Below are 112,676 nucleotides of genomic sequence, written 5' to 3' on the forward strand. Positions count from 1 at the left end.
CTCTTTAGTAACAGATTCATCTTTTGTTTCCGATTGATTATTGCTTACTACTTTTTGATTGGGTTTTAAAATCACAAAATTGCCAGGATTACTTTTAGAATCTATACGAACACTTCCATGTATTAATGATGTCTCCGTTGTTTTTGAATTAGGATAAGCCTTTATATTGAAAGTGGTTCCCAGAACTTTTACATCGTTAAAAGAAGTATGAACAATGAATGGATGGGCTGTATCGTGTTTTACATCAAAAAATGCTTCGCCGGTAAGCCACAACTCTCTTTTTCCAGTATCATATGCATCATCTAACTGAATTGAGCTTTCTTTTGCCAGCGTTATTACAGTACCGTCGCTTAGTATGATGGTTCTGCGTACAGCCATTCCTGACGAGTAATGTTTAAAAATATTGGGAGTGTTTTTATCTTTTAAATATGGATTTGAATAAAAGTATAAAAATAAGACAGCTACAATAGCCGCAGCTATCCCTATGGTATACTTTAGATATGCTCGTTTATGATTAAGGTTAGGTTCAGTGCCAAGTTCAATTTTTTCAACAAATGCATTACGATATTTTATTCCCTCTTTTAAATCTTTAATCTGACTTAAGCGACTGCCTTGTTTAACATTTAAGATGTTGACTATTTTTTTTGCTTCTTCAAAATCAGTTTTTCTATGTGGAATCTTTTCAATCCACTCATCCCATAAAATCTGATCGGCAAGGCTGGTTCCAAGACAATATTGCTGAAAGGATTCACAGCAAATTAGCTCTTCAATACAAAAATCATCCTTAATCCCTACCATAGTATTTACATTTACCATACAGACGGCAGAAACGACTCCTTTTCCTAAGAAATTCTGTAATATTTTCTAAAACAATTACTTTAAGAGCTTCTTCAACATCTTAATTGCATCGTAAATTGTATTATAAGCCGTTTTCACGGTTTGAGAGCTACGCTCGGCTATTTGTTCATACGTTAAACCTTCGAAAAATTTCAACTGAATCAACTCCATTTGTCGTGGAGTTAATTGTTTAATTGCCAGTTGTAGTTTGTGCTTCAACTCATCATCTTGCTGCACAGCAATCATAATCTCCTCGTACGATAGTTCAGCACGCTCTTCTTCAGCCCCCATCCTGCTAACTGCCGCATTCATTTTATCTGTATATGCCAATTGATCAAGCATACATCTTTTTAGTGAAGTCATCAGATATGACTTCACATTATCTACAGCGTTCAGACGAGATCTTTTATCCCACAAGTTCAAAAACACCTGATTAACACAATCTTTCACCAGTTCATCGTCAGCATTTATTTTTAATCCAAATCGGATCAAATGAAAATACATGTTATTGTATAATTCAAATAGCGCTTGCTTATCACCAAGGCGCATTTTATCCCAATAGCTTCTAACGTCTTCCTCGAACAGCATAGTCAAGGCTTAATATAGGGGTTTTATGAGAAATACCTGGAAATTAAAAATCCAAAGGGCCTAATCTTCTCATATTTTTCAATATAAGAAATTGTCTGTGTCTGATATATTGAGTAGCTTTTTTAGGAGTCCACCTTCTTGGATTAGGGAAACAAGCAGCGATTAGTGCTGCCTGAGCCCTGCTTAATTTAGTGCAGGACTTACTAAAGTAAGATTGGGCTGCAGCCTCAGCTCCGTAGATTCCATCTCCCATTTCAATTACATTTAAATACACCTCCAATATTCTTTCCTTGCTCCAAAGCATTTCAATCAATAGTGTAAAATAAGCTTCAAACCCCTTTCGAATCCATGAGCGACCAGGCCATAAGAATACGTTTTTGGCAGTTTGCTGAGAAATTGTACTTCCACCTTTTATTTTTTTTCCACTCTTATTTGAGGCAAAAGCTTTTTCAATAGCTTTTAAGTCGAATCCAATGTGTTTAAGAAATAGCTGATCTTCTGCAGATACAGCTGCTCGTTTCATATTATCGGATATATCTTCAAAGTCAACCCATTTTTTCTCCATTTTAAATGGTTTATCATCAGAACTACGCTCCAGATTTCTTTGGATCATTAAGAGTGTAATAGGAGGATTAACAAATCTGTAAACCAGCACCCAAAGCACAGTAACCATTAAGAACCAAAGGAATACTTTGGTAACAATGGTTGTAATTTTCTTAAATAAGGGAGATTTTGGGGTTTTTCTACTAGTTGCTCGTTTACGTTTTGCCATCGGCCAAAGGTAAGTCATAAGCCGATAATTTTAAAGCCTCGGGGAAGGTTGTATGCAAAAAAAAAGCGTCCTTATTTGGGACGCTTTTTAATATCAGAAGATAGATGATTACTCAGCTACAACTGCGAAAGGAACCTTAACTTTCACTTCTTTGTGTAAGTTTAAGTTAGCGATATAATCACCAACAAATTTAGGTTCAGTTTCGAAAGTGATACGGCGACGGTCAACATCAAAACCTTGTTGTTTTAATGCATCAGCAATCATGATAGTGTTTACAGCACCAAAAATCTTACCTGTTTCACCAGCTTTAGCACCGATAGATAACTTAACGTCAGTTAAACGCTCAGCAATACCTTCAGCATCTTTCTTAATTTTATCTTGTTTAAAAGCAGCTTGCTTTAAGTTTTCTGCTAATACTTTCTTAGCTGAAGGAGTAGCTAACTGTCCAAATCCTTGAGGGATCAGGTAGTTACGGCCATATCCTGGCTTTACAGAAACGATATCATCTTTTTCCCCTAGGGATTTGATATCTTGTTTTAAAATAATTTCCATCTCTCAGCTCCTATTTTAATTGGTCAGCAACGAAAGGCAACAAACCGATGTGGCGAGCGCGTTTTACTGCTTGAGCCACTTTACGTTGAAATTTCAATGAGGTACCGGTTAAACGGCGAGGTAAAATTTTACCTTGATCATTGATAAACTTCAATAAAAAGTTTGCGTCTTTATAATCAATATATTTAATACCGTTTTTTCTGAAACGGCAATATTTTTTCCTGTTATCGTCCACTTTTGGAGCAGTAACATATTGTATTTGATCCTTTGCCATTATACTGCAGCCTCCTGTTTAGGTTTTTTGTTAAAAGCACCACTGCGTTTCTTTTCATTATATGCAACCGCATGACGGTCTAATCTAATGGTTAAGAAACGTAGAACACGCTCATCGCGTTTTAGTTCTAATTCCAATTTACTAATTACTTCACCTGAAGATTTGTACTCTGTAAGGTGGAAGAATCCGCTTGCTTTTTTCTCAATCGGATACGCTAATTTTCTCAAACCCCAATTGTCCTCTTGAACAATTTCGGCTCCGCTATCAGCTAAGATCTTGCTGTATTTGGCAATAGCCTCTTTCGCAATTTCTTCTGACAACAACGGGGTTAGAACGATAACAGTTTCGTACTGATTCATTGTTATTATTTGTTTTTTAATTAATCCGCTCTTAATGCGGGATGCAAAAGTAACAATAAATTTCTAATAATCAAATGATTTAGTGTTTATTGAACAACTAATTCAGTCCCGCTTATTCACCAGGTTACAATATTAACGTGTGTGCAGCCTTTAATAGATATGTAGGATCATATCCTTCATATCAAGGCCGAAAGCTTCCTGACGTTACAAATAAAAAAAGGTTGCCCCAAAAGAACAACCTTTGTAAAAAAATTATTGTACCTACTTAGTACATTTGAACTGTTTTTGTAAAAACCTGGTTTGCCGATCTAATGATAAAAGTAAGCTCTTTCAGACCACGCGCAACGTCAAATCTCTTAACAAACTTTGTCTCTCCCTCAAACACACGTTCATATACAGCATCATTATATCGGTCTAAAATTTGAATTTCTAGGGGCCCCTTTGGAGCATTTTCAAAATTTAAAGTAATAATCCCGTTTTCTTTCGTTAACACTGGCCGAACCACATCAGCAACTAAAGGGTCTGAAACAGAAGCCTTACCGTCCTTAAGCTGTATCTTATACTCCGCCGTATTAGATTCTGTTTTCAGCTGAAATCTATAGCTCCCATCTGGAAGCGAATTCAAATCATATGTCTTTGTAGAACCTTTTAATGCATTTATCTTTTTTCCATATACAACCTCATTGTTAGCATCATATAAAGACACTTCAACAACCTGCGTTTCATTAATAAAAAAAGTGACTGATTTTTCGTTTACATCCTTAAGTTTAATCGAAAAATTACCCTCACTTGCATACAAACCAACAGAATTAATTAATAAAACTGCGATCAAACTGATTTTTATAAAATTTTTCATATCAAAACTATTTAAATTGAACAATTAATTTATAAACCAAAATTACCGCTGTTTTCAATCAAAAATTTATTGCATATTTCCATATATCTATGCTATATTAACCCTCAATTTGAAATTAACTTCAGAAATCATATTTTATTCACTAAAAAAACGAATAAAAAGAAAATGAGGAATACAAAACCAGGCTTTGAAATCATTGAATCTTCTTTCGGAAGCTCCTTTTACTATTCAAAATATGCAGAGAAACTAAACAATAAGGCACATGTATGGCATTACCACCCCGAAATAGAAATGGTCTTTGTAAACGGGGGATCCGGTAAACGGCAAATCGGGAGTCACCTTTCTTATTATACAGATGGGGATTTAATACTAATCGGCAGTAACCTGCCCCATTGTGGCTTCACGGACAGTAATACAGCCAACAAGAATGAAACGGTTATTCAAATGAAACCAACCTTCCTGGGGATTGATTTTTTAAAACTACAGGAAACAAAATACATCTCAGACCTCTTTAATAAAGCAAAGGGAGGTATTGCTTTCGGAGCCGAAACAAAAAAAACAGTTGGCAAGAGAATAGAAAGTATGGATAACCAACAACCTTTTGATAGACTTCTAACATTATTGAGCGTTTTAAAGGACCTGGAAAATGCTAAAGACTACAAAATTTTAAATGCCTCAGGTTTCTCCATGGAAATGCAAGTTCAGGACAATGACAGAATCAATATGATTTTTAACTACATTAAAGATCATTTTCAGGAAGAAATTAATCTCGCGGCTATAGGAGAGATGGCCAGCATGACTACCCCATCCTTTTGCAGGTACTTTAAGAAAATAACAAAAAAAACTTTTACCAGATTCGTAAATGAATATCGGGTGGTACATGCCGCAAAGCTTTTGGCAGAGAAGCAGATCAGTATTGCAAATATCAGTTACGAAAGTGGGTTCAATAACTTCAGCCATTTCAATAAGCTATTTAAAGAGTTCACAGGAAAAAGTGCGTCAGAATACAGAAAAGAACTGAAATCCGTTTTCAAGTAAGCAGCGCTCTACTTTTACAGTCAATTTTTCAACATTTCCAAATTACCACATTCCAACCTCAACAAAAATTCATATTTTCGTTGGCGAATGGAAAATTTTATAGTATCAGCCCGTAAGTACCGCCCGGCAACGTTTGAAACCGTTGTTGGACAGCACCATATTACAGGCACGCTAAAAAATGCCATTAAGAACAATCAGTTAGCCCAGGCATTTTTATTCTGTGGCCCCAGAGGTGTAGGTAAAACTACCTGTGCCCGTATTCTAGCTAAAACTATAAACTGTACTAATCTAACTGAAGATCAGGAAGCCTGCGGAACATGTGATTCATGTGTTTCATTTCAGACTGGTCATTCATTTAATTTTCATGAGCTCGATGCTGCATCAAATAACTCTGTTGACGACATCCGCAGTTTAATTGAGCAGGTGCGCATTCCCCCACAGGCCGGGAAATATAAAATTTACATTATAGATGAGGTACACATGCTATCTGCAAATGCATTTAATGCATTTCTGAAAACGCTTGAAGAACCACCATCTTATGCTATTTTTATATTAGCCACAACAGAGAAGCATAAAATACTGCCAACTATCCTATCAAGATGTCAGATTTTTGACTTTAATAGGATTCAGGTCGATGATATATCCAGCCATCTGAATAAGATTGCACAACGTGAGAATATTTCAGTTGAGGCCGATGGATTACATATTATTGCCCAAAAAGCTGATGGTGGATTAAGAGATGCACTCTCTATGTTCGACCAGATTGTGAGTTATACCAATAAAAACTTAACCTACAAATCTGTAATCGACAACCTGAATATCCTTGATTACGATTATTATTTTAAGCTTACTCAAAACCTGACCGGTGCAGATGTTAGTAATGCATTAATCTTATTTGACGAAATCTTAAATAATGGTTTTGATGGCAATAATTTCATAAATGGGCTGGCAGGTCACCTACGTAATTTATTAGTTGCTAAGGATCCTCAAACCACAAAGCTTTTAGAAGTAAGTGAAAATATTAAGCAGAAGTACATTTCACAAAGTCAGCAAACACCTGTTTCATTTATACTTACTGCGCTAAATCTTGCCAATCAATGTGATCTCAATTATAAAAACAGTAAAAACCAGCGATTACAGGTAGAACTGGCTTTAATAAAAATGTGCCACATCCCTTCGGTACTTCAACTCGCCCAGCAGCCTAATAACAACTCCGCCACTGACACAGATCAGATTAAAAAAAAAACTAATGTAAGTTCGTCTGCACCTACAAACACTGTCTCAGCAGAGACCCCAAATAAGATAGCTGAACAGAATTCATCTAGCCTGCCATCAATTCCTGCAGCAAAGATAGCGAGCCCGCCACCGGCCACGAAGATTGCACTGAAACCTCTCGCCGACGTTAAAAAAGTGGCGACATTAATACCATCACTAAATGACATTGGCCGTGTAGCGGAAGGCGAGGATGGCGACGAGCCGAAATACATTAGCGGAGATGCAAGAGAGGCTTTTACCTATGAACAGCTATCAGCATTATGGACCCAATATGCAAATAAGGCAAAAGATGATGGCAAAATAAACATATACACCCTGCTTAGCAGTTCAGCTCCAATACTTGATTCTCCTGAGGAAATTACTGTACACGTAGAACATAAACTACAGGAAGGTTTATTACAGGAAGAAATGATAGATTTCCTTAATTTCTTAAGGCCAAATCTGAAAAACTTTAACCTAACCATTAAGGCTAAACAGGTAGCAAGAACTGTAGTCAACAGACTTTATACCAATACTGAAAAATACCAATACCTGATTGAGAAGAACCCTAAACTGGAAGAAATGCGTAAACGCTTTAATCTCGACGTTAATTCTTAATGAGGCTTTCCCGGCGGCGTGTCATTAACAGGATACCCCTCTTCGTCCAAATCATCCCGTTCATCCTCGGGAGTGCGTGCCAGCAGCTGATCTTCTGGCTCAAGCTCAAGGCTCTCTAATGTGTCGATGTGCATAGCAGCACTTTCTAGGTTTTCTCCAATTTGTTGATCTTCATCATACGCTGAACCATTATATGGATTTGCTTCATCATATGTAGAAATACTATCCTCACCATTTGGCGCAGAGGTATCATATGGCAATGGGTGATCATACTCACTATCTTCACCCCTTACATCAAATTCAAAGCTGTTTCGGGTCTTATCGTATGATAAATTATTAAAATCTTTAGTTTCTCCCAGTTCGGTTGGATGAAGTTTGTCGAGTGCTTTTCTTGGTCCGGGAACATTGTTTTGGTCTGCGCTCATAACAGTAAATTTTATATATAAACTTAGATAAAATTGTTTTTATAAACAATTATAGTCTCTATGAATATGATGTGTAAATAAAACCTAAAAAGATCCTGAATTGTTTTCCGTTTTGGATTTAAATAAGAAGCCCGCTTACAAATGCAAACGGGCTTCTTATATAAACTTTTTTTATCTTATAAATTTGTCAAAGCAGTATTGAATGTTTCACTTGGGCGCATTGCTGTAAAAGCTAAATCGTCATTAGGATGATAATAGCCTCCAATATTTTGTGGTTTACCCTGCGCTCCTATCAACTCTCCTGAAATCTTTGCTTCATTTTCAGTTAAAGCCTTAGCTAATGGGGCAAATCTAGCCTGCAATTCTGCATCCTTAGTTTGCGCAGCTAAACCCTCTGCCCAATATAAAGCCAAATAGAAGTGCGAACCTCTATTGTCTATCTGGCCTACTTTACGGGCCGGAGATTTATCATTAGCAAGGAATTTCTCAGTTGCCAAATCCAAAGTTTCAGCAAGTACCAAAGCTTTTGGATTATTTTGAGTTTGCCCTAAATGTTCAAGGGAAACAGCTAATGCTAAAAACTCTCCTAATGAATCCCAACGCAAATAACCTTCATGAATGAACTGCTCAATATGTTTTGGCGCCGAGCCACCTGCTCCGGTTTCGAATAAGCCTCCTCCGTTCATTAATGGCACTATAGAAAGCATTTTTGCCGATGTACCTAATTCCAAAATCGGGAATAAATCAGTTAAATAATCACGCAGGACATTACCGGTTACCGAAATGGTGTCTTCTCCTTTACGAATTCTGTCTAGCGTAAACTTCGTTGCTTCAATTGGTGATAAAATACGGATGTCTAAACCAGTCGTATCATGATCCAATAAGTACTTATTTACTTTTGTAATGATCTCTCTGTCATGCGCCCTGTTCTCATCTAACCAGAAAACTGCCGGCGTAGCCGATAAACGAGATCTGTTTACAGCAAGTTTTACCCAGTCCTGAATTGGTGCATCTTTGGTTTGACACATCCTAAAGATATCTCCTTTTTCAACTTTTTGATCAAAGAAAACTTTACCGCTGGCATCTGTTACCCGGATTGTCCCGTTAGCAGTTGCCTGGAAAGTTTTATCATGAGAACCATATTCCTCTGCCTTTTGTGCCATTAAACCTACATTTGGCACAGAACCCATTGTAGTAACATCAAAAGCACCATGAGCTTTGCAATCATCAATTGTAGCCGTATAAACACCAGCATAGCAACGATCTGGAATGATAGCAATCGTATCTTGTTGCTTGTTATCTTTATTCCACATCTGTCCTGAAGTACGGATCATAGCAGGCATAGAAGCATCAACAATTACATCAGATGGCACATGAAGGTTGGTAATTCCTTTATCTGAATTTACCATGGCAATTGCCGGACCATTTTCAATTGCCTCGGCGATTGCAGCCTCAACTTCTGCCTGTTTAGGGTTCCCTGCAATTTTAGCATAAACATCTCCTAAACCATTGCGGGTATCTACATTTAATTCTTTAAATAAATCTGCATATTTAGCAAACACATCTGCAAAGTAAACTTCAACTATAGCTCCAAAAATGATTGGGTCAGAAACCTTCATCATCGTGGCTTTTAAATGCGCCGAAAGTAGAACTCCCGCTGCCTTTGCCTCTTCTATAGCTTTAGACACGAAAGATTTTAATGCAGAAAGACTCATTGCAGAACTATCGATAACCTCACCGGCTTTTAATGGCGATAAGCCCTTTAGTTCCGTAACAGATCCATTAGTGTCTACAAATTCTATCCTAAATTGAGAAGCTTCTGTTAAAGTAACTGATTTCTCAGATCCATAAAAATCACCTTCACTCATGCTTACAACTTTGGTTTTCGAATCTGCAGACCACGCTCCCATTGAATGGGGATTAGCCTTTGCGTAATTCTTAACCGCTTTTGGTGCTCTACGGTCAGAGTTACCCTCACGTAAAACTGGGTTAACTGCTGAACCTAAAACTTTTGCATATTTTGCTTTGATTGCTTTTTCTTCCTCTGTTTGCGCATTATCAGGATAATTAGGGATAGCAAATCCTTGCGATTGTAATTCGGTAATCGCACCAACCAATTGTGGAATAGAAGCCGAAATATTAGGCAATTTGATAATATTTGCCTCCGGTGTGGTTGCTAGCTGGCCTAATTCTGTCAACGCATCTCCAACTTTTTGGTCTTCCTTTAAAAATTCAGGAAAGTTTGCCAAAATTCTTCCGGCCAAAGAAATATCTCTGGTTTCTACATCAATACCTGCCGAGGCCGTAAAAGCTTGTACAATTGGTAATAATGAATAGGTTGCCAACATTGGCGCTTCATCTGTTTTGGTATAGATAATTTTTGATGTATTTGACATATTTTTATAAATACGATTATATGAATAAAAAAAATAAAGCAGTATTGTTTATGATAAACGTGCTTTCTATTAAAATCGCCTAAAGATATAATAAACAGATGAATTTCATGGTGTTTAACTGAATATATTAAACAGTAAATAGCCAATAGATGATGGTAATTATTAGCTGGTAAATTTTAGCTTTGTTAAAGAATGAAAACATTTTTAACAGGACTATTTGCCCTCATAGGAGTTACAAGCTTTGCTCAGGCACAACAGGATTCTATCAGAAGATTAAATCAGGTTACCATAAGACCTTATTTTTCCAACCAATCTTTAATCAGATCTACAGGTACAATTGGCCTTATTGATAGTGGAACCCTTAATAAACAATCCGGCAACTCATTTGTCTCAGCTGTAAATACAGTTCCGGGGGTTAGAATGGAAGAACGTTCTCCTGGAAGCTACCGGTTATCTATAAGAGGCAGCTTACTAAGATCGCCTTTTGGAATAAGGAATATTAAAATTTACATGGACGACTTCCCTTTAACTGATGCAGGGGGTAATAGTTATCTGAATGCTCTCGATGTCGCAGGCGCATCACAACTTCAAATTTTAAAAGGCCCACAGAGCAGTATCTATGGGGCTAACTCTGGTGGCGTCATCTTGATACAACCCCAAGGCACTAACGTACCAACGGACAGCACTTCTGTTGTGTTAAAACTGGAGGGTGGATCATTTGGAGCTTTTCATCAAAATGCATTATTACAACATCAATCGGGAAAGTATAAATTAAGCATTACACAAGCTTATCAGCGAAGCGATGGCTATCGCGATCACAGCAATATGGACCGCAAGTATTTTCAGGCGCTGCAAAAGTGGGATTATACAAAAAACGCGAACTTAAAAGCATTGTTATTCTATTCCGATCTACACTATAATACTCCTGGTGGATTAACTGAGGCTCAATATCAACAAAATCCAAAATTATCTCGTCCGGCTGCAGGACAGATCAAAAGTGCAATAGATCAAAAAGCGGGTATCTATAGCAAAACCTTATATGGCGGCATCTCCAACAATTGGATAATAAACGGTAATTTCAAACATGTTATCTCCGTATTCTCATCTTATACAGATTTTAAGAACCCCTTTATAACCAACTATGAAAAACGGAAAGAATTTACTCTGGGGCTCCGCTCTTATCTGGAATACACTAGAAACACATCTCATGTAGAATGGAAGTTTAACCTGGGGCTGGAAAGTATGAAAACTGGTACCGATTTTGATAACTATGATAATAATTACGGTCAGCGGGGTGCTGTTCAGGCATCGGATAAACTAAACGCAAATTCCAGCTTCGCATTCGCCCATTTAAGTATCGATCTTCTTCAAAAACTGTTCATTGAATTATCTGCAAGTGCCAATCTCTATGGATACAACTACAAGAGCATTGCTCCAGTTGCCATTCCTAAAAAAACGAACAGGTTTGATATCCAGTTCATGCCAAGGGTAGCTTTGTCCTATAAAATAGATGATCAATTGTCGTTAAGAACCTCCGTGAGCAAAGGATATTCTCCCCCAAGTCTTGCCGAAGTAAGGGCATCAAACAATGTAATTAATGTTGATTTACAACCTGAATATGGCTGGAATTATGAGACTGGAGTAAGATATGAAGGTGTGAACAAAAGGCTATTTGTTGATGTAACCGGATTTTATTACAATCTTAAAAATGCAATTGTTAGACGCACTGTTTTAGTCAATGAAAAAGAAGCAGAGTATTTTATAAATGCAGGAGGCACAAAACAATGGGGTCTCGAAAGTTCTTTAGCTTTCTGGATTATTCCTCTCAATAATATACATTTTGTTAAAGGTCTGCAGTTAAAAAATTCATATACACTTAGTCATTTTAAATTTGATCAGTACCTGGACAAGACCAATAATTTCTCTGGAAATGACCTTACCGGAGTTCCTAAAACAACAATTGTTAGTAGCACCGATTTACAATTACCTAAGAGCTTTTCTGTATTTTTACAGCATAACTATACTTCTAGTATCCCACTTAATGATGCAAATACAGTTTACGCAAGGAAATATCACCTGGTACAAGCTAAAATTGGGAAAAAGAACTTATACATAGGAAATGTTCCCTTTGAAATCTACATAGGAGCAGATAACATATTAAACGAAAAATACAGCTTAGGCAATGACCTGAATGCTCTCGGTGGGCGGTATTTTAATGTCGCAGCAACAAGGAACTTTTATGGCGGGTTGTTAATATGTTTATAACTAGTTAACAACTATTTTTTCCTCATCTTTCATTTTAAATTAAATGTTTGTAATTTGTTGTTAGACAATATGAAACATGAATCCTAACAACGAAACTCTATTTTCAGAAAAACAGCGATTTGGGCAAAAATGGATTTGGGCAATCCTTATTGGAGCTAACTCAATATTCTTTTACGGCGTTTTTTATCAGGTTTTTCAAAGAAAATCATTTGATGACAACTCTATGAGTAACATGCAGTTGCTAATAGCCTCTGGCTTAATGCTATTGTTTACACTTGCAGTTTTAACATTAAAACTAGAAACCTATATTAAAAAAGATGGCATTTATGTACGTTTTTTCCCCTTCCATTTAACTTTGAAAAAATATTCCTGGGATAATATTCAAAGATTTTCTGTGAGGCAATATGATCCTATTACCGAATATGGTGGCTGGGGATTTAGATTTGGTTTCCTAACCAAAGGAATGGCGTTTAACGTTTCTGGAAACAAAGGCATACAACTGGTTTTAAAAAATGGATCCAGACTATTAATTGGGACTAATAAACCAGATGAAGCATTAGAAACGCTAAAGAAACTGGAACAACGGTCTGTATTTAATTAGCTTATTTTTTAAATATGCTCTGAGTAGGATATCTTCTATGTCTTAAATTATTAAATATCAACGCTACTAAAAATAGAATCATTATCCCCGATAATACTGGAGATAATACGTACATATAACCTAAGGCCTTAATTTTTTCGCTGCCAATTACGGCTATTAATGCTGTTGCTCCACCAGGAGGATGCAATGTTTTGGTGATTTGCATTGCAACTATAGATATCGATACAGCTAAGGCACAAGCCAGCCAACTCTCGCCAGGAAAAAATTTAGCAATGGTTACTCCAATTATTGCCGAAATCAAATGACCACCTATTAAATTTCTTGGTTGTGCCAGGGGACTATTAACAATGCCGTAAATTAATACTGAAGACGCGCCAAAAGAACCTATCAGATACAAATTATCATTGGCCACCAGATACTTGCTATTTAACAATCCTATTAAGCCTATCCCAATAAATGACCCAATAAAAGTTAAAATGTGCTCTTTAGCATCAATTAAAGTTTCACGATATAATACATACCTTGCCCTACGATAGTGCTTCCTGATTCTCTTTCTCGGCATTGCTCTTTAAAATATGGCGCAAAAGTAAGATTATATCTAGCCATTTACTAGTAATTATCTAATATCAATACATCTTATAAACTATAAGGTGAGCAAAAAAACGCACCTTATAGTTTTAAATTAGTAGCCTAAATTAGTAGCCAGCTGTAAAACGCTGACGAGGATGTTTGTTATTTTCTAGTTCATCAACAATTGCCATTGCCAAATCCTGAACCGACAAAGTACTTCTACCATCTTCATTAAACACAGGGCTATTTGTTCCTAAACGATATTTACCAGTTCGACCGGTTGTAATGCCGGGGTGCATTTCAATAGCAGGGCTAAAGAAACTCCATTGCAAATATTCCTCTTGTTTAAGTGAAGTTAAATAATCTCTGGCCGCAGTAGCACCGGCTTTATAATCCGCAGGAAAATCAGGTCCGTCAACTAATTGTTTACCATCAATTTCCAAGCTACCTGCACCTCCAACAACAATTAGGCGATCCACTCCAGATGCTTTAACAGCTTTTTGAATGGCCTCGGAACCTGCTATAAAGTCGTGGTACAGATTCGGGTTTGTCCATCCGCTATTGTATGCACTGATTACTGCATCACTTCCTTTTAATGTTTCTATTAAAGCCAATGTATCATTTACATCAACACCTTTAACAAACAAATTATTGTTGTCAATTTTAATCTTTTCAGGACTCCGTACAATAGCGGTAACCTCATGCCCGCGATTAAGTAATTCTTCTAAAATGGCGGTTCCTACGAAACCACTTGCGCCAATTAATGCTGTTTTCATATCCTTATTTATTTTTAAATGTTATTGTAACATTTTTCATTACAGTTATATATAAAAAAATCAATCAAAATGATTGCTGAAATCCGCAAGTGTTTGAGACGAAAGTTCTTTTACTAATGCCTGCTCTGTCGAATTATACAAGTTATTCAAATGTGTATTCATTTGTTTACCTACAGAACATTGCGGATTAGGTGTATTCTTAGAAATACCTAGCAAATTATTTTGTTTTACTGCCTTATAAATATCTGCCAGATTAATCTCTTTTGCAGATTTACTTAAATAGCTCCCCCCATTTTTTCCCTCTTTACTATCAACAAATCCATGATTCCTTAAATTACTTAATTCCTTTCTTACCAATACTGGATTTATATTTATACTTCCAGCCATAAATTCTGATGACAACAGTTCACCCTTAGCCCTTTCAAGTAAAGTAAGTATATGTAAAGAAATAGCAAATCTCGAGTTATTCATTCTGTAACTAAAATTATTACAGTACAAAGGTAAGGTAATAATTGTAAATTCCAAATACCAGGATCCGTGCTAGATCGATGCTTGTTCGACGATGCTTCGACTTTACTTCGCAAAACAGGTACTTTTGCCGAACAATCGGCACTCTAAAGCCGGACATCCAGTACCTAACACAAAGCGTGTTGTTGCCAGTTACAGCGGGCCACCATAATTTAATGATTAGCAAGTTTCGGGTTTTATTGTCTGGCTTATCAGCGTAATTTTGTTATATTAAATTAAAGATCATGGAAACATTAAGCCAAATTGATTACAACAGAATTGCCGAGGCGATAGCATATTTAAAATTAAATTTTAAACAACAACCTTCGCTAGATCAAGTTGCTGAGCATATTAACCTGAGTCCATTTCATTTTCAACGGATGTTTAAAGAATGGGCAGGCGTTACTCCAAAGAAATTCCTGCAGTACCTTTCTATTGAATACGCAAAAAGCATCCTTAAAGATAAAGAAACAACCTTATTTGATGCAGCCTATGAGACAGGATTATCAGGCACCAGTCGTCTGCACGATCTCTTCATAAATATAGAAGGAATGACTCCGGGTGAATTTAAAAATGGAGGGGAACAGCTTACCATAAACTATAGCTATGCAGAAAGCCCTTTCGGATCTCTAATAGTCGCATCAACAAAAAAAGGAATTTGCTATATGGCTTTTGCTGATGACCAGATAGAGGCATTAACAATGTTAAAAAGCACATTCCCTAATGCTAAGTATTGTCAGCTATTGGATATGATACAGCAGAATGCACTTTACATCTTTACTCAGGACTGGAGCAGACTAAATGAAATTAAACTTCATTTAAAGGGCACCCCTTTTCAAATAAAAGTATGGGAAACCTTGTTAAAGGTTCCTATGGGAGATTTATCTACCTATGCTACCATCGCATCTGCAATTAACAATCCAAAAGCCAATAGAGCAGTGGGCTCAGCTATTGGGAACAATCCCGTTGCTTTTTTGATTCCATGCCACAGAGTCATTAAATCCACAGGAGAATTTGGGCAGTATCATTGGGGTAGTTCCCGTAAAACAGCAATAATAGGATGGGAGGCTGCAAAAACAAATTCTCAAGAATAAAAGACCTTATTCTTTATTTGCAAGACTTCTCCAAAGATAAAACACCAGATAACTCTCCCATCCAGGATAATTTCTAAAAAATGCCTGAATTTCCTCATGCTGTTTTTTATCTGTAATGATATTATGGTTTAACAAAGAATTTAAAAGCCCTGCATCGCCATAAGGAACACATGAATGTTCCTTTAAAGATTTCATAAGGGCATAGTTGGCAGTCCACACACCTATGCCCTTTATACTATTCAATGCTTTTTGTCTTGCGTTAAGGTCCGGCAAAGCAAGTAAATTATCTTTGCTCATTTCTCCACTGGCAAATGCCTTAGCAATAATAATCAGGTATTCGGCTTTACTTCTTGAGAATTGCATTTCTCTCAAATCATCTATAAAAAGTTCCGCAAGGACCTTGCAATCTGGAAACACATAATAATTGACACCATTAAAAGGAATATAAGTTCCGTACTTTTCTACCAGTCGTCTTTTTAATCTATATGCAAAAGTGAGATTGATCTGCTGCCCTATTATTGCCCAACAAATAGCTTCAAATAAATTAGGAATACCTATTAATCTTAACCCGCTATATGCTGTTACCATATAAGCTAGCCTTTCATCATTTTTTACTAATCGATAAAAGGATTCCATATCTTTTTCAAGGTCAAACCAATCAGATACAAATTGTTTGAGCTTTTTTACACCGTTTTCTTCCAGATCTCCTACAAGTACTTCGATCAGTAATTTACCTTCATAAAAGGCTACGCTAACCAATAACTGGCGACCCTCAATTTCAATAACCTTTATAACCTGATCTGCATCTACTTTGTGCATGCAATCGTCAAAGTTTCTATCCAAAAACCACAAACACTCTTCGAAATCAAAATTCCTAGGGACTTCAATAGATATGACTTGTTTATTCATATCTCAAAAGTATTCATTTGTTTATACAATAAAATCTGATTCTTGCTTAATATGTAGTACCAACTTATTCCCGCAAACCTTTTATAGCCTAACTTTAACCGACTTCTCATTTGCCCCGTTAAGGTAAACTACCTGCTGTTTGGCTTTTCTTAATTCGCCCCCATCTATATTAACGAACTCGTTACCTGTCCCTTCCAAACTAAGCAATACTTTACAGGGGGTTAAAACACGGACACCTGTAAGCAATATATCTTTGGAATTTGTGATCCGAAGCAATGAAGGAGCATCTAAACTTCCTTGCAAACTTAAGCCATTTATAGAAACATCCTGAACATTATCAAAAACTACAGCAGGCCGAAGGTCATTCTTCTCAAACTCAAACCGCACATTATGCAAGCTTAAGCCTTTTACGTTTCGGGCATATAAACCATAAGCTGGCGGCCCACCTGGTGTTTTGTCCCATACACCAAAATATTCAGCTGCAATATTGGGCACGTCTCGCTTTTCTGCCTGTTCTGCAGTTCCCCCACCCGCATACTTTATATGAACATCGGTAAAACTGATGTCTTCAATATAATATTCGCCCATTGCATTCAAGGTAATGCATGAGTTTTTTTCACCCTCCCATGTATGTAAATCAAAATGAATGTCAGGATGAGGAACTGGCAATGCTACAACATTAGCCCTTATGTTATTAAATGAAATATTTCGGAGATAGGGTTTCCCGGCAAGTTGATTATTTTCTGCATTTTTATTACTATTTACCCCGCTGAAGCCAATACCGATTGGACCGGTTACATTTTCCATAACTATATTTGAGAAGCTAAAGTTCTGTATACCTGCAGCACCGGCACTGATCTTTATTGCACAACCATAAGTATCATAAATAAGGCAGTTAGTAATAGCAATATTTTGTGATTCACCACCCCCAAAACGAAATATTGACCATCGTGTACTGAAACTACAATTAGTTACTGTAACGAACTTATTGCTACCAAATAAGGCACAGGCATCGTCCTGGCATTGAACATCACTGTTAATCAAATGAACATATTGACAGCTATTGAAATGAAAGCCATCATTATTTTTATTTACCCGGTTGTAAATCCGTACACCATCAATATACGCATGTTTGCACTTCAATAATCGCACGCAATGATATGCGCTTGCAGCCATAAAAACATCATCCATCCGCAAGTTAGTACACTGGTAAAATATTAAGAGATGAGGCCGATCAAAATTGCCGTTTACTCCGTTTTGTCCAGGCCCGGTATTGTCGCCCTTTCCTGTATAAAATGCGAGACCATTTCCATCTATAGTCCCCTTGCCTTCTATACTAAGTCTTTCAGCATTTACGGCATATAAGAATACAATATTCCCATTTCCTTCGGGAATTCCTTTTCCTGCTGTATAATCCTCTCTTTTAGGACTTCCCAAAAGTTTTGCTTCTGTAGAAAGGTGCAAAGTTACATTAGATTTAAGCTCCAGAGTTCCCGACAGAAATACGCCGGCAGGGATCATCACCACACCCCCTTTATTATCACTACAAGTATTTATAGCATTCTGAATAGCATTTGTATCGAGCACCTTGCCGTCTCCTTTAGCTCCAAAATCTCTGATATTGTAAACATCCGTTCTGCTTTCTGCCTGGGGTATCTTTGCACTAATTAACGAAGCTCCGGCTACCGTAAGTGCGGGCACAGAAACTCTTCCTAGCCATTGACGGCGGGATAATTGATCCATACTGTAGTTTGATTTATAAATGATTTTACTATCATAAATATACGGACGACGATAAAACAATAACTCTCCCGAATAAACTAAATGCTCAGCCGTATTGGCTTTTGGCAAGGCTATTGTAGATAAATAATTCCAACCAATATCATTATGAAAAAATCACTTCTACTTTTAACAGGCATTGCACTACTTGCCTCCGCTTGTAATAGCAGCAATACTGATGATAAAAGTGTCGACAGTACTTCAGTAACATCCATGGACACTTCTCTAACACCATCTGTACCTGTTCAGGAAAAAATATCTGAGTGCTATATCTACACTAAAAACAGAGATACTGCCAAACTTAAAATAAACACAGAAAATGACGAATTGACCGGTGATTTGAGTTATAGTCTATTTGAAAAAGATAGTAACAAGGGGACCATTTCAGGAGAGGTTAAAGGCGACACAATTCTAGCAGAATACAATTTCGATTCGGAAGGGATGCGCTCAACCAGAGAAGTTGTATTTTTAAAAAGAGACAGAAAACTATATGAGGGCTTTGGCGAAGTAGAAGAGAAAAACGGCAAAACTGTATTTAAAGACAGATCAAAATTAAAATTTGGAGACGCAATGGTATTTTCTTTAACAGATTGTAAATAGGCTAAAAATTTTCAAAGCGTTCCCAAAAACCATCAACAGGTAGCTTAGCAAAAATATTTACAGGCTCTTTTTTTACTGGATGAATAAATTGCAATCTACGCGCATGTAAGCAGATACTACCCTTTCTGCTTCCTCTGGGATAACCATATTTGTTATCACCAACAATAGGACATCCTAAAGTAGATAGCTGTACTCTTATTTGATGAGAACGCCCGGTAAGCGGATCAACTTCAATCAGGTAATAACCACCAAGTTCCCCTATTAACCTATAACTTAATTCCGAACGCTGACTTCCGGGAACTTCAACATTATGCGGAGTAACAATATTTTTTTGAGGGTTTTTTACTAACCAATGAACAAGTGTACCTGAAGCTTTAGCAGGCTTATTCCTAACAATGGCCCAATACGTTTTTTTTACTTCGCGATTTTTGAATACTGCATTCATCCGCTCTAATGCCTTGCTTGTTTTAGCAAAAAGTATTACTCCACTAACGGGCCTGTCTAAACGGTGCACAACACCCAAAAAAGCACTATTAGGTTTATTATACTTTTTAGCAAGATATTTTTTAACCTGCTCATCAAGAGGCTCATCTCCAGTTTCATCAATCTGCACAATATCACCTGCGCGTTTCAGTACCGCTATAAGGTGATTGTCCTCGTAAAGCACATCTTTATCAGTTACCGGCATTAATACTGCTCCTTTTCGTTCGGGAAATCCTTTGCTTTCACATCTTTAATGTACGACTGTGCAGCTCCCAATATACCATCATACAGATTTACATATTGACGCAAGAAGCGAGGTTTAAAACCTTTTGTTAAACCAATCATATCATTAACAACCAAGACCTGACCATCGCAATCAGGGCCCGCGCCAATACCTATAGTAGGAATTTGTAAACTTTCAGAAACTACTTTAGCTAATTTTGCTGGTATTTTTTCAAGCACAATAGCAAAACAACCAGCCTCCTGAAGCGCAATTGCATCAGTTTTTAACTTCTCTGCTTCATCTTCATCTTTTGCTCTTACAGTATAAGTTCCGAACTTATAAATAGACTGAGGTGTTAATCCAAGGTGCCCCATAACAGGAATTCCGGCCGTAATGATGCGCGATATTGACTCTGCTACTTCTGTTCCACCTTCAAGCTTTACGCCGTGTGCCCCAGATTCTTTCATGATCCTGATAGCAGAATTAAGTGCTTCTTTAGAATTTCCCTGATAGCTACCAAAAGGCAGATCGACTACAACGAAAGCTCGTTTTGCTCCTCTAACTACACCTTGAGCATGATAAATCATCTGATCAAGTGTGATAGGTAAGGTGGTTTCATGTCCAGCCATTACATTAGATGCAGAGTCCCCAACTAATAATACATCCAAACCAGCATCATCAAGAATAGTGGCCATCGAATAATCGTAAGCGGTTAACATGGCTATTTTCTCTCCACTAGCCTTCATCTCCTGAAGTATATGTGTGGTTATGCGTTTAACCTCTTTGTTTACAGACATAGTTCTATAGTTTTGTAGCGACAAAATTAGTTTTTACATTCGAAATAAAGACAGTTTTATCGTTTTTGTGACATTTTGTTAATGCCTGTCTAAGTTTATATAGTGCTATATAAACTTAGAGCGATTTATAATTGCCAAATGCCATTCGAAACAATCTAAAAAAAAATCTTGATTTAAATCCTCAAAAACGTATCTTTGTATCCCGAAATGAAGGGGTCACTTAACAGCACATTTGTTAACTACAAAAACGGCATCAAAGCCGCGCTAGAGCCATCATTTTTTCCTTTTTTTATCCCAATAATTTCTCTTAATAAATACCATGACTAATTACACCAAGTTACCTGCAATCTTGTTACTGGCTGATGGCACAGTTTACCACGGTAAAGCCGCTGGAAAAATAGGCACAACAACAGGCGAGATCTGTTTTAATACAGGTATGACAGGATATCAGGAAATTTTTACGGATCCTTCTTATTTCGCCCAGATTATGGTAACCACCAATGCACATATTGGAAATTATGGTATCCACAAAGACGAAACTGAATCAGAAAGTATAAAAATTGCCGGTTTAGTTTGTAAAAATTATAACATTGGTTTTAGCCGTAAAGAAGCTTCTGAGTCTATACAGGATTATTTTCAGAATGAAAATATTGTAGGCATTTCTGATATCGATACACGCGCTTTGGTTCGTCACATCAGAAATAAAGGAGCAATGAATGCAATTATTTCTTCAGAAATCACTGACCTTGAAGAATTAAAAAGCAAATTAGCCGAGGTACCATCTATGGATGGTTTAGAATTATCTTCTAAAGTTTCTACCAAAACACCTTATTTCTATGGTTCACCTGATGCTACCTATAAAATAGCAGCATTAGATTTGGGTATCAAGAAAAACATTTTACGCAACTTCGACGACAGGGATATTTATGTTCAGGTTTTCCCTGCTAAAACTACTTTCGAGGAAATGGACAAATGGGGTGCTGATGGTTATTTTATTTCTAATGGACCTGGTGATCCTTCGGCAATGCCGTATGCTATTGAAACTGTTACAAAAATATTAGCTGCTGACAAACCTCTTTTTGGAATATGCTTAGGGCATCAATTACTTGCAGAAGCAAATGGAATTGGCACCATGAAAATGTTCAACGGCCACAGGGGCTTAAATCATCCAGTTAAAAATATCATTAAAAATCATTGCGAAGTAACTTCACAAAACCATGGTTTTGGAGTTATCCCTGAAGATGTTAGAAAATCAGAAAAGGTAGAGATTACCCACATTAATTTAAATGATCAGTCTATAGAAGGTATCCGTATGAAAGGCAAAAAAGCATTTTCAGTTCAATACCACCCTGAATCATCTCCAGGCCCACATGATTCACGTTACCTTTTCGACGACTTTATAAGTATGATTAAGAACGAATTGGCCTGGTAATATTCACCGGTTCAAAATTATCATTTTACCGACATTTTAGAAGGTTTAGCAGAATAGCGTTTTCTATTCCTCTAAACCTTCTTACATTTATAACATGGATAAAACAAATGCCATTATCAGTGTAAAAGAACTGGTAAAAAAGTATGACGATTTCACTGCTGTGCAAGGCATTAGCTTTGAAGTTTATGAAAATGAAATATTTGGTCTTTTAGGGCCAAATGGGGCAGGAAAAACCACCACACTTGAAATTATCGAGACCCTTCGCGAAAAAACTTCAGGAGAGATTATTGTTGATGGCTATTCTGTAGACAAAGATGCCAACAAAATTAAAAGGATTATAGGCGTACAATTACAGGCAGCCGGTTATTACCCAAACCTAAATCTGGTTGAGTTAATGGAATTGTTTTCTGGTCTGTATGGCGTAGACATCAAACCGATGGAAATGCTTGAAAAGGTAAATCTTCAGGACAAAGCAAAAGCTAAATATAAAGCGCTGTCAGGCGGACAGAAACAGCGTTTTTCTATAGCCACAACACTTATTAACTCTCCTAAAATTATTTTCCTTGATGAACCTACTACCGGATTAGATCCTCAGGCACGCCGAAATTTATGGGATTTAATTATTGATATAAGAAATAACGGAACAACAGTAGTGATCACCACACACTATATGGACGAAGCAGAACAACTTTGTGATCGTGTTGCTTTTGTTGAACGTGGAGAGATCATCGCTTTAGATACGCCTGATAATCTGATAGACAATCTGATCAATAGTGGTTTTGAACGTACTAAAGAAGTTAAAAAGGCCAACCTCGAGGACGTTTTCATAAACCTGACAGGCAAAGAATGGCGCGAGGATAATTAATAAAGAACATGAGCAAACCTTACAATAATACTAAAGCTACGCTGGCCCTTGCAAAAGCAAGTTTCCGTTCTATTATGCGCAGCCCTTCAGCAGTTGTTTTTACACTTGCTTTTCCACTAATCTTCATTCTTGTTTTCGGCTTTTTAGGACGCGGAGGTGTTAAGGTTGACTTAGCCATTGCGTCAGGATCGGATTTACAAAATCCTATTATTAAAGCACTGGAACAAATCAGTGTTGTTCATATCATAAAGGATAAAGATCCTGCGGAATTAAAAACAGGACTTGAGAAAGGAAATATAGACGCTGTTATTAACGTTCAAAAAAACACTGAGGATAATACACCGGCTTACCTTGCCAATGTTCAATACACATCTGCTTCTTTAGACAAAGGAACTATACTTAAATCGGTGTTAAACAACCTGATGTATACTTTAAATTCAAAAGATGTAAAACCTACCATTGCGCAATTAAATGAAAGTACTGTTCAGGGTAGAATTTACCGCACCATTGATTTTATCCTGCCCGGACAACTTGGCTTTTCTTTATTAAGCACAGGTGTATTTGGAACAGCATTTGTATTTTTCAGTTTAAGACAAACCTTAGTTATTAAACGCTTCTTTGCAACACCGGTTAGCAGGGCAAGTATTGTATTTGGCGAAGGTATTGCAAGAATAGGTTTTGCGCTTTGTGGTGCAGTATTTATTATACTTATTGGCCATTTCTTTTTCCATTTCACCTTAATTCACGGTATCATCACGGTGTTGAATATGCTTTTACTTGCAATTATGGGCCTCATCGTTTTTATGGGCTTTGGTTTTGTAGTTTCCGGAATAGCAAAAAGCGAAAGTACTATACCCCCGATTTCAAATATTATAACATTGCCTCAATTTCTGCTGTCAGGCACTTTCTTTTCTATAGATGCATTTCCATCATGGCTTCAACCAATAAGTCGTGCATTACCTTTAACTTACCTTAATGATGCCATGAGAAAGGTAGCTTTTGAGGGAGCTGGCTTATGGGATGTAAAACATCAGATTCTTATTATGATAATTTGGGGCATCGGCGTATATGCCGTTGCTGTTAAGGTGTTTAAGTGGGAGTAATCCTCTGACAATCTGTACTTTTTCCTAGGAAAATTGAATAATTGTTTTTAAATTTCATTATAAAAACAAACATTCTTCTATTAATTTATTAACCAGGTAGTAAGAAAACCAAACCTTCATTACCACTAAACTAAATTAAACTCGTATGAAAAAACTAGCAGCAGAATTTATCGGTACATTTTGGCTCGTACTTGGCGGTTGCGGTAGCGCCGTTTTAGCCTGTAATTATCCAGGTGCAGGCATTGGCTTTGCAGGGGTAGCACTCGCCTTCGGACTAACAGTAGTAACTATTGCTTATGCTCTTGGTCATATTTCCGGGGCACATCTAAACCCGGCAGTTTCAATTGGTTTATGGATCGGCGGACGCTTTGATGGAAAGGATTTGGTGCCCTACATTATTTCACAGGTTCTTGGCGGTATTGTGGCTGCGGGTGTGTTATACGTTATCGCTACTGGAAATGGCAATCCTATTGGTGGATTTGCTTCCAATGGCTATGGAGATTTATCACCCGGAAAATATAGTATGACAGCAGCGTTGGTTACCGAAGTGGTAATGACCTTCATTTTTTTAATCATTATATTAGGTGCAACAGATGACAGAGCTCCCAAAGGATTTGCCGGATTAGCGATTGGCCTTGGGCTAACATTAATACACCTGATCAGCATACCTGTAACCAATACTTCAGTTAATCCTGCAAGAAGTACAAGCCAGGCGCTTTTTGTTGGCGGTGAAGCACTAAGTCAGCTTTGGTTATTTTGGGTTGCACCTATAGTTGGTGCCATTTTAGCCGGAATAGTTTATAAAGCTATCTTTGCGGCTAAGAGCGAAACTACATAAACTTAACTGACTAAAAAACAATACAATAACAGCAAAACAATTAAATATTCACCAATGAAAAAGTCGTAATTAAATTAATTACGACTTTTTTGCGTTTAATTTTTAACTTTGGATATCGCCTTAGTAATTGTAAATTTTACACTAAGGGTTATTTACAAATAAAAACCAATAAAAATGAGTTTAATAATTGATGTTCATGCGCGGCAAATACTTGACTCCCGCGGCAATCCTACGATCGAAGTAGATGTAATTACAGAAAATGGTATCCTTGGTCGTGCGGCAGTACCATCAGGAGCTTCTACTGGTATGCACGAAGCTGTGGAGTTAAGAGATGGTGATAAAAAAGTTTACTTAGGTAAAGGTGTTTTAAAGGCCGTTGCCAATGTGAATGATAAAATTGCTGATGAATTAAAAGGTATTGACGTATTTGAACAAAATGCTATCGATAGCTTAATGATCAAGCTTGATGGAACAGAAAACAAAGGAAATCTTGGTGCTAATGCTATTTTAGGTGTTTCTTTAGCGGTTGCTAAAGCTGCAGCTCAAGAAAGTCGTCAGCCTTTATACCGTTATATTGGAGGTGTTAATGCTAACATTCTGCCTATCCCGATGATGAACATCGTAAACGGTGGTTCTCACTCTGATGCTCCTATCGCTTTTCAGGAATTTATGATCATGCCTGTTGGCGCATCTTCATTCTCTGAAGCGTTAAGATGGGGAACAGAAGTATTTCACAACTTAAAAGCTATTTTGCATGACAGAGGTCTTTCAACAGCTGTAGGTGACGAAGGTGGATTTGCTCCAACTTTTGATGGTACTGAAGATGCCGTTGAAACCATTATTAAAGCTATTGAAAAAGCAGGTTACAAAGCTGGTGAGCAAATCTTTTTAGCATTTGACTGTGCTGCTTCTGAGTTCTATAAAGATGGTAAATACGACTACACTAAATTTGAAGGTGATAAAGGAGCTATCCGCACAAGTGCTGAGCAAGCTGATTATCTCGCATCTTTAACCGAAAAATATCCAATTATCTCTATTGAAGATGGAATGGATGAAAACGATTGGGATGGCTGGAAAATGTTAACTGATAAAATTGGCGATAGAGTTCAGCTTGTAGGTGATGATTTGTTTGTTACAAATGTAACTCGCTTGCAATCGGGAATCGACAAAAAAACGGCTAATTCAATCTTAGTGAAAGTAAATCAGATTGGTTCATTAACTGAAACCATCAATGCTGTTTCTTTAGCTCAAACTAATGGCTATACCTCAGTAATGAGTCATAGAAGTGGTGAAACTGAAGATACTACCATTGCAGATCTTGCAGTTGCATTAAACTGTGGTCAGATTAAAACAGGTTCAGCTTCTCGTTCAGACAGGATTGCAAAATACAATCAATTGTTACGTATTGAAGAAGAATTAGGTGCTGCAGCACGTTTTATTGGTAAAGATTTCAAATTCCTAAAGAAATAAATATCTTATATATATACTTTAAGATAAAATTTCAATAACAAACAACCCCATTACCCAGAAGTATTGGGGTTGTTTGTTAATATCAATTACCAGGCTCATACAACATTAAATTTTCAATTATTGTAGAAATCTTTTCATAAGGATATTTATGAGCTAGAAAATAATGTCCGGCATTAATATCCGCATCCCATCGATTAGATCCATCTTTATATACGATAAACTTCCCTGGACCGTTTACATAAAAATATTTTTCTGGATTTCTGACTGCACATAAAACTGCTGTTTGATCCCAAGATGGCCTATTGCTTAGTAGATTTTTATCATAAGTTGCTAAGTTATATTGATATGCCCATGCGGCAGGATTTTTACTAATATTTTGCTTTGCCACTTTTCCACCTGTAAGTATCTTATCTCCAATTTCAAAACCACTCAGCAATATCGGTTTCGGCCATCTACTAAAAGCTTCATAAGCCGCTTCCTTATGTTCATTTACATTAAATTCAACCCCATTTGGTATAATTCCAGCCATCGCGACCCAATTTTTCACTTTCTTTTTAACAAGGTCCATTCCCGAAAGGTTGGAAAATTTATCGGGCTTTGAGTTGAGAAGCTCTGCTATATTAGAGGTAAAGCCAACTGTAACTATCGTTACGCTATTGTCTTCCTGCCTGGCCAATACTTTTCGATAAACTTCTAAAGCATTGGGATATTCAGTGGGCTTTTTCTTAAGAAAATGTAAAACCAGCGAATCATTCCAATTATTATGGGCTATGAAGCCCGGGGCTTTTGCAGATGCTATGCCTATCGGAATATTGGGTTTGCCAAAATATTGATTAAAAATTTCTATAGTCGGTGCAACAGAAGCATGGCTATCACTGGATACTGTAGCAAGTATCTCACATTCGCCTTTAGCAGCCAATGCGTGCAAAACTGTTATTGCGCCTACATCATCAAAATCTGGCCCCATATCTGTGTCGAAGATGATCCTAGGTTTTCTATCCGCTTTCCCGTGTTCAACGATAAAGCCACAAAAAATGCAAAACACCAATAACGAGCAGAGAATTACTTTCATACATATATTAATTAACCTCCATACAATATCTGATCTTTTATCTAATACCTTACTATTGAAACACATAAATTACGACCAGCTAAAACCAACATGTTAATAAGTGGATAATACCCATTTGAATAAAAGGCAAAGGTTTTAAATCTTCGGGTGTTATTTTATATATTTGTCCATATGAATCGTTTTCTAGAACTTTTACGTAACAAATACTTCCTGAGCGTAGCTGCATTCGTTGTATGGATGTTATTTTTCGATAAAAACGATGTAATAGCACAATACGAATACAGATCGCAAGTAAGCAAGCTTCAGGAGGAAAAGGATTTTTATGTAAAGGAAATTGCTAAGGTCAAGAAAGATCTTAACGAATTAAATACAGATCTAAATACAGCAGAGAAATTTGCCCGCGAAAAGTACTTTATGAAAAAAGATAATGAAGACGTTTTTGTGATCATCAATGAAGCCCCAAAAGACTAATAGCCGAATTTAGGCAACGTAACTTTATATCTTACCACTACTATTCTTATTGTAAAAATAAACGCAATTACGGTAACCTTTGCCAGGTCTTCTTTCAAGTTAAAATATAGAAGAGTAAAATATAATATTCCTCCCATAATGCAGGCGGTGGCATAAACTTCTTTTCTGAATATTACAGGGATGGTATTTAATAGCGTATCTCTTATTATACCTCCAAAGCATCCTGTAATGGTACCTAGGGCGATACAAATACCCGGACTTAAACCAAAAATAATTCCTTTCTGAATACCCAGCATTGTAAAAAGACCAAGCCCTAAAGAATCGAACAAAAAAAGAGTTACTTTAAATTTCTTGATATGTGTTTTAAAAAAGACCGTAGCAATTGAGGTCAGCAAGATCAACAAGCAATAATTTACATCCCTCATCCATGCAACAGGAGTATCCCCTAGCAACAAATCGCGCACGGTTCCTCCACCAATAGATGTTACAAAAGCGATGATAAGTACCCCGAAAGGATCTAATCTTCTTTGCATGGCTGCAAAAGAGCCAGATATCGCAAAAGAGATAGTCCCCAAGATCTCAATGGCATCCATGGTATTTATTTGCATACTTTGCGCTTAAATTTCTCCGTTTCTTTTTCTTAAAAACCACTCCAGGGTTAGCAACATAACTATCAATGCAAACACCCACTTAAAGTTAATCAATTCCTCATATTTACGGTCTTCGTAACTCAGGGTTTTTACCTGTTCATTGGCTTCAATATCTTTTAAAATCTGCGATAAGTTCTGCGGCATATACATCTTACCGCCCGTTTGCATAGCCATTGTATTAAGCAGCTGATGATTTGCGATAGTTAGCTGATATTCTGCAACAAGTGTATTTACATAAAAAACTCCTTGCGCAGTGTGTTTTTTACCCCCAAGGTTAGTTGTGGCTGTATAAGTATAATTTCCTGCAGGCAACATCCCTGCATCAAGCTGATAGGCTGTTTCTGTTCTGGAGAATAGAAAATTATAGACCTTCCCCTCTTCATTCTTTATTTGAATACTCACATCCGGTGTATTTACCGAAACATAACTATCATTATAAAGACCTGCATTAATCGGCACATTTTCATTTTCATCAAAAGTGTTCTTGGCAGTGTAAACTTTAAACTTACGCCTATCATCCTTTGCAGAAACATATTGGACAGCATTTGAAATTAAAGTATTAAAAGCATTTGACTTCTGATCATTTTGAGCCTCTCCCAACCTCCAACGCCATATGCCTTCTCCTATTAAATAACCTGCTTTTTTCCCCTCGGCGTTCATAAAAAACAATTGTGGCGATTCAGTCTTGATCTTGCCTATTCGCTGTTTTAAAGCCACTAATGCCGTTCCGTTTATTCTTACCTCCCCAAAAGGAGCTTGAAGAGGATCAAATCCTTCAATTTGTTTATCGAATGTCGCGCTCATTTCAAAGGCAGTAAATCCAGTATTAGCAACAGCAAAAGCCTCTTGCAAAGTATTATTGCTTCCATTAAAATTTACAGCACTTTGCATCTTATTAAACGCGTACAAATTACTTTGAGCGCCCAAGATGTACCACAACGGCACATTACTTTGCTGAACCTTATTAATAAATGTACCCCCGTCATTTTGAAGAGCCGGAAACTGGTACAGAATAATTAAACTATAGTCCTTTGGATTAATCACACTCAGATCGTCTCCCAAAGCAATTTTCAAATCATAATGTTTGTTTATGGAAATGGCCTGTTTTAATGCTGCAATGTCGGGGTGCGGGCCAGCAGAGGCAATCAATATTTTTTGCCTTGCATCAATTACCTCAATAAAAATACTTTGTGCGTTGTTACGTTCAGATATCTCATTTTTTAACGGGCTGAGTTGAATGGTATATTTTTGAAGTCCTAACCTCGAAGCCTTTAACTTAATAGGAATATTCTTTACAAATGCATTTGAATTAATCTGAATCTGCTCATCGTAAATCTTTTTTCCTCCCTCCATAACTAAAACCCTCGACATTTCACCCTTACTTTCAAAGGCTTGTACCTGAACCTCAAGCGTAAATTCATTATCAAGATAAACCAGGCTGTTGTGATTTACGTTCGAAATCATTAAATCCTTTTTCGGAATCGTATCCCCCAATGCAATGGTATAAACCGGAGCTTTAAGTTTGTTTAAATCATAAAGTGGGCTTCCCCCGCGATTAAAAATACCATCTGAGGCCAAAATAACTGACCCCACATTCCGATTTAATAATTCATCGTTTAACTGATTGATGAACTTCGAAGCGTTACTTACCTGCCCCTTATTTTTGAAATCATAGCCGGATTTCACGCTGTCACTGAAATTATAGACTTTAACTTCATACTTTTCCGACAGCTTATCGGCTAAGGCCTGCATGTCCTTCTCATACTGTTGCTTATTAAAGCCATTAGGTTCAATAGCTCCAACCGACAGTGAATTATCCTGCCCAATAACAATAACAGGTTTTTCGAGATTATACGAGACGCTTCTTACCAAAGGAAAGAATAGCAATGCAGTTATTACCGTTACTGCAACGGTGCGTATAACGAACAATCCATAACGCAGCCGTTTATCTAAATGTTCCGTTTTACGGTACAATAACCAGGCGAAAAGAATACCTGCAAGCAAGCATCCCAGTAAAGCCAATAAAATGTATAAGCTAAAAGAATCGTTCATACGTATTTGGGTAAAGATGCTAAATTTTAAAATGCTCGCACAATTTTATATAAGTTTGTTCATAGTAAAACTAACGCCTTACAATGAAAAGCTATTTTTACATTATTCTTCTAATGATTATGTCTACATCCTTACTGGCCCAATCTAATTTCAAAGCACAGCAATTAACATTTGAGCGCGTGAAACAAGCCTATGGTGAGAAGTGGAATAGCCTGCAAAAAGAGCTTAAAAAAGATCAAATAACCGGAAAGTTCAGTTTATATATAGCCGCTTATAAAGCTGAAAGAAAGTTAGAGATTTGGTTAAAAGAGAATAACCAAAAACAATACAAGTTGTTCAAAGTATACCCCTTTTGTCAGCACTCAGGTGTTCTGGGTCCTAAATTAAAGGAGGGAGATCTGCAAATCCCCGAGGGGTTCTATTACATCACCGCGTTTAATCCTCTAAGCAATTTCCACTTGTCTTTAGGAATAAATTACCCTAACAGTATTGATTTGCTAAGAAGTGCGAATGAAAAACCGGGCAGCGACATTTACATTCATGGAAAATGTGAAACTGTTGGATGTATTCCTATAACAGACGACAAGATAAAAGAGGTTTATGTGCTAGCCACTGAGGCACGAAATGGAGGACAAAATCAAATCCCGGTTCACATCTATCCGTTTAAAATAACTGATACTAATCTCAATAAATACCTGGCACAATTTCCACAACACAAAGCTTTCTGGATAAACCTTCAGCAAGGGTATAATTATTTTGAAAAATACAGGCGAGTGCCACAGGTGATAGAGCTTACTAATGCCTATCAATTTAAATAAAAAGGGGTGCCAGAAATCAATTCCGACACCCCTTGTAGATTTTTATTTTAAGCTTACAGCATTCCGCCGCAAACTGACAATACCTGTCCGGTAACATAAGAACTCATATCAGATGCAAGAAATACGCATGCATTCGCTACATCTTCAGTCTCACCTGCTCTTTTCAAAGGAATACCTTCTTCCCAACCCTGTACTACTTTAGGATCTAACACGTCTGTCATTTCAGTACGGATAAAGCCAGGAGCAATAACATTGGTGCGGATATTACGTGACCCTAATTCCTTAGCCAGCGATTTAGAGAATCCAATTATACCTGCTTTAGACGCAGCATAATTAGCTTGCCCGGCATTTCCTTGAACACCTACTACAGAACTCATGTTAATGATAGATCCCTTGCGTGCTTTCATCATCACCTTAGAAGCCGCCTTAGACACATTAAATACAGATTTCAAGTTTACATTAATTACTTCATCCCAGTTCTCCTCACTCATTCGCATCAATAAACCATCTTTCGTTATACCTGCATTATTTACTACAATGTCTAATGCACCAAAATCAGCTACAATATCATTGATCAGCTTCTCTGCTTCATCAAATTTAGAAGCATCAGAGCGATATCCTTTTACCTTTGTACCAAAACTTTGCAACTCTTGTTCTAAAGCCTCACCCTTTTCTACTGATGATAAATAAGTAAAAGCCACATTAGCTCCATGCTCTGCAAACTTTTCCGCTATTTTGCGGCCAATTCCTTTAGATGCACCTGTAACAAGTGCTGTTTTTCCTTCTAATAACTTCATCTGTATTTCTTGTTTGGTTATATTCAATTAATTATATCAATTATAAAAAGCGATTAGATTGCCGGTTCTTGTTGACTAAGGCAATGAAAACTTCCTAATCCCCAAATAATATCTGTAGAGTCAATTCCTACAACTTTTCTATCCGGAAAAACGCCTCGTATAATTTCTAAAGCTTTTTCATCATTCACATCTCTAAAAGTGGGCACAATTACCGCAGCATTTGCAATATAAAAATTTGCATATGATGCAGGTAACCTGGTATCCTCGTGTATTACCGGCGAAGGCATTGGCAATTTCACAATATTCAAAGGTTTCCCGTTTAATAATCGTAAAGTCTTTAATGTCTCCAGGTTCTCCTGTAACAGCAGATAATTTTCATCCAGAGGATTACTTTCCACAACTGTTAAAACGGTGTCCTCGTTAACAAAACGGGTAATGTCGTCAATATGGCCATCTGTATCATCCCCAACTATTCCATCTCCTAACCACAACACCTGTTCAGCGCCATAAAATTCTTTTAGGTACTCTTCAATCTGCTCCTTATTTAAATGAGGATTTCTGTTTTCATTTAATAAACAAGCCGTTGTTGTAAGTATTGTTCCTGCCCCATTAAATTCAACAGATCCGCCCTCCATCACAATATCAGGATGATAAACAGATAAATTAAAATGTTCAGCTATTTTGGTTGGGATTACGTCATCAAGATCATACGGAGGATATTTGCCCCCCCACGCATTATATCCCCAATCCACAATTGCTTTTTTCCCGGTTGGCTTATTTAATAAAAAAGCCGGTCCATGATCTCTGCACCAGGCATCATTGCTTGGATTAAAATAAAACTCTATCTGAGTTAAATCAGCCCCCACCTTTTCCAATTCAGAAATAGCAAAAGCTTTAGTCTCCTCATTGTTAATATTAATCCTAACTTTTTCACCTGTTGCCACGATTTTAATAAACTGGCAATAAGGTTCATATATAGTTTCAATCTTACCTGGCCATGATTCTTCCTTATGGGGCCAACTTAACCATGTTGCATCATGTTTTTCCCATTCAGCAGGAAAGCTAAAGCCTAATTTTTTCGGACTGCTGTTAAATATTACTTCGTTAAATGATGACATTTTTAAATCTTAATCTTCGTCAATAAATCTTTTAGTAATTGGCTGATAAGAATCTATTCTACGATCTCTTAAGAAGGGCCAATGTTTACGAAAGAAATCAGACTCAGATAAATCTATTTCTACTACTTTAGTTTCTTCATTATCATGTGAACCCAAATAAAGCAATTTACCCTGAGCATTTGTTGCAAAACTTCCACCCCAGAACTTCATGGCTCCATCTTGTTCAAGTCCAACACGGTTTACACTCACCACAGGTACTCCATTGGCAACAGCGTGAGAACGCTGAATAGTCTGCCATGCATTATATTGATCCTTATTTGTTTCCTCATCCTGATCTGTAGCCCAACCTATAGCTGTTGGATAAAACATAATCTCTGCACCCATCAAAGCAGTAATACGTGACGCTTCAGGATACCACTGATCCCAGCAGATTAAGATACCGATTTTAGCAAATTTGGTTTGAAAAACCTTATAACCTAAATCACCCGGAGTGAAGTAAAACTTCTCATAAAAAGCAGGATCATCAGGAATATGCATTTTACGGTACTTGCCAAGATAAGTTCCATCAGCATCTAAAACAGCTGTTGTATTGTGATACAGGCCCGCTGTACGCTTCTCGAATAAAGAAGCAATAATCACTACGCCCAATTCTTTAGCAATGACTTGTAAAGCATCTGTGGAAGGACCGGGAATAGCCTCAGCCAAGTTGAAGTTGTCATAATCTTCAACATCACAAAAGTAAAGGGAAGTAAAAAGTTCTTGCAAACACACAATTTGTGCACCTTTTGCTGCTGCTTCCCTGATTTTTAAAATTGCTTTATCTAAATTTTCTTGTTTATTACTGGTACAGCTCATCTGCACCAATCCAACTTGTACTTTTGCCATTCTTTGTTAACAAATAATTTGACGCAAAGTTAGCCAAAAAAAATAAAAGATAGGAGGCTCAAAACCAGCTATACTTATGAAGCAACGGCATCCCTGTACTCCTGCTGAAGCTCAAAAAGACATTTAGCGCATAAACAACCATCGTGTAATTCGCTAATGTACTGTACCTCATTTAAGTCCAGCTGTACAACACTACACTGGCATTTAGTGTACGAGTTAGCTTTACACTCTATTGGTGTACCACAACGTTCGCAGGGTATGATTTCGTGTTTAGCCATTAACCACAAAGATACAAGATCAGAAACTAATGGCTCCTGATTGCCTGTTAAAAATGACAAATAGAATATTAAACATAAACCTCGTTGCAAATTATATTAAGAATGAAAAAAGAATTTTGTTAGACAATAGTCTAACCAAGTCTAAGAAGAGTCTGACTTGAGTCTGAGGTGAGTCTTATCTGTTTGCATCTCCAACTAGATTCCTACATGGTTAAATTCAGGATGAGGAAGCACAAAAAAAGAGCAGGTATTTGGTACCTGCTCTTTAAATATATTAATTATTAAATTATTATTAACCTGAACAGCTGATGCATCCTTCTTCCATTGAACAAACCGGTCCTTCAACAATCTCTTCGGCACTTTGTTCAATATGCTCAGGAATTACAGGCTCCATGTTTTTACCTGCCTGGTTCTCTACTGTAAATTTAACAGCTTGAGAGGCTGCTTGAGTACGTAGATAATACATACCAGTTTTCAATCCTTTTTTCCAAGCATAGAAATGCATTGAAGTTAATTTAGAAGTATTTGGTGCATTAATGAATAAGTTTAGAGATTGAGACTGGCAAATGTAAGCACCTCTGTCGGCAGCCATATCAATAATGCTACGCATTTTTATTTCCCAAACTGTTTTGTACAATTCTTTAATATAGTCAGGAATCTCAGCAATCTCCTGAATAGAACCGTTAGCTAAAATAATTCTGTCTTTCATAGCTGGGGTCCATAAACCTAAAGCTACAAGGTCTTTTAATAAGTGTTTATTAACAACAATAAACTCACCGCTCAATACCCTTCTGGTATAGATATTAGAAGTATATGGTTCAAAACACTCATTGTTACCCAAAATCTGCGAAGTAGAAGCTGTAGGCATTGGCGCAACCAGCAATGAATTGTAAACACCATCTTTAACCACTTTTTCGCGCAAAGTTTCCCAATCCCATCTTCCACTATCTGGTTTCACATTCCAAAGATCGAATTGGAATTTACCTTCAGATAAAGGAGATCCTTTAAATGTTTGGTAAGGGCCGTTTTTAACTGCAAGGTCATGAGAAGCAGTCATTGCAGCAAAATAAATTGTTTCAAAGATTTCTTTGTTCAATTCACGCGCACCTTCACTTTCAAAAGGCAAACGCATTAAAATAAACGCATCGGCTAAACCTTGTACACCTAAACCAATTGGTCTGTGGCGCATGTTTGAATTTCTAGCTTCTTCTACCGGATAATAGTTATAATCGATAATCTTGTTCAGGTTTAAAGTAGCCTGATAAGTAACATCATATAATTTTTGGTGATCAAATTCACCATTAATTACATATCTAGGTAGAGCTAAAGATGCAAGATTACAAACTGCAACTTCATCTTTAGATGTATACTCAATAATTTCAGTACAAAGGTTAGAGCTCTTAATTGTACCCAGATTTTGCTGATTAGATTTGCTATTCGCAGCATCTTTATATAACAAATAAGGTGTACCGGTTTCAATTTGCGAATCAAGGATAGCAAACCATAATTCCTGAGCTTTTATAGTTTTACGAGCTCTTCCTTCTTTTTCATAACGCTCATATAAAGCATCAAACTCTTCGCCAAAGCAATCAGCTAAGCCTGGTGCTTCATGCGGACAGAATAAGCTCCAATCGCCATTCTCTTCCACACGCCTCATGAACAAATCACAAACCCACAGTGCATAGAACAAATCACGCGCACGCAATTCTTCTTTACCGTGGTTTTTGCGCAAGTCTAAGAAGCTCAATACATCAGCATGCCAAGGCTCTAAATAAATTGCAAAAGCACCTTTACGCTTACCTCCACCTTGATCTACATAACGCGCGGTATCGTTAAATACCTTTAGCATTGGTACAATACCATTACTTGTTCCGTTAGTACCACCAATGTAAGATCCGGTAGCACGAATGTTATGGATACTTAAACCAATACCACCGGCACTTTGAGAGATCTTAGCTGTTTGTTTCAATGTATCATAAATACCTTCAATGCTATCATCCTGCATAGTTAACAAGAAGCACGACGACATTTGAGGTTTAGGAGTAGCAGCATTAAATAAGGTTGGCGTAGCATGAGTAAACCAACGCTCGCTCATCAGGTTATACGTAGCTATAGCACTTTCAATATCACCTTTATGGATCCCCACAGACACACGCATAAATAAATGCTGAGGACGTTCAACTATCTGTCCGTCTACCTTTAACAAGTAAGATTTCTCGAGTGTTTTGAACCCGAAATAATCAAACCCAAAATCTCTGTCATATATAATTGTGCTGTCAAGCGTGTCAGCATTTTCTTTAATTACTTCCCAAACATCATCAGCAATAAGAGAGGCTGATTTACCTGTTTTAGAGTCAATATAGTTATACAACATCTCCATCGTTTTAGAGAAAGATTTAGTTGTATTCTTATGAAGGTTAGATACAGCAATACGTGAAGCAAGCAAAGCATAATCCGGATGTTTGGTTGTCAAAGAGGCTGCGGTTTCAGCTGCAAGGTTATCCAATTCAGATGTTGTAACCCCATCATATAAACCTTCAATCACTTTCTTGGCTACATCTATCGGATCTACAAGTTCAGCGTTAAAACCATAGCATAACTTTTCAATACGGGCAGTTATTTTGTCAAACCTTACCGCTTCCTTGCGGCCATCTCTTTTTATTACAAACATATTTTTCAGGTATTTATGGTGCATATTGGGTTTGTGATGAGCAACCCCAGCATCGGCACCGAATTAATTATTTATTTATATTACTTATCGCCTAACCCGATAAGTTTTAAAAATCATCGTCTAAAGAGAAAGCCGCAGCTTTATCTTCTGTAGAGGTTAATACACCACTTTTCTGGTAATCACCAACTCTTTTTTCAAAGAAATTCGTTTTACCTTGTAGTGATATCATCTCCATAAAATCAAATGGGTTGGTTGCATTATAGATTTTAGTATAACCAAGCTCTTGCACCCATCTGTCTGCAACAAACTCAATGTACTGCGACATTAGCTTTGCATTCATTCCAATCAGTGCCACAGGTAAGGCATCTGTAATAAATTCTTTTTCTATTTCTACAGCATCCTTAATGATACCGTGAACTTGTTCTTCAGTAAGCTTATTCTTAAGCATACCATACAACAAACAAGCAAATTCGCAATGTGAACCCTCATCTCTGGAGATCAGCTCATTACTGAATGTTAAACCTGGCATTAACCCTCGTTTCTTTAACCAGAATATAGAGCAGAAACTTCCGCTAAAGAAAATACCCTCAACAGCTGCAAAAGCTACCAAACGTTCAGCAAAATTACCACCTTCTATCCAGCGTAATGCCCATTCCGCTTTTCTCTTAACACAGGGAACAGTCTCTATTGCGTGGAACAACCTATCCTTTTCATCAGGATCTTTTATATAAGTATCAATTAACAATGCATATGTTTCTGAGTGGATGTTTTCCATCATGATCTGGAACCCGTAAAAGCAACGTGCTTCAGGCAACTGAACTTCACTCATAAAATTTACTGCAAGGTTTTCGTTTACAATACCATCACTTGCAGAGAAGAAAGCCAAAATATGAGAAATAAAATGTCTCTCCCCGTCATTTAGGTTATCCCAATGTTTCTGGTCATCAGAAAGATCAATTTCTTCTGCCGTCCAAAAACTAGCCTCACTCTTTTTATACATTTCCCAAATTGCCGGATATTTAATCGGTAAAAGAACAAAACGGTCTTTGTTTTCTTTTAATAATACTTCTTCTTCTTGCATAAGCCTTTGTTTAACGTAGTGAATGATTGAACTATGAAAAACCCTTAATAAACGCTAACAGTCGACAAAACCATACTTAATTTAAAGATTTGAAAAGACTTGAATTTCTCTGGCAACCTTAATCAACTAAATATTAAACCTTTAACTGAAAATCTACGTGTGATTTATTAAAGAATTTTACTTAAACAAATATAAAGTATGAGGCCTTTTTTGCAGAACAAAGTTGTTAACACGTTGTTAGATTTGGCTGTTTAAAAGATCAGATTTCAGTCATAATCAACCACCAAAAAAGCTAATTATTTCTTTTTAAGGGGATAGTAAAAACTTTTGAATGTTAATAATTTAAAAAAGCTGACTTTATATCCCCTAAAGTTTAAAAATTACTCGGTATCTGGCAGATAGCTAATTTCAAGTTTAGCAACCCCTTTTCCATAGAACCCAAGCTCTTTTGCCGCGCCTTCAGAAAGGTCTATTTTGAATTTTCTGGAATGCGGACCTCTGTCATTTATTTCGACGTCCACAGATCTGCCATTTATTGGATTAGTAACCGTTACTATTGTCCCAAATGGTAAGGACATGTGAGCGGCAGTCATTTTTTTACCCCGATACCTTACACCGCTTGTAGTTCTTCGTCCTTCAAACTTCTTTGCGTAATATGTAGCGTAAACGGTTTTAGAGATTAATTTAGAAGATAGATTGGATGACGATCTTGCTGTTGTTTCAGGGGCCGATTCTGATGTCGTTCCGTCTGAAATATCCTGGGAAAAACCCATAAAAGAAATCAGCATACCGCATAACAATAAACAATACTTCATATTTACTATAGTTGGTGAACGTGCAAACATAAGTAAACTAAACACTTATAAACAAGTAATGCCCGACAAGTTATCATCGGGCATTATACTTATGTCATTCCAAAAGATTTTATTTCTTATCGGGCACAAAACTCATAGAAATTGAGTTCACACAGTTACGAGTATTTTTAGATGTGAAGCCTTCTCCCAAAAATACATGACCTAAATGTGCTTTACAATTTGCGCATACAATTTCTGTACGCTGTCCGTCTGCATCAGGTATTCTTAACACTGCTCCTTTTATTTCATCATCAAAACTTGGCCATCCGCAATGCGATTCAAATTTTGATTCCGAGCGGTATAATGGTGCATTACATCGTCTGCAGATATAGGTTCCTTTTTCTTTGTTATTCAACAATGCTCCGGTTCCAGGATATTCAGTACCCTTCCGCACTATTACATCCTCTTCTTCTTTAGTTAATTTATTCCACTCCATATTATTGGTTGTTTTTTTGACTTCTTCTTTTTTGGGCTTTTGCGCACATGCTACAAAGCTAGTTATCACTAACAAGCCCGCTAGCATAAATGTTTTATTAATTAAAGCTTTCATTTGCATATTATTTAATACAAGGTACGAACTAAAGCCTCCAGCGGTTTCATAATTGAAGTAATAATAATGTCAGTTATAAAAAAAGCTCCGATGAATGATATCACCAGAGCCTTTGCATTATACAAGAAGATCTTTATTATTTCTTTAACAAGGCAGCCATAGCTTCCCCAATTTCAGCAGGACTTGCTACAACGTGAATACCGCATTCTGCCATAATTTTCATTTTTGCTGCAGCAGTATCATCTGCGCCGCCAACAATTGCACCCGCATGGCCCATTCTACGTCCGGCAGGAGCAGTTTGACCGGCAATAAAACCTACAACAGGTTTTGTGCCATTTTCTTTAATCCAACGCGCTGCTTCAGCTTCCATACCACCACCAATTTCACCAATCATGATGATACCTTCAGTTTCCGGATCGTTCATCAACAACTCAACTGCTTCTTTAGTAGTAGTACCAATGATAGGGTCACCACCAATACCAATAGCAGTAGTAATACCTAAACCTGCTTTTACTACCTGATCAACAGCTTCGTAAGTTAAAGTACCAGATTTAGAAACTACACCAACAGTACCTTTTTTAAAGATGAAACCCGGCATAATACCAATTTTAGCCTCATCAGCAGTGATAACACCTGGACAGTTAGGACCGATTAAACGGCAATCTCTGTCAGAAATATATTCTTTAACCTGAATCATATCCTTAGTAGGAATACCTTCAGTAATACAAACAATAACTTTAATACCTGCTTCGGCAGCTTCCATAATAGCATCTGCAGCAAACGCAGGGGGAACAAATATAATAGATACATTAGCACCGGCCTTATCAACCGCATCCTTTACAGTATTAAATACTGGTTTATCTAAATGAGTTTGGCCACCTTTACCTGGTGTAACACCGCCAACAACGTTCGTTCCGTACTCAATCATTTGAGAAGCATGATAAGTACCCTCATTTCCTGTAAAGCCTTGAACAATAACTTTTGAATCCTTATTTACTAAAACACTCATGTATCTTTATTTTTTTGTGCAAACTTAGATAAAATAGTTTTCAATTACAATTTTATCCGCCTCTCCGTTAAGCTATCTTTTTTTCCACTCTTCTTTCGGGTATAAACCAGATTATTGCAATAAAAACATAACATGCTATACCTACCCATGGGGTTATAAAACTGCCTCCAATTGCAACTACGTAAGCTAAGCAGGAAACAGTGTCTTTTATGGTTGTGCCAAATGTATTCGCAAACTCAGAATCTGGCCCATGTAACTTTTTCAATGCACTTTCCAGAATAAAATAAGCCATGGCTGCCATAAACATTACACAACCATACATTACCACTGGCCAGGTTTCATAATGATTCTCTCCCATCCACGCAGTAGCAAAGGGGAACAGTGAGAGCCAGAAAAGCAGATGCAGATTAGCCCACAACACCTTTCCATTAACCTTTTTAGCCAGCTGCATCATATGATGGTGGTTATTCCAATAGATACCAACGAAGATAAAACTGAGCACATAACTCATAAAAACAGGAATAAGTGGCGTCAGTGCCTGCAAAGAACTTCCATGGGGAACTTTCAGCTCCAAAACCATAATGGTGATAATAATAGCTAAAACGCCATCACTAAATGCTTCTAATCTGTTCTTATTCATAAATTAAAGATATATTAATTCAATATTTTTTCAAACTACGCCCAAATACTCATTTATTTGTAAGGCTAAGATCAACCTTATCGCAAAAAAACAATATGAAACCGCTTAAAATTTATTTTAAAATCCTACAAACAGGAAATGGGAAATATCTCAAAACTAAAAATGAGGTAAGCAACCTTATTGTAGATATTATTGACAGGAACCCGACTAAATCATCATCGGCGATAAGGGAAATAGCTATTGAGGACTTTAAAAATAATGATAAAGCTCAAAAAACACTATGTACAAGCGCACGTTTCTTTATTCAAAGCATTTCTGACATTGAAGTTGCCATTACTTTCTTACCACAGGAAAAATTAGCACAAGAACAATTTTACACCCAATGGAGATATGTTCAAAAATCTGAACCATATAGACTTGTACAGTACTTAGATGAAAACAGGCTTGTGGTATATAGCGACAAAACAAAAGTGCTGCATACCGTAAAACTGGACAAAGATGTGTCTGTAATAGTTGAAGAAGAATAACTCCTTTTAGTTCTTAGCAGGTCTCTTTACACGAGACAGATCTTTTATTTCGATGTTTTTAAAGTCAACAGGTTGGCCTTCGCTTTGCAGAGCGATAAAGCCGCTGCTTAATAATTTGCCATCTATTTTGATTTTAGGATCATATCCATTTGCTACGCCTCCACCGATCTGGGGTTTAGAGTATTGCAATACTGTATCACCATTAATAATATGAGTGATCAAAGAATCGCCAAGAACAATCAACTCTCCCCGTACCCACTGATCGCCGTCATATGTTTTTGAGGTAGAGTTTAAGCAGTGAGAATCTGCTATTTTGCCCTTATAAACCACATTGGTTCCGGGTGAGCACATATTGCCCGTAGGTCTTGGGTTTCCGTCACCCAGGCCAGCAAGAAGTTGCATCTCAATAGAGATTGGCCAATCCTGCTCTTTTAACATTGTTCTCGGATCCTGCGAATGAAACATTACACCGCTATTTAACAAAGTATAATCAGGGGCTCCTTTTTGCAGTTTTCCTACAAAACGATATTCAAATTTCAAATGATAATAAGAGAATGGCGTTTTATAATACAGGTGCGCAAACTGATCATTAAAATCTCCATATTGATCATACCGCACTTTAATGATACCATCTTCAACCCTAAAAGTATTTCCAAAATTCACACCAAATTCATGATGATGTACCTTTACAAACCAATCCTTAATGTCTTTACCATTAAACAAAGGGACCCAACCTTTTTTGTCATCAGATTGGTTTGAGCTTTGCTTAATTCCTCCGCAGCCTGCAAAAAGAAGACAAGAAATCAAGGCTATAAATGTATATTTTTTCATGTTATGTGTGGTTTATTTAGTTGGAGGCAAAATACAATAAAAAATTAAATATCCGATTCCTCCATGCTTTCAATGGAAGCAGGTTGAATCGCAAGCTTATATTTCTCTTCATCAAATTCGTTTTCGCTTTTGGCAATTACAATCGTTGCAATTCCATTTCCAATCATATTTGTTATAGCCCTGGCTTCAGACATAAACCTATCTACTCCTATTAAAATCCCTATATGTTCAACCGGCATTAGTTTCAAAGCGGTTAAGGTAGACACTAATACAATAAACCCACTGCCAGTAACCCCGGCAGCTCCTTTTGATGTGACCATCAAAACAGCAAGCACACCTAGCTGTTCTCCTATTGAAAGATCTACATTAAAGACCTGACACAAAAATATAACTGCCATAGAAAGATAAATTGCCGTTCCATCCAGATTAAAAGAATAACCGGTAGGTATAACCAAACCAACAACAGATTTATCACAACCAATGGCTTCCATTTTCTTCATCATACTAGGTAAAACAGACTCAGAAGAGGAAGTACCCAAAACAATCAGGATCTCCTGTCGAATATATTTCAAATACTCTAATAAGCTAAATTTATAAAACCTGCAGATGGCGTTTAGCACTACAAAAATAAATAAGAAACAGGTTAGATAAACTGAACCCATTAGCTTCGCCATAGGCAACAACGTTTTTAATCCATAAGTACCAATGCTAAATGCCATCCCCCCAAAGGCACCCAACGGAGCAAGTCGCATCACTATCTTCATGATATTAAAAAATACCTTTGCCATTTTATCAAAAAAACTAAGCAATGGCTGCCCACTATCGCCAAGCTTATTTAAACCATAGCCAAATAAAATGGCAAAGAATAATATCTGTAAAATATCTCCTTTGCTAAAGGCCTCAAAAACATTATGAGGTATTATGTTCGCAAAAAACTCTAACCAATTAATTTTGCCTGCTTGTTCAGTATATGCTTTTATTTTACTCACATCACCCGTTGTAGGGTGAACACCAATCCCAGGCTTTAATAAATTGGCAACCACCATTCCAATTAAAATGGCTACAGTAGTAACCACCTCAAAATATAAAAGAGCTTTCCCTCCAACACGCCCAACTTTCTTCATATCGCCCATATGGGCTATTCCCAGAACTATTGTTAAAAATATGATGGGAGCAATGAGCATACTGATCATTTTAATAAAACTCTGGCTTATAAGTTCGGCATGTGGGGCGAAACCCGGGAAAAAAGTACCGACAATAATCCCTAAAGCAATAGCCACTAAAACCTGAAAAGTAAGATTCGAAAGGATAGATTTCATTATACTATAATAGTGAAATTTTGTTTAATGTATTAGCTTTATGGCATGGAAAGCGAAAACAAAAATCCTTACGTACAGTTCAACGGTAAAATCCTAAAGGATTGGAAAGACAATGGAGTAAAATACATCAAGCTTGTAGAGTTGGAAACCGACCTTACTGTTAAGTTTTTCGAGCTTATTCCGGATTCTGAGATTCCTGATTCCGGCGAAACAATATATCATATAGAATCAGATGATATTACCGAGCTTTTAGAGCCGGTAGCTAAAGTGAAATTTCTGGTACACGAAATCTATCTTGAAGAGGAGGAGTAAATGTATCCTGAACTTTTAGCCCACATTAAAAGATATGTACAACTTGAGTCGTATGAAGAGCAATTGTTATGCGATAGCATCGAGCTTAAAATACTTAAAAAGAAAGAGTATCTTCTGGAAGCAGGTAAATTATGCAAGGGAGATTATTTTATTGTCAAGGGCTGTTTAAGGCAATTTTACATTAATAAAAAACTGAACGAGCAGATTATAAACTTCGGTCTGGAAAACTGGTGGATAGCAGATCAGGACAGCCTACTGAACAAACAACCATCTACAACCAATATCCAGGCTATAGAACCCTCAGAACTTTTGTTTCTGAGTGAAAAGAATAAAACAGTCTTGTTCGAAAAAGTACCTCGATTGGAAAGTTACTTCCGCATAATGATGCAAAAAGCGTTTGTTGCCTCACAACGCCGGATAGGCTATATTTTTAACCAAACTGAAGAAGAACGTTACAGGCATTTCTCAAGTTTATTCCCTGATTTCATGCAACGTGTACCACAATACATGTTAGCTTCTTATCTAGGTTTTACTCCACAATTTCTTAGTCGCTTAAGAGCTAAAAAGCAATAAACTTTCTTAACCACAGTTCATTTTTCTAAGGTACTTTATTGCTCAACTTTGGTACAACAAAAACAAATAGTTATGAGTAATAGAATTAGAATTAACCAGGTAGAGCCAGCAGCTTACAAAGCAATGTTGGCGTTTGATAGTTATGTGGAACAAAGCAATCTTACCACTAAACATAAGGACCTCATCAAAATAAGGGCCTCTCAAATTAATGGATGTGCTTACTGTATCGATCTGCACACCCGCGATGCACGCAAAGCGGGTGAAACAGAACAAAGAATTTATGCCCTTAATGCATGGAGAGAAACTCCATTTTTTGATGAGCAGGAACGTGCCTTGTTAGCACTTACAGAAGAAGTAACTTTTATTAACAACAAAGTATCTAATGAAAGTTACAATAATGCTGCTGCACTTTTTGACCATGTTTACCTTGCTCAGATAATCATGGCCATAATTAGTATCAATGCGTGGAATAGAATTGGGATAAGCACCGGAATGGAGCCGAAATAACTACACCCCTTCCATACCGTATTGCTTTAGCACATCTGCCGGTACACCTTCCCAACGGTTAGGTACATTGCCAACATAACCGAGGTCCTTAATACCGATCTCGGTTGTAAAGAATCCTGAAGCAGTGAGGTCTCGCATCAAACTAAAGAAAGCCACACCTTGTTGCATTCCTGGTTTTACTTTCTTTGGATATGCAATGTCATCAACCATCTCAATTTGCTGAGTTGATGATGCATCTTTAAAAGTTTTCTGATAGCGGTTTAAACATTGCAGATCAAGCCACTTTAGTCCACCGCGCATCGGAGTTTGATGTCCTGGCATATCCTTAACAATGAACTCAATAAAATCAGGCACTTTGGCATCCGAAGCGCTTCCTGATTTGTCATCCTTAGGAATAATAATATCCGCTAAAAGCGTTATTGTTGCCATTTCATGTTCGGTAAAGAACTTCCATGAATTTAATTTCTTATCACGTTCTACTTCAAACTCCTGTCTTCCAGGTTGGGCTTCGCCATCAGCACCTTTGGCAACAACTTCCGGTTCTTTTCCCGGTTTACAGGCTTCAAGCACCACACCTGCGCTAATTGCAGTAAGGCCCAAAGCTTTTAATGAATCACGTCTGTTCATATATATCGATTTGAGATCAGCTAATGTTTAAGGTTTTCTTTTGTGCTAAAATGTACTCTGCAGTACGCATAGAAAGCGCAAGAATTGTCCAGGTAGCATTTTTATCACCTTGTTGTACAAAAGGAGCAGCATCTACTACAAAAAGATTTTTACAATCATGAGCCTGGCACCATCTGTTTAATGCAGATTTTTTAGGATCATCACCCATTCTTACCGTGCCAACTTCGTGTATAATCTTTCCGGGCGCTTCTAATCCGTAGCTTGTTTCCGCACCAGGAGGCTCAGAGGCAATTGCCCCCATTGCATGCATAATTTCCTTAAAGGTTTCCTGCATGTGTTTTGCTTGCTTTACTTCTTCCGGGGCCCATTTATAGTTAAATCTAAGTACCGGTATTCCGTATTTATCTACTACGTTTGGATCTATTTCGCAATAGTTACTTTCCCTGGCTATAGCGGTTCCTCTACCCGCCATCCCAACTTCGGTTCCATAAAAGCGCCTGTAATCATCCTTTAACCCAGCACCATATCCGCCGGCTTCTTTCATTTTACCGTCCCTACCAGGTATAGAACCGTTCATACCCTCTATGCCCCAGCCAAATCCATAACCAGGCATACTAAGTCCGCCACCATATTCTATGTGATAACCTCTTGGGAAATCAAGTTTTTTATTATCAAGCCACCATGGGGAATATATATGTATACTTCCGGCACCATCTTCGTTATATCTTTTGCGATCTACCAACTGAGGCAGGTATCCACTCATACTGGCTCCAGTAGAATCATGCAGGTATTTACCAACTATTCCACTACTATTCGCCAATCCGTCAGGATGGGCAGCAGATTTAGAATTAAGTAATAACCTTGCAGATTCACATGCACTGGCACCCAGAATAATGGTCTTACCTTTTACCTGGTATTCTTGCATATCCTTTGTATTTACATAAGATACTCCCGTTGCTTTTCCGCTTTTATCAGTTAACACCTCTCTTACCATCGCATTGGTAATAACAGTTAGGTTTCCTGTTTTTACTGCCGGAATCACCAGGCAAGACGATGATGAAAAGTCGGCATAAACTTTACATGATCTTCCGCACTGACCGCAATAAAAGCATTGCCCCCGATCTTTATTGTCTTTTAATGCTTCGGTAAGTACAGAACCTCTGCCAGGAATTACAGTTACCCCAACTTTTTGAGCTGCTTTTTTTATAAATAGTTCATTAAGTCTTGGTTTCGGAGGTGTCATAAATATCCCATCAGGCTCACTTTCTATGCCCTCTACTGTACCATAAAGACCAATCATCCTATCTACCCTATCATAAAAAGGTTTTAGCTCCTGGTAAGTAATAGGCCAGGGATCAGTTAGTCCATCCTTAGGTTTAAAATCATCTGGACCCATTCTCAAAGAGATACGACCCCAGTGATTTGTTCTTCCACCAAGCATTCTGGAACGAAACCAGGCAAACTCCGAATTATTTTTCTGAGTATATGGTTCTCCTTCTAGCTCCCATCCGCCATAAGCAGCATCAAAATCACCAAAGTGTCGGGTAGTACCCGCTCCTCTTCTTGGCGACTCCCATGGCCACTTCAGTTGTTGAGAGTCTATTCTCGGATCAAAATAAGCACCAGCTTCCAGCATTAAAACTTTCAAACCTGCATTGGCAAGTACATATCCGGTCATACCTCCTCCGGCACCTGATCCTACAATGACAGCATCATATTCGACGCCCGATTTCTTGATTTCAAATTCGCTCATTTATAATCTGATTTTTTTTTAAAATAACGATTTACGGAGCATTTTATTCCTAAAACCATTGTCTGTAACAACAATAATGGCTTAGGCTAAAATAAGCACTTAATAATAAGTAATATACAAATTTTAACAATCCACAGAAAAATTAGAACTTATTTATAACCACTCTAATTAAAGTCCATTATAGTCCATCGAGCTAACATTAATCATACAAAACTCATAATTAACAACATAACTATATAAATAAATCCATATGTCTAAATTTGCTTCAATGAAGGTAGATATTTGGTCGGACGTGCGTTGCCCGTTCTGTTATATAGGAAAAAGAAAATTTGAGGCCGCTCTGGAACAATTTGAGCATAAGGATAAAGTTGAAGTTGAATGGCATAGTTACGAGCTTGATCCACATGCTGAAACTGCTCCGGAAATTAGCTCTTATGATCATCTTGCCAACAGATATGGCAGATCAAGAGAATGGGCTATAGAAACTCATGAGCATGTAACAGAAACTGCTGCAGCAGTAGGTTTAGATTTCAATTTTGACATCTCGGTTGTAGCAAATTCTTTTGATGCCCACAGATTAATTCAACTGGCAAAGTCAATGGGACTGGGTGATGAAGCCGAAGAACAATTATTTAAAGCACATTTTACAGATGGCATTAATATCAGCGATCATCAATCACTAATTGAAATAGGCACAAAGATCGGTCTCGACAAATTATCTGTACAAACTATGCTGAACGGCACCGATTTTACAGACGAAGTAAGATATGATGAAAACGCCGCCCAAACCATCGGGATTAAAGGGGTTCCTTTTTTTATATTTAATCAGAAACTTGCTGTATCAGGAGCACAATCACCGGAAACGTTTTTAGGTGCGTTGAATCAGGCATTTCAAAATAACATCGAAAAATAAGCATTCTCTTTCAAAGTCTGGAATCTTTTGCCCCTGAAAAAGGGACAAAATTTCCTAGGCCTTTTCTGAGAAACTGATTTTTCAGGAAAACCCACCGTCTATTTTTTTAAATCTACTCACATATATCCATATCGCATAGCTAGTGCATCTTGCATAACTTATTTTCCAGAAAAAATCCTTGTTCTTCGAAGACATGCAGATTTTTCCCTTCAAAAATCTGAGGATGAGAAGAATCAAGAATTTTTTCCTCTTGTTTTAAACTGATGTAGAAATACCGGTAGAGTTAAATTGCAAATCGTACAATCTCTTGTAATACCCATCAAGTTTAAGTAATTGCTGGTGTGTTCCCATTTCCTTGATCTCGCCCTTCTCCAATACAAGAATTTTATCTGCTTTCTGTATAGTTGACAGGCGGTGTGCAATCACAATAGAAGTACGTCCCTTCATTAAGTTCTCTATAGCTCGTTGAATAAGCATTTCCGTTTCCGTATCTACAGAAGATGTAGCCTCATCAAGCACAAGAATAGCTGGATCGTAAACCAGCGCTCTGATAAAAGAAATCAATTGTGCCTGCCCTGCAGATAATGTTGCACCGCGCTCCATCACATTGTACTGATAACCTCCTGGTAATCGCTCAATAAAATCATGAGCCCCTACTTTTTTTGCGGCATCAACAACCTCTTCCATCGTAATCGCATCATTATTGAGCGTTATATTATTAAAAATGGTATCCGAAAAAAGGAAAACGTCCTGCAACACAGTCGCAATTTTATTCCTTAAATAACTTAATTCATAATCCTGTATTCTTGTTCCATCAACTTTAATCTCTCCTTTTTGAATTTCGTAAAAACGGTTCAAGATATTTATTGTCGAGGATTTCCCGGCACCGGTTGCTCCAACAAGGGCAACTGTTTTACCTGCTTCAACTTCAAAAGATATATCTTTCAATACATAATTCTCATCATTATATGCAAACCAAACCTTTTCAAAGGAAATATTGCCTTTCATGATTTCAGGAGCATAAGTACCTCTATCCTCTGTAACCTCATTCGTGTCCAAAACCTTAAATACACGTTCGGCACCAACCATACCCATTTGCAGGGTATTGAACTTATCCGCGAGCTCACGGATTGGTCTGAAAAGCATACCGATGTACATAATGAACTCGGTAATAATACCAGGTTTAATTGTTGGATTGCTAAGGATCGTTCTGGCTCCATACCATACTAACAAACCAAGTGACATAGCAGAAATAATTTCCACTACAGGAAAAAATATAGAGTAATACCAGTTAGAGCGGATGTTCGCATCGCGATAGCGTCCATTAATTTTCAAAAACTTATTATACTCTTGTTTCTCTCTGGCAAAATATTGAATAATTGAAACCCCGGTAATATGTTCTTGCAGATAGGTATTCAAGTTAGATACTTCCGTTCTGATTTCCTGAAAGGCAGATTTAATTGCTTTCTGAAAAATTGAAGTAGCAATAATAAGTAAAGGCATTGGCAATAAAACCACAAGTGTTAAGGCCCAATCTTCATATACCATCACGCCTATGATCACAATCACCATTAAAATATCGCCTATAATTACAATTAAACCTTCCGAGAAAATCTCAGCAATGGTTTCGAGATCCGAAACTGTCCGGGTAATTAACTGACCAATAGGTGTATTATCAAAGTACTTCAATCGCAACTTAGTAATATGATTAAACACATTTATTCTTAAATCACGAATTGCCGACTGCCCCAGCGTATTTGTAAGTAAGGTGTGGCTATACTGTACCCCGGTTTGAACAACAAGCAATACAAGCATTAGTATGGTCATATTTAGTAACCCGCTGTAATCTCCGGTAACAATGTGATGGTCCAGCGTATACCCGATAAGAATAGGTCTTAATGGAGCAAGAACAGCTAGGAGTATAGTAAGGATTACCGAAATTATAAAGATGCGCTGATACGGTTTTACATATTGAAAAACCCTTTTCAACAACCCTACATTAATTACATCACCGGTTATTTTAGACATATTTTATTTTACAAAAGGGTAGATTACGCTTACAAGATACAAACCACATGCAGGTACTGATTGTCCGGCATTACTTCTGTTCTTACTTTCTATTATTTCTTTAAATTGTTCCAGGTTAATTTCATTTTTACCAATCCGTACCAAGGTACCAACAATTGCGCGAACCATATTTCTTAAAAAGCGATCTGCTCTGATGGTAAACAATAAAGATTCATCCTTTACCTGAAAATGCGCTTCGGTAATTTTACAATTATTAGTAAATGTTTGCGTATTAGATTTACTGAAACAAGAGAAATCTGTATGTTTCAACAAAATCCCTGCAGCCTCATTCATTGCTGCAACATCAAGATCTCCTTTATATAGCCACGATCTATCTAGCTTAAATGGATCTTTATGAAAATGTATATGATAATGATAAGCTCTTTCTGTTGCACCAAAACGTGCATGGGCCGTATTTTCAACCTCAAAAATACGTTTCACTGATATTTGGTATGGCAATAGAGAATTTATACCTGTAACAGAACGTTCAAAATTCAATGGTTTAACTTCATTCGTTTCGTTATCTTGTACAATATCAAAGTGCGCATAAAATTGGGTAGCATGTACACCAGCATCTGTCCGTCCGCAGCCAAGTGTAACTATAGGTTGCCTAAAATACGTAGACAGCGCCTTGTCCAGGCATTCCTGTACAGTAACGGCATTAGGCTGTACTTGCCAGCCATGATAACTTGTTCCGTTGTACGACAATTCAATAAAATACCGTTGCATATTCAATTGTACAAAATTATCTTTTTAATCGGATATCGGATTGGTTACTATTTGCCTTTTAATATATTTGTTGAAATTATTGAACTGATATGATACAACGCGTACAATCTATATGGCTGCTTTTGGCTGCACTCACCCTAATCTGTCTGTTTTTCATTCCTTTAATAACTAAAAGTGTGAATAACACAGAGTATCTTTTATATCTTGATGGCCATCAGCAATCAATTAAGGGGGTAAATGACGCTAGTACCGCTGTCACCCCTTTGGGAGCAATGATCATAAATGGAGTTGCAGTATTAGTATGCCTTATTTGTATATTTCAGTTTAAAAATCGCGCTATGCAAAAGCGACTGATCATGATCAATATTGTGCTGATCGTTGTTACAGCCATTTTATCAGCTTTAAACGCTTCACTTTTACCGGGGGGAATAAACGGTTCGTCTATCCATTTCGGCTCTTCGCTATTCGTTCTGGCTATAATATTTTGTCTACTTTCAATACGTGGAATCCGTAAAGACGAGCAATTATTAAGGTCGGCCGACAGACTAAGATAATTAATTAGCTCATTTTTATTTAGTTACGTATCTGTAAAATACCAAATATTAAGCTTACCTTTGCGGCTTAATAAATTATTATACATGATAAACCCATTTAGTAAATTGGGGATAAGTGATGACGTTGTTAATGCTGTAAAGGATTTAGGTTTCGAAAATCCAACACCTATTCAGGAACAAAGTATTCCTGTACTGTTAGAGGGCAATAACGATTTTGTTGGTTTGGCCCAAACAGGAACAGGAAAAACAGCCGCATTTGGTTTGCCGCTGTTAGAATTGATAGACTTTAAAAGCAATAAGCCTCAGGCATTGATTTTATGCCCTACAAGAGAGCTTTGCTTGCAGATTACCAGCGACATCAAGAATTTCTCAAAAAACATCTCTGGTGCTAATGTAGTTGCCGTTTACGGTGGCGCAAACATTATGCAACAGTTGCGTGAAATTAGAAACGGTGTACAAATTGTAGTGGCTACACCCGGCCGTATGTTGGACATTATTGGCCGTAAGGCTATAGATTTCAGTAATGTGAAATTTGTAGTTTTAGATGAGGCTGATGAAATGTTAAACATGGGCTTCCAGGAAGACATCAACGACATCTTGTCAACAACTCCTGACGACAAAAAAACATGGTTATTCTCTGCAACTATGCCTCCAGAGGTTAGAAGAATAGCTAAAAATTACATGGATCAGCCGGTTGAGCTAACCATGGGAACAAAAAACACAGGTAATGTAAACATTGAACACGAATACTATATCGTTCGTGCAAGAGATAAATACGCTGCCTTAAAACGTATTGTAGATTTTAATCCTGAAATTTTTGCAGTAGTATTCTGCAAAACCAAATTGGATACTCAAGACGTTGCTGAACACTTAATTAAAGATGGCTACAATGCTGATGCATTGCATGGAGATCTTTCTCAGCAACAACGTGATAAAGTTATGCAACGTTTCCGCGATCGTAACATGCAGTTGCTTATTGCTACTGACGTTGCTGCACGTGGTATTGATGTAAATAACGTTACTCACGTAATCAATTACTCTTTACCTGACGAAATTGAAAGTTATACTCACCGTAGTGGCCGTACCGGTCGTGCAGGTAAAACAGGTATTTCAATCTGTATCGTTAACTCTAAAGAGATTGGTAAAATCCGTCAAATTGAAAGGATCATCGGTAAACAGTTTACTAAAGCTGAACTACCTACAGGTTTTGATGTTTGCGAAAAACAATTATTTGCTTTAGTACACAAAGTTCACAATGTTGAAGTTAACGAAAACCAAATCGAGCAGTACATGCCTCGTATTATGGATGAGTTTGCTGAACTAAGCAAAGATGAGGTAATTAAACGTTTTGCATCTTTAGAGTTTAACCGCTTTTTAGAGTATTACAAAAATGCACCTGATCTTAATTCATCTGCTGATGACAGAGGTGAGCGCGGCGAACGTGGTGAACGTGGAGAAAGAAGTCACAGAGGTAGCGAAGGTTACACTCGTTTATTTATAAACCTGGGTTCTGTTGATGATTTTACAAGAGGTGATCTATTATCTTTTGTATGTAACAATGGTAAAATCAGCGGAAAAAGCATTGGTAAAATTGACCTAAAAGGTGTTTATTCATTCTTTGAAGTTGAAAATGCAACTGTTGAGTCTTTATTCAACAACTTTAAAGGAGTTGAATTTAATAACCGTGGTGTAAGGATTGAAAAAACTGCAGATAGTGATGGTGGCGGTCGTAGTCGTGGTGGCTCAGGCGGTGGCAGACGTGAAGGCGGAAGCTATGGCGGTGGAAGACGCGAAGGCGGAGGAGAGAGAAGAAGCTACAGCGGTGGCGGTGGTGGAAGACGTGAAGGCGGAAACAGCAGCGGTGGTGGCGGTGGTTTCAGAGATTTCTCTGGAAGAAGCCGTGAAGACAGAGGCGGAAGACGTGAAGGCGGAAACGACAGAAAACGCAGATCTTAATTATAGATCTTCTTTATAAGAAAAAAGCCCTCCAGAAATTCTGGAGGGCTTTTTTATAGGCGCTTAATGTTTTACTGGTCTATCTTTAATCTCAGAAGCCTTAAGATACACCTTAGCTCCTTTTTTATTAATGTAATACTTCTTATTCTTGCCGTCAATATATACATCTGTGCCATCAGGTGCCATTTTCCCTTTATAGGTCTGATCAACAACTTTAGCACTGCCTTTTACAGCTACTTCAGCCGTTTTGTTTCCTACCTTTTTCGCTGTTTTGCCTATTGCTTTACCAGTTTTATCGAGTGCCCCGCCTACTGTTTCCTTTTTCTTATCCTGTGCATTACTGTTAAAAGAAACGGCTGTGCATAGCGCCAGAGCTAATAAGCCCATCGCAAATTTTGTTTTCATAGTTATCTGTTTATATAAAAAACAACTATATCCACATTTTGTTTACTTAATTGAGTTGCTCTGTAAGCAAGCGCATTTCAATATGGGGCGAATGCTTTTCGTATAGAATAGCATAAACAGCCCTGCTAATTGGCATATCAACCTTATATTTCTTGTTTACATGGTGCATAGAATTTACCGCATAATAACCTTCGGCTACCATATTCATCTCTAATTGTGCTGATTTTACAGTATAACCTTTGCCAATCATATTGCCAAAAGTCCGATTACGGCTAAATTGAGAATATGCCGTAACCAGCAAATCTCCTAGATAGGCCGACTCTTTAATATCCCTCGAAATGGGATGAACGGCATCTACAAATCTTTTAATCTCCCTGATAGCATTAGATATTAACACCGCCTGGAAATTATCTCCATAACCTACGCCATGGCAAATCCCACTGGCTACGGCATAAATATTCTTCAGAACAGCAGCATATTCAGTACCAAAAATATCATCAGAAATATTGGTTTTAATATACCTTGTGGCCAACAACCTTGCAAAGATTGCGGCAAGCTCCAAATTGGTAGAAGCAATAGTTAGATAAGACAATTTCTCCAAAGCAACCTCTTCTGCATGGCAAGGCCCGCTTATAACTACTATATCTTCATACGGCACATTATATTTTTGATTAAGAAATTCACCAATGATTAGATTTTCATCTGGTACAATCCCCTTAATTGCGGAAATGATCTTCTTTCCCTTTAATTGTTCCGGGCTCACACCATCCAGTGTCTCCTTTAAAAATGCTGCCGGCACATTCAAAATGATGTACTCTGCCTTTTCAATAATATCAGAGATATTGTTGGATATATTATCTTCAGGAATTCTGATTTCAACAGAACTCAGATAATTCGGGTTATGCTTATACTTCTGCAAATGCGTTATCGATTCCTGATTGCGCATCCACCAATAGATTTCCTTAGCAGTAAAATTATCTGAAAGCATTTTTATGATTGCAGTAGCCCAACTACCGCCACCAATCATTGCAACTTTAGGTATCATAACTTATAAATAAAAAACCCCGGTTTATTGTTTTAAACCGGGGGCAATTTACTTATTTTAAATGACTGATATCGCTTACTTTCTATTTGGGAGCAGCAAACAATTGATCCTTAGTGGTTTTTTCTACTTTCATACCATCCTTTAATCTGTTTTGAATTGCAGAGTAAGGACCTGTTACCACTTCCTGATTCGCTTTAAGCCCGGATTTAATAATGATGTATTGATCATTTTGAATTCCTGTAGTAACCTCAGTACGTTTTACTGTGCCATTATTAAACACATATACATACTGTTTAATGGTTTTATCAGAAAGCTTAGATTTTTGTTTGTCTACATTTTGATCATTATCAGCAGGCTTTTCGGCTTTAGACTTATCTTCTGTAAATACAGATTGAATAGGAATTGCTAACCCTTTTAAAGATTCACTTTCGATATCCACTGTTGCAGACATTCCTGGTCTGAATGGAGATGGAAGATCTTTTGCTCCTCCCTTAATATTACTATATGATTCAGCTAAAATACGAACCTTAACGTTGAAATTCGTTACCTGATCCACAGTGCTTGTTGCGGTACCCACATCTTTAGATGAACTTGCTATTTCAGTTACAATGCCTTTAAATTTTGTATCGGCAAATGCATCAACCTCTATAATAGAGCTATCACCAACATTTACCCTGTTAATGTCGTTCTCATTCACATCCACGTTTACTTCCATAGATGACAAGTTGGAAATACGCATAATCTCTGTACCTGCCATTTGAGCTGTACCAAGAATACGATCTCCCAATTCAACTGACAATTTAGAGATAACTCCATCAACCGGAGCGTATATAGTAGCTTTAGCAAGGTTAGCTCCTGCCTCTTTAACATTAGCACCACCTTCCTGCAAGCTGTATTTTGCACTGGTAACCATAGCTTTCAACCTGGCGATATCGGCTAAGGCACCAAAATATTGCGCTTTGGCGGCATCAAATTCTGAAGCTGAGATCACTTTTTTAGTAAAAAGTTCCTGACTTCTTTTATAGCTGGCTTCAGTATTATCAAAATTTGCATTGGCTTGTTTCAACTGTTGCTCTGCAGCCACTACCTGGGCTTTCTGAGTATTATTTGAAGCTACAGCTCTTTCAAATCCTGACTGAAGTACATCTGGCCTAACTTTAATCAGCAATTGGCCTTTTTTAACCACATCACCTTCTTTAACCAAAAGTTCAGTAACCTCACCCGATACTTCAGAGCTTAGTTTTACTTCAGTTTCAGGCTGTACTTTTCCACTGGCAGTAACCGTTTCAACAACTTTTCTGTCAGCCGCCTTTTCAATCGTCACCTTCTCGGTCTTATCTCCTCCTATTAAGCCGGTAAATTTTGCTACCGCCAATAATACGAGAATAACTCCTATTGCAATTAGTATGGGTTTTAGTTTCATTTGAGTTTATTTATTTTTTTATCATTTATAATCAAGGGGCAATAAATTGTGCGAATTTATTATGCTGCTCCTAGAAAACTATTTGTTTACCTAAGTAATAGTCAATCACCTTTGCTTTAAAAAGCAAATCATACTTAGCTCTGATCATGTCTATTTCTGCTTTATTCTTATTTGTTAACGAAGTGTTGTAATCTAAAGAGTTAACTAAACCAACGTTATAACGTTGCTCAATTACCGAAAAGGCCTCTTTTCTGGCATTAAAAGTATTGGTTGTAGATTCATAAGTGCTTCCGGCAGCCTTTAGATCGGCTACTGCCTGATAAATAATCTTATTTAAGTTGTTTTTTGTCAGCTGTTCATCAGCCTGAGTTTGCAAAAAGTTAATTCTTGCTTTCTTTACCCCTATTCTAGATTGTAAGCCATTGAATATTGGAATACTCAAACCTATACCAACTCCTTTCGAAACATTGTTTTTTATCTGGTTACTAAAAGACAGATTCTGAACATTTGCCGGAAGATTATAATTATAGTTATAAAAAGATCCATAACTTCCGCTTAAAGTTAATCGTGGGTATAAACTACCTTTTGCTACATCGATCCCCTTTTTTGCGGAAGCAGTTTGAAGTGCTGCTAGCTTAATATCTGGGAAAAGATTTATTGCATCTGAATATACTTGCTCTGCATTGTAATTTGTAGATGGCTTATTGAATTCAGCTAGTACCGGCGCCTGTACATCGTATTTTGTCGAAGAGGGAATATCCATTAACTGGGCCAGGGTCAAATAAGAAATGCTAAGTGCATTTTCTGCAGTAGTAACATCCAACTGTGCCGTAGCAGTTTGTGATTTAGATTCTGCTAAATCAGCAAGTGTTTTATTTCCAACATCCAAAAGTTCTTGCTGTTGTTTCTGTTGTTGCTGTGCTACAGATAATTGTTGTTTTGCAGCAGATAAACGATCCTTATTATACAAAATCTCCATGTAAGAGGTAATTACCTGAAGAATTAGATCATTCTTAATTTTATCCGTATTGGCTTTTCCTGCCTCAAGAAGTATTTTATTTTGTTTGATCTGGTTTATTTTTGAAAGGCCATTAAACAAATCAAAACCTAAACTTGCTCCCGGACTAAAGCTATAATTCTGCGTATTCTCATAAATACCCGTATTACCGAGATTATTACGTCCCCAGCCCATATTCTGATCAGCACCTGCATTCAATGTTGGATATAGCGCTAATTTTGATTGCTTCAAATTTTGACCGGCAAGATCCTCACTGTACTGTGATTTTTTTACCTGAAGGTTGTTATGTAAAGTTTCTTCTATTGCTTGTTGTATGGTAATAATCTCTTGAGCGTTAGATTTTTGCACAAAACCCGTAATAAAGATAAGAGAGAGTGCTAAGGTTAATTTGGGCAATGTACTATAAGGGTTAATTTTTTTCATAATTTAGTTTTCACAATATTAATATAAACAACTTATTCGTTTTGTAAATTTTCAGGTACAACAACTGCATTTTATTGCTTCTTCTCTTCCTCTATTTTCTCTTAAGGCTTAAAAGAAGCCAATAAAATTAAAATTTTCTCTAAGTTTGGGCATGTACCTGATAAAATCCCCGCTTTTATTAAAATGGTATTACCCATCATTAACCTGGCACAAGAACCGGGATCAAAAAGTTATTTATTTAACCTTTGACGATGGACCCATACCAGATGTTACAGACTTTGCATTAAAAACTTTAAAAAGCTTTAACGCAAAAGCAACATTCTTTTGCATCGGAGATAATATTCACAAACATCCTGATATTTTTGAGAAGATAAAGAACGAAGGCCATCGCATCGGCAACCATACTTTTAACCATTTAAAAGGATGGAAAACGCCGGATGAAATATACACTAAAAACTTCCAAAAGTGTCAGGAATTAACTAACACGAATTTATTTCGTCCACCTTACGGCAGAATTAAAAAATCTCAGATCACCAACATCCGTGCAATGAACCCGGAAACTCAAATCATTATGTGGGATGTACTTAGCGGCGATTTTGACATCAACCTGGCACCTCACAAGTGCTTCAACAATGTGATTAAGCATACAAGCAACGGGTCTATTGTAGTTTTTCACGACAGTTTGAAAGCCTACGACCGGATGTATTATGCATTACCAAGAGTGTTGAAACATTTTTCTGAACTGGGTTATCGTTTCGATTCTCTTTAATTTTTCATGATCTGAACAGCTAAGGTTAGGCCAAAACACAAAAACAATTTAACACCCTAAAAAACAGATAATTATAAGCACTACAAAAAATAAAAGTGTTCATAAATGGACAGCAGTGTTCAGAAATGATCGCAACTATTTTGCAGATATTTAAGCCATTAAGTCTGTTACATTATTTAGAATAGGTATAAATAATATAATGATATGCAGATGATGTCCTACCCCTGTTTTTTTTTGTAAATTCGCTACAAAATAATAAGAATAACTTACCCTTTTAACACATATTATCAATGGCTTTTGATATAGAAATGATCAAAAAGGTGTATGCAAACTTTGGCCCCCGCGTTGAGGCGGCCCGTAAATTAGTAGGCAGACCTTTAACACTCTCAGAAAAAATCCTTTACGCCCACCTTTGGGATGGAAATACAAATACCGCTTACACAAGAGGTACTGATTATGTAGATTTTGCTCCTGACCGTGTGGCCATGCAAGATGCTACTGCACAAATGGCTTTATTGCAATTTATGCAGGCAGGCAGACCAAAAGTTGCTGTTCCTTCTACTGTTCATTGCGATCACCTGATCACTGCAAAGAATGGTGCTGAAATTGACTTACCAGCTGCAAACACTGAAAGCAAGGAAGTATTTGATTTCTTAGCTTCGGTTTCAAACAAATATGGTATTGGTTTCTGGAAACCAGGTGCAGGTATTATTCACCAGGTTGTTTTAGAAAACTATGCTTTTCCGGGTGGAATGATGATAGGTACCGACTCTCACACTGTAAATGCAGGTGGTTTAGGTATGGTTGCGATAGGTGTTGGTGGTGCTGATGCTTGTGATGTAATGGCAGGATTACCGTGGGAACTAAAATTCCCTAAATTAATAGGCATCAAACTTACCGGAAAATTAAGTGGATGGGTATCTGCTAAGGATGTAATCCTTAAAGTTGCAGGTATTCTTACTGTAAAAGGTGGAACTGGTGCAATTGTTGAATATTTTGGCGAAGGCGCAACAAGCATGAGCTGTACCGGTAAAGGAACCATTTGTAATATGGGTGCCGAAATTGGTGCTACAACTTCAACATTTGGTTACGACGAAAGCATGGAACGTTATCTACGTGCTACCAGCAGAGCTGAAGTTGCTGACGCTGCAAACGCAATAAAAGAACACTTAACCGGCGATGCTGAGGTATATGCAGAGCCTGAAAAATACTTCGATCAATTAATCGAAATTAACTTATCTGAACTTGAGCCTTATTTGAACGGCCCATTCACTCCGGATTTAGCTACTCCTATCTCTAAAATGAAAGAAGTTGCCGCAGCTAACGGATGGCCAATGAAAATCGATGTAGGATTGATCGGTTCTTGTACCAACTCATCATACGAAGATATTTCCCGTGCAATCAGTATTGCCAAACAAGTATCAGAAAAAGGCTTAACTGCTAAATCTGAATACTGCATCAATCCGGGTTCTGAGCAGATCCGTTACACCATTCAACGTGATGGATTTTTAGACGTATTCAAAAGCATAGGTGCTAAAGTATTTACCAATGCCTGCGGACCATGTATTGGTATGTGGGACAGAGTTGGCGCTGATAAACAAGAGAAAAACACCATTGTACACTCATTTAACCGCAACTTTGCAAAACGTGCTGATGGTAACCCTAATACTTTTGCCTTTGTTGGTTCTCCGGAATTAGTAACAGCATTAGCTATTGCAGGCGATTTAAGCTTTAACCCTTTAACAGATACTTTAACAAACGATAAAGGCGAACAAGTAAAACTTGATGCCCCAACTGGATTTGAATTACCTACTAAAGGTTTTGCAGTTGAAGATGCAGGTTACCAGCAGCCAGCTGAAGACGGAAGTAAAGTAGAAGTACTTGTTTCTCCAACTTCACACAGGTTACAATTACTTGATCCGTTTACTCCTTGGGAAGGCACAGACCTTAAAGGACTTAAATTGCTGATCAAAGCAAAAGGAAAATGTACTACTGACCATATCTCAATGGCTGGTCCATGGTTAAAATTCCGCGGTCACCTGGATAACATTTCTAACAATATGTTAATTGGTGCTGTAAACTACTTTAACGACAAAACTGATTCAGTTAAAAATGAGCTTACTGGCGAATATGGTCCTGTACCAGCAACCCAGAGAGCTTATAAAGCTGCCGGATTAGGCTCTATCGTTATCGGTGATGAAAACTATGGTGAAGGATCAAGCCGTGAACACGCAGCTATGGAACCTCGTCATTTAGGTGTGCGTGCCGTATTGGTAAAATCATTTGCCCGTATCCACGAAACCAACCTTAAAAAACAAGGTATGCTTGGTTTAACCTTTGTTAACAAAGAAGATTACGATAAAATATTAGAAGACGATGTTATCGATATCATTGGATTGACAACATTTACACCCGATGTTCCACTTACTTTAGTGTTAAACCATGCTGATGGAACTAAAGAAGAGATATCTGTTAATCACAGTTATAATGAACAACAAATAGAATGGTTCAAAGCAGGAGGCGCATTGAATATCATTCGCAGAGAAGCAGCAGCTAAAAACGCTTAACAGCTTACATCTCGATATAAAAAAGGGGTTGATATTTTAAATATCAACCCCTTTTTTATATCATTTGCCTGGTTACATAATTACCGCAGCCCATCCGCCATTGCGAACCATCTTAATATCAATCTTGTCTCCAGATTTAACCTGTATTGTTTTCTTTCTATAGTCCATTGCCTGGCGACCGGCATTAATTCCATCCTCAAAATAAGTCATTGTATAGGTTTTTCCTTTTTCAAGGAAATCGAAATTTAAAGAAACGTTTCTTTCTTTTTCCTTACCATTGGTTATTGCCCCTACAAACCATTTGTCCTTTTTACGCTTTGCCACTACAGCAACTTCACCCATTTTGGCTTCCAGAGCCTTCGTTTCATCCCATGTAGTTGGCACGCTTGTGATGAATTCTGTGCAATCAAGGTTTCTGTAATAAAGCGTAGGATTATCAGCCAGCATCTGTATTCCGCTTTCAAAAACAACAAACAAAGCTAGTTGATAAGCGCGCGTACCAATGCTTGCCGCATTTGGCCTATCAGCTCTATAAACATCAGGCTGCATGCTTATCATTGCACCAGGAGTATAATCCATAGGCCCCACAGCATTACGCATAAACGGCAGGTATAAACTATTATCCGGATAACATCCACCCATCTGCTCCATTCCCCTAACTCCTTCGTAAGAAATCACGTTTGGATATTTATACTCCAGGCCCGCAGGTTTGAATGCGCCATGGAAATCGACAAACAATTTATGTTTAGCCGCTTCTTTTGCAACGTCCTCATAGTAATTAACTATCCATTGATCACTGCGGTCCATAAAATCTATTTTAACCCCTTTTACACCCCATTCCTGAAAGGTCTTAAACAACTCCATGTTCTTATGAACAGTTAACCAGGTTAACCATAATACGACCCCTACGTTCTTCTCTTTACCATAACGGATCAGCTCATGCACATCAACATCTGGATTTGGGGTATAAGGATCAGTGGTACTCTTTGCCCAGCCCTCATCCATAATAATATATGGTATACCAAATTTAGCGGCAAAGTCTATGTAATATTTATAAGTTGCCAGGTTATAACCGGAAACAAAATTCACATCTGGGCCATAAGGTGCGGCATCATTCCACCACTCCCAGCTTGCCTGACCAGGTTTAACCCAGCTAGGATCTTTAATCACACTTGACGAAGCTAGTTTTAAGGTCATCGTATTTTCAAGCAGTTGCTTATCGTTAGATGTGACCACAAAGTATCTCCACGGGAAATTACGGGTACCCGAAGTTTTTGCAATATAATCAGCCTCTTTAAGTATTTTTAGACTGCGATCGCCATCATCACCAAATTCAAGCGGAACCTTAGGAAAAGCTGCCGACATGCCATTATTCCCGGTTCCCTTGAGAAACATACAAGGATAGTCTGTCAAGTCTGATTCACTGATCAATATCTTATATTTCTTCTTTGTATCTATAAGTACTGGAAGGGTCGACATTTTATTTTCAGGCTTCCAGTCCTTTGACTGCACCTGCGAGTACAGCTCTTCATAAGCAGTTTTAAATCCGCCCGGCTGCTGCAAATGAAGAACGTATTCGCCCGGAAAGTTCACCGAAAATTCCTCATTCATCACCTCAATACTTCCTTTCTTTTTGGTAATAAAGCGGTAAGCAATCCCATCATCAAAAGCACGAAACTCTACGGCATAATTACCTTTAAAATTAAATATCAACGAGTTATAGTTGCTTTTTACAGTAGAAAATTTCAAAGAAACATAGGGTTTAATGATTTCAGTACCCTGTCCTTTTTTGCTGCCGGTTAGTTTTGGATTTTGCCCTAAAATTTCATTTCTAAGGCTCATCTGCAGATGGTTATTTTCTAATAACAGATCCTCTCCGGAGGAAATGGAATAATATATTTTGTCGGATATATTAATGGAAACTTTCAATCCTCCATTAGGAGACTTAAGCTCAACACCTTTAGTTTGAGCGTTTAAAATCGCCGACAATCCAAACACGGCTACAATGGTTAGTACGAGTTTATTAATAAAATTCATGAAAATAGTGGTTTAATCTATATGGTTGAGTTTTTGCGATTACGTTATATTTTGGTTCAGTTTTGTAAAATTAAAGGTAATGATTTATATGCTAAAACCATTTACTTGCAATATCTTTTCAATTCCATAACCAATTTTCTTAAAGCAAGGAATACATAATTTTTTTATGTAAATTCATATAACCAAAATTCAAGATTATGAACGTGCTCACAAAAATTCAAAATTGGGGTAATCGTCATCACCCAAAATGGCTCGACTATTTTAGAATAATTCTAGGTTTAGTACTCATTTGGAAAGGTATTGCATTTGCATCAAATCTTCATGCCTTTACCAATATGATGAAAGATGCTATGTTGGGTGTAGCAGTGTCTATTAGCTTACTGGCGCACATAATTATAGTGCTTCACATCATTGGTGGACTCCTCATTGCTGTCGGCTCACACACACGATTATTTTGCTTGCTCAATTTACCAATACTTGTTGTGGCAGTGTTCTTTGTTAATTTGAGAGCAAACATATTCAGCCCATATGCAGAATTCTGGGTTTCTGTGATTGTACTGATCGGCCTGATCTGTTTCTTGATTGAAGGTAATGGAGTGCTATCTGTTGAACGGGATAAAAAGGCAGTAGTTTAATTTAATTGAAGCTAAAATTCGTACTCGCAATCAAAGCAATGATGAGTTTTCTTTGCATAAAAAGGATAGATCATTAGCGCGAAGGAAACGATCATAGTTAATAGGTTAAATCTCTTTTTTGTAGCTTGTACATACCCTACGTGATTAGAACCACAGTTAGGACAATTCTCAACGCCCGCCTCGGTCTCTTCCTGAGGCAACTGAATATTTTCATCCTGAAGAATGTCCTTTACCAAAGGGATGTCCTTTTCAAAAATGTGCAGTTTAACCCCACCAAGCGCCTGAGTATATAAAGGGTTTATGGTAATTGTATTTTCATCTGATAAAAAACATTGAACACCGCTATCCATTAATCTTGCTTTCACAATATTGGCCTCAATTGGGTTATAAAAAGTTTCAAATACTACAATCTTATCCATTTAATATGCTTTGGATATAAATGTACAAAAAGCTTTTCATTTGGGATTTTATAATGCCACCTAACATATCTAGTTGCGCCCTGTCAAGTCACAATGAAATGAACTTCTGATGAATTATAAGAAACTCCAGACACGACTTTACTATTGCTGATTTATAAATCGGATGCCAAAAACTGCTGAAACCAGAACCCGGAATCTTTTATGATTCTGTGCTGAGTTTTAAAGTCTGTATGTACTAAACCAAAACGGGCATTAAAACCCTCGGCCCATTCAAAATTATCCATTAATGTCCAGGCCATGTAACCTGTAATATTTAACCCTTCACTTTTGGCTTTTAGGAGGGCCGCCAGATAAAGCTGAAAATAAGCTATGCGTTCCGGATCATGAACATGATTACCCGATACCTTATCATGATAGGCTGCTCCATTTTCAGTAATCATTAGTTTCTTAATACCCGGATAAGAAGCGAATTGCTTAATGATATTGTAAAAGCTATCGGCATTTATTTCCCATCCCATTGCAGTATGTGGTTTTTTTCTGCTTTTAGCTTTAACTTCCCATGCCTGCAAAACAGGGATAAAGGCGTTGTATTTAATGGTTAAGGGAAAATAATTTTGTAGACCAATAAAATCGAAGTCAAAAGTTAGTCTCTTAGTATGTCGCCAGGTAGAATGCTGAATCGAAAATTTCTCCATCAAATCCCAATCTGCTCCTGGATAACCCATTCCCAATGTAGGTTCAATAAATAACCTGTTCATCAAACAATCAATTCTTTTAGCGGCAGTTATATCGGCATCGCTTTGCGTATACGGAATAACTTCAGAGCAAGAGAAGCTTGTTCCAATGTTGGCGTTGGGCACTTCGGCTCTTAATATCCGGCCACCATCGGCTTGTGCTATTGCGGTATGATGAACGGCAGAAAAGAAATTGGTTAAGCCCGTTTTTCCGGGCGCATGTACTCCTAACATGTATCCCAGTGAAGTAAAACCGAAAGGTTCATTCAAAACTATCCAGTTCTTAACCTTATGACCATACTCTTTGGCGCATATAGATACGAAGTTATTAAAGGAATCATTGATGCTATAAGCAGTCCACCCGCCCTCATCTTCCAGCGCATCTGGCAAATCCCAGTGGTAAAGTGTTACATAAGGAATTAGCCCATTTAGCAGGCACTCATCTATCACTTTATGGTAGAAAAGAATTCCTTCTTTATTTATAGCTCCCTTCCCATAAGGAAGAATTCTGGACCAGGCTATTGAAAATCGAAAAACGGAGAAGCCAAGTGTTTTAACAAGGGCTATATCTTCTTTGTACTTATGGTAAAAGTCGCAGGCATGCTTGGGGTCGTGCCCTTTTTTTATTTTACCTGATCTTTTAGAAAAAGTATCCCAAATAGATGGCCCTTTGCCATAGCTCTCAGAAGCACCTTCAATTTGGGCTGCAGCTACCGCCACACCCCATAAAAAATCCTCACCAAAATCAGATGCTTTAATCATACCTGCAGTTATTAAAGGCAATATGGCATTATGGTATTAACTTAATGTTAAGCCTATTTGTTTGAGTAACAGGGCCGCATTAAAAGTTTTGCAAGGGCCATGTTTCAACTTGTAATCAAACTCCATCTCATCCTCTGCTATTTGAATATCAAAATGATAGTTCCTTACATTATCGCCATGATCTGCTTCCATTTCTGAGAGTTGTAAGTCGTGAGTAGCAAACAGTGCAGGTGTGCTTTGTGCAATTAATTTTTCTATAAATACTTTAGATCCAAGATATTTATCCTTACTGTTTGTTCCCCTAAGCATTTCATCGATCAGCACAAATGAATTTGCCGAAACATTGATGGCATCGAGTATCATTTTTAGCCTGTTGAGTTCTGCTTTAAAGGTTGAGGTATGATCGTTCAAAGAATCTTTGATACGCATATAGGAAAGTACTTTAAATATAGAAAGCGACATTTCTTTAGCGCAAACGGGCGCGCCTGCAAATGCGAGCACCATGTTAATACCAACTGTACGCAGAAATGTGCTTTTCCCTGCCATATTTGAGCCTGTAACAATATCAACTGTAGGATGGGCGCCCAGACTAAAATCGTTTACTACACGCTCTCTTTCGTGAATTAAGGGATGTCCTAATTCAATGCCCTTTAAGTTAAAATTATCAGCAATTGTAGGGAAGCTCCAGTCTGGTTGATTGTGGGTAAGTGTGGCAAACGAAATCAACTCTTCGAACTGACTAATCCTATACAGGCCGCCTACCAAGTTAGTTGATGATTTTATATACCATTTATTTAAATCGAATGAGCATTTTAGATCCAAGAGCAGAAACAGGTTTAAAAAAAAGCCTACAAATGGGTTAAGCCTGTTATCAAATGCTTTAATGATGGATGATAGTTGTTTGATCTGTTTACTTACAGGATCGTTTGTTATGCCGTCGCTATCATTTCCCTTAAAAAAATCTTTAATATAGGTGCTTTTCCAGGTAATTTCTTCTGTCCACTTTATTGTGCCAGAGAAGGAGTCTAATAAATTTGATCCCCCTGTAAATCCATAATAAACCAGGTTGATGTATTTCAGGTTGAAGAAAATGAGTGACATATTAAATAAGGCTACAAGGCCAAATATTTTCCATACATGACCACCGAATATTGCGCCAAGTATAAGCACCCCAAAAGTAATAAAAGGCCCTATTTTTACATATAATTGAAGCGTTTTATTGTGAGTAAACTTTAGCTGATTGGGCAGCTGATGTTCCAGTTTATCCTTAATAACGTCAAGCTGACCGGGTTTGTGATTTTGTAATTCGGCCCGGAAGTGAAAAGTTTTATCTATATGTTCAGTCATTTCGGCGATAGCTTCTTGTCGCTGCAAAATGATGTCCTTTCCATTTGGTCGACCCAGATTTTCTGCAAGGATATTTAAGCCATTATTTGTATTGCAACGATTGATATAAGAGAACAAAGTTCCTTGCCCGTAAATGTCCAAATCTGATGAATAGGGATGGTATTCGTTGCTATAGCACTCTCCATCACTATATCCATTGGTATTTGAAGTAATATGATTCACTTCATTTTGGTAAACCCACAAAAGTTGTTCGGCGTAGGTTAGCTCTTGTTGTACTGCAATTTGCTTTTTTACCAAAATCATAAAAAAGATTACCGGTATAATAGTTAGCGCTATTAACACCCACGAAAAACCAATATTTATGATGAGCGCTATTATTATTATTTCGGCAATAAACAGACCCAAACGGGAGAATGATATTTTATTAAGCTTGCTCTTGAGGCCATCGATCTGAGTTTGCTGACTTGCTACATTATTTCTGTAATCGTTTAAAATGCTATCTTTTGTTCTTATCATTGTATTTTTCTCCATTGAACTGTTTTGCTTCGGCCCAGTTTGATAAATATAGGGAATTGATTATTACGCCGCTAATTAGATGAAGATTACACTACTTGTTACAGGAAAAACAGAAGAAAAATATCTTATTGAAGGTATTGAGAAGTATTTAAACCGGCTAAAACATTATATAGGGTTTAATATGATCGTTATTCCTGATGTAAAAAACACTAAGAATCTAAGTGAGGCGCAACAAAAGGCAAAGGAAGCTGAAATGATGTTAAAACACATCAGTAATCCGGATACTGTAATTTTGCTTGACGAGAAAGGAAAAAAATATACTTCTGTACTATTTTCAAATTATTTGAACAAACAGATGATTGGAAGTGTTCAGCATTTGGTATTTGTAATAGGTGGACCTTATGGGTTTGATGAGTCTGTTTATAAAAGATCCAACGGGAGTATGTCGCTTTCTGATATGACTTTCTCTCATCAAATGGTACGCTTATTTTTTGTAGAGCAGCTATACAGGGCTTTTAGTATATTAAAAGGAGAACCATATCACCATGAATAATCTGTATTAATTTTATGGAAATTTAATCCCGCTCTCATCATTATTAAAAGGAGATTTATTATGCGCTTACCATCAGAATATAAAAGAAATTATAAGTTTAAAAGCGACAGAAGAAAGGATCGTTTAAGTTATATTATTGCCATAGTTATATCGGCAATAGCGTTTTTACTGATCTGGTATCTGGCTTAAAATAACAAAGAGCCCGATCAACATTAACGTTAATCGGGCTCTTTATATCATATTGTAATTCACTAACTACACACCTTTTTTACTGGTCATGCTTGCTTTTTTAGCTGGCTGTGATGTTTTAGCCGGTGCTTTTGCATTTGCTGGTTTTGGCGTAGCTTTTGGCTTCTTATCGATTTTTTCTTCAGCCTTTAAAGCTTCCTGCTCTGCACTTACTGATGGGGCATCCTCTGAGAACAAAGGCAGCTCTTTTAATAAATGGTACCAGGTAACAATCTTTTTCATATCAGAGGTGTATACTTTTTCCTCATCATGATCTGGCGCAACTTCTTTAAAGAATGCTTTTAAAGCGTTTGCGTCTGTTTTTGCATCAGGAACGTTTCCTTTAGCCGCAGCAATGTTAGCCAAAACATCCACAAGCTTCAGATCCTCATCTTCGCCATAAATGGTAATGTCTTCTAATGATGCAAGTTTAGTTGTAGTAATATTGGCTACAATTTTAACTTTTTGAGCATCAAGGCTCTCAAGAACGTATCCACCTTTATTTTGCCCTACTAGTTTAAATAGCCCCGGTCTCCCAGATACTGCTACTATTCCTCTTAAATTCATATTAATCCTCTATTACTTCTATTCCTAAAATCTTGTCACCTTGTTTAATATCATCAACAATATCGACATTTTCTATTACTTTACCGAATACTGTGTGGTTTCTATCAAGGTGAGCAGTATTATCTCTGCTATGACAGATAAAAAACTGCGATCCTCCTGTGTTTCTGCCAGCATGTGCCATTGACAAAACACCACGGTCATGATATTGGTTCTCTCCAGAAAGCTCACAATCAATTTTATAACCCGGGCCACCTGCACCAGTTCCGGTAGGATCTCCACCCTGAACCACAAAATTTGGAATTACTCTGTGAAATATAACCCCATCATAAAATCCCTCGTTAGCTAATTTTTTAAAGTTAGCAACTGTATTTGGTGCATCCTGATCATAAAACTGAACAGTCATGTTCCCTTTCTCTGTTTTAATTATTGCTTTACTCATGTTGTTTTTTGTAAACGCCAAACTTAGATAAAATAGTTTTTATATGCAATTTATACTAAAAGCGTTATATGTACATTATAATTTTATATTGGTATGCAAAAAATATACATTCGTACTCACTGATACAACCACATGATTTTAAGCTTGAAAAAATTTGGCCTTCTGTTTTTTTTACTCGTAGTTACAATAGCTGCTAAGGCATCGTCTATTCTTATTTACATGGATGAGGACCAAAAAAACCATTTGAAAGCTTATGGTATAGCATATTGGGGCATTAAGCAAAAGGCGGATGTTAGCTGGCTCTTAAATTACAGAGGTGGCAGTTTTTTAATTGGCTATAACAAGGCTATTGAAGACGAGTGTAAAACCAGGGGGGTTTCTTATCAGATACTTGCCGACGGAAAGGTTACATCTATTTTAAATGAGATTAGCGACCCACAAGTAAATATGGAAATGGTGAAGCTTGAAAAAGCCCCAAAAATAGCGGTTTATTCGCCTAAAAGTAAATTACCATGGGATGATGCGGTTACTATGGTGCTTACCTATGCTGAAATTCCTTACGATGTGGTTTATGATGATGATGTTTTAAAGGATAAATTGTCAGCATATGACTGGCTGCACCTGCATCACGAGGATTTTACCGGCCAGTATGGTCGCTTCTGGAGTGCTTTTAGAAATGCGACCTGGTATCGTGAAGATGTTAAAAATCAAGAAGCTACTGCAAAAAGAAATGGTTTTACTAAGGTATCTCAATTGAAGTTGGCTGTAGCTAAACGGATAAAGGAGTTCTGTACTGGAGGTGGATTTCTTTTTGCAATGTGTTCGGGTACTGATAGTTTTGACATTGCATTGAGCGCCGAAGGTGTTGACATTTGTGAAAGTATGTTTGATGGCGACGGGGCCGATCCGCAGGCTCAAAGTAAACTTAATTTTAATAACACCTTTGCTTTTAAGGATTTTAAGCTTGATGAGAACCCTAATAATTACGAATTTTCTGATATAGATGCTACTCAAACCAGAACGCTTACACAGGCTAATGATTTTTTTACACTGTTTGATTTTTCTGCAAAATGGGATCTTGTGCCAACTATGCTCACTCAAAACCATGATAAGGTAATTAAGGGTTTTATGGGCCAAACCACTGCATTTAAGAAACGTTTTGTAAAGCCAAGTGTTACGGTTCTTGGTGAAAATAAAGGCGCCGAAGAGGTACGCTATTTAAACGGCGAGATTGGTAAAGGGCAGTTTACTTTTTATGGTGGACATGATCCGGAAGATTATCAGCATGCGGTTGGAGATCCTCCAACTGATCTAAATCTGCACCCTAATTCACCGGGTTATAGGTTAATTTTAAACAATGTTTTGTTTCCGGCTGCTAAAAAGAAACCGCAAAAGACTTAGTGATAACAACATGTAATCGTTCACCTCGTCATCGACGATAGCTTTAAAACAACCGCTCATCAATAGTTTAATCGTAGAAATTCCAGCTTACTCCAAATTTGAATAATAAACGGTCTGGCATTGGATAGCGATCAACTGTATAATATCCTTTATAAAGTAAGCCCTGGTTTACATAATCGCATTTCACAAAAAGGTTAGCTCTTCTTAAACTTGCTTTAACCCATACATCTACAATTGGCGTGGTATCAAACGTTACATCTTTACCAATATAGAACTGGCCAGTTGCAGTTGAATACGAGTATGCTTTGTATGGTGTGTTGTAACGGACATCGAAACCGACATTGGTTTTTAACACCTTAAAAAAGGTATGATCCAGATAAAAACTATTGAAGGTATAAACTTCAGGAGTACGTAACTTATCGGGATTATCTGTTTTTTGGTAAACAACATAACTCTCCAGATTAAACTTACCGAATCTGAATTTTTTACCTGCAGTTATTTTAAAGAGGTTTATGGAGGAACCTAACTGAAGTGGTTCTATTCCGCCTTTGTCATCCTGACCAAAATAAAGATACTTATCTATTAAATAGTACTGTGCACCTGCATCAAACCCAAATTTTTCGTTGATAAAATTAAAGGACAGGTTGATGGTTTTAGTACGATCGAAATTATTTTCCCAACGGTAGTGGTTGCCAAAGTAATTGGTATAGGTTTCTTCGGGTGACTTGTTTTGAAAATAAGCACCTAGAACTATACGACCAACAGATTTACTTAACAGCACGTTACTTTTGGCTTCGTATAAAAAATCACCTACGTTTCGTCCTTGAAAGATTTGTTGTAAATCGACATTAAAATCTATTTTGTTACTTAACCGATAGCCCGCATTACCCAACAAAGTAACATTTTGGAAAGTAGCTGAATAATCATAAAACCGGGTTCGGTCTCGATAAAGCACCAGCTGGTTATAATTATAAAAGTCGTGCTTTATACCTACATCGAGCTTTAGCTCATTTTTGATAATTGAACTTCCTTTTGCCCTAAGGAAAAAGCTGTAGATAAACTCATTCTGTATGTGGGTATATCTTGTACTGTCATTAGTGAAAGTAGTATCTGCCAAACCAATACCATTTGGGAAAACAGATTCCCTGACACGTTCTGAAGTAAAGCCCTCATCCTTTTGGAATGCATAGGAATTTGCATCATACTTTAAAGTATAGGATATCTTGTTTGTTGGGAGTATTTTTTTTGTTATTTCCTGGGCAACGCTATCTATCCGCCCCACAAAATAGGTCTGCTTAAGCATAAAACCAGTTTGCCGCCATATTCGTTTACCAGTTTGCAGCCTAACAGGTTCTGTAAGTTTATCTACAGAATTGTTTGTACCTGTATAAATAGAATCATTAAGGATGGATCCATTTTCTTGAGTTTTAAGGGTATTAAACACTACACTAGCCCATAGATTATACCTTTTGTTTGGCGATTGGTACCAGCTAAAGAGCGCGCCATTCAGGTCGTCTCCCCTTTGCCTTCTGTAATAACCATTTGCCCCTATCCTATTAAAATTGAGGCCCACATTAAAGTTCGGCTTAATATTCTGGGAGTGTATTACTTTAAAAACTTGCTCAGCTTCGCCGGCGCTAACATAATAAAGACTGGTAAATGGTGTTCTTGCCTGGTAATACCTAACATCGTCGTGCGTCATTGCGTAATAATCCAGCGAGTGCATACCAATGTCAAAACCTATTGTTTTAGACGGTTCAAAAAGCATTGGTCTGGCGGCCAGGCCTAAGTTACCAACCCCAACTGTTGGTGTTCTTGGGTGTATAAGTATGTTAAAATTTTGAAAGCCTGTTAGTGTTGTGTCCAGAGGTATAGTTTGTATGCTATCCTTTGTAAGTTTAAGGGTAGTATATCTGATAAATCTTGAGGTGAATACTATAGAATCTCTTCCTTCTTCTTCTTTCTTTCTTAAGGAGTCCATCTCCTTATTATCATTAACGGTAGTTTTTAAATCCTGCGCGAACAATTGTGCACCACCGAAGATGACAAAGCAAAAAACAAGAAAGGCAATGTTTTTATACATTATAAAGTTGAAATTAACTGGCTCAATATTTTTGTCATTTTAGGCTCGGCTATCTTTGCTGTTTCTATTATTTCTTCAAGACTAACCGGTTCAAGTACTTCAGGGAATCCCTCATCCGTTAAAACAGAAATTGCAAATACAGGGATGGTCATGTGGTTGGCTACTATAACCTCGGGCACAGTACTCATCCCTACAGCATCGCCTCCAATAATTCTCAAATAATTATATTCTGCTTTAGTTTCTAAATTGGGTCCTGTTACGGCAATGTAAACGCCTTGATGGCACTTAATGTTGTTGTCCTTAGCAATATTAATTGCTTGCTTTATTAATGCTCTATTATAAGGCTGACTCATGTCGGGAAAACGAGGTCCCATGTCCGAATCATTACTACCACGTAAAGGACTCTCTGGCTGCAAATTGATGTGATCATTGATCACCATTAAGTCGCCTTTTTTAAATTCCGGATTTAACGATCCCGCAGCATTTGAAACAAATAAGTGGGCTATCCCTAAAGCTTTCATTGCCCTGATCGGGAAAGTAATTTGCTGCATAGAATAGCCTTCGTAATAATGAAGCCTTCCTTGCATTGCAATTACTTTTTTGCCATTGAGCTTTCCGAAGATTAGCTTTCCGGTATGAAATTCGAGTGTCGAGATTGGGAAATTAGGAATATTAGAATACATCAACTGGTATTCAACTTCTATATCGTTAACAAGACCACCAAGGCCAGTTCCTAAAACAATTCCAATTTCCGGAAGAAAATTATCAGTTTTTCGTTTTATATATTCAACGGTTTCGTGTAGTGCTTGAAACATAATCTAAAATCTTTTGATCAAATGTAGCTTTATCTTCTTCCTGTAATGTTATTTTAACAGGCAAATAAAAGACAGGCAAATTTAAAAGTAATTCTTTTAATACATCATCTAATAAACGTTGTGCATCTTTTTCTGTTGTTATTATTATTTTTTCTTCTGAAGGATCGTTCTTAAAGGCATTTACAAGTTGCTGAATATTTTGCAAAGTAAAGCGATAATGATCAGGATAGTCATGGTGATCTATACGCTGCGTATATTTTTGCAACTGAGTTAACAAAGGTAAAGGGTTAGCTATCCCGGTTAATAAGAATACAGAAGTAGTACCTGAAATTGAGGATAGAGGCCGCTGTTCTTTTGAAATAAGGTTTGTAAGGCTACCATAAGTTAAAAAAGAAAAGGATAGCTTTTCTTTTGCTGGTGCATCAAACCTATTTAAGCAAGCTTGCTTTTGATGCACATCTATCTTTTCTGGTCCTTTGGTAACCAGCAATGCCTGTGCCCGATGATATCCAGAAAAAGGTTCTCTTAAATTTCCGGCAGGAAGCAAAAATTGCGGACTTAGTAGTTTTTGATATTCAAAAAGAAGGATGTTAAAACCGGGTTTTACACTCCTATGCTGAAAAGCATCGTCCAGTATTATAATATCGTGATTACTTTTTAAAAGATTAATACCGGTTACCCTGTCTTCGCAAACTGCAACAGTAACTGTTGGAAACTTGTTGTAAAACTGCATTGGTTCGTCGCCTATTGTTTCTGCATTTGAGTTTGCATCTGCAAGGATATATCCTTTAGTTTTACGGCCGTACCCCCTACTTAGGATGGCAATACGCTTATCAGGTAACAGATTTACGAGGTACTCTGTTACCGGACTTTTGCCAGACCCCCCAACAACAAGGTTCCCTACACATATCACTGGTAAGTCAAAATTTGTTTGCTTAAACACACCTGTATCGTATAGCTTATTCCTGATGAGAACTACTAAGCCATAGAGGACAGAAAACGGAAGTAATAATAATCTGAGGTATTTAATCATGTGCCGTTTCAAAAATAAGAATTATTACCTCGCATTTTATCACGTTTATACGGATTGCCATTTACCTGTGTAATAAATAAAAGTTTACCTTTGTAAAAATAACTTATTATAACATGCTTAAAGGATTTTTTAACGTACCCGCTCCTGTAAATGAGCCCATTTTGGGTTATGCACCAGGGAGTAAAGAACGTGAACTTTTAAAGGCCGCTTTAGCCGATGCCCGTTCCAAACAAATTGAGATACCGATGTATATTGGTGTTGAGGAAGTGCATACAGAAGTTAAAGGAAAGGTTACCCCTCCGCACGATCATCAACATGTATTGGGTAAATATAGTATTGGAAATAAAAACCACGTAAAGCAAGCTATTGATGCTGCTTTGGCAGCTAAAGCTGATTGGGAAAATTTGGCGTGGGAACATCGTGCTGCAATTTTTCTGAAGGCAGCCGATTTAATTGCAGGTCCGTATCGTTATAAATTAAATGCTGCAACAATGCTTGGGCAGTCTAAGAATGCTTACCAGGCTGAAATTGACTCGGCATGTGAGCTGATTGATTTCCTTCGTTTCAATGTTAGCTATATGGCTGAAATCTATAAGCAGCAACCCCCTGTTTCGCCTAAAGGATCTTGGAACAGAGTTGAGCAACGCCCATTGGAAGGTTTTGTGTTTGCTTTAACCCCGTTTAACTTTACTGCCATCGCAGGGAATCTTCCTACATCAGCAGCTATGATGGGGAATGTTGTGGTATGGAAACCAGCAGATACTCAAATTTTTGCAGCTAATGTATTAATGCAGATATTCAGAGAAGCGGGATTACCTGATGGTGTGATCAACCTTGTTTATGTTGATGGACCTGAAGCTGGCGAAGTGATTTTTAGTCACCCTGACTTTGCCGGAATTCACTTTACTGGTTCTACTGCAGTTTTCCAAAACATCTGGAAAACTATTGGTAATAACATTCATAAATTTAAAACCTATCCGCGTATTGTTGGAGAAACCGGTGGTAAGGATTTTATCCTTGTTCATGGTTCTGCAGAACCGGAAATATCAAGTACAGCAATTATTCGTGGTGCTTTTGAATATCAAGGTCAGAAGTGTTCTGCTGCCTCTCGCGTTTATGTATCGAAAACCGTATGGCCTGAGATTAAGGATTTAATGATCCGTGATCTGGCTACCTTTAAAATGGGTGGAACTGAAGATTTCAGTAATTTCATTAATGCAGTTATTGACGAGAAATCTTTCAATAAACTGGCTAAATATATTGATGAAGCCAAGCAAGACAAATCTGTAGAGATTATTGCAGGAGGAAATTACGATAAATCTAAAGGTTACTTTATTGAGCCCACAGTTCTTGTTGTTAAAGATCCAAAATATACCACAATGTGTGAAGAGCTTTTTGGCCCTGTATTAACAATATACGTTTACGAGGATAAAGATTTTGATAAAGTTCTGGACATTATAGATACTACTTCTATTTATGCCTTAACAGGTGCTGTTATTGCCCAGGATCGTTACGCGATAGAAAAGGCTACTCAACGTTTAAGAAACGCTGCCGGTAATTTCTATATTAATGATAAATGCACCGGTGCTGTTGTTGGACAGCAGCCTTTTGGTGGTGCCAGAGGATCGGGTACAAATGATAAAGCCGGATCAATGATTAATCTATTGCGCTGGGTTTCTCCTCGTACTATTAAGGAAACTTTTGATCCACCAAAGGATTATCGTTATCCATTTTTAGGATAGATACTAAATAAAAAAACTCCCGGCTCATCGCCGGGAGTTTTTTTATTTAGTAAATCAGCCTTTAGCTCAATTGAAAAGTTATTTTTCTGTATTCATTTTAAATACCGGAGAAATATCCTCAGCACTTGAAGCACTTACTTTTAAATCGGTGATTAAACCTGATTTTAAACTATAAACCCAGGCATGCACACCAAGTTCCTGACCCGATGCCCATGCGTTTTGTACAATTGAAGTACTCATCACATTTGCAGCTCCCTCTATGGCATTCAACTCCACTAAACGGTCAGACCTCTTTTGTGGATCTTTAATGGTCGACATTTCACGCTCGTGTATGCGAATCACATCTTTAATGTTTCTTAACCAGTTGTCAATTAACCCCACTTGTTTATCTCCAAGTGCAGCATTTACACCCCCACAGCCATAGTGACCGCAAACAATTATATGTTTTACTTTAAGAACATTAACTGAATAATCCAGAACACTTAACAAATTCATATCTGTATGCGTAACCACGTTTGCAATATTGCGGTGTACAAAGATATCACCAGGCATTGTGTTCGTGATCTGATTAGCCGGCACACGACTATCTGAGCAACCTATCCACAATACAGGCGGAGCTTGACCTGCAGAGAGGCGTTCAAAGAAAAGGGGGTCTTCTTTAAGAGTCTCAGCAACCCACTCTTTATTTCCATTTAATAAGCTATCATAAGTAATCTGATCTGTATGTTGTTTTTCTAATTTCGCGCACATAATAATTTAATTATTAATTTCTTCAATGATTTTATTGTTCAATTTTGGCACGGTATATTGTTCTTTAATATTTTCTAAAATTACAATAATACCCTTTGTATAAGCATTGTGCTTATAATTAAAAATGGTTTCCAATACGTCGGGGTCTATATACCGTGAATTGGATCCATCAATGATCACGTTAGTTTCTTTAGGTATTTTATTTAATACCACCTGAATGGCAGCCTTGTTTAAGAAAGATACTTCTTCGGCCAATTTTATTCTCAAGTTCTTTTTATTACCCTCTTCCTGTATTTTGTAGAAGTATGGATTACGCATATTGGTACGTAATAAATAGAATATTGAGAACAGCATACCTATTGCAACACCTTTTAACAAATCTGTTAGCAAAACAGCTACAATAGTAATTACAAACGGGACAAACTGATCCCAGCCTTTGTGGTACATATGTTTAAAAAGCTCTATACGTGCTAATTTATACCCTGTTACCAATAGAATTGCAGCCAGACATGCCAAAGGAATCATATTGATAATACCCGGTATAAAAAGCAGGGATAAAAGCAACCATACTCCATGAAAAATAGCTGACATCTTTGTTCTTCCACCTGCATTTACGTTTGCAGAGCTTCTTACAATTACCGATGTTAAAGGCAATCCGCCTAACAAACCACTAACCATGTTTCCTGTACCCTGAGCAACCAGTTCCCTATTTGTAGGCGATACACGCTTAATTGGATCTATCTTGTCTACCGCTTCAATACTTAATAGCGTTTCAAGACTGGCAACCACCGCAATTGTTGCAGCAACAACCCAGACTTTTCCATTCGTTATCTGTGAAAAATCTGGTGCGGCAAATAAACCCGTAAATTCCGACCAGCTGTTCACAACTGGAATCTCTACCATTTGTTTTGCTTCCAAAGCATAATTCCCGCCCTGAAAAACAATTGTAAGCACAACTCCTATTACTACCACTACCAGGGGAGCGGGAACAACACTTAATTTTTTAAATTTTGGCCAAAAGACCAAGATTAAAATTGACAATACACTTATTACAATAGCAGCCAGACTAAAATGGCCTAATGCCCCACTAATGGCTGAAAATGTATTTTCATTATCTTTTTGGAAGAAACTTTCATCACCAAAAAAATCTGAATCTACCCCGAGCGCATGAGGAAGTTGTTTAAGTATCAAGGTTAATCCGATTGCGGCAAGCATCCCTTCAATTACACTTGAGGGGAAGTAATTACCGATAGTTCCGCCCTTTAACAATCCAAGTATTATCTGAATTACACCTGCCAAAACTACTGCAAGTAAAAAGGTCTGATAAGCGCCCAATTGGCTGATAGCTCCCAGAACGATTGCGGTTAATCCAGCCGCAGGCCCACTAACACTTAATTGTGATCCGCTTAAGCTGGCAACTACAACGCCACCAACTATACCTGTTATAAGACCCGCAAACAGAGGTGCACCTGAGGCTAAAGCTATCCCTAAACATAGGGGGAGAGCAACAAGAAATACCACAATACTGGATGGCAAATCACGCTTCAGATTCTTTTTTAATATATATTTCTTCACTTCCAATCTTGAAAAGATTGAGTTTCCACTTTGCATAAAACTATGTTTTAATCTTTTAAACTAATTTTTAAAAATTGCATACCGCTCCCCCTTTGGGTGGTAACACATAATAAATTAGCTCAGGTTAGGAGGCGGTGTGGGTACAGACGGATGGAATGGATCGAAATACCGTTTGAAATTATCTATAAAGCTATTCTTTATACCGTAAAGATGTAGGACAGATGACCATACGTAGTCGTGCTGAAAGTCAATCTTATAATCAAAGAGCTTTACTTTTGCCTTTCCCGGATCTCCATCACTGCTATGTTCGGCTTCGATTTGCATGATTACAGAAATCATGATGTTCTTATCAATATGACTAAAAAATACAGGCGCACCGGAAATTACCATCTTCGCCGAGAAGATACTTAAGAAGGTAATAACTATTAATATACGGTACTTTCTTAGAAACATTTGTTTTTATTCTTTCACCTAACTCTCCAAAAATAGCTCCAAACATTGCTTATTTACAAATTATCATGTAAAAAAAATGTAATTTAGTTGTTGCTTTATCATATTTTGGACTTCTATTTTTTAAAAATCTGAAGCCATTTTAAAGAAAAATGCTTCATTTACCGTAATTTAGGCGATCAAAATTCTTTTTTACTCATTCATGAAAAAAACACTGTTAAGCCTGATATTTCTTTATCCGGTTGTCCTTTTTGCCCAAAGTAATAATGCTCCCTCAACTTATGACCCTCATGAAATTGCGATAACAGGCTATCTGCAAACACAATTTCAAAAAGCTCAATCTGGTGGCATTTCCTCCTTTTCGGGCGGAGATTTCTCAAAAAACTCCGACAGTCGTTTCATGATTCGCAGGGGTAGATTGAAAATTGACAGGGCTGATAAGTATTCGAGCATTGTTTTCCAAATAGATGCTACGCAAAATGGCATTCAATTAATGGACGCCTTTATACAGTTGCATCAACCTGATTCAAAGGAACTATTGTTAACTGCTGGTTTGTTTAACCGCCCCTTTGGTCACTCTATTGTTTACTCCTCGGGATATAGAGATTTCCCTGAAAGAGCGAGAGTTTTCCAAACGTTGATGCCAAGGGAGCGTGATATTGGTGCCATGGTTACTTATCACCCCAGTAAAATATTTAATTTTCTGACAGCAGAGTTAGCTGTAATAAATGGAAGCGGATACAATGCCAGAGATTATGACTCAAGAAAAGATATTATAGGCAACCTTGGTTTTAAATTCGACAGTCTGGCAAATAAAAAACTTCATATAGGCTTTGGAGCATCTATCTATGAAGGTTGGGTACGTAACGATACTGAAAATTATTACTCTGCTACAGGATCTGGATTTCAAAAAAACACAAGCCCCGACAATGTTGGCTACTTTGGTAAACGCGAATATTATGGAGGTAACTTACAGCTTCAATACGACAATACTTTTGGCCGAACCATATTTAAAGCTGAATATCTTCAAGGAACACAACCTGGGGTAGCTGCTACTGCCAGCATATTAGGTCCAGTTGCCAGTACTAGTTTCTCTGCACAACCAGCAACAGACCTATATCTACGCCAGTTTTCTGGTTATTACTTATGGTTAACCCAGCAGATTGCAAAAAGTAAGTTTACTGCACTGGTATCTTATGATGTGTACGACCCAAACAGAGAAATAAGTGAATCGGAAATTGGCATTGCAGGCAACAATACTTCAGCTGGTGATATTAAATTTAGCACCCTTGGTTATGGCCTGACCTATCTAATAAATTCAAGATTTAAACTTACATTGTACAACGAGCACGTTGTTAACGATGCGACTAAGTTGCCAGACTATACGGCCGACTTAAAAGATGATGTGTTTACTACCAGATTACAGTATCGCTGGTAAATAATTAAAATTATTAGTGTTTAAAATGAAGAATAAAATAGATGTACTTCAGGACAAAATAAAAAAAGCGAATGAAGGTGGCGGTGCAGCGAGAATTCAAAGTCAGCATAAAAAAGGAAAACTAACGGCCAGAGAGCGAATCCATTTTTTATTGGATGAGAATTCCTTTGAGGAAATTGGCATGATGGTAACCCATAGAAGTGTTGATTTTGGCATGGAACGGGAAAAATATTTAGGGGATGGTGTTGTAACTGGCTATGGAAACATAAATGGCAGGCTAGTTTACGTGTTTTCACAGGATTTTACCGTTTTTGGCGGCTCTCTTTCTGAAACACATGCCGAAAAGATCTGCAAAATAATGGACATGGCCATGAAAAACGGAGCTCCCCTGATTGGCTTAAATGATAGTGGTGGTGCGCGGATACAGGAAGGTGTGGTTTCTTTAGGCGGTTATGCCGATATATTTTATAGAAATGTTCAGGCATCAGGAGTTATCCCACAACTTTCAGCAATAATGGGACCTTGTGCTGGGGGCGCAGTATATTCGCCTGCCATTACCGACTTTATTTTAATGGTAGAGAATACCTCGTACATGTTTGTTACAGGACCAAATGTTGTTAAAACTGTAACCCACGAAGAGGTAAGTTCTGAAGAACTTGGTGGTGCATCTACTCATGCTACAAAATCGGGTGTAACTCATTTTGCGTGCTCAAATGAATTAGATGCCATTAATCATGTTAAGAGATTACTGAGTTATATGCCTCAGAATTGTGAAGAGATCCCATTGCAATTGCCCTATACTTTGACTGATGAAAGTCGTTTATCTCTTAATGGCATTATGCCCGAGAATTCGAATCAGCCTTATGATGTTAGGTCTATAATAAGCGAAGTGGCCGATACAGATAGCTTTCTAGAAGTACATAAAGATTATGCAGAAAATATTGTGGTCGGATTTATCCGCTTGGCAGGAAGAAGTATAGGTATTGTTGCTAATCAGCCTGCTTATCTTGCTGGGGTATTGGACAATCATGCTTCAACAAAGGCCGCCAGATTTGTACGCTTTTGCGACTGCTTTAATATCCCATTGCTTGTTTTCGAGGACGTTCCCGGTTTTTTGCCAGGTACAGACCAGGAATGGAATGGAATTATTACCAATGGCGCTAAATTATTATATGCTTTTAGTGAAGCAACTGTACCCCGTATTACTGTAATTACAAGAAAAGCCTATGGTGGTGCATATGATGTGATGAACTCTAAACATATTGGAGCCGACTTAAACTATGCATGGCCTACTGCAGAAATTGCAGTTATGGGTGCAAAAGGTGCTGCCGAAATAATTTTCAAGAAGGAAATTACCAGCGCAGAGCACCCTGAAGAAAAATGGCTGGAGAAAGAAAAGCTCTATTCAGATATTTTTGCTAATCCTTACAGAGCCGCAGAACGTGGCTTTGTAGATGAGGTTATAGAACCTGCCCAAACCAGGTCTAAACTAATAAAGGCATTTAAAATGTTAGAGAACAAAGTTGTAAACAGACCTCGTAAAAAACACGGAAATATCCCTCTATAAATGAAACTTAGTCGTACTGATGTGCTATTGATGGCCTTTTGTACAGGGCTTATCGTGGCAAATATTTATTACTGCCAGCCTCTGGTTATTTTAATCGCTAAAGAGTTTGGTTTAACAGAGAGCCATGCCGGTAAAATTACATACCTAACACAAGCTGGCTATGCCCTAGGACTATTTCTATTGGTTCCTTTGGGTGATATGTTTGAAAGGAAGAAACAAATACTTTTAATAACATGTCTTGCTATTGGGGCATTGCTGTTGGCAGCTTTTGCCCACTCCTTCTTATTATTGGAAATTGCTTGTGTATTAATTGGCGCAAGCTCCATTATTCCTCAGCTTGTTTTACCAATGGCTGCAAATCTTAGTTCAGACCAAGATCGTGGTCCTACGGTAGGTATAATTATGAGCGGCTTACTTATTGGCATCCTTGCATCAAGAGCAGTTAGTGGAAGTATAGGATTTTTATGGGGATGGAGAACAGTTTATTTTATGGCTGCTGGCATATGTTTCCTTTTATTACTGCTTATGGCCAGACGCTTTCCACAAAGCAGACCGTCATTTAAAGGCACTTATAATGAATTAATGTCATCTATGTGGTATTACATAAAAACTGAGCCCGTACTACGCGAAGCTTCTATTATAAACTTTCTGGCTTTCTCTATACTCAGCGCGTTCTGGACAACGATGGTATTATTCCTTGCCAATCCCCCATTTAATCTTCAAACGCTGCAGATAGGTCTTTTCGGCATTGCTGGTGCTGCAGGAGCTTTAGCCGCGCCATTAGTTGGAAAGTTTAGTGGTGGCCAAAACCCTCGTAAGAATCTGCTGGTCGGGTTAATTCTGCAATTACTTAGCATTGCTGCCTTTTACTTTACCGGCAGCCACCTTTACCTATTTGTAGCTGGTATTATTTTAATAGATATTGGTCAGCAAGCTATCCATGTAACCAATCAAACCCGGATCTATGCTATACTACCGGAAGCTCGTAATCGTTTAAACACTGTGTTTATGTCTGTGAGCTTTGTTGGAGCATCTTTTGGTTCCGCCTTAGGTTTATGGCTTTGGGAACAGGGTAAGTGGCCATTATTCTGCTGGGGATGCGGGGCCGTTATTGTTCTAAACATTTGCATATACAAGTTTTATAGTGGTAAAATAAAGATTAACATTGATGCAGGAAATTCAAATTGAACAAATCAGACCTGATTTAACCTGGAGGATAAGACATGAAGTTATGTATCCAGACCTACCTCTTGATGCTATAAAGTTGGCTAATGATAATGATGGAATCCATTTTGGGCTATTTGCAAATAACCAACTAACTTCTATAGTTTCTTTGTTCAATTCGGGCAATGTTTATCAATTCAGAAAATTCGCGACAATTGTGGAGTCGCAGGGAAAAGGATATGGATCATTATTATTGGATCATATAATTAACTATGTTAAATCCCTTGGAGCTGCAAAGCTATGGTGCAATGCGCGCGTTTCGGCCATCCCTTTTTATAACAAATTCGGCTTCGTTCAAACAGACAAATTTTCTACAAATAACGGTATCGACTTTGTCATTATGGAGTTAGAACTCAATAATTAACTTGGTGCTTAGGCAGTAGTTTCTATATTTGTTTAGAATAAAAAATATACAATGGCAAAGAAAAAAGAAGATAAAAAGAAACACGTAAGTGTAGTAAATAAAAAATCGCTTCAATTTTTTGAAAAATATATCAATAACCCATCTCCAACAGGTTTCGAATACCCTGGTCAAAAATTATGGCTAGATTATTTAAAACCATATATAGATGAAAGTTTCATCGATAATTACGGGACTGCAGTTGGTGTGATTAATCCCAAAGCAGATTTCAAAGTAGTTATTGAGGCTCATGCCGATGAGATCTCCTGGTTTGTTAATTATATCACTCCTGATGGCTTAATTTATGTAATCCGCAATGGAGGGTCAGATCATCAGATAGCTCCTTCTAAGCGCGTAAACATACACACCGACAACGGTTTGGTTAAAGCCGTATTTGGATGGCCTGCTATTCACACCCGTAGCGGTGGCGAGAAAGAGGAGGCTCCGGCGTTAAAAAACATCTTCCTTGATTGTGGATGTACATCTAAAGAAGAAGTTGAAAAACTTGGTATTCATGTAGGTTGCGTAATTACCTATGAAGATGAATTTATGGTATTAAACGACCGCTATTATGTTGGCCGTGCACTGGATAACAGAGCCGGTGGATTTATGATTGCCGAAGTTGCCAGACTGCTTCAGGAAAATAAAAAGAAATTACCTTTTGGGCTTTACATTGTAAACTCAGTACAGGAAGAAATTGGATTAAGGGGAGCCGAAATGATAGCCCACAGAATTAAACCTAACGTGGCTATAATTACTGATGTTACTCATGATACCACTACCCCAATGATCAATAAGATCACTCAGGGAGATTTGGCTTGTGGCAAAGGTCCGGTAGTTTCTTATGCACCTGCTGTTCAAACAAATTTAAACAAATTGCTTATTGAAACAGCTGAGAAGAATGATATCCCTTTCCAACGTCAGGCATCATCCCGCTCAACCGGTACAGATACTGATGCTTTTGCTTATTCTAACGGAGGTGTTCCATCTGCATTAATTTCTTTACCATTAAGGTATATGCATACCACAGTTGAAATGATTCATAAAGAAGATGTTGACAATGTGATCAACCTCATTTATCATTCTTTATTGAACATTAAAAAAGATCACGACTTTACTTATAAGAAGTAGTTTTAAATAACCTTATTTTTAAAAGGGTGTATCATGAACTATGATACACCCTTTCTTTTGTTTGTATTTCGGGTGCTTTTCTTACTTTTATAAAAACTATCTTTTCCTATGAGTGATCAATCCGCAAAATTTACAGAAAAAATTAAGGCCTCTTATACACCAAGTGGTTCATACATATATCTTGGAGCTGGTATTCTGGATGGGCAAGTAATCGCTGAAGCTGAAGTTAATTTGTCTTTAAAAATGATGAATAGGCATGGACTTGTTGCAGGTGCAACAGGGACAGGAAAAACCCGCACATTGCAGTTGCTATCAGAACAATTGTCTGATGCAGGTGTACCGGTATTTATGCTTGATGTAAAGGGCGATTTATCAGGCCTTAATCAGCCAGGACCAATCAATCCAAAAATAGAGGAAAGAGCAGGTCAACTGGGCAAGCCTTTTAATCCTTCTGGATTCCCTGTCGAGATTTTTTCCTTATCTGGCAAATTAGGCGCTCAAATGCGGGCTACTGTTCTTGAATTTGGGCCTACCCTACTGTCTAAAATCCTCGATCTAAATGATACACAGGCAGGTGTTTTAGCTGTGATCTTTAAGTATGCTGATGATAGCAAACTACCAATTATTGATCTTAATGATCTTAAAAAATTAGTTTCATACCTGGCCGAAGGGCAAGGTGCCGAAGAGATTAAAAGTTCTTATGGTAAAATATCCACTGCCACCTCAGGAACAATATTAAGAAAGATCGTTACCATTGAGCAACAGGGACTGAGCGCTATGTTTGGCGAACGTTCATTTGACATCGAAGATCTTTTTACTAAAACCGACGGTAAAGGAGTAATCAGTTTGCTCAATATCTCAGATGTCCAAAATCAGCCGGTGCTTTATTCTACTTACCTGTTAAGTTTACTTGCAGAAATTTTTTATAGCATGCCTGAAGTTGGAGATTTAGATAAACCTAAGCTGGTTTTCTTTTTTGATGAGGCGCATTTGTTATTTAAAAATTCTTCAAAAGCTTTTCTGGAACAGATAGAAACTATTATCAGATTGATCAGATCAAAAGGTATAGGTGTATTTTTCTGTACTCAAGCCCCTAGTGATGTCCCTGAGAGTGTATTATCTCAACTAGGAAATCGTGTTCAGCACGCTTTGAGAGCATTTACACCAAATGATGTTGATGCGCTTAAAAAGACTGTAAATACTTATCCAAGATCCGAATTCTACGAGATCGACAAAATGTTGACTTCATTAGGAACCGGACAGGCTTTGATAACAGTGTTGAACGAAAAAGGTATCCCTACAGAAGTGGCAGCAACTATGCTTACACCTCCAAGAGCAATCATGGGACCACTCAGTGCGGCGGATTATAATAACCTTGTCCAATCAAGCGAGCTTACTACTAAATACCAGGAATCAATTGATCCTGAGAGCGCCTATGAAATCTTAACCAAACGTGTAAATGATAAACTAACCGAGGAAGAAGAAACAAAACAAGAAGAGGCTCCTAAAAAAGGTGAGAAGAGTTTAGTTGAACAGGTAATGGGCGCAACTATAACCAGACAAATAGGAAAAGAAATAGTGCGGGGATTATTTGGTATGCTTACAGGGAAAAAACCTCGCAGCAGCGGCGGAAAGGGAATATTTGGATTTTAACTACCTCAATATCCATGCGATACATTGAGAACCGTTATCAGACTAATGAAAAAACTATCTCACTTTTTACATTGAATATAAATTGAATCATTATTTTCGCTGCATGAAAAAACCTACCTTATTAATATTAGCAGCTGGTATGGCAAGTCGCTATGGCAGCATGAAACAGATTGATGGCTTTGGCCCCAATGGAGAAACAATTATTGATTATTCTATATACGATGCAATTAAAGCTGGATTCGGCAAAGTAGTCTTCATCATCAAAGAAGAATTTGTAGAAAACTTTAAAGCCATATTTGAACCTAAACTAAATGGTAAAATTGAAACTGATTATGTATTCCAAAATTTCGATTTGAAACAATTTGGCATTGAAGAGGAAATTTACCGCGAAAAACCATGGGGAACTGCTCATGCCATTCTATCTGGCAGAAACGCCATTAAAGAGCCTTTTTGCGTAATCAACGCAGATGATTATTATGGTTATGATGCGTTTAAAAAAATGGTAGACTTTTTAAATAATGAGGCAACTGACAGCAACTATTCTATTGTTGGCTATCAAATTGGGAAAACACTATCTGACTTTGGATCTGTATCTCGTGGGGTTTGCAAAACCAATGATGCTGGATTCCTTGAAGAGATTACTGAACGTACTCAGGTTTATAAAAAAGATGGTGGAATTGTATATGAAGAAAATGGTTCTGAATATCCTTTAGAATATAACACCCCGGTTTCAATGAACTTCTGGGGCTTTACTCCAGCTGTTTTTAAATTAACTGAAGACTTATTTAGAGTATTTGCTTTAGAAAATAAAGACAAACCAAAAGCTGAGTTCTTTATCCCTTTGATTGGCGAAAATCTTGTAAAAAGTGGTGCAGCCTCTTTCAAAGTTATACCTACAGATAGCCAGTGGTTTGGAGTAACTTATAAAGAAGATAAGCCTTTTGTACAGGAATGTATAGATCAGTTAGTAAAAGATGGGACTTATCCTGAGAATCTTTGGAACTAGCTAAGCAATAAAAAAGCCCCTTGATAAATTATCAAGGGGCTTTTTATTGCTTAAAAGACTATTTTTTATCGTCTTTTACTTCTTCAAAATCAACATCAGTAACGTTATCGCCACCATCAGCTGACTGAGCGCCATCCTGAGCTTGAGCTCCTTCAGGTTGTGCACCGTCTTGTCCTGATTTATACATCTCTTCTGAAGCTGCATTCCACGCATTTTGCAATTCTGCTTGTGCTGTGTCAATATCAGCAAAGTTTCTTGCAGCATGTGCATCTTTAAGTTTTTTCAAACCTTCTTCAATAGGAGCTTTTTTATCAGCAGATAGTTTTTCTCCAAATTCTTTTAATTGTTTCTCAGTTGAGAAAATTAAAGCATCAGCACCGTTGATTTTTTCTGCTTCTTCTTTAGCAGTTTTATCAGCTTCTGCATTTTTCTCAGCTTCATCTTTCATTCTTTTGATCTCTTCATCAGTTAAACCTGAAGAAGCCTCAATACGAATCTTTTGCTCTTTACCGGTTGCTTTATCTTTAGCACTTACATGCAAGATACCATTTGCATCAATATCAAATGCTACTTCAACTTGAGGAACTCCACGAGGTGCTGGCGGAATACCATCTAATATAAAACGACCAATAGTACGGTTTTGAGCTGCCATAGGACGCTCTCCTTGTAAAATATGGATCTCTACTGAAGGTTGATTATCAGCTGCTGTAGAGAAAGTTTCTGCTTTTTTAGAAGGTATGGTTGTGTTAGCTTCAATTAATTTAGTCATTACACCACCCATTGTTTCAATACCTAAAGAAAGAGGTGTTACATCTAATAACAATACATCTTTAACTTCTCCGGTTAAAACACCACCTTGAATTGCAGCACCAATAGCTACTACCTCATCAGGGTTTACACCTTTAGATGGTTCTTTACCAAAGAAAGCTTTTACTGCTTCCTGGATAGCTGGAATACGTGTAGAACCACCAACTAATATAATCTCATCGATATCACTTGTTTTTAAACCTGCATTTTTCAAAGCTGATTTACAAGGATCAATTGTACGTTTAATTAAATCACCAGCCAATTGCTCGAATTTAGCACGGGTTAATGTTCTTACCAAGTGCTTAGGTCCTGTTGCATCAGCAGTGATGTATGGCAAGTTGATCTCAGTTGAAGTTGTGCTTGAAAGCTCAATTTTGGCTTTTTCAGCAGCTTCTTTAAGACGTTGTAAAGCCATTGGATCCTGGTGAAGATCCATGCCGTTTTCATTTTTAAATTCAGCAGCTAACCACTCGATAATGATATGATCAAAGTCATCACCACCTAGGTGAGTATCACCATCTGTAGATTTTACTTCAAATACACCATCACCTAATTCTAATACAGAAACGTCATGAGTACCACCACCGCAGTCAAACACAACAATTTTCATATCCTTGTGTGCTTTATCTAATCCATAAGCTAAAGCAGCTGCAGTTGGCTCGTTAATAATACGTTTAACAGTTAAACCTGCAATTTCTCCAGCTTCTTTTGTTGCCTGACGTTGAGCGTCATTAAAATAAGCAGGAACAGTAATAACCGCTTCAGTTACTTCATGACCTAAGAAATCTTCTGCAGTTTTTTTCATTTTCTGCAAAATCATCGCAGAAATTTCTTGTGGTGTATATTTACGGTCGTCAATTTCAACCCTTGGAGTATTGTTATCACCTTTAACTACCTTATAAGGTACACGTGATGATTCTTTAGAAACTTCAGCAAAGCTGCTTCCCATAAAGCGCTTTATTGAAGATATTGTTTTTGTTGGGTTAGTAATTGCCTGACGCTTTGCCGGCTCGCCTACTTTACGCTCACCATTTTCTGCAAAAGCAACAATGGAAGGTGTAGTGCGTTTACCCTCGCTGTTGGCTATAACTACAGGTTCGTTACCTTCCATTACGGCTACGCAAGAGTTTGTTGTTCCTAAGTCTATACCAATAATTTTTGACATGCTATTTTATCTATGTTTATGTTTATGAATCTTATTATTTACATCTGTTCAACAAGCAATGTGCCAATAGGGTTTTGGCAGAAAAAATAGTTTTTCTGTAAGATTTTCAATATAAAATTGTCCGAATTACATCATAAAAATGTGACAGTATGACAGAATGCTGTTACATTTCGTCTTTCAAGAGTCTTTCCAAATGATGGTAACCAATTCCGAAATAACTCTTAGTCTGCTGTATCTGAGCTAGTATTTCGGTTTTTCTACTCTTAGCAATCTCTCCTTTTATACCAACAACCAAAACATTTTTTGGAGTATGAACATCCGAAATGAATTCGAATATTTTAGTTTTATAACCAAAATACTCCAGTACCAGTGCCCTGATCCCGTCAGTTATCATTTCTGCCTGGCGCTCCATGAATATTCCATATTTAGTTAAAAAAGAAACATCGTTTTTAGTTTTACCTTTTTCCATTTCTCTTCTGATCTGCTTATGACAGCAAGGTGCAACAACAATTAATTCTGCATTAGTCTTAATTCCTTTATAGATCGCATCATCAGTAGCCGTATCACAAGCATGTAAGGCAATTAACAAATCAATTGAATCAGTATTATAATTATCAATGGTGCCCTCTACAAACCGCAATTGATTAAAGTTCGATTTTTCAGCAATGCTATTGCAGAGCTGTACCATGTCTTCTCTAAATTCAACGCCTACCATATTCACATTTTGATTAAGTACATTATGTAAATAATCATAAAGGGCAAAAGTAAGATACCCCTTACCCGACCCCATGTCCACAACATTTCGGACCTTAGCATCTGGCAGTTCTTTAATCAAAGAACTTAAAATTTCAATATACTGATTAATCTGTCTGTACTTATCCTGAGAATTTTTGAATACATTCCCCTCCTGATCAGTAACCTTTAGCTCTTGTAAATAAGTTTTTCCTGCTGGCTTTATAATTCTCTTCTTCTCTTTATCATGAGACAAACTCGGTTTAATATTAGAAGCATTTTGTCTTTCTCTTAAAGAAATGGTTCCCTTTTTCCCATGCTCTATAATTACTTCTTTATTTGTGGTGAAAAGGGTGCAGATTCTAAAATCATTACTAATCAAATTCTTAATTAGATCAGTGCCATCCTGTATGCTTAGGTTCTTAAATATATCACGGGTTTTATAACGATAATTAAAAGAAAGCATCTCAACTCGCTTAATCTTTACTCTTCGAACATAGATATTCTTAAGTTCTTTTTCATTTCCATGGTAATTCCCTAAAGACGCTTTTAGAAATAGATTTAATGAAATACTTTCTGATAATTGATCCAGAAATAGCTGGATACTAAGTTGATTCGACATGAAATATTATTACAGTACAAAGATAGGTTTTGAAAAGCAAAAAAAAAGTCGGCTCAAATTGAACCGACTCTTATATTCTGACTAGGGAATATTATTCTCCTTTATCTTCTTTTGTTTCTTCAGCAGCTGGTGCTTCTTCTACAACTTCTTCGGCCTTAACCTCTTCGGCTTTAACTTCTTCTGTTTTTGCTGCAGGAGCATCAGATTTTTTAGCTTTGCTTCTACCACGACGAGTAGTTTTCTTTTCAGCTGAATCTGCTTCTTTACCGTACACTTCGTTATAATCAACTAGTTCGATTAACGCCATTTCAGCATTATCACCTAGACGATTGTTTAACTTAATGATCCTAGTGTAACCACCTGGACGGCTAGCAACTTTAGCCGCAACATCACGGAACAATTCAGTAACAGTTTCTTTATCTTGTAAGTAACCGAAAACAATACGACGAGAGTGCGTAGTATCAGTTTTTGATTTTGTAATAAGAGGTTCAACATACATACGCAAAGCTTTTGCTTTTGCTAAAGTTGTCGAGATTCTCTTATGTTTAATTAACGATGAAGCCATGTTAGCCAACATCGCCTTACGATGTGAATCTGTTCTTCCTAAGTGATTTACTTTTCTACCGTGTCTCATTTTTAAATTTATTCAGTGTATACCGTCTCTATGAAATTAATCTGAGGGAATTATACACTATTAACAATATATAATTTATGCTTTTAGCTTATTATTCCTCGTCCAATTTGAACTTAGACAAGTTCATTCCAAAAGATAAACTCTTAGATTTAACAAGCTCTTGTATCTCTGTTAAAGATTTTTTACCGAAGTTTCTGAATTTTAACATATCAGCAACATCATAAGAAACCAAATCAGCTAAAGTACGAATATCAGCTGCTTTTAAGCAGTTCAATGCACGAACTGATAAGTCTAAATCAACTAATTCAGTTTTCAGGATCTTACGCATATGCAAGATTTCCTCATCAACTTCTTTAGTTTCTTCTTTAGCTTGAGATTCTAATACTAAATTCTCATCAGAGAACAACATAAAGTGCTGGATTAAAATCTTAGCAGCTTCTTTTAGCGCCTCTTCAGGATGGATAGATCCATCAGTAGAGATATCTAGTATTAATTTTTCGTAATCTGTTTTTTGTTCAACACGATAGTTTTCAATCGTATATTTTACATTTTTCATTGGAGTGAAAATCGAATCTATCGCTATAACTCCAACTACAGCATCATTAATTTTATTCTCTTCTGCTGGTACATAACCACGTCCTTTATTAATGGTCAATTCCACCTCTAAAGTAACAGATTTCTCCATGTTACAGATAACGAAATCTGGATTAAGAACCTCAAAGTTATTAGAGAATTTAGTAATGTCTCCTGCAGCAAATTGCTCCTGGCCATTTACTACAATAAAAACCTTCTCAGAATCACCTGAATCACCTACTTTTTTAAAACGCACTTGTTTTAAATTAAGGATAATTTCAGTCAAATCCTCTACAACACCTTTCATTGTAGAAAACTCATGAGATACGCCAGAAAAACGAATACTTGTAATGGCATAACCTTCTAAAGAAGAAAGTAATATTCTTCTTAAGGCATTACCAATTGTTACACCGAAACCGGGCTCTAAAGGACGAAATTCAAATATACCATCGAAATCAGTTGATTTCTGCATGATTACCTTATCGGGTTTCTGAAATGCTAAAATTGCCATTTATAATGTTTTTAGATCGTTATTAAAATTATGCAACGTAAAAAATTAATTGCCCGTAGGCAATTAATTAAATATATTACTTAGAGTATAACTCTACTATAAGGTTTTCTTTGATGTTTTCTGGTATCTCATCACGATTAGGATAAGCTAAAAATTTACCAGTTAACTCATTCGCATTCCAATCTAACCAATTGAATTTATTGATTACTCTTCCTGCTACAGAATTAGTGATTGCTTCTAATGTTTTTGATTTCTCGCGAACTGCAACAACATCTCCAGCTTTTAATTGATATGAAGGGATATTTACTACTTCACCGTTAACTGTTACGTGTTTATGGCTAACTAACTGACGAGCAGCTGAACGTGTAGTAGCAATACCTAATCTGTATACTGTATTATCTAAACGAGCCTCTAATAATTGCAATAAGTTATCACCTGTAATTCCTTCACGAGAAGACGCTTTGGTAAACAAGTTACGGAACTGACGCTCCAATACACCATAAGTATATTTAACTTTTTGCTTTTCCATTAATTGAACTGCGTATTCAGATTGTTTTCCTCTTCTTTTTGAGGCACCGTGTTGCCCAGGAGGATAATTTTTTCTATCTAATACTTTATCAGGGCCAAAAATTGGCTCTCTGAATTTACGCGCGATTTTGGACTTCGGTCCTGTATATCTTGCCATTGCTTTTTGTTTTAAAGTATCATGCAACCTGAAGCTGCAGACTCTTAGCTTTAAAAATTAATAAATTAAACTCTTCTCTTCTTAGGAGGACGACATCCATTGTGTGGAAGCGGCGTAATATCTTTGATAGAGGTTACTTCGATACCTGAAACCTGCAATGTTCTAATTGCAGACTCACGACCTGAACCTGGACCTTTAACAAAAACTTCTACTTTACGTAGACCTAAATCAAATGCTACTTTACCGCAATCAGATGCAGCTTGACCTGCTGCATATGGAGTGTTCTTTTTAGAACCCTTAAATCCCATTTTACCTGCAGAAGACCATGAAATAGTTTGACCGTTGTTATTTGTTAGGGTAACAATGATATTGTTAAAAGTAGCATTGATGTGCGCCTGACCAACAGGCTCAATAACAACAATACGCTTTTTGGTAACTTTTTTACTCTTAGCCATAATTATTATTCAGTACTAATTTTTATTTAGTAGCTTTTTTCTTGTTCGCAACTGTTTTTCTCTTGCCTTTACGTGTACGAGAGTTGTTTTTAGTACGCTGACCACGCACAGGTAAACCTTTTCTGTGACGTAAACCACGGTAACAACCAATGTCCATTAAACGTTTGATGTTTAATTGAACCTCTGAACGTAAAGCTCCTTCAACTTTTACGCCGTCGTTTATAATGGTACGGATTGCTGATAATTCATCATCAGACCAGTCCTGTACTTTTTTGCTTAAATCGATACCTGCTTCAGTTAATATACGTTGTGCAGTTGATCTACCTATTCCGAAGATATAAGTTAATCCAATTTCGCCTCTTTTGTTTCTTGGTAAATCAATACCTGATATCCTTGCCATATTTGTACTAAATGTTTGATTATTTGATTAAACGACAGATTGAGTAACCTGTACATTCAATCCAATCATACTTCAATAATTTCTTAACCTTGACGTTGCTTAAACTTAGGGTTTTTCTTGTTTATAACGTAAAGTTTACCTTTACGACGAATAACCTTGCAATCAGCACTACGTTTTTTAATTGATGACCTAACTTTCATTTTATTTATATCTATAAGTAATCCTGCCCTTTGATAAATCGTAAGGCGACATCTCTAATTTTACTTTATCTCCGGGTAAAATTTTGATGTAGTGCATCCTCATTTTCCCCGAAATATGAGCTATTATCTCATGTCCATTCTCTAGTTCAACTCTGAACATGGCATTCGATAATGCTTCTTTTATTACACCGTCTTGTTCAATTGAGGCTTGTTTAGCCATATAATATTGATTTTTACTTAATTAGCTGCTATTAAACAGGGTTGCAAAATTAAATAAAAAATTTTAATTATTTACTTTTTTTCTATTAAAACTTCTTCAATTAAAGAAAAGGTTGATAAAACATCTGCTTTTCCCTTTTTTACAGCCACTGTATGTTCAAAATGTGCAGAAGGTCTATTGTCATTACTGGTTACTGTCCAGCCATCAGACCAAAACTTCACTCCGGCTGTGCCGGCATTTATCATTGGTTCTATTGCTATAACCATCCCCTCTTCCAGTTTAATCCCGCTACCACGTTTACCGTAGTTAGGAACCTCTGGCTTTTCATGCAACTTAACTCCTACTCCGTGCCCTACCAGCTCTCTTACTACACCAAAACCATTCTTCTCTGCCAGGTCCTGAACAGCAAAACCAATATCTCCAATTCTGGAACCTACAACTGCCTTTTCTACAGCCAGTCGTAAACATTCCTGAGTTACTTCTACCAACTTCTTCTTCTCGGCACTTACTTCTCCAATTGAAAATGTATATGCTGAATCACCAAAGTAGTTGTTTTTAATAACCCCGCAATCCACTGAGATAAGATCACCTTCCTGAATCACATAATCGCTCGGAAATCCATGAACAACTTGTTCATTAGGTGAAATACAAAGCGAATAAGGAAAGCCGTTATAATTCAAAAAAGCAGGTATTGCGCCATGATCCTTAATAAAAGTCTCAGCCAGCTGATCTAACTTTTTGGTTGTAACACCTGGCTGAATAACTTTTGCTACTTCAGCTAGTGTTTTTGACACTAACAAAGAGCTTTCTCTTATTAATTCTATCTCCTCGAGGGATTTATAATAGATCTTAGACATTCTTTCTTCTACTATATCACTGCATTGCTTCCGCTAGCAGCTGGAATTCCTGTTCTTCCAGTAACACGACCTGTCTTCATCAATCCATCATAATGACGCATTAACAAATAACTTTCGATCTGTTGCAATGTATCCAAAACCACACCTACAAGAATTAGCAAAGAAGTACCGCCATAGAAATGAGCGAACTCAGATTTAATTCCAAACTTAACAGCGATTGAAGGAAGAATAGCGATGATAGCTAAAAAGACAGCACCCGGAAAGGTAATCTTTGAGATCACATCGTCTATAAAAGATGAAGTAGACAATCCAGGTTTAATACCAGGAATGAACCCACCGTTCTTTTTCATATCATCCGACATCTGAGTAGGATTAACTGTAATAGCGGTATAGAAAAACGTAAATGCAATAATTAAAAAAGCAAATGTTAAACTATATGCTAACGAAGTATAATCACTAAACTGAATTAGCCATGTATTTTGTAGTGAAGGAAAAAATTGCGTTAAAGTTGCCGGAATAAACATTAATGCCTGAGCGAAAATGATTGGCATTACACCTGCAGCATTCACCTTTAATGGTATGTACTGTCTTACACCACCAAATTGTCTGTTACCAACAATTCTTTTGGCATATTGAACTGGTACTTTACGTACACCCTGTACAATCATGATAGTGAACATAACTACTGCAAAAAGTGCAACTATCTCAATCACCAAAGCGATAAGTCCACCATCACCTACAAATCTAGAGCTGATCTCTTGTTGTAAAGCGATAGGTAAACGAGCGATAATACCAACCATAATGATCAGTGAGATACCATTACCGATACCTTTATCAGTAATTTTCTCTCCTAACCACATTACAAATAATGTACCTGCGGCCAATACAAACGTAGCCAGAACAAAGAATAATGTATGATTAATGATAATTGCCTCTGGCGGAACCTGAGTTTTTACATAACCAACTGCTTGTACAGCTGTAATAGCAACAGTTAGATAGCGTGTAATTTGATTCAGTTTATTTCTTCCACTTTCACCTTCCTTTTGCATTTTCTGAAACGAAGGTACAGCAATACCTAATAGCTGAACTACAATTGATGCAGAAATATAAGGCATAACTCCCAAAGCAAGAATAGATACTCTGGAGAATGATCCCCCAGCGAACATATCCAAAAGGCCCAAAAGGCCAGACTTCTCATTATCGCCTAAAAGAGTCGCATCAACACCTGGCAAAACCACATGCGATACAAATCTATATACCAAAAGAATCATGAGCGTAAATACTATACGCTCTTTTAATTCTTGAATTTTCCAAATATTACTTAAAGTAGTAAACAGCTTCTTCATTAATTACAATTTTTCGATTGAGCCTCCAACAGCCTCAATAGCTTTTTGTGCAGTAGCAGAAAAAGCATGTGCTTTAACTTCTAATTTAGATTTAACCTCACCACGACCTAATACTTTTACCAGATCATTTTTTGAAGCCAATCCGTGTTCTTGCAAGATAGCAAAATCAATGCTTGTTAAGTTAAACTTCTCAGCCAAACCTTGTAAAACATCTAAGTTTACACCTACATATTCAACACGGTTAATTGGTTTGAAACCTACCTTAGGCACACGACGTTGTAACGGCATTTGACCACCTTCAAATCCAATCTTAGTTGAATGTCCTGAACGTGATCCAGCACCTTTATGTCCACGTGTCGAAGTACCACCACGACCAGAACCAGTACCACGACCTATCCTCTTACTATTTTTAGTAGAACCTGCTGCAGGTTTTAAATTACTTAAGTTCATTTTTAAAACTTATTGTGTTGCCCTTCGCTTTCACTAATCAGGGACAACGGTTAAACAATATACAAAGGTTGCAAATGTAGTCATATAACTCACATCTGCAACCTTAAATAATTATATACTCTCGATAGCTATTAAGTGATTAACTTTTCTTACCATTCCAATAATGGCAGCAGTTGCTTCTACTTCTACACTTTGGTTCATTTTAGTTAAACCTAAAGCTTGCATCGTTCTTTTTTGGCGTTCGCTTCTATCGATAATGCTTTTTACCTGGGTTATTTTGATCTTCGCCATAATATTATCCGTTAAAAACTTTATTTAAATCTACACCACGTTGCTGAGCTACAGTATAAGCATCACGCATCTTAGTTAAAGCATCAACAGTTGCTTTTACCACGTTATGTGGATTAGATGAACCTTTTGATTTGGCCAATACGTTATGTACTCCGGCACTCTCTAATACAGCACGCATTGCACCACCAGCAATTACTCCGGTACCTACTGCAGCTGGTTTGATTAAAACAAAACCACCTGAGAATTTACCAATTTGCTCGTGAGGAACAGTACCATTTAACAAAGGAACTTTTACCAAGTTCTTTTTAGCATCATCGATGCCTTTTGCAATTGCTTCTGTTACCTCTTTAGCTTTACCCAATCCGTAACCTACGATTCCGTTTTCATCTCCAACAACTACGATTGCTGAGAAGCTGAAAGTACGACCACCTTTGGTTACTTTGGCTACACGCTGTATGCTAACTAAACGATCTTTCAATTCGATTTCGCTAGTCTTAACTCTTTTTATATTGATAGTTGACATTCTTATCCTATTTTCAGATTAAAATACTAAACCAGCTTCGCGAGCACCTTCTGCCAACGATTTTATACGTCCATGGTATAAGTAGCCGTTTCTATCGAAAACAACTTCTTTAACACCAGCTGCGATTGCTTTCTCTGCAACTAATTTACCTACAGCTACAGATTGCTCCGATTTGTTTCCAGTACCTGAAAAATCTTTAGATAAAGATGAAGCTGATACAATTGTACTACCGGTTACGTCGTTAATGATTTGAGCATAAATTCCTTTATTGCTTCTATAAACCGATAAACGTGGACGGCTTTCAGAACCTGTTAATCTTTTTCTGATTCCTTTTTTTATACGATCTCTACGAGATAATTTTTTCCCTGCCATGATGATTATTTTTTAGAAGCTGATTTACCTGCTTTTCTTCTTAACACTTCTCCTACAAACTTGATACCTTTACCTTTGTATGGCTCTGGTGCACGTAACGAACGGATTTTCGCTGCTACTTGTCCTATCAGTTGTTTATCAATACTTTCCAAAATAATTTTTGGAGTCTGACCTTTTTCTGAAGTTGTCGTTACCTTAATTTCTTCCGGTAATTGGAATACATAGTGGTGAGAATAACCTAAAACAAGATCCAAAGTATTTCCTTGGTTAGTAGCACGGTAACCCACACCTACTAATTCTTGTTGAATTTTATAACCTTCTGTTACACCAACAACCATATTGTTTAACAAAGAACGATACAAACCGTGTAACGCTTTGTGTCTTTTTTGTTCTGAGGGACGTTGTACAGTTAATACACCATCTTCCTGACTTACTGTGATATCTGAATCTACTGCTTGAGTTAATTCACCTTTAGGGCCTTTAACAGATACTACGTTATCTTTAGATACAGTAATTGTAACACCTGAAGGGATACTAATTGGGGCTTTTCCTATTCTTGACATTTTGCTATCCTCCTTTAATTAATAAACGTGACACAAAACTTCGCCACCAATGTTTAGTTTAGCAGCTTCTTTATCAGTCATAACACCCTTAGATGTAGATAAGATCGCGATACCTAAACCGTTTAATACTCTTGGCATATTCTCTACGCCAGCATATTGCCTTAAACCTGGTTTACTGATACGTACTAATGTACGGATTGCAGGTATTTTCGTAATAGCGTTATATTTTAAAGCTATCTTGATTGTACCTTGAGCAGTAGTATCCTCAAATTTGTAATTGGCAATGTAACCTTTATCAAAAAGTACTTTAGTAATTTCCTTTTTAAGGTTTGATGCAGGAATCTCTACAATTCTGTGATTTGCCTTGATGGCATTTCTTACCCTTGTAAGATAATCTGCTATTGGATCTGTATTCATTTTTTATATAGTTGTGATAGTGGTTTCCTTCCTGACCTATTCGGGACGACCTGCCATCGGTTAATATTTATTTTCTACTCAAGGAAAATACCTTAAGTACAAAGAAGCTGTGTTACCAGCTTGCTTTTCTAACTCCAGGTATTTTACCTGCTAAAGCCATATCGCGGAAAAGTACCCTTGATATACCGAAAGTACGCATATAACCACGAGGACGTCCAGTCAATTTACAACGATTGTGTAAACGTACAGCAGATGAGTTTTTTGGTAACTTATCTAATCCTTCATAATCACCAGCAGCTTTAAGTTCAGCACGTTTGTCTGCATACTTAGCTACTAATTTCTGGCGCTTAACTTCGCGAGCTTTTACTCCTTCTTTTGCCATTATAGATTTGTATTTTGATTTTTAAACGGTAATCCAAATTGTTTTAAAAGTTCCAATGCTTCAACATCAGTAGTAGCAGTAGTTACAAAAGTAATGTCCATACCTAAAATCTTGCTGATTTTGTCGATGTTGATCTCTGGGAAGATGATTTGTTCGGTAATACCTAAAGTATAGTTACCTTTTCCATCAAAACCTTTATCATTGATACCTTTGAAATCACGGATACGTGGCAAAGCTACGGAAATTAAACGATCTAAAAACTCATACATGTTATTATCACGCAAAGTAACACGTACACCTACTGGCATACCTTTACGCAATTTAAAGTTTGAGATATCTTTTTTAGATTTTGCTCCAACTGCCTGCTGACCAGAGATAGTAGTCATCTCCAAAATAGAGCTGTCCATTATTTTCTTATCAGTTACAGAGAAACGCCCAACACCTTGGTTAATAGCGATTTTCTCTAACTTAGGAACTTGCATAACGCTTTTATAATTGAACTTATCTTTAAGTGCAGTTACAATTTCCTCTTTATATTTACTTTTTAATCTTGGTACGTAAGCCATTATTTGATCTCCTCTCCTGATTTTTTACTAACCCTAACTAATTTCCCATCAGCATTAAGCTTTCTGCCAACGCGTGTTATGTCACCTGATTTAGGATCTATTAACGCAACGTTAGAAATATGAAGAGCAGCTTCTTTTTTAATGATACCACCATTTGGGGTAGCAGCATTTGGTTTTGTATGTTTTGATACAAGGTTAACACCTTCTACAAGGATTCTGCTTTTAGTAATTAATACTGAAAGAACTTTACCTTGTTGGCCTTTTGAATCGCCAGCTATAACCTTTACTAAATCTCCTTTACGGATTTTTACTTTTGGTGTAGTTACTTTATTTTTCATTTTATAATACCTCCGGTGCTAATGATACAATTTTCATGAATTGTTTTTCACGCAGTTCTCTTGCTACCGGGCCAAAAATACGTGTACCACGCGGCTCATCTTGTGCATTTAATAATACTGCTGCATTGTCGTCGAAACGGATGTAAGAACCATCTTTACGTCTGATCTCTTTCTTTGTTCTTACAACAACTGCTTTAGAAACGGTTCCTTTCTTGATGTTTCCAGAAGGCAATGCACTTTTAACGGTAACAACGATTTTGTCACCAATAGAAGCATATCTTTTTCCAGTACCACCAAGGACACGGATAACCAATACTTCTTTTGCGCCGCTATTGTCGGCTACGTTTAATCTTGATTCCTGTTGTACCATGTTATTTAGCCCTTTCTAAAATTTCCACTAATCTCCAGTTCTTGTTTTTACTCAGCGGACGAGTCTCCATGATCAGTACTGTATCACCAATACCGCAATCGTTTTTCTCGTCATGAGCCATAAATTTGGTAGTTTTCTTAACAAACTTACCATAGATCGGGTGTTTCACTTTACGTTCTACCGCTACAACAATAGATTTATCCATCTTGTTGCTTACCACTAACCCGGTTCTTGTTTTTCTTAATTGTCTTTCCATTTCGACTCTAAAGTTATTTAGTTTCACTAGCTGACTGAGCTTTACGCTTAGTCACTTCAGTATTTAATCGGGCGATATCTCTTCTTACCTTTTTAATGCGGGTAGGATTCTCTATAGCCGAAATTGTATGCGCAAATTTTAACTTTACTAAGTTTTCTTTTTCTTCTGCAATCCTGACTACTAGTTCTTCTTGTGAAAGCCCTGTGATTTCTGAGTTCTTCATTTTATTAATTTTTATGTTGTGGGCCTAGCGGTTGTAATAACAAGTTACTTACAACATTCAACCCATAACTTTTCTTATGCCTCTACGTAATCTCTACGTACTACAAATTTTGTTTGGATCGGTAATTTTTGAGCTGCCAATCTCATAGCTTCTTTAGCAATTTCTAAAGGAACTCCTTCGGCTTCAAAAATAATACGTCCTGGTCTAACTACGGCTACCCAGTATTCCGGAGCACCCTTACCTTTACCCATACGTACTTCGGCTGGTTTCTTAGTTACCGGTTTGTCCGGGAATATTCTAATCCAAACCTGACCTTCACGTTTCATGAAACGAGTCACGGCAATACGGGCTGCCTCTATCTGACGACTGGTAATCCATGTCGACTCTAAAGATTTAATCCCGAAAGATCCGAATGACAATTCAGCACCACGAGTTGCTAAACCTTTCATTCTGCCCTTTTGCATCTTTCTGAACTTCGTTCTTTTTGGCTGTAACATTTTATCTTAATATTATCGTTAAACGATCTGTTAACTAATTATTTACGAGGACCTCTATTCTGAGTATTTCCGCCTCTATTATCTCTTCCTGCACCAGGACCGCCTTGACCAGGACCTCTTCCGCCACGACCTTTGTCGTTTCTTCTGTCGCCACCGCCACGGTTATCTCTGTCTCTACCACCACCTGCAAAAGCACCTTCTGGTCTTCCACCTTTGCCTGGAGCATTGCTCGTAGCACCGATGTTTGGAGAAAGATCACGTTTACCGTAAACTTCACCTTTACAGATCCATACTTTAACACCTATTTTACCATAAGTAGTTAAAGCTTCTGCTAATGCATAATCAATGTCTGCACGGAAAGTATGCAAAGGAATTCTTCCTTCTTTATACTGTTCGCTACGAGCCATCTCAGCACCACCTAAACGACCAGAGGTCATAATTTTGATACCTTCAGCACCCATACGCATTGTTGATGCGATAGTAGACTTCATTGCTCTACGGAATGAAATCCTTGCTTCTAATTGTTTTGCAACACCTTCTGCTACTAATTGTGCATCAAGCTCAGGACGTTTAATTTCAAAGATGTTGATCTGAATTTCCTTCTTAGTCAATTTTTTCAACTCTTCTTTGATCTTGTCAACTTCCTGTCCTGCTTTACCGATCACAATCCCCGGACGAGCTGTATGAATAGTAACAGTGATACGTTTCAACGTACGCTCTATTACCACTTTAGCTACACCGCCTTTTGCAATACGTGCAGAAAGGTATTTTCTTATTTTTTCGTCCTCAACTAATTTATCAGCATAGTTGTTGCCACCGAACCAGTTAGAATCCCAACCTTTGATGATTCCTAACCTGTTACCTATTGGATGTGCTTTTTGTCCCATTTCTGTTAATTAGTTTGAGTTTCAACGTTTTTACTATCTACTATCAAAGTTACGTGGTTTGAACGTTTACGTATTCTGTAACCGCGTCCTTGAGGTGCTGGTCTTAATCTTTTTAACTGACGACCACCGCCTACCATTATCGTTTTCACGTATAATTGGTTTTCTTCAGGGCGAGAACCTTCATTTTTAGTTTCCCAGTTTTTGATAGCCGATAATAATAGTTTCTCAACTCTTATTGCTGCTTCTTTATTGGTAAACTTTAAAATATGTAAAGCTTTCTCAACACGCTCACCTCTGATAAGATCTACAACCAAACGCATTTTACGTGGTGAGGTTGGACAATTGTTTAATTTCGCTACTGCTTCCATCTCTTAATTATTTTTTCTTTTCAGAGTGACCCCTAAATGTTCTGGTTGGAGCAAACTCTCCCAGCTTATGACCAACCATGTTTTCTGTTACGTATACCGGTATAAATTTATTACCGTTGTGTACTGCAAATGTATGACCCACAAAATCTGGTGAAATCATTGATCTGCGTGACCAAGTTTTAATTACAGACTTCTTGCCTGAATCATTCATAGATACTACTTTCTTCTCTACGTTATGGTCAATATAAGGTCCTTTTTTTATCGAACGAGCCATTATTTCTTCCTTTTCTCTATGATGAAACGATTTGAGTATTTTTTAAGTGTACGGGTTTTGAAGCCTTTAGCATACATACCGTTCCTTGAGCGAGGCTGACCTCCTGATGAGCGACCCTCACCACCACCCATAGGGTGATCGACTGGGTTCATCGCTACTGGACGTGTTCTTGGACGACGTCCCAACCAGCGGCTGCGACCTGCTTTACCTAATACCTCATTTGCATGATCTGAATTGGAAACTGCTCCTATTGTAGCCAAACATGCAGTCAAGATTAATCTTGTCTCACCTGAAGGCATTTTCAATGTAGCATATTTACCATCACGAGCTGCTAATTGTGCATAAGCACCTGCACTACGTGCTAACTGTGCTCCACGGCCTGGATGAATCTCTACATTGTGCACAATAGATCCCAAAGGAATATTGGCCAATTTAAGAGTGTTTCCTACCTCTGGAGTAGCTGTTTCTCCCGAAACTACTGTTTGTCCTACTTGCAACCCTTCAGGTGCAATAATGTAACGCTTCTCGCCGTCTGCATAATGTAATAGTGCAATACGTGCGGTACGGTTTGGATCGTATTCAACAGTAGCTACTGTTGCAGGAATATCAAATTTCTCACGTTTAAAGTCAATCAAACGATAAGATTTTTTGTGACCACCACCCATGTAGCGCATAGTCATCTTTCCTGTATTGTTACGTCCTCCCGATTTCTTAGAAGATACAACCAATGATTTTTCGGGCTTGGTTGCTGTAATCTCCGTAAAACTGGCACCAACTCTAAAGCGGGTTCCCGGAGTAACTGGTTTAAATTTTCTTAAGCCCATAGTTATAAATAATTCAATTCTTATTAAATATTCGCGTAATAATCTATTGTTTCACCTGCTTTCAAGGTTACAATAGCTTTTTTATATTTCGGGGTACGACCACTAACTAATCCACCTTTAGTATTTCTAGATTTAAGTTTACCATTTACTACCATTGTATTGATAGCTAAAATGTTAACACCATACATCTTTTCAATAACTTGCTTAATCTGCAATTTATTTGCTTTATGATCTACTTGAAAAGTAAAGCGGTTAGATTTTTCTGTTAATGCCGAAGCTTTTTCTGTTAATATTGGTTTTCTTAAAAGTTCCATATTACTTGGCAAATGCCTCCTCCAATGTTTTAAGAGATTCAGTCGTCAACAAAAGCTTACCGCAATTTAATACATCATAAGTATTCAATTGATCTGCAGTAATAACTTTAGCTTTCTGAATGTTTCTGCTTGATAAATAGATATTGTTATTTTGTGAAGGTAAAACCAACAATGTCTTTTCGCCAGCTAAATTTAATGCGCTAACTAAGTTCAAGTAGTTTTTAGTTTTGATTGAATCAAAAGTGAAACCTTCTAAAACCACAACACTTTGATCTTGTGCTTTGTATGATAATGCAGACTTACGAGCCAACACTTTCAGTTTCTTATTCAATTTAAAACTATAATCGCGTGGTTGAGGACCAAATACACGACCACCACCATTAAACAATGGAGATTTAATACTTCCGGCACGAGCACCACCAGTACCTTTTTGTTTATATAATTTACGGGTTGAACCTGCAATCTCATTACGTTGTTTAGACTTGTGAGTACCTTGACGTTGATTAGCCAAATACTGTTTAACATCTAAATAAATTGCGTGGTCAACAGGCGTTATGCCAAATACCGACTCAGGAAGCTGCACCTTGGCACCTGTCTCTTTTCCTGAAATGTTTAATACTTTAACTTCCATCTGCTTACTTATCTAAGATTACGTAAGAACCCTTAGCTCCTGGTACGGAACCACTAACTACAACTAGATTTTGATCAGCATAAACTTTCAAAACTTGTAAGTTCTGAACTTTTACTCTATCTCCACCCATTCTTCCCGCCATACGCATGCCTTTAAATACACGTGAAGGATAAGAAGCAGCACCTAATGAACCTGGCGCACGCATTCTGTTATGCTGTCCGTGAGTTTGACCACCAACACCGCCGAAACCATGGCGTTTAACAACACCTTGGAAACCTTTACCTTTTGATGTACCAACTACATCCACAAAATCTCCTTCGTTAAAGATGTTTACCGTTACAGTATCACCTAAATTTAACGATTCTTCAAATGGCTCAAATTCAACCAATTTACGTTTTGGAGTGGTGTTTGCTTTCGCAAAGTGCCCTTTTAGAGGCTGAGTGGTGTTTTTTTCTTTAGCTTCGTCGAAACTCAACTGAACTGAAACGTAACCGTCTTTTTCTTCGGTCTTTACCTGTGTAACTACACAAGGCCCAGCTTCGATCACCGTACAAGGAATATTCTTTCCCTCGGCGTCGAAAATGCTGGTCATTCCTACTTTTTTTCCAATAATACCTGACATTTTCTATTTTAATTTAACACCCATCGAAGCAGTAGGGCTTCGTTCAAGGTGGATACACATCCCTATTAAGGGAGGGCAAAAATAAGAAAGAAATCTTAATTTTCAAATAGTTAGCTCATTATTTTTTCAAATAAATGCAAAAAAATAATTACATGCGGTAACGTGCAATTAAAACAACATTTACCCAACCAACTTATTACTTAAACTAAATAGAATTACACATAAAACGAATGCTCCAATCAAAACGTATAAATAATCACGCTCAATTAAGAAGCTAAAAATCGAAAAAACCACGCGCATGATTGGTGTAAATATCAGCAAGAGAACTCCAAATTGAATAATAGCACTCCCTTTTAAATGCCCCAATCCTATAAAAATATCTGATACAGTAGAGAAGCCGGCCTTAACAGAATCAAAATGGCTATAGTTTACCATTTCAGAATGATTAAAGGCAAGGTACACCAAACCTCCTATAAAAACCACTGTCATAGAAGCAATTACACCAACCCTAAGTAATGTCCCAAGGATGATCTGAATATCCCTGTCTGCAAAGAAGTTCTTCTCTTCACTCATAATCTACCAGTTAATCCATTATAAATCATTTGCAGCGCCAAAAAAGCAACAACAACAGCAAAGATAATTTTAAGTTTATCTGTTTTAGTCTTTACCAATATTTTCGAGCCAACCGTTGCTCCTGTTAAAACACCTAGTGCCACAGGCATCGCAATTCCCGGATCAATCTGTCCTCTATGTAAATATACGATAGCACTGGCCGCCGCAGTAACCCCCATCATGAAATTACTTGTAGTAGTAGATACCTTAAAAGGGATACGCATTATGTTATCCATTGCAATAACCTTTAGTGCTCCGGAGCCAATTCCAAGCAATCCGGAAATTATACCCGCAACAAACATCATCAAAAAACCACCAATCACATTATGCACTGCATAATTTTGCATACCGTTTTCTGTCGGATAAGTACCGTTCAATTTTAAAAAAACTGCTAATCTCCCCGATGTATCATTATCAGAATGGTCAATTTTTTTCCTTATCATCATTACCGCCGAGAACAACAGAATAAGACCAAAAATTATTGCAATATAGCTGGGGTTAATATATACTGTAACAACTGCACCTATAATTGCGCTTATTGTGGTAGCAATCTCCAGGAACATCCCAATTCGAATATTGGTGATCCCCTCTTTTACATAAGCAGCCGCAGAACCTGACGAGGTAGCTATAACGGAGATAATTGAAGCTCCTATTGCATAGTGAATATCAACACCCAATACCAGGGTCAACAATGGAATGATAATTACCCCTCCCCCCAAGCCGGTAAGAGACCCAACTAATCCGGCCAAGAAAGCTCCCAGCAAGACAATAATTGTAAATAGTAATACCGACATTGCTGCAAATATACTATCTCCAAACAAAACACAATAAAATTAAAATATGAATGTTAAATTAGGGGTGAATCACTTGTGAAACCGCAAACTGAATAAACAACTACCAATATTTAAAAACAAAATACCATCAATGAGAAAAATCTTACTACCAATCATCACTATTCTATTAATTAATTTTACGGCTCAAGCGCAGTTAAAAGCGGATACAAGTAAAATTGATCCCTCTTTAAGGGGGCAGTACCAGCTTCTGCTGTCAAAATCTAAAACCTTAAATGGCTATAAATTAGTAAATCCATCCAGGTTATCGGTATTCTGGCAAAATGTGAGAGATAGTTTAAACACAGATCGCAAACAATTAGTGATAACAAGAAAAAAAATCGAGGATCAAGGAAAAGAGATCTCAGATCTAAAAAAGCAAATTTCTGGCACAGAATCATCACTTGCCAATTCCAATGCTAAGTTAAATGAGATCAGCTTTCTTGGAATAGGTTTTACCAAATCAAACTATAACCTGGTTGTATGGGGCCTAATAATTGCCTTAGGCGCAGCTTTGGCTATTATCATATTAAGATCAGCTAAGCATATCCATGAAGCCAAATACAGAAGCACCTTATATGATGAGATATCACAAGAATATCAAAACTATAAAGTTAAGGCTAATGATAAAGAGAAAAAGCTGGCCAGAGAACTGCAGGATGAACGTAATAAACTGGACGAGCTTAAAAATCGCGGTAAATAAACAATTTGCTGCAATAACAAAAAAGCCCTTGAAAATAAATTTCAAGGGCTTTTTTGTTAACCGTTAAAGTATAGTTATACTTTAATTTCTACTTCAACACCGCTAGGTAATTCAAGTTTCATTAAAGCATCAACTGTTTTAGAGTTAGAGCTATAAATGTCTAACAAACGTTTGTATGCGCATAATTGAAACTGCTCACGTGCTTTTTTGTTCACGTGTGGTGAACGCAAAACTGTGAATATTTTCTTTTCTGTTGGCAACGGAATCGGTCCGCTAACCACTGCACCCGTAGGTTTAACAGTCTTTACGATTTTCTCAGCAGATTTATCTACCAAGTTGTAATCGTAAGATTTTAATTTAATTCTGATTCTTTGGCTCATGGTATTTATTTAATTAAGGCGCCGGTTAGAGCTATTAATAACCGGCTGCCAATTTATTTTTATTCTACAGATTTAATTCTGCCTTTTGATTTAGCAATTACTTCGTCCTGAACGTTTTTCGGAGCTGGCTCGTAGTGATCAAACTCCATTGTAGAGGTTGCACGACCAGAAGTAATAGTACGTAACTGAGTTACATAACCAAACATCTCAGAAAGAGGTACAGTTGCTTTAATTACTTGAGCACCGTTACGTGTATCCATTCCTAAAAGTTGACCACGACGACGGTTCATATCACCGATTACATCTCCCATGTTTTCTTCAGGAGTAAGGATCTCGATTTTCATGATTGGCTCCATCAACACAGGGTTACATTTAGGTAATGCCTCACGATATGCCATTTTAGCTGCAAGTTCAAAAGATAAAGCATCTGAATCGACTGCGTGGAATGAACCATCAATTAAGCGAACTTTCATGTCTGGTAGTGGGTAACCAGCCAATACTCCGTTAGCCATAGATGCAGCAAATCCTTTTTCTACAGATGGGATAAATTCACGAGGAATTGAACCACCAGTAATTTCGTTAACAAACTGCAATCCACCTTTTTCCCAATCAGCATCGATAGGAGAAATAACAACTTGGATGTCCGCAAATTTACCACGACCACCAGATTGTTTTTTATATGTCTCACGATGTTGAACAGTTCCATTAATTGCTTCTTTGTAAGCAACTTGTGGTGCACCTTGATTAACCTCAACTTTGAACTCACGTTTTAAACGATCGATCAAAATATCTAAGTGAAGCTCACCCATACCAGAGATAACAGTCTGGCCAGTTTCCTGATCAGTTTGAACTCTAAAGGTAGGATCCTCTTCAGCTAATTTAGATAAGCCCATACCTAATTTATCAATATCAGCCTGAGTTTTAGGCTCAATTGCTAAACCGATAACCGGCTCTGGGAAATCCATTGATTCAAGAACAATTGGATGTTTCTCATCACAAAGTGTATCACCTGTTTTGATATCTTTAAATCCTACTACCGCAGCAATATCACCAGCACCTACATTAGGAATTGGATTTTGCTTGTTAGCATGCATTTGGAAGATACGAGAAATACGCTCTTTGTTTTCAGAACGTGCATTATAAACGTATGAACCAGCTTCTAGGTTACCTGAATAAACACGGATAAAGCACAAACGACCTACGAAAGGATCCGTTGCAATTTTAAATGCTAAAGCTGCAAAAGGCTCATTAATGTCTGGCTGACGAGTTACTTCCTGACCAGTTTCTGGGTTAGTACCTGTGATACCATCCACATCCATTGGCGAAGGCAATAATTCCATTACCAAATCAAGCATGGTTTGAACACCTTTATTTTTGAAAGATGAACCACACACCATAGGAACGATTTTAGCATCTAAAGTAGCTTTACGCAATGCATCAAGAATCTCACGCTCAGTGATTGAACTTGGATCTTCGAAGAATTTCTCCATCAAAGACTCATCGTAATCAGCAACTGCTTCTAATAAATTCTCTCTCCATTCAGCAACTTCATCAACCATATCTGCAGGAATTGGAACCTCAGTAAAGGTCATACCTTTATCATGCTCATTCCAAACAATACCACGGTTATTGATCAAATCAACAACACCAGTAAAGTTATCTTCAGCACCGATTGGTAACTGCAAAGGAACAGCATGACTGCCCAACATATCTTTAACCTGTTTAACAACTTTTAAGAAGTCAGCTCCAGAACGGTCCATTTTATTAACGAAACCTATACGAGGAACTGCATAGTTGTTAGCTAAACGCCAGTTAGTTTCAGATTGAGGCTCAACACCATCAACTGCTGAAAATAAAAACACCAATCCGTCAAGTACACGCAATGAACGGTTTACCTCTACGGTAAAATCCACGTGTCCAGGAGTATCGATAACGTTTACCTGATATTTATTACCACGGTAAGGCCAGAATACAGTTGTTGCAGCAGACGTGATTGTTATCCCGCGTTCAGCTTCCTGTACCATCCAGTCCATGGTTGATGCACCTTCGTGTACCTCACCAATCTTGTGGTTTACCCCAGCATAATAAAGGATACGCTCTGTTGTTGTAGTTTTACCTGCATCAATGTGAGCTGCGATCCCGATATTTCTAGTAAATTTTAAATCTCTTGACATTATAATAATTTCAAATATTAGAAACGGAAATGTGAGAACGCTTTGTTAGCCTCAGCCATTTTATGCGTATCTTCTTTCTTTTTCACTGCTGCACCTTCACCTTTAGCTGCTGAAACAATTTCACCTGCTAATTTTTCTTTCATGGTTTTTTCACCACGTTTACGAGCGTAAGAAATTAACCATTTCATGCCTAAAGCAATCTTACGGTCTGGTCTTACTTCTGTAGGTACCTGAAAGTTAGCACCACCAACACGGCGTGACTTAACCTCTACTGCAGGCATTACATTTGCTAAAGCACGTTTCCATACTTCTAAACCATTCTCACCAGCTTTTTTCTCAGCTAATTCAACAGCATCATAAAAAATATCATATGCGATAGATTTTTTTCCATCGTACATCATATTATTTACAAATCTCGTCACCTGAACATCGTTAAATTTTGGATCAGGAAGGATAATTCTCTTTTTTGGTTTTGACTTTCTCATTTTTCTTTCCTCCTAATTATTTCTTTTTACCTTTTGTTGGTGCCGCTGCTACTTGTCCTGGCTTAGGACGTTTAGTACCATATTTTGAACGACGTTGGTTACGACCAGCAACTCCTGAAGTATCTAATGCTCCACGGATGATGTGATAACGTACACCTGGTAAATCTTTAACACGTCCACCACGTATCAATACGATTGAGTGCTCCTGTAAATTGTGACCTTCTCCAGGGATGTAAGCGTTAACCTCTTTACCATTGGTTAAACGTACACGTGCAACTTTACGCATTGCTGAGTTTGGTTTTTTAGGGGTAGTGGTATATACACGTGTACATACACCTCTTCGCTGTGGACAGCTGTCCAACGCCGGAGACTTACTCTTGAACTCCAGTGCTACTCTACCTTTTCTAACTAATTGTTGAATGGTTGGCATTGTTCTTTTTTGTTTTTCTTATTTTATGTTTAAAAACTTTACCCCTCAATAAGGGACTGCAAAGGTAAGACAATACATTTTATAAATCAAGGGGTTAACACAAAATTATTCAAACCATAAGATTCACAGAATAAATAATAAGAGTTCTATATGGGGTATTCGGGTTTGGGATGAAAGCAGATTAAGAATTGGTATGGGATCCCTTTGGAAAACAGATACTTTTTTCAGAAGCACCCTCGAACAAACCTCGAAGCAGCATCGAACCTGTCTTAAAGTAATCGCGTTAATGAAAGGTGTTCAAGTATAATTTCTCTACTTTTTTCCTGGCCCAGTCAGTTTTACGTAAAAACTTAAGGCTCGAATTCATAGTAGGATTATTATTAAAACAAGCAATTTTAACAAGAAGACCCAATTCTTCCCAGCCATAGTGCCATACAAGTTGTTTTAGAATAAACTCGAGTGTTTTTCCGTGTAATGGATTATTTTTCTGCTCTTCTATGGCCATGCCACAAAAATAATAAGAATAACTAAATTTGGACATAAATAAAAATATATGAATTTCAAACTAGGAGACTTTGTTCGTTTTGTTGACGAGAATTTAGAAGGGTACATTACCAGAATTATCGACAAAGATACC

General features: G+C 37.3%; 125 protein-coding genes (2 of these 125 running past the window's edge). 36 read left to right on the top strand and 89 right to left on the bottom strand.

Annotated features, from left to right (window positions below):
• From AC1DDK_RS07300 to AC1DDK_RS07330, 7 genes are all read right to left on the bottom strand, one after another.
• Nucleotides 1-798, bottom strand: the 5' portion of a protein-coding gene (locus tag AC1DDK_RS07300; protein WP_172661440.1) for a FecR family protein. It extends 285 nt beyond the left edge of the window; 798 of the gene's 1,083 nt are visible here — the first part of the coding sequence; it begins with the start codon at nt 796-798; its stop codon lies beyond the left edge, outside the window.
• Between the two features lie 75 nt (nt 799-873).
• Nucleotides 874-1,425, bottom strand: coding sequence for an RNA polymerase sigma factor (locus AC1DDK_RS07305; protein WP_172661441.1), 552 nt, complete (start codon nt 1,423-1,425; stop codon nt 874-876).
• Nucleotides 1,426-1,468: 43 nt separating this feature from the next.
• A complete protein-coding gene (gene mtgA, locus AC1DDK_RS07310; protein ID WP_394367892.1) occupies nt 1,469-2,215 on the bottom strand; it encodes a monofunctional biosynthetic peptidoglycan transglycosylase in 747 nt (248 codons plus the stop codon).
• A gap of 90 nt (nt 2,216-2,305) precedes the next feature.
• The gene (rplI, locus tag AC1DDK_RS07315) at nt 2,306-2,749 is read right to left on the bottom strand and encodes a 50S ribosomal protein L9 (RefSeq protein ID WP_048907352.1); all 444 of its coding nucleotides are present in this window, start codon (nt 2,747-2,749) and stop codon (nt 2,306-2,308) included.
• Nucleotides 2,750-2,759: 10 nt separating this feature from the next.
• Nucleotides 2,760-3,023, bottom strand: coding sequence for a 30S ribosomal protein S18 (gene rpsR / locus AC1DDK_RS07320; RefSeq protein ID WP_012780908.1), 264 nt, complete (start codon nt 3,021-3,023; stop codon nt 2,760-2,762).
• Nucleotides 3,023-3,382 carry a 30S ribosomal protein S6 gene (gene rpsF, locus AC1DDK_RS07325; RefSeq protein ID WP_048907353.1) on the bottom strand — a complete coding sequence of 120 codons (360 nt, stop codon included), beginning with the start codon at nt 3,380-3,382 and terminating at the stop codon, nt 3,023-3,025. The genes rpsR and rpsF overlap by 1 nt, the downstream gene beginning before the upstream one ends.
• Before the next feature lie 265 nt (nt 3,383-3,647).
• Nucleotides 3,648-4,238: a flagellar hook assembly protein FlgD gene (locus tag AC1DDK_RS07330; protein WP_172661442.1), complete on the bottom strand. Its 591-nt coding sequence runs from the start codon at nt 4,236-4,238 to the stop codon at nt 3,648-3,650.
• 165 nt (nt 4,239-4,403) lie between these two features.
• On the opposite strand from AC1DDK_RS07330, the gene AC1DDK_RS07335 reads away from it, so the two are divergent.
• A complete protein-coding gene (locus tag AC1DDK_RS07335; RefSeq protein ID WP_477611832.1) occupies nt 4,404-5,276 on the top strand; it encodes an AraC family transcriptional regulator in 873 nt (290 codons plus the stop codon).
• Between the two features lie 87 nt (nt 5,277-5,363).
• Nucleotides 5,364-7,148: a DNA polymerase III subunit gamma/tau gene (locus AC1DDK_RS07340; RefSeq protein WP_172661444.1), complete on the top strand. Its 1,785-nt coding sequence runs from the start codon at nt 5,364-5,366 to the stop codon at nt 7,146-7,148.
• Here the strand turns inward: AC1DDK_RS07340 and AC1DDK_RS07345 are convergent.
• Both AC1DDK_RS07345 and AC1DDK_RS07350 read right to left on the bottom strand, forming a co-directional pair.
• Complete coding sequence (locus AC1DDK_RS07345) at nt 7,145-7,573, bottom strand: hypothetical protein (RefSeq protein ID WP_172661445.1); 429 nt, start codon at nt 7,571-7,573, stop codon at nt 7,145-7,147. The two genes, AC1DDK_RS07340 and AC1DDK_RS07345, sit on opposite strands and share 4 nt — an antisense overlap.
• 176 nt (nt 7,574-7,749) lie before the next feature.
• The gene (locus AC1DDK_RS07350) at nt 7,750-9,969 is read right to left on the bottom strand and encodes an NADP-dependent isocitrate dehydrogenase (protein WP_172661446.1); all 2,220 of its coding nucleotides are present in this window, start codon (nt 9,967-9,969) and stop codon (nt 7,750-7,752) included.
• A 192-nt stretch (nt 9,970-10,161) separates the two neighbouring features.
• Here AC1DDK_RS07350 and AC1DDK_RS07355 point away from each other — a divergent pair, with 192 nt between their 5' ends.
• Entirely contained in the window at nt 10,162-12,234 is a 2,073-nt protein-coding gene (locus AC1DDK_RS07355; RefSeq protein ID WP_337717193.1) for a TonB-dependent receptor, read from the top strand.
• Between the two features lie 76 nt (nt 12,235-12,310).
• Nucleotides 12,311-12,835, top strand: a complete 525-nt coding sequence (locus AC1DDK_RS07360) for a DUF6141 family protein (protein WP_172661448.1) — start codon at nt 12,311-12,313, stop codon at nt 12,833-12,835.
• A 1-nt stretch (nt 12,836) separates the two neighbouring features.
• Here the strand turns inward: AC1DDK_RS07360 and AC1DDK_RS07365 are convergent, their stop codons facing one another.
• The 3 genes from AC1DDK_RS07365 to AC1DDK_RS07375 all read right to left on the bottom strand — a co-directional run bounded on the left by AC1DDK_RS07365 (nt 12,837) and on the right by AC1DDK_RS07375 (nt 14,652).
• Nucleotides 12,837-13,397, bottom strand: coding sequence for an HPP family protein (locus AC1DDK_RS07365; RefSeq protein ID WP_172661449.1), 561 nt, complete (start codon nt 13,395-13,397; stop codon nt 12,837-12,839).
• Between the two features lie 133 nt (nt 13,398-13,530).
• Nucleotides 13,531-14,181 (bottom strand): NAD(P)-dependent oxidoreductase, encoded by a 651-nt coding sequence (locus AC1DDK_RS07370; protein ID WP_172661450.1) that lies wholly within the window; start codon nt 14,179-14,181, stop codon nt 13,531-13,533.
• A 60-nt stretch (nt 14,182-14,241) separates the two neighbouring features.
• Nucleotides 14,242-14,652, bottom strand: coding sequence for an RrF2 family transcriptional regulator (locus AC1DDK_RS07375; protein WP_172661451.1), 411 nt, complete (start codon nt 14,650-14,652; stop codon nt 14,242-14,244).
• 281 nt (nt 14,653-14,933) lie between these two features.
• Between AC1DDK_RS07375 and AC1DDK_RS07380 the strand changes: the two genes are divergently transcribed.
• A complete protein-coding gene (locus tag AC1DDK_RS07380) occupies nt 14,934-15,782 on the top strand; it encodes a bifunctional helix-turn-helix domain-containing protein/methylated-DNA--[protein]-cysteine S-methyltransferase (protein WP_288882101.1) in 849 nt (282 codons plus the stop codon).
• A gap of 6 nt (nt 15,783-15,788) precedes the next feature.
• On the opposite strand, the gene AC1DDK_RS07385 is transcribed toward AC1DDK_RS07380, so the two are convergent.
• Nucleotides 15,789-16,691 (bottom strand): DNA-3-methyladenine glycosylase family protein, encoded by a 903-nt coding sequence (locus AC1DDK_RS07385; RefSeq protein ID WP_288882098.1) that lies wholly within the window; start codon nt 16,689-16,691, stop codon nt 15,789-15,791.
• An 81-nt stretch (nt 16,692-16,772) separates the two neighbouring features.
• Nucleotides 16,773-18,434: a glycoside hydrolase family 28 protein gene (locus AC1DDK_RS07390; RefSeq protein ID WP_288882096.1), complete on the bottom strand. Its 1,662-nt coding sequence runs from the start codon at nt 18,432-18,434 to the stop codon at nt 16,773-16,775.
• 144 nt (nt 18,435-18,578) lie between these two features.
• Here AC1DDK_RS07390 and AC1DDK_RS07395 point away from each other — a divergent pair, with 144 nt between their 5' ends.
• Nucleotides 18,579-19,070 (top strand): hypothetical protein, encoded by a 492-nt coding sequence (locus AC1DDK_RS07395; RefSeq protein WP_288882094.1) that lies wholly within the window; start codon nt 18,579-18,581, stop codon nt 19,068-19,070.
• A 1-nt stretch (nt 19,071) separates the two neighbouring features.
• On the opposite strand, the gene AC1DDK_RS07400 is transcribed toward AC1DDK_RS07395, so the two are convergent.
• Together AC1DDK_RS07400 and panB are read right to left on the bottom strand one after the other, a co-directional pair.
• Nucleotides 19,072-19,758: an RluA family pseudouridine synthase gene (locus tag AC1DDK_RS07400; protein WP_172661456.1), complete on the bottom strand. Its 687-nt coding sequence runs from the start codon at nt 19,756-19,758 to the stop codon at nt 19,072-19,074.
• Complete coding sequence (gene panB, locus AC1DDK_RS07405; protein WP_172661457.1) at nt 19,758-20,573, bottom strand: 3-methyl-2-oxobutanoate hydroxymethyltransferase; 816 nt, start codon at nt 20,571-20,573, stop codon at nt 19,758-19,760. Before panB ends, AC1DDK_RS07400 begins: the two co-directional genes overlap by 1 nt.
• 319 nt (nt 20,574-20,892) lie before the next feature.
• Here panB and carA point away from each other — a divergent pair, with 319 nt between their 5' ends.
• From carA to eno, 5 genes are all read left to right on the top strand, one after another.
• Nucleotides 20,893-22,005 (top strand): glutamine-hydrolyzing carbamoyl-phosphate synthase small subunit, encoded by a 1,113-nt coding sequence (gene carA, locus AC1DDK_RS07410; RefSeq protein WP_288882072.1) that lies wholly within the window; start codon nt 20,893-20,895, stop codon nt 22,003-22,005.
• Between the two features lie 94 nt (nt 22,006-22,099).
• Complete coding sequence (locus AC1DDK_RS07415) at nt 22,100-22,870, top strand: ABC transporter ATP-binding protein (protein ID WP_172661459.1); 771 nt, start codon at nt 22,100-22,102, stop codon at nt 22,868-22,870.
• Nucleotides 22,871-22,878: 8 nt separating this feature from the next.
• A complete protein-coding gene (locus tag AC1DDK_RS07420) occupies nt 22,879-23,973 on the top strand; it encodes an ABC transporter permease (protein WP_172661460.1) in 1,095 nt (364 codons plus the stop codon).
• A 145-nt stretch (nt 23,974-24,118) separates the two neighbouring features.
• Nucleotides 24,119-24,811, top strand: coding sequence for an aquaporin Z (aqpZ, locus tag AC1DDK_RS07425; protein ID WP_172661461.1), 693 nt, complete (start codon nt 24,119-24,121; stop codon nt 24,809-24,811).
• A 174-nt stretch (nt 24,812-24,985) separates the two neighbouring features.
• Entirely contained in the window at nt 24,986-26,281 is a 1,296-nt protein-coding gene (eno, locus tag AC1DDK_RS07430; protein ID WP_172661462.1) for a phosphopyruvate hydratase, read from the top strand.
• Between the two features lie 82 nt (nt 26,282-26,363).
• Here the strand turns inward: eno and AC1DDK_RS07435 are convergent, their stop codons facing one another.
• The gene (locus AC1DDK_RS07435) at nt 26,364-27,353 is read right to left on the bottom strand and encodes a nucleoside hydrolase (RefSeq protein WP_337717195.1); all 990 of its coding nucleotides are present in this window, start codon (nt 27,351-27,353) and stop codon (nt 26,364-26,366) included.
• A 171-nt stretch (nt 27,354-27,524) separates the two neighbouring features.
• On the opposite strand from AC1DDK_RS07435, the gene AC1DDK_RS07440 reads away from it, so the two are divergent.
• Entirely contained in the window at nt 27,525-27,824 is a 300-nt protein-coding gene (locus tag AC1DDK_RS07440; RefSeq protein ID WP_172661464.1) for an FtsB family cell division protein, read from the top strand.
• Here the strand turns inward: AC1DDK_RS07440 and AC1DDK_RS07445 are convergent.
• Nucleotides 27,821-28,432 (bottom strand): trimeric intracellular cation channel family protein, encoded by a 612-nt coding sequence (locus AC1DDK_RS07445; protein ID WP_337717197.1) that lies wholly within the window; start codon nt 28,430-28,432, stop codon nt 27,821-27,823. The two genes, AC1DDK_RS07440 and AC1DDK_RS07445, sit on opposite strands and share 4 nt — an antisense overlap.
• A gap of 9 nt (nt 28,433-28,441) precedes the next feature.
• A complete protein-coding gene (locus AC1DDK_RS07450) occupies nt 28,442-30,526 on the bottom strand; it encodes a hypothetical protein (RefSeq protein ID WP_337717199.1) in 2,085 nt (694 codons plus the stop codon).
• Between the two features lie 83 nt (nt 30,527-30,609).
• Between AC1DDK_RS07450 and AC1DDK_RS07455 the strand changes: the two genes are divergently transcribed.
• Nucleotides 30,610-31,344 (top strand): L,D-transpeptidase family protein, encoded by a 735-nt coding sequence (locus AC1DDK_RS07455; protein WP_337717200.1) that lies wholly within the window; start codon nt 30,610-30,612, stop codon nt 31,342-31,344.
• Nucleotides 31,345-31,397: 53 nt separating this feature from the next.
• Here the strand turns inward: AC1DDK_RS07455 and fabG are convergent, their stop codons facing one another.
• From fabG to AC1DDK_RS07505, 10 genes are all read right to left on the bottom strand, one after another.
• Nucleotides 31,398-32,141 (bottom strand): 3-oxoacyl-[acyl-carrier-protein] reductase, encoded by a 744-nt coding sequence (gene fabG, locus AC1DDK_RS07460; RefSeq protein WP_172661468.1) that lies wholly within the window; start codon nt 32,139-32,141, stop codon nt 31,398-31,400.
• Between the two features lie 53 nt (nt 32,142-32,194).
• On the bottom strand, nt 32,195-33,259 hold the full coding sequence (locus AC1DDK_RS07465; RefSeq protein WP_172661469.1) for an agmatine deiminase family protein: 1,065 nt from the start codon (nt 33,257-33,259) through the stop codon (nt 32,195-32,197).
• Nucleotides 33,260-33,268: 9 nt separating this feature from the next.
• Nucleotides 33,269-34,144, bottom strand: coding sequence for a carbon-nitrogen hydrolase (locus tag AC1DDK_RS07470; protein WP_337717202.1), 876 nt, complete (start codon nt 34,142-34,144; stop codon nt 33,269-33,271).
• A gap of 74 nt (nt 34,145-34,218) precedes the next feature.
• A complete protein-coding gene (locus AC1DDK_RS07475; protein ID WP_246269603.1) occupies nt 34,219-34,482 on the bottom strand; it encodes a cysteine-rich CWC family protein in 264 nt (87 codons plus the stop codon).
• A gap of 232 nt (nt 34,483-34,714) precedes the next feature.
• On the bottom strand, nt 34,715-37,093 hold the full coding sequence (locus AC1DDK_RS07480; protein ID WP_172661471.1) for a ribonucleoside-diphosphate reductase subunit alpha: 2,379 nt from the start codon (nt 37,091-37,093) through the stop codon (nt 34,715-34,717).
• A 106-nt stretch (nt 37,094-37,199) separates the two neighbouring features.
• Nucleotides 37,200-38,174, bottom strand: a complete 975-nt coding sequence (locus AC1DDK_RS07485; RefSeq protein WP_068893168.1) for a ribonucleoside-diphosphate reductase small subunit — start codon at nt 38,172-38,174, stop codon at nt 37,200-37,202.
• Between the two features lie 380 nt (nt 38,175-38,554).
• The gene (locus tag AC1DDK_RS07490; RefSeq protein ID WP_246269606.1) at nt 38,555-38,989 is read right to left on the bottom strand and encodes a septal ring lytic transglycosylase RlpA family protein; all 435 of its coding nucleotides are present in this window, start codon (nt 38,987-38,989) and stop codon (nt 38,555-38,557) included.
• Between the two features lie 109 nt (nt 38,990-39,098).
• Nucleotides 39,099-39,578: a methionine-R-sulfoxide reductase gene (locus AC1DDK_RS07495; RefSeq protein WP_288882952.1), complete on the bottom strand. Its 480-nt coding sequence runs from the start codon at nt 39,576-39,578 to the stop codon at nt 39,099-39,101.
• Nucleotides 39,579-39,714: 136 nt separating this feature from the next.
• On the bottom strand, nt 39,715-40,587 hold the full coding sequence (sucD, locus tag AC1DDK_RS07500) for a succinate--CoA ligase subunit alpha (RefSeq protein ID WP_048907383.1): 873 nt from the start codon (nt 40,585-40,587) through the stop codon (nt 39,715-39,717).
• A 67-nt stretch (nt 40,588-40,654) separates the two neighbouring features.
• Nucleotides 40,655-41,227 carry a TMEM175 family protein gene (locus AC1DDK_RS07505; RefSeq protein WP_288882948.1) on the bottom strand — a complete coding sequence of 191 codons (573 nt, stop codon included), beginning with the start codon at nt 41,225-41,227 and terminating at the stop codon, nt 40,655-40,657.
• A 95-nt stretch (nt 41,228-41,322) separates the two neighbouring features.
• Between AC1DDK_RS07505 and AC1DDK_RS07510 the strand changes: the two genes are divergently transcribed.
• Complete coding sequence (locus tag AC1DDK_RS07510) at nt 41,323-41,754, top strand: hypothetical protein (RefSeq protein WP_172661475.1); 432 nt, start codon at nt 41,323-41,325, stop codon at nt 41,752-41,754.
• A 6-nt stretch (nt 41,755-41,760) separates the two neighbouring features.
• Here AC1DDK_RS07510 and AC1DDK_RS07515 read toward each other — a convergent pair whose 3' ends face one another.
• A complete protein-coding gene (locus AC1DDK_RS07515) occupies nt 41,761-42,585 on the bottom strand; it encodes a 3-keto-disaccharide hydrolase (RefSeq protein ID WP_288882947.1) in 825 nt (274 codons plus the stop codon).
• Nucleotides 42,586-42,629: 44 nt separating this feature from the next.
• On the bottom strand, nt 42,630-43,904 hold the full coding sequence (gene dctA, locus AC1DDK_RS07520) for a C4-dicarboxylate transporter DctA (protein ID WP_172661477.1): 1,275 nt from the start codon (nt 43,902-43,904) through the stop codon (nt 42,630-42,632).
• 45 nt (nt 43,905-43,949) lie between these two features.
• Here dctA and AC1DDK_RS07525 point away from each other — a divergent pair, with 45 nt between their 5' ends.
• The 3 genes from AC1DDK_RS07525 to AC1DDK_RS07535 all read left to right on the top strand — a co-directional run bounded on the left by AC1DDK_RS07525 (nt 43,950) and on the right by AC1DDK_RS07535 (nt 45,296).
• Nucleotides 43,950-44,216: a hypothetical protein gene (locus AC1DDK_RS07525; RefSeq protein ID WP_172661478.1), complete on the top strand. Its 267-nt coding sequence runs from the start codon at nt 43,950-43,952 to the stop codon at nt 44,214-44,216.
• Entirely contained in the window at nt 44,217-44,789 is a 573-nt protein-coding gene (locus AC1DDK_RS07530) for a Crp/Fnr family transcriptional regulator (RefSeq protein ID WP_172661479.1), read from the top strand.
• A gap of 72 nt (nt 44,790-44,861) precedes the next feature.
• Nucleotides 44,862-45,296, top strand: a complete 435-nt coding sequence (locus AC1DDK_RS07535; RefSeq protein WP_288882942.1) for a carboxymuconolactone decarboxylase family protein — start codon at nt 44,862-44,864, stop codon at nt 45,294-45,296.
• On the opposite strand, the gene AC1DDK_RS07540 is transcribed toward AC1DDK_RS07535, so the two are convergent.
• On the bottom strand, nt 45,297-45,923 hold the full coding sequence (locus AC1DDK_RS07540) for a gluconate 2-dehydrogenase subunit 3 family protein (RefSeq protein WP_172661481.1): 627 nt from the start codon (nt 45,921-45,923) through the stop codon (nt 45,297-45,299).
• Nucleotides 45,924-45,939: 16 nt separating this feature from the next.
• Nucleotides 45,940-47,676, bottom strand: coding sequence for a GMC family oxidoreductase (locus AC1DDK_RS07545; RefSeq protein WP_337717204.1), 1,737 nt, complete (start codon nt 47,674-47,676; stop codon nt 45,940-45,942).
• Between the two features lie 268 nt (nt 47,677-47,944).
• Between AC1DDK_RS07545 and AC1DDK_RS07550 the strand changes: the two genes are divergently transcribed.
• Entirely contained in the window at nt 47,945-48,589 is a 645-nt protein-coding gene (locus AC1DDK_RS07550) for a DsbA family oxidoreductase (protein WP_172661483.1), read from the top strand.
• Nucleotides 48,590-48,844: 255 nt separating this feature from the next.
• Here the strand turns inward: AC1DDK_RS07550 and AC1DDK_RS07555 are convergent, their stop codons facing one another.
• Together AC1DDK_RS07555 and truA are read right to left on the bottom strand one after the other, a co-directional pair.
• Nucleotides 48,845-50,617 carry an ABC transporter ATP-binding protein gene (locus AC1DDK_RS07555; protein WP_288882940.1) on the bottom strand — a complete coding sequence of 591 codons (1,773 nt, stop codon included), beginning with the start codon at nt 50,615-50,617 and terminating at the stop codon, nt 48,845-48,847.
• 3 nt (nt 50,618-50,620) lie between these two features.
• Nucleotides 50,621-51,385: a tRNA pseudouridine(38-40) synthase TruA gene (gene truA / locus AC1DDK_RS07560; RefSeq protein ID WP_288882938.1), complete on the bottom strand. Its 765-nt coding sequence runs from the start codon at nt 51,383-51,385 to the stop codon at nt 50,621-50,623.
• Nucleotides 51,386-51,474: 89 nt separating this feature from the next.
• On the opposite strand from truA, the gene AC1DDK_RS07565 reads away from it, so the two are divergent.
• On the top strand, nt 51,475-51,939 hold the full coding sequence (locus AC1DDK_RS07565; RefSeq protein WP_172661486.1) for a DUF4293 domain-containing protein: 465 nt from the start codon (nt 51,475-51,477) through the stop codon (nt 51,937-51,939).
• A gap of 84 nt (nt 51,940-52,023) precedes the next feature.
• Complete coding sequence (locus tag AC1DDK_RS07570; RefSeq protein ID WP_288882937.1) at nt 52,024-53,895, top strand: DEAD/DEAH box helicase; 1,872 nt, start codon at nt 52,024-52,026, stop codon at nt 53,893-53,895.
• 63 nt (nt 53,896-53,958) lie between these two features.
• Here the strand turns inward: AC1DDK_RS07570 and AC1DDK_RS07575 are convergent, their stop codons facing one another.
• From AC1DDK_RS07575 to AC1DDK_RS07590, 4 genes are all read right to left on the bottom strand, one after another.
• Nucleotides 53,959-54,300, bottom strand: a complete 342-nt coding sequence (locus tag AC1DDK_RS07575) for a hypothetical protein (RefSeq protein WP_216854403.1) — start codon at nt 54,298-54,300, stop codon at nt 53,959-53,961.
• A 46-nt stretch (nt 54,301-54,346) separates the two neighbouring features.
• Nucleotides 54,347-55,345: an NAD(P)H-dependent glycerol-3-phosphate dehydrogenase gene (locus AC1DDK_RS07580; protein ID WP_172661488.1), complete on the bottom strand. Its 999-nt coding sequence runs from the start codon at nt 55,343-55,345 to the stop codon at nt 54,347-54,349.
• 82 nt (nt 55,346-55,427) lie between these two features.
• Nucleotides 55,428-56,768 (bottom strand): efflux RND transporter periplasmic adaptor subunit, encoded by a 1,341-nt coding sequence (locus AC1DDK_RS07585; RefSeq protein WP_172661489.1) that lies wholly within the window; start codon nt 56,766-56,768, stop codon nt 55,428-55,430.
• A 70-nt stretch (nt 56,769-56,838) separates the two neighbouring features.
• Nucleotides 56,839-58,209, bottom strand: coding sequence for a TolC family protein (locus AC1DDK_RS07590; protein WP_288882934.1), 1,371 nt, complete (start codon nt 58,207-58,209; stop codon nt 56,839-56,841).
• 151 nt (nt 58,210-58,360) lie between these two features.
• Here AC1DDK_RS07590 and AC1DDK_RS07595 point away from each other — a divergent pair, with 151 nt between their 5' ends.
• Together AC1DDK_RS07595 and AC1DDK_RS07600 are read left to right on the top strand one after the other, a co-directional pair.
• Nucleotides 58,361-58,978, top strand: coding sequence for a polysaccharide deacetylase family protein (locus AC1DDK_RS07595; protein WP_172661491.1), 618 nt, complete (start codon nt 58,361-58,363; stop codon nt 58,976-58,978).
• Between the two features lie 290 nt (nt 58,979-59,268).
• A complete protein-coding gene (locus AC1DDK_RS07600; protein WP_172661492.1) occupies nt 59,269-61,545 on the top strand; it encodes an aconitate hydratase in 2,277 nt (758 codons plus the stop codon).
• Between the two features lie 72 nt (nt 61,546-61,617).
• On the opposite strand, the gene AC1DDK_RS07605 is transcribed toward AC1DDK_RS07600, so the two are convergent.
• A complete protein-coding gene (locus AC1DDK_RS07605; RefSeq protein WP_216854404.1) occupies nt 61,618-63,582 on the bottom strand; it encodes a glycoside hydrolase family 97 protein in 1,965 nt (654 codons plus the stop codon).
• 197 nt (nt 63,583-63,779) lie between these two features.
• On the opposite strand from AC1DDK_RS07605, the gene AC1DDK_RS07610 reads away from it, so the two are divergent.
• Nucleotides 63,780-64,217: a DoxX family protein gene (locus tag AC1DDK_RS07610; protein ID WP_172661493.1), complete on the top strand. Its 438-nt coding sequence runs from the start codon at nt 63,780-63,782 to the stop codon at nt 64,215-64,217.
• 11 nt (nt 64,218-64,228) lie between these two features.
• Here the strand turns inward: AC1DDK_RS07610 and AC1DDK_RS07615 are convergent, their stop codons facing one another.
• The 3 genes from AC1DDK_RS07615 to AC1DDK_RS07625 form a co-directional block, all read right to left on the bottom strand.
• Nucleotides 64,229-64,636 carry a putative signal transducing protein gene (locus tag AC1DDK_RS07615; protein WP_288882919.1) on the bottom strand — a complete coding sequence of 136 codons (408 nt, stop codon included), beginning with the start codon at nt 64,634-64,636 and terminating at the stop codon, nt 64,229-64,231.
• A gap of 152 nt (nt 64,637-64,788) precedes the next feature.
• Nucleotides 64,789-66,132 (bottom strand): GH1 family beta-glucosidase, encoded by a 1,344-nt coding sequence (locus AC1DDK_RS07620; protein WP_172661494.1) that lies wholly within the window; start codon nt 66,130-66,132, stop codon nt 64,789-64,791.
• 36 nt (nt 66,133-66,168) lie between these two features.
• A complete protein-coding gene (locus AC1DDK_RS07625) occupies nt 66,169-68,010 on the bottom strand; it encodes a MutS-related protein (RefSeq protein ID WP_288882918.1) in 1,842 nt (613 codons plus the stop codon).
• A gap of 64 nt (nt 68,011-68,074) precedes the next feature.
• Here AC1DDK_RS07625 and rlmH point away from each other — a divergent pair, with 64 nt between their 5' ends.
• Nucleotides 68,075-68,548, top strand: coding sequence for a 23S rRNA (pseudouridine(1915)-N(3))-methyltransferase RlmH (rlmH, locus tag AC1DDK_RS07630; protein WP_172661495.1), 474 nt, complete (start codon nt 68,075-68,077; stop codon nt 68,546-68,548).
• A 60-nt stretch (nt 68,549-68,608) separates the two neighbouring features.
• Nucleotides 68,609-68,737 (top strand): hypothetical protein, encoded by a 129-nt coding sequence (locus AC1DDK_RS07635; protein ID WP_288882917.1) that lies wholly within the window; start codon nt 68,609-68,611, stop codon nt 68,735-68,737.
• Nucleotides 68,738-68,803: 66 nt separating this feature from the next.
• On the opposite strand, the gene AC1DDK_RS07640 is transcribed toward AC1DDK_RS07635, so the two are convergent.
• On the bottom strand, nt 68,804-69,343 hold the full coding sequence (locus tag AC1DDK_RS07640; RefSeq protein WP_172661496.1) for a DUF5606 family protein: 540 nt from the start codon (nt 69,341-69,343) through the stop codon (nt 68,804-68,806).
• Between the two features lies 1 nt (nt 69,344).
• Complete coding sequence (locus tag AC1DDK_RS07645; RefSeq protein ID WP_172661497.1) at nt 69,345-69,782, bottom strand: peptidylprolyl isomerase; 438 nt, start codon at nt 69,780-69,782, stop codon at nt 69,345-69,347.
• Nucleotides 69,783-70,001: 219 nt separating this feature from the next.
• On the opposite strand from AC1DDK_RS07645, the gene AC1DDK_RS07650 reads away from it, so the two are divergent.
• Nucleotides 70,002-71,183: an asparagine synthetase B gene (locus AC1DDK_RS07650; protein WP_216854405.1), complete on the top strand. Its 1,182-nt coding sequence runs from the start codon at nt 70,002-70,004 to the stop codon at nt 71,181-71,183.
• Between the two features lie 67 nt (nt 71,184-71,250).
• On the opposite strand, the gene AC1DDK_RS07655 is transcribed toward AC1DDK_RS07650, so the two are convergent.
• From AC1DDK_RS07655 to lpxK, 3 genes are read right to left on the bottom strand one after another with little or no spacing between them, the layout of a single operon-like run.
• Nucleotides 71,251-73,266 carry a putative porin gene (locus AC1DDK_RS07655; protein WP_337717206.1) on the bottom strand — a complete coding sequence of 672 codons (2,016 nt, stop codon included), beginning with the start codon at nt 73,264-73,266 and terminating at the stop codon, nt 71,251-71,253.
• Nucleotides 73,266-74,081: a purine-nucleoside phosphorylase gene (locus AC1DDK_RS07660; RefSeq protein ID WP_288882912.1), complete on the bottom strand. Its 816-nt coding sequence runs from the start codon at nt 74,079-74,081 to the stop codon at nt 73,266-73,268. The genes AC1DDK_RS07655 and AC1DDK_RS07660 overlap by 1 nt, the downstream gene beginning before the upstream one ends.
• Nucleotides 74,053-75,114 (bottom strand): tetraacyldisaccharide 4'-kinase, encoded by a 1,062-nt coding sequence (lpxK, locus tag AC1DDK_RS07665; protein ID WP_288882910.1) that lies wholly within the window; start codon nt 75,112-75,114, stop codon nt 74,053-74,055. Before lpxK ends, AC1DDK_RS07660 begins: the two co-directional genes overlap by 29 nt.
• Nucleotides 75,115-75,227: 113 nt before the next feature.
• Between lpxK and pruA the strand changes: the two genes are divergently transcribed.
• Nucleotides 75,228-76,856, top strand: a complete 1,629-nt coding sequence (gene pruA, locus AC1DDK_RS07670; RefSeq protein WP_172661502.1) for an L-glutamate gamma-semialdehyde dehydrogenase — start codon at nt 75,228-75,230, stop codon at nt 76,854-76,856.
• Nucleotides 76,857-76,934: 78 nt separating this feature from the next.
• Here pruA and AC1DDK_RS07675 read toward each other — a convergent pair whose 3' ends face one another.
• The 3 genes from AC1DDK_RS07675 to AC1DDK_RS07685 all read right to left on the bottom strand — a co-directional run bounded on the left by AC1DDK_RS07675 (nt 76,935) and on the right by AC1DDK_RS07685 (nt 79,634).
• Nucleotides 76,935-77,606 (bottom strand): carbonic anhydrase, encoded by a 672-nt coding sequence (locus AC1DDK_RS07675; protein WP_172661503.1) that lies wholly within the window; start codon nt 77,604-77,606, stop codon nt 76,935-76,937.
• 6 nt (nt 77,607-77,612) lie between these two features.
• Complete coding sequence (locus tag AC1DDK_RS07680) at nt 77,613-79,217, bottom strand: SulP family inorganic anion transporter (RefSeq protein ID WP_172661504.1); 1,605 nt, start codon at nt 79,215-79,217, stop codon at nt 77,613-77,615.
• Between the two features lie 78 nt (nt 79,218-79,295).
• The gene (locus AC1DDK_RS07685) at nt 79,296-79,634 is read right to left on the bottom strand and encodes a hypothetical protein (protein ID WP_048907414.1); all 339 of its coding nucleotides are present in this window, start codon (nt 79,632-79,634) and stop codon (nt 79,296-79,298) included.
• A 199-nt stretch (nt 79,635-79,833) separates the two neighbouring features.
• On the opposite strand from AC1DDK_RS07685, the gene AC1DDK_RS07690 reads away from it, so the two are divergent.
• From AC1DDK_RS07690 to AC1DDK_RS07720, 7 genes are all read left to right on the top strand, one after another.
• Nucleotides 79,834-81,069 carry a porin gene (locus tag AC1DDK_RS07690; protein ID WP_288882908.1) on the top strand — a complete coding sequence of 412 codons (1,236 nt, stop codon included), beginning with the start codon at nt 79,834-79,836 and terminating at the stop codon, nt 81,067-81,069.
• Between the two features lie 25 nt (nt 81,070-81,094).
• The gene (locus AC1DDK_RS07695) at nt 81,095-82,636 is read left to right on the top strand and encodes an acyl-CoA carboxylase subunit beta (RefSeq protein ID WP_172661506.1); all 1,542 of its coding nucleotides are present in this window, start codon (nt 81,095-81,097) and stop codon (nt 82,634-82,636) included.
• The gene (locus AC1DDK_RS07700) at nt 82,637-83,824 is read left to right on the top strand and encodes an MFS transporter (RefSeq protein ID WP_337717208.1); all 1,188 of its coding nucleotides are present in this window, start codon (nt 82,637-82,639) and stop codon (nt 83,822-83,824) included.
• On the top strand, nt 83,805-84,224 hold the full coding sequence (locus AC1DDK_RS07705; protein ID WP_337717210.1) for a GNAT family N-acetyltransferase: 420 nt from the start codon (nt 83,805-83,807) through the stop codon (nt 84,222-84,224). The genes AC1DDK_RS07700 and AC1DDK_RS07705 overlap by 20 nt, the downstream gene beginning before the upstream one ends.
• Before the next feature lie 51 nt (nt 84,225-84,275).
• Nucleotides 84,276-85,391 carry a M42 family metallopeptidase gene (locus AC1DDK_RS07710; protein WP_048907419.1) on the top strand — a complete coding sequence of 372 codons (1,116 nt, stop codon included), beginning with the start codon at nt 84,276-84,278 and terminating at the stop codon, nt 85,389-85,391.
• A 108-nt stretch (nt 85,392-85,499) separates the two neighbouring features.
• Complete coding sequence (locus tag AC1DDK_RS07715; protein WP_288882904.1) at nt 85,500-87,044, top strand: helicase HerA-like domain-containing protein; 1,545 nt, start codon at nt 85,500-85,502, stop codon at nt 87,042-87,044.
• Between the two features lie 103 nt (nt 87,045-87,147).
• Nucleotides 87,148-88,050, top strand: coding sequence for a nucleotidyltransferase family protein (locus AC1DDK_RS07720; RefSeq protein ID WP_172661509.1), 903 nt, complete (start codon nt 87,148-87,150; stop codon nt 88,048-88,050).
• 58 nt (nt 88,051-88,108) lie between these two features.
• On the opposite strand, the gene dnaK is transcribed toward AC1DDK_RS07720, so the two are convergent.
• From dnaK to AC1DDK_RS07885, 33 genes are all read right to left on the bottom strand, one after another.
• On the bottom strand, nt 88,109-90,022 hold the full coding sequence (gene dnaK, locus AC1DDK_RS07725; RefSeq protein WP_172661510.1) for a molecular chaperone DnaK: 1,914 nt from the start codon (nt 90,020-90,022) through the stop codon (nt 88,109-88,111).
• A 163-nt stretch (nt 90,023-90,185) separates the two neighbouring features.
• Complete coding sequence (locus tag AC1DDK_RS07730) at nt 90,186-91,376, bottom strand: class I SAM-dependent methyltransferase (RefSeq protein WP_337717212.1); 1,191 nt, start codon at nt 91,374-91,376, stop codon at nt 90,186-90,188.
• Between the two features lie 91 nt (nt 91,377-91,467).
• Complete coding sequence (gene rplQ / locus AC1DDK_RS07735; RefSeq protein WP_172661512.1) at nt 91,468-92,010, bottom strand: 50S ribosomal protein L17; 543 nt, start codon at nt 92,008-92,010, stop codon at nt 91,468-91,470.
• Between the two features lie 91 nt (nt 92,011-92,101).
• Complete coding sequence (locus AC1DDK_RS07740; RefSeq protein ID WP_048907425.1) at nt 92,102-93,094, bottom strand: DNA-directed RNA polymerase subunit alpha; 993 nt, start codon at nt 93,092-93,094, stop codon at nt 92,102-92,104.
• 76 nt (nt 93,095-93,170) lie between these two features.
• Nucleotides 93,171-93,779: a 30S ribosomal protein S4 gene (gene rpsD, locus AC1DDK_RS07745; RefSeq protein WP_048907704.1), complete on the bottom strand. Its 609-nt coding sequence runs from the start codon at nt 93,777-93,779 to the stop codon at nt 93,171-93,173.
• Between the two features lie 65 nt (nt 93,780-93,844).
• Complete coding sequence (rpsK, locus tag AC1DDK_RS07750; RefSeq protein ID WP_048907426.1) at nt 93,845-94,234, bottom strand: 30S ribosomal protein S11; 390 nt, start codon at nt 94,232-94,234, stop codon at nt 93,845-93,847.
• Nucleotides 94,235-94,256: 22 nt separating this feature from the next.
• Complete coding sequence (gene rpsM, locus AC1DDK_RS07755) at nt 94,257-94,634, bottom strand: 30S ribosomal protein S13 (RefSeq protein ID WP_048907427.1); 378 nt, start codon at nt 94,632-94,634, stop codon at nt 94,257-94,259.
• An 83-nt stretch (nt 94,635-94,717) separates the two neighbouring features.
• The gene (gene ykgO / locus AC1DDK_RS07760; RefSeq protein ID WP_008244551.1) at nt 94,718-94,834 is read right to left on the bottom strand and encodes a type B 50S ribosomal protein L36; all 117 of its coding nucleotides are present in this window, start codon (nt 94,832-94,834) and stop codon (nt 94,718-94,720) included.
• Between the two features lies 1 nt (nt 94,835).
• Complete coding sequence (infA, locus tag AC1DDK_RS07765) at nt 94,836-95,054, bottom strand: translation initiation factor IF-1 (RefSeq protein WP_048907428.1); 219 nt, start codon at nt 95,052-95,054, stop codon at nt 94,836-94,838.
• A 71-nt stretch (nt 95,055-95,125) separates the two neighbouring features.
• Nucleotides 95,126-95,911, bottom strand: a complete 786-nt coding sequence (map, locus tag AC1DDK_RS07770) for a type I methionyl aminopeptidase (RefSeq protein WP_172661513.1) — start codon at nt 95,909-95,911, stop codon at nt 95,126-95,128.
• Between the two features lie 11 nt (nt 95,912-95,922).
• Entirely contained in the window at nt 95,923-97,257 is a 1,335-nt protein-coding gene (secY, locus tag AC1DDK_RS07775) for a preprotein translocase subunit SecY (RefSeq protein WP_048907430.1), read from the bottom strand.
• Nucleotides 97,258-97,260: 3 nt separating this feature from the next.
• Nucleotides 97,261-97,707: a 50S ribosomal protein L15 gene (gene rplO, locus AC1DDK_RS07780; RefSeq protein ID WP_048907431.1), complete on the bottom strand. Its 447-nt coding sequence runs from the start codon at nt 97,705-97,707 to the stop codon at nt 97,261-97,263.
• A 111-nt stretch (nt 97,708-97,818) separates the two neighbouring features.
• On the bottom strand, nt 97,819-97,998 hold the full coding sequence (rpmD, locus tag AC1DDK_RS07785; RefSeq protein WP_048907432.1) for a 50S ribosomal protein L30: 180 nt from the start codon (nt 97,996-97,998) through the stop codon (nt 97,819-97,821).
• A gap of 4 nt (nt 97,999-98,002) precedes the next feature.
• Nucleotides 98,003-98,521 carry a 30S ribosomal protein S5 gene (gene rpsE, locus AC1DDK_RS07790; RefSeq protein ID WP_008244566.1) on the bottom strand — a complete coding sequence of 173 codons (519 nt, stop codon included), beginning with the start codon at nt 98,519-98,521 and terminating at the stop codon, nt 98,003-98,005.
• 18 nt (nt 98,522-98,539) lie between these two features.
• The gene (gene rplR, locus AC1DDK_RS07795; RefSeq protein ID WP_048907433.1) at nt 98,540-98,893 is read right to left on the bottom strand and encodes a 50S ribosomal protein L18; all 354 of its coding nucleotides are present in this window, start codon (nt 98,891-98,893) and stop codon (nt 98,540-98,542) included.
• Between the two features lie 5 nt (nt 98,894-98,898).
• The gene (gene rplF, locus AC1DDK_RS07800) at nt 98,899-99,456 is read right to left on the bottom strand and encodes a 50S ribosomal protein L6 (RefSeq protein WP_172661514.1); all 558 of its coding nucleotides are present in this window, start codon (nt 99,454-99,456) and stop codon (nt 98,899-98,901) included.
• A gap of 18 nt (nt 99,457-99,474) precedes the next feature.
• On the bottom strand, nt 99,475-99,873 hold the full coding sequence (gene rpsH, locus AC1DDK_RS07805) for a 30S ribosomal protein S8 (protein WP_048907435.1): 399 nt from the start codon (nt 99,871-99,873) through the stop codon (nt 99,475-99,477).
• A 112-nt stretch (nt 99,874-99,985) separates the two neighbouring features.
• Nucleotides 99,986-100,255: a 30S ribosomal protein S14 gene (gene rpsN / locus AC1DDK_RS07810; protein ID WP_048907436.1), complete on the bottom strand. Its 270-nt coding sequence runs from the start codon at nt 100,253-100,255 to the stop codon at nt 99,986-99,988.
• Complete coding sequence (gene rplE, locus AC1DDK_RS07815) at nt 100,255-100,821, bottom strand: 50S ribosomal protein L5 (RefSeq protein ID WP_288882897.1); 567 nt, start codon at nt 100,819-100,821, stop codon at nt 100,255-100,257. Before rplE ends, rpsN begins: the two co-directional genes overlap by 1 nt.
• The gene (gene rplX / locus AC1DDK_RS07820; RefSeq protein ID WP_048907438.1) at nt 100,821-101,159 is read right to left on the bottom strand and encodes a 50S ribosomal protein L24; all 339 of its coding nucleotides are present in this window, start codon (nt 101,157-101,159) and stop codon (nt 100,821-100,823) included. The genes rplE and rplX overlap by 1 nt, the downstream gene beginning before the upstream one ends.
• A 1-nt stretch (nt 101,160) precedes the next feature.
• Nucleotides 101,161-101,529, bottom strand: a complete 369-nt coding sequence (gene rplN, locus AC1DDK_RS07825; protein ID WP_008244575.1) for a 50S ribosomal protein L14 — start codon at nt 101,527-101,529, stop codon at nt 101,161-101,163.
• A 1-nt stretch (nt 101,530) separates the two neighbouring features.
• On the bottom strand, nt 101,531-101,785 hold the full coding sequence (gene rpsQ, locus AC1DDK_RS07830) for a 30S ribosomal protein S17 (protein ID WP_048907439.1): 255 nt from the start codon (nt 101,783-101,785) through the stop codon (nt 101,531-101,533).
• Nucleotides 101,786-101,798: 13 nt separating this feature from the next.
• The gene (rpmC, locus tag AC1DDK_RS07835) at nt 101,799-102,008 is read right to left on the bottom strand and encodes a 50S ribosomal protein L29 (RefSeq protein ID WP_172661515.1); all 210 of its coding nucleotides are present in this window, start codon (nt 102,006-102,008) and stop codon (nt 101,799-101,801) included.
• A 74-nt stretch (nt 102,009-102,082) separates the two neighbouring features.
• Nucleotides 102,083-102,505, bottom strand: a complete 423-nt coding sequence (gene rplP, locus AC1DDK_RS07840) for a 50S ribosomal protein L16 (RefSeq protein WP_008244578.1) — start codon at nt 102,503-102,505, stop codon at nt 102,083-102,085.
• A gap of 38 nt (nt 102,506-102,543) precedes the next feature.
• Nucleotides 102,544-103,392 carry a 30S ribosomal protein S3 gene (rpsC, locus tag AC1DDK_RS07845; protein WP_048907442.1) on the bottom strand — a complete coding sequence of 283 codons (849 nt, stop codon included), beginning with the start codon at nt 103,390-103,392 and terminating at the stop codon, nt 102,544-102,546.
• A 5-nt stretch (nt 103,393-103,397) separates the two neighbouring features.
• Nucleotides 103,398-103,760 (bottom strand): 50S ribosomal protein L22, encoded by a 363-nt coding sequence (gene rplV, locus AC1DDK_RS07850; RefSeq protein ID WP_037442604.1) that lies wholly within the window; start codon nt 103,758-103,760, stop codon nt 103,398-103,400.
• Between the two features lie 7 nt (nt 103,761-103,767).
• Nucleotides 103,768-104,034, bottom strand: coding sequence for a 30S ribosomal protein S19 (rpsS, locus tag AC1DDK_RS07855; protein ID WP_008244581.1), 267 nt, complete (start codon nt 104,032-104,034; stop codon nt 103,768-103,770).
• The gene (gene rplB / locus AC1DDK_RS07860) at nt 104,034-104,858 is read right to left on the bottom strand and encodes a 50S ribosomal protein L2 (protein ID WP_048907443.1); all 825 of its coding nucleotides are present in this window, start codon (nt 104,856-104,858) and stop codon (nt 104,034-104,036) included. The genes rpsS and rplB overlap by 1 nt, the downstream gene beginning before the upstream one ends.
• A gap of 23 nt (nt 104,859-104,881) precedes the next feature.
• On the bottom strand, nt 104,882-105,172 hold the full coding sequence (rplW, locus tag AC1DDK_RS07865; protein ID WP_172661516.1) for a 50S ribosomal protein L23: 291 nt from the start codon (nt 105,170-105,172) through the stop codon (nt 104,882-104,884).
• A gap of 1 nt (nt 105,173) precedes the next feature.
• On the bottom strand, nt 105,174-105,803 hold the full coding sequence (gene rplD / locus AC1DDK_RS07870) for a 50S ribosomal protein L4 (RefSeq protein ID WP_048907445.1): 630 nt from the start codon (nt 105,801-105,803) through the stop codon (nt 105,174-105,176).
• A 4-nt stretch (nt 105,804-105,807) separates the two neighbouring features.
• On the bottom strand, nt 105,808-106,425 hold the full coding sequence (gene rplC / locus AC1DDK_RS07875) for a 50S ribosomal protein L3 (protein WP_048907446.1): 618 nt from the start codon (nt 106,423-106,425) through the stop codon (nt 105,808-105,810).
• A 180-nt stretch (nt 106,426-106,605) separates the two neighbouring features.
• Nucleotides 106,606-106,998: a DUF1634 domain-containing protein gene (locus AC1DDK_RS07880; protein ID WP_337717214.1), complete on the bottom strand. Its 393-nt coding sequence runs from the start codon at nt 106,996-106,998 to the stop codon at nt 106,606-106,608.
• Entirely contained in the window at nt 106,995-107,831 is an 837-nt protein-coding gene (locus AC1DDK_RS07885; RefSeq protein ID WP_172661518.1) for a sulfite exporter TauE/SafE family protein, read from the bottom strand. Before AC1DDK_RS07885 ends, AC1DDK_RS07880 begins: the two co-directional genes overlap by 4 nt.
• Before the next feature lie 130 nt (nt 107,832-107,961).
• Here AC1DDK_RS07885 and AC1DDK_RS07890 point away from each other — a divergent pair, with 130 nt between their 5' ends.
• Nucleotides 107,962-108,570: a hypothetical protein gene (locus AC1DDK_RS07890; protein ID WP_172661519.1), complete on the top strand. Its 609-nt coding sequence runs from the start codon at nt 107,962-107,964 to the stop codon at nt 108,568-108,570.
• Nucleotides 108,571-108,644: 74 nt separating this feature from the next.
• On the opposite strand, the gene rpsJ is transcribed toward AC1DDK_RS07890, so the two are convergent.
• The 5 genes from rpsJ to AC1DDK_RS07915 all read right to left on the bottom strand — a co-directional run bounded on the left by rpsJ (nt 108,645) and on the right by AC1DDK_RS07915 (nt 112,580).
• The gene (rpsJ, locus tag AC1DDK_RS07895) at nt 108,645-108,950 is read right to left on the bottom strand and encodes a 30S ribosomal protein S10 (RefSeq protein WP_008244591.1); all 306 of its coding nucleotides are present in this window, start codon (nt 108,948-108,950) and stop codon (nt 108,645-108,647) included.
• A 59-nt stretch (nt 108,951-109,009) separates the two neighbouring features.
• Complete coding sequence (gene fusA, locus AC1DDK_RS07900; RefSeq protein WP_048907450.1) at nt 109,010-111,124, bottom strand: elongation factor G; 2,115 nt, start codon at nt 111,122-111,124, stop codon at nt 109,010-109,012.
• A gap of 17 nt (nt 111,125-111,141) precedes the next feature.
• The gene (rpsG, locus tag AC1DDK_RS07905; protein ID WP_048907451.1) at nt 111,142-111,609 is read right to left on the bottom strand and encodes a 30S ribosomal protein S7; all 468 of its coding nucleotides are present in this window, start codon (nt 111,607-111,609) and stop codon (nt 111,142-111,144) included.
• Between the two features lie 16 nt (nt 111,610-111,625).
• Nucleotides 111,626-112,039 (bottom strand): 30S ribosomal protein S12, encoded by a 414-nt coding sequence (gene rpsL, locus AC1DDK_RS07910; RefSeq protein WP_008244597.1) that lies wholly within the window; start codon nt 112,037-112,039, stop codon nt 111,626-111,628.
• A gap of 283 nt (nt 112,040-112,322) precedes the next feature.
• Complete coding sequence (locus AC1DDK_RS07915; RefSeq protein WP_394367893.1) at nt 112,323-112,580, bottom strand: VF530 family protein; 258 nt, start codon at nt 112,578-112,580, stop codon at nt 112,323-112,325.
• Nucleotides 112,581-112,592: 12 nt separating this feature from the next.
• Between AC1DDK_RS07915 and AC1DDK_RS07920 the strand changes: the two genes are divergently transcribed.
• Nucleotides 112,593-112,676: the start of a hypothetical protein gene (locus AC1DDK_RS07920; protein ID WP_288882859.1), read on the top strand. It continues 558 nt past the right edge of the window; only the first 84 of its 642 coding nucleotides appear in the window; its start codon is at nt 112,593-112,595; the stop codon falls past the right edge of the window.

The sequence above is a fragment of the Pedobacter sp. 05T44 genome, from assembly GCF_056395985.1.

Excerpts from the sequence above, each read along its gene's own strand:
- AC1DDK_RS07305 (WP_172661441.1), bottom strand. The coding sequence starts at position 1,425 with ATGCTGTTCGAGGAAGACGTTAGAAGCTATTGGGATAAAATGCGCCTT.
- mtgA (WP_394367892.1), bottom strand. The coding sequence starts at position 2,215 with ATGACTTACCTTTGGCCGATGGCAAAACGTAAACGAGCAACTAGTAGA.
- rplI (WP_048907352.1), bottom strand. The coding sequence starts at position 2,749 with ATGGAAATTATTTTAAAACAAGATATCAAATCCCTAGGGGAAAAAGAT.
- rpsR (WP_012780908.1), bottom strand. The coding sequence starts at position 3,023 with ATGGCAAAGGATCAAATACAATATGTTACTGCTCCAAAAGTGGACGAT.
- rpsF (WP_048907353.1), bottom strand. The coding sequence starts at position 3,382 with ATGAATCAGTACGAAACTGTTATCGTTCTAACCCCGTTGTTGTCAGAA.
- AC1DDK_RS07330 (WP_172661442.1), bottom strand. The coding sequence starts at position 4,238 with ATGAAAAATTTTATAAAAATCAGTTTGATCGCAGTTTTATTAATTAAT.
- AC1DDK_RS07335 (WP_477611832.1), top strand. The coding sequence starts at position 4,404 with ATGAGGAATACAAAACCAGGCTTTGAAATCATTGAATCTTCTTTCGGA.
- AC1DDK_RS07340 (WP_172661444.1), top strand. The coding sequence starts at position 5,364 with ATGGAAAATTTTATAGTATCAGCCCGTAAGTACCGCCCGGCAACGTTT.
- AC1DDK_RS07345 (WP_172661445.1), bottom strand. The coding sequence starts at position 7,573 with ATGAGCGCAGACCAAAACAATGTTCCCGGACCAAGAAAAGCACTCGAC.
- AC1DDK_RS07350 (WP_172661446.1), bottom strand. The coding sequence starts at position 9,969 with ATGTCAAATACATCAAAAATTATCTATACCAAAACAGATGAAGCGCCA.
- AC1DDK_RS07355 (WP_337717193.1), top strand. The coding sequence starts at position 10,162 with ATGAAAACATTTTTAACAGGACTATTTGCCCTCATAGGAGTTACAAGC.
- AC1DDK_RS07360 (WP_172661448.1), top strand. The coding sequence starts at position 12,311 with ATGAATCCTAACAACGAAACTCTATTTTCAGAAAAACAGCGATTTGGG.
- AC1DDK_RS07365 (WP_172661449.1), bottom strand. The coding sequence starts at position 13,397 with ATGCCGAGAAAGAGAATCAGGAAGCACTATCGTAGGGCAAGGTATGTA.
- AC1DDK_RS07370 (WP_172661450.1), bottom strand. The coding sequence starts at position 14,181 with ATGAAAACAGCATTAATTGGCGCAAGTGGTTTCGTAGGAACCGCCATT.
- AC1DDK_RS07375 (WP_172661451.1), bottom strand. The coding sequence starts at position 14,652 with ATGAATAACTCGAGATTTGCTATTTCTTTACATATACTTACTTTACTT.
- AC1DDK_RS07380 (WP_288882101.1), top strand. The coding sequence starts at position 14,934 with ATGGAAACATTAAGCCAAATTGATTACAACAGAATTGCCGAGGCGATA.
- AC1DDK_RS07385 (WP_288882098.1), bottom strand. The coding sequence starts at position 16,691 with ATGAATAAACAAGTCATATCTATTGAAGTCCCTAGGAATTTTGATTTC.
- AC1DDK_RS07390 (WP_288882096.1), bottom strand. The coding sequence starts at position 18,434 with ATGGATCAATTATCCCGCCGTCAATGGCTAGGAAGAGTTTCTGTGCCC.
- AC1DDK_RS07395 (WP_288882094.1), top strand. The coding sequence starts at position 18,579 with ATGAAAAAATCACTTCTACTTTTAACAGGCATTGCACTACTTGCCTCC.
- AC1DDK_RS07400 (WP_172661456.1), bottom strand. The coding sequence starts at position 19,758 with ATGCCGGTAACTGATAAAGATGTGCTTTACGAGGACAATCACCTTATA.
- panB (WP_172661457.1), bottom strand. The coding sequence starts at position 20,573 with ATGTCTGTAAACAAAGAGGTTAAACGCATAACCACACATATACTTCAG.
- carA (WP_288882072.1), top strand. The coding sequence starts at position 20,893 with ATGACTAATTACACCAAGTTACCTGCAATCTTGTTACTGGCTGATGGC.
- AC1DDK_RS07415 (WP_172661459.1), top strand. The coding sequence starts at position 22,100 with ATGGATAAAACAAATGCCATTATCAGTGTAAAAGAACTGGTAAAAAAG.
- AC1DDK_RS07420 (WP_172661460.1), top strand. The coding sequence starts at position 22,879 with ATGAGCAAACCTTACAATAATACTAAAGCTACGCTGGCCCTTGCAAAA.
- aqpZ (WP_172661461.1), top strand. The coding sequence starts at position 24,119 with ATGAAAAAACTAGCAGCAGAATTTATCGGTACATTTTGGCTCGTACTT.
- eno (WP_172661462.1), top strand. The coding sequence starts at position 24,986 with ATGAGTTTAATAATTGATGTTCATGCGCGGCAAATACTTGACTCCCGC.
- AC1DDK_RS07435 (WP_337717195.1), bottom strand. The coding sequence starts at position 27,353 with ATGAAAGTAATTCTCTGCTCGTTATTGGTGTTTTGCATTTTTTGTGGC.
- AC1DDK_RS07440 (WP_172661464.1), top strand. The coding sequence starts at position 27,525 with ATGAATCGTTTTCTAGAACTTTTACGTAACAAATACTTCCTGAGCGTA.
- AC1DDK_RS07445 (WP_337717197.1), bottom strand. The coding sequence starts at position 28,432 with ATGCAAATAAATACCATGGATGCCATTGAGATCTTGGGGACTATCTCT.
- AC1DDK_RS07450 (WP_337717199.1), bottom strand. The coding sequence starts at position 30,526 with ATGAACGATTCTTTTAGCTTATACATTTTATTGGCTTTACTGGGATGC.
- AC1DDK_RS07455 (WP_337717200.1), top strand. The coding sequence starts at position 30,610 with ATGAAAAGCTATTTTTACATTATTCTTCTAATGATTATGTCTACATCC.
- fabG (WP_172661468.1), bottom strand. The coding sequence starts at position 32,141 with ATGAAGTTATTAGAAGGAAAAACAGCACTTGTTACAGGTGCATCTAAA.
- AC1DDK_RS07465 (WP_172661469.1), bottom strand. The coding sequence starts at position 33,259 with ATGTCATCATTTAACGAAGTAATATTTAACAGCAGTCCGAAAAAATTA.
- AC1DDK_RS07470 (WP_337717202.1), bottom strand. The coding sequence starts at position 34,144 with ATGGCAAAAGTACAAGTTGGATTGGTGCAGATGAGCTGTACCAGTAAT.
- AC1DDK_RS07480 (WP_172661471.1), bottom strand. The coding sequence starts at position 37,093 with ATGTTTGTAATAAAAAGAGATGGCCGCAAGGAAGCGGTAAGGTTTGAC.
- AC1DDK_RS07485 (WP_068893168.1), bottom strand. The coding sequence starts at position 38,174 with ATGCAAGAAGAAGAAGTATTATTAAAAGAAAACAAAGACCGTTTTGTT.
- AC1DDK_RS07490 (WP_246269606.1), bottom strand. The coding sequence starts at position 38,989 with ATGAAGTATTGTTTATTGTTATGCGGTATGCTGATTTCTTTTATGGGT.
- AC1DDK_RS07495 (WP_288882952.1), bottom strand. The coding sequence starts at position 39,578 with ATGAAAGCTTTAATTAATAAAACATTTATGCTAGCGGGCTTGTTAGTG.
- sucD (WP_048907383.1), bottom strand. The coding sequence starts at position 40,587 with ATGAGTGTTTTAGTAAATAAGGATTCAAAAGTTATTGTTCAAGGCTTT.
- AC1DDK_RS07505 (WP_288882948.1), bottom strand. The coding sequence starts at position 41,227 with ATGAATAAGAACAGATTAGAAGCATTTAGTGATGGCGTTTTAGCTATT.
- AC1DDK_RS07510 (WP_172661475.1), top strand. The coding sequence starts at position 41,323 with ATGAAACCGCTTAAAATTTATTTTAAAATCCTACAAACAGGAAATGGG.
- AC1DDK_RS07515 (WP_288882947.1), bottom strand. The coding sequence starts at position 42,585 with ATGAAAAAATATACATTTATAGCCTTGATTTCTTGTCTTCTTTTTGCA.
- dctA (WP_172661477.1), bottom strand. The coding sequence starts at position 43,904 with ATGAAATCTATCCTTTCGAATCTTACTTTTCAGGTTTTAGTGGCTATT.
- AC1DDK_RS07525 (WP_172661478.1), top strand. The coding sequence starts at position 43,950 with ATGGAAAGCGAAAACAAAAATCCTTACGTACAGTTCAACGGTAAAATC.
- AC1DDK_RS07530 (WP_172661479.1), top strand. The coding sequence starts at position 44,217 with ATGTATCCTGAACTTTTAGCCCACATTAAAAGATATGTACAACTTGAG.
- AC1DDK_RS07535 (WP_288882942.1), top strand. The coding sequence starts at position 44,862 with ATGAGTAATAGAATTAGAATTAACCAGGTAGAGCCAGCAGCTTACAAA.
- AC1DDK_RS07540 (WP_172661481.1), bottom strand. The coding sequence starts at position 45,923 with ATGAACAGACGTGATTCATTAAAAGCTTTGGGCCTTACTGCAATTAGC.
- AC1DDK_RS07545 (WP_337717204.1), bottom strand. The coding sequence starts at position 47,676 with ATGAGCGAATTTGAAATCAAGAAATCGGGCGTCGAATATGATGCTGTC.
- AC1DDK_RS07550 (WP_172661483.1), top strand. The coding sequence starts at position 47,945 with ATGAAGGTAGATATTTGGTCGGACGTGCGTTGCCCGTTCTGTTATATA.
- AC1DDK_RS07555 (WP_288882940.1), bottom strand. The coding sequence starts at position 50,617 with ATGTCTAAAATAACCGGTGATGTAATTAATGTAGGGTTGTTGAAAAGG.
- truA (WP_288882938.1), bottom strand. The coding sequence starts at position 51,385 with ATGCAACGGTATTTTATTGAATTGTCGTACAACGGAACAAGTTATCAT.
- AC1DDK_RS07565 (WP_172661486.1), top strand. The coding sequence starts at position 51,475 with ATGATACAACGCGTACAATCTATATGGCTGCTTTTGGCTGCACTCACC.
- AC1DDK_RS07570 (WP_288882937.1), top strand. The coding sequence starts at position 52,024 with ATGATAAACCCATTTAGTAAATTGGGGATAAGTGATGACGTTGTTAAT.
- AC1DDK_RS07575 (WP_216854403.1), bottom strand. The coding sequence starts at position 54,300 with ATGAAAACAAAATTTGCGATGGGCTTATTAGCTCTGGCGCTATGCACA.
- AC1DDK_RS07580 (WP_172661488.1), bottom strand. The coding sequence starts at position 55,345 with ATGATACCTAAAGTTGCAATGATTGGTGGCGGTAGTTGGGCTACTGCA.
- AC1DDK_RS07585 (WP_172661489.1), bottom strand. The coding sequence starts at position 56,768 with ATGAAACTAAAACCCATACTAATTGCAATAGGAGTTATTCTCGTATTA.
- AC1DDK_RS07590 (WP_288882934.1), bottom strand. The coding sequence starts at position 58,209 with ATGAAAAAAATTAACCCTTATAGTACATTGCCCAAATTAACCTTAGCA.
- AC1DDK_RS07595 (WP_172661491.1), top strand. The coding sequence starts at position 58,361 with ATGTACCTGATAAAATCCCCGCTTTTATTAAAATGGTATTACCCATCA.
- AC1DDK_RS07600 (WP_172661492.1), top strand. The coding sequence starts at position 59,269 with ATGGCTTTTGATATAGAAATGATCAAAAAGGTGTATGCAAACTTTGGC.
- AC1DDK_RS07605 (WP_216854404.1), bottom strand. The coding sequence starts at position 63,582 with ATGAATTTTATTAATAAACTCGTACTAACCATTGTAGCCGTGTTTGGA.
- AC1DDK_RS07610 (WP_172661493.1), top strand. The coding sequence starts at position 63,780 with ATGAACGTGCTCACAAAAATTCAAAATTGGGGTAATCGTCATCACCCA.
- AC1DDK_RS07615 (WP_288882919.1), bottom strand. The coding sequence starts at position 64,636 with ATGGATAAGATTGTAGTATTTGAAACTTTTTATAACCCAATTGAGGCC.
- AC1DDK_RS07620 (WP_172661494.1), bottom strand. The coding sequence starts at position 66,132 with ATGATTAAAGCATCTGATTTTGGTGAGGATTTTTTATGGGGTGTGGCG.
- AC1DDK_RS07625 (WP_288882918.1), bottom strand. The coding sequence starts at position 68,010 with ATGGAGAAAAATACAATGATAAGAACAAAAGATAGCATTTTAAACGAT.
- rlmH (WP_172661495.1), top strand. The coding sequence starts at position 68,075 with ATGAAGATTACACTACTTGTTACAGGAAAAACAGAAGAAAAATATCTT.
- AC1DDK_RS07635 (WP_288882917.1), top strand. The coding sequence starts at position 68,609 with ATGCGCTTACCATCAGAATATAAAAGAAATTATAAGTTTAAAAGCGAC.
- AC1DDK_RS07640 (WP_172661496.1), bottom strand. The coding sequence starts at position 69,343 with ATGAATTTAAGAGGAATAGTAGCAGTATCTGGGAGACCGGGGCTATTT.
- AC1DDK_RS07645 (WP_172661497.1), bottom strand. The coding sequence starts at position 69,782 with ATGAGTAAAGCAATAATTAAAACAGAGAAAGGGAACATGACTGTTCAG.
- AC1DDK_RS07650 (WP_216854405.1), top strand. The coding sequence starts at position 70,002 with ATGGATGAGGACCAAAAAAACCATTTGAAAGCTTATGGTATAGCATAT.
- AC1DDK_RS07655 (WP_337717206.1), bottom strand. The coding sequence starts at position 73,266 with ATGTATAAAAACATTGCCTTTCTTGTTTTTTGCTTTGTCATCTTCGGT.
- AC1DDK_RS07660 (WP_288882912.1), bottom strand. The coding sequence starts at position 74,081 with ATGTTTCAAGCACTACACGAAACCGTTGAATATATAAAACGAAAAACT.
- lpxK (WP_288882910.1), bottom strand. The coding sequence starts at position 75,114 with ATGATTAAATACCTCAGATTATTATTACTTCCGTTTTCTGTCCTCTAT.
- pruA (WP_172661502.1), top strand. The coding sequence starts at position 75,228 with ATGCTTAAAGGATTTTTTAACGTACCCGCTCCTGTAAATGAGCCCATT.
- AC1DDK_RS07675 (WP_172661503.1), bottom strand. The coding sequence starts at position 77,606 with ATGTGCGCGAAATTAGAAAAACAACATACAGATCAGATTACTTATGAT.
- AC1DDK_RS07680 (WP_172661504.1), bottom strand. The coding sequence starts at position 79,217 with ATGCAAAGTGGAAACTCAATCTTTTCAAGATTGGAAGTGAAGAAATAT.
- AC1DDK_RS07685 (WP_048907414.1), bottom strand. The coding sequence starts at position 79,634 with ATGTTTCTAAGAAAGTACCGTATATTAATAGTTATTACCTTCTTAAGT.
- AC1DDK_RS07690 (WP_288882908.1), top strand. The coding sequence starts at position 79,834 with ATGAAAAAAACACTGTTAAGCCTGATATTTCTTTATCCGGTTGTCCTT.
- AC1DDK_RS07695 (WP_172661506.1), top strand. The coding sequence starts at position 81,095 with ATGAAGAATAAAATAGATGTACTTCAGGACAAAATAAAAAAAGCGAAT.
- AC1DDK_RS07700 (WP_337717208.1), top strand. The coding sequence starts at position 82,637 with ATGAAACTTAGTCGTACTGATGTGCTATTGATGGCCTTTTGTACAGGG.
- AC1DDK_RS07705 (WP_337717210.1), top strand. The coding sequence starts at position 83,805 with ATGCAGGAAATTCAAATTGAACAAATCAGACCTGATTTAACCTGGAGG.
- AC1DDK_RS07710 (WP_048907419.1), top strand. The coding sequence starts at position 84,276 with ATGGCAAAGAAAAAAGAAGATAAAAAGAAACACGTAAGTGTAGTAAAT.
- AC1DDK_RS07715 (WP_288882904.1), top strand. The coding sequence starts at position 85,500 with ATGAGTGATCAATCCGCAAAATTTACAGAAAAAATTAAGGCCTCTTAT.
- AC1DDK_RS07720 (WP_172661509.1), top strand. The coding sequence starts at position 87,148 with ATGAAAAAACCTACCTTATTAATATTAGCAGCTGGTATGGCAAGTCGC.
- dnaK (WP_172661510.1), bottom strand. The coding sequence starts at position 90,022 with ATGTCAAAAATTATTGGTATAGACTTAGGAACAACAAACTCTTGCGTA.
- AC1DDK_RS07730 (WP_337717212.1), bottom strand. The coding sequence starts at position 91,376 with ATGTCGAATCAACTTAGTATCCAGCTATTTCTGGATCAATTATCAGAA.
- rplQ (WP_172661512.1), bottom strand. The coding sequence starts at position 92,010 with ATGAGACACGGTAGAAAAGTAAATCACTTAGGAAGAACAGATTCACAT.
- AC1DDK_RS07740 (WP_048907425.1), bottom strand. The coding sequence starts at position 93,094 with ATGGCAATTTTAGCATTTCAGAAACCCGATAAGGTAATCATGCAGAAA.
- rpsD (WP_048907704.1), bottom strand. The coding sequence starts at position 93,779 with ATGGCAAGATATACAGGACCGAAGTCCAAAATCGCGCGTAAATTCAGA.
- rpsK (WP_048907426.1), bottom strand. The coding sequence starts at position 94,234 with ATGGCTAAGAGTAAAAAAGTTACCAAAAAGCGTATTGTTGTTATTGAG.
- rpsM (WP_048907427.1), bottom strand. The coding sequence starts at position 94,634 with ATGGCAAGGATATCAGGTATTGATTTACCAAGAAACAAAAGAGGCGAA.
- ykgO (WP_008244551.1), bottom strand. The coding sequence starts at position 94,834 with ATGAAAGTTAGGTCATCAATTAAAAAACGTAGTGCTGATTGCAAGGTT.
- infA (WP_048907428.1), bottom strand. The coding sequence starts at position 95,054 with ATGGCTAAACAAGCCTCAATTGAACAAGACGGTGTAATAAAAGAAGCA.
- map (WP_172661513.1), bottom strand. The coding sequence starts at position 95,911 with ATGTCTAAGATCTATTATAAATCCCTCGAGGAGATAGAATTAATAAGA.
- secY (WP_048907430.1), bottom strand. The coding sequence starts at position 97,257 with ATGAAGAAGCTGTTTACTACTTTAAGTAATATTTGGAAAATTCAAGAA.
- rplO (WP_048907431.1), bottom strand. The coding sequence starts at position 97,707 with ATGAACTTAAGTAATTTAAAACCTGCAGCAGGTTCTACTAAAAATAGT.
- rpmD (WP_048907432.1), bottom strand. The coding sequence starts at position 97,998 with ATGGCGAAGATCAAAATAACCCAGGTAAAAAGCATTATCGATAGAAGC.
- rpsE (WP_008244566.1), bottom strand. The coding sequence starts at position 98,521 with ATGTCAACTATCAATATAAAAAGAGTTAAGACTAGCGAAATCGAATTG.
- rplR (WP_048907433.1), bottom strand. The coding sequence starts at position 98,893 with ATGGCAGGGAAAAAATTATCTCGTAGAGATCGTATAAAAAAAGGAATC.
- rplF (WP_172661514.1), bottom strand. The coding sequence starts at position 99,456 with ATGTCAAGAATAGGAAAAGCCCCAATTAGTATCCCTTCAGGTGTTACA.
- rpsH (WP_048907435.1), bottom strand. The coding sequence starts at position 99,873 with ATGAATACAGATCCAATAGCAGATTATCTTACAAGGGTAAGAAATGCC.
- rpsN (WP_048907436.1), bottom strand. The coding sequence starts at position 100,255 with ATGGCAAAAGAAGGAGTAAAAGCTCGCGAAGTTAAGCGCCAGAAATTA.
- rplE (WP_288882897.1), bottom strand. The coding sequence starts at position 100,821 with ATGGCTTACGTACCAAGATTAAAAAGTAAATATAAAGAGGAAATTGTA.
- rplX (WP_048907438.1), bottom strand. The coding sequence starts at position 101,159 with ATGAAAAATAAAGTAACTACACCAAAAGTAAAAATCCGTAAAGGAGAT.
- rplN (WP_008244575.1), bottom strand. The coding sequence starts at position 101,529 with ATGGTACAACAGGAATCAAGATTAAACGTAGCCGACAATAGCGGCGCA.
- rpsQ (WP_048907439.1), bottom strand. The coding sequence starts at position 101,785 with ATGGAAAGACAATTAAGAAAAACAAGAACCGGGTTAGTGGTAAGCAAC.
- rpmC (WP_172661515.1), bottom strand. The coding sequence starts at position 102,008 with ATGAAGAACTCAGAAATCACAGGGCTTTCACAAGAAGAACTAGTAGTC.
- rplP (WP_008244578.1), bottom strand. The coding sequence starts at position 102,505 with ATGTTACAGCCAAAAAGAACGAAGTTCAGAAAGATGCAAAAGGGCAGA.
- rpsC (WP_048907442.1), bottom strand. The coding sequence starts at position 103,392 with ATGGGACAAAAAGCACATCCAATAGGTAACAGGTTAGGAATCATCAAA.
- rplV (WP_037442604.1), bottom strand. The coding sequence starts at position 103,760 with ATGGAAGCAGTAGCGAAATTAAACAATTGTCCAACCTCACCACGTAAA.
- rpsS (WP_008244581.1), bottom strand. The coding sequence starts at position 104,034 with ATGGCTCGTTCGATAAAAAAAGGACCTTATATTGACCATAACGTAGAG.
- rplB (WP_048907443.1), bottom strand. The coding sequence starts at position 104,858 with ATGGGCTTAAGAAAATTTAAACCAGTTACTCCGGGAACCCGCTTTAGA.
- rplW (WP_172661516.1), bottom strand. The coding sequence starts at position 105,172 with ATGGAACTTTTAAGAAAACCAATATTAACAGAAAAAGCTTCGGCATTA.
- rplD (WP_048907445.1), bottom strand. The coding sequence starts at position 105,803 with ATGGAAGTTAAAGTATTAAACATTTCAGGAAAAGAGACAGGTGCCAAG.
- rplC (WP_048907446.1), bottom strand. The coding sequence starts at position 106,425 with ATGTCAGGTATTATTGGAAAAAAAGTAGGAATGACCAGCATTTTCGAC.
- AC1DDK_RS07880 (WP_337717214.1), bottom strand. The coding sequence starts at position 106,998 with ATGAGTGAAGAGAAGAACTTCTTTGCAGACAGGGATATTCAGATCATC.
- AC1DDK_RS07885 (WP_172661518.1), bottom strand. The coding sequence starts at position 107,831 with ATGTCGGTATTACTATTTACAATTATTGTCTTGCTGGGAGCTTTCTTG.
- AC1DDK_RS07890 (WP_172661519.1), top strand. The coding sequence starts at position 107,962 with ATGAGAAAAATCTTACTACCAATCATCACTATTCTATTAATTAATTTT.
- rpsJ (WP_008244591.1), bottom strand. The coding sequence starts at position 108,950 with ATGAGCCAAAGAATCAGAATTAAATTAAAATCTTACGATTACAACTTG.
- fusA (WP_048907450.1), bottom strand. The coding sequence starts at position 111,124 with ATGTCAAGAGATTTAAAATTTACTAGAAATATCGGGATCGCAGCTCAC.
- rpsG (WP_048907451.1), bottom strand. The coding sequence starts at position 111,609 with ATGAGAAAGTCAAAACCAAAAAAGAGAATTATCCTTCCTGATCCAAAA.
- rpsL (WP_008244597.1), bottom strand. The coding sequence starts at position 112,039 with ATGCCAACCATTCAACAATTAGTTAGAAAAGGTAGAGTAGCACTGGAG.
- AC1DDK_RS07915 (WP_394367893.1), bottom strand. The coding sequence starts at position 112,580 with ATGTCCAAATTTAGTTATTCTTATTATTTTTGTGGCATGGCCATAGAA.